Genomic DNA, 115343 nt, shown 5'->3' on the forward strand with positions numbered 1-115343 from the left:
TGAACCCCCTCCACCCCCCCCCCTCCCACACGCCGGCCCCCCCCACCTCGCCCCCCCCCCCCCCCCCGGCGGGCGGGGGGGGGGGGGCCCCCCCCCCCCCCCCCCGCGACTCGTCGAGTGGGGCGGAGACACTGCAGGTGGAGGGAGGCGCTCAGGCGACCTCGAGCTGTTCGGTGCGCGGCTCCTCTGCGGCGACGGTCGCATCGATCTTGGCGGCGAGCCGATCGAACTCGGCGGCCTCCGCGAGCTCGGCCAGCATGACCGGGACCGCCACCGACTCGACCTCGGCGAGGGAGAGCGCGGGCTGGACGGCCTGCGGCTGCGCCGTCTCCCTGGTCTGCAGGCGGGCGAGACCGGCGACCGCGGCCAGCTCGGCATCGGCGGTGGAGCGACGACGGCGCGAGCGGAGCAACACGCCGGCCGCCACCGTGACGGCCCCGGCGCCGAGCGCCAGCACGCCCGCAGTCGCGAAGCCCTCGGTGTAGCCGGACTCCGCGGGGAAGCCGTTCGCGGCGGTCGCGCCGGTGACCATGGCCGTCATGACGGCCGCACCGATCGCCGAGCCGACAGTGCGGAGGTTGGCGTTCATGCCGCTGGCGACCCCGGTCTGCGTGGCCGGGACGCTCTGCACGACGACGCTGGTGATCGCGGCGTAGATGAGGCCGAGGCCGACGCCGAAGACCCCGGCGGCCGCCGCCACGTCGAACAGCGAGCCGTGGAGGAAGGCGAGGGACAGGCTCGCGGCCGACATCAGTACAGCCGCGATCACGATCTGCGCACGGAAGCCGATCCAGCGTGCGAGAGGACCGCTGGCGAATCCGGTGACGGCCATCGTCGCGAGCATCGGGAGCATGAGCATCCCGGATTCCGCCACGGACGCACCGAGACCGTAACCGCTGGCGGACGGGGTCTGGACGAACCGGGGGAAGTACGCGAACACGGCGAACATGGCGGCCCCGATGAAGATCGCGGCGACGTTCATGGACCAGACCCCCGGTTCACGCATGAGCCGCATATCGACCAGCGGATGCGTCGATCGCAGTTCGACGAGGATCCACGAGGCCAGCAGCACGGCCGCAGCCGCAAACAGCCCGATCACCTGCGGCGAGGACCAGCCCCACTGCGCTCCCGTGCTGAGCGGCAGCAGCAGCGCGATCAGCCAGCCGGAGAGCAGCACGGCGGACCAGGGGTTCACGCCGCCCGTGGCGCGCTCGCGCGACTCCGGGATGAAGATCAGCGTGAGGACGGCGCCGGTGACGGTGAGAGCGACGGGCACGAGGAACAGCCCGCGCCAGCTGAGCACGTCGGCCAGCGGGCCGGCGAGCACGGTCCCGAGCCCGCTGCCGATCGCGATGACCGACGCGATGGCGCCGATCGCGGAAGGGAGGCGGCGGGCGGGGAACTCGTCACGGATGATGCCGAAGGCGAGCGGGAACATGGCTCCGCCGATGCCCTGGACGACACGGCCCGCGATGAGGACGCCGATCGACGGTGCGACCGCGGCGATGACGCTGCCGAGCGCGACCGCGAGCAGGGAGAGGACGAAGACGCGGCGTTTGCCGACGATGTCGCCGACGCGACCGAGCAGGGGTGTGGCGACGGCGGCGGCGATGAGCCACGCGGTCATGGTCCAGGTGACGCCGGCGGTCGTGGTGCCGAGGTCGGTCTGGATGACGGGGAGGACGGGGACGACGAGGGACTGCAACGTCGCGAAGGAGGCCACGCTGAGGGCCAGGATGGCGAAAGTGACGCCGGGTCGAGATCGAGACATGTCGGTTGTTTCTTCCGTTTCTCGAGGGAATGCCGCAGAAGCGGCTACAATTGGAGGCAGGCTCCGATCGGAGGGTTCCTCCGGTTACGTGGAAGACATTACCGGAGGCGGCCTCCGCTTCGCAACCCTTTCTGCCATACTTGTTTCGACGACCCGTTCGGAAGGACCCGCTGTGACCGGCACAGAGACCGCCCACGTCGGCGTCGTGCGCCCTCAGCGGGCGGACGCGCGCCGCAACTTCGATGCGCTGCTGTCGGCGGCGCGCGAGGCGTTCGCCTCCGACGGCACCAGCGCCTCCCTCGAGGACATCGCCCGGCGTGCCGGGGTGGGCATCGGCACGCTCTACCGCAACTTCCCGACCAGGGACGCGCTCGTGGAGGCCGTCTACGTCGACGAGGTGGAGGCGGTCGTCCACGCCGCGGAGGACGCAGCCGACTTCGAGGACCCCTGGGTCGGCGTCGAGGCGTGGCTGCGCCGATTCGTCACGTACATCGGCACCAAGAAGGCTCTTCTCGAGGGCCTCAACAAGGACTCCCCCGTGCTGCTCAGCTGCCGCACCTCCCTCTACGACGCCGGCGAGCCCCTGCTCGAGCGCGCCCAGGAGGCCGGCGAGCTGCGCGAGGACGCGACGATCGGCGACGTCATCCGCATGGTCTCCGGCATCGCCGGCGTCGCGTTCGACGACGACGAGCAGCGGGACCGCGTGATCGCCATGGCCATCGACGGATTGCGCGCCCGCTAGGGCCGCCGGACCGCACCAGACCACGGATACATGGAGCTCGGCGTATATGCGGTGATCGCGGTGGCGGTGATCGTCGGCGTGGCCGCGTTCGCCCGCAAGCTCGGGGTCGCGGCCCCGATCATCCTCGTGATCGTCGGCGTCATGCTGTCGTTCCTGCCGGGCGTCCCCGAGATCGACGTGCCGCCGGAGATCATCCTCGACGGACTGCTCCCGCCCATCCTGTACGCAGCGGCGATCAGCGTCCCGCTCACCGACTTCCGGCGCAATCTGGCGCCGATCGCCGGCCTCTCGGTCGTCCTGGTGATCATCACCGCCTTCGCCTCGGGCTTCGTGCTCTACACGATGCTCCCGAACCTCAACCTGGCGGCGGCCATCGCCCTCGGCGCGATCATCAGCCCGCCGGATGCCGTCGCCGCGACCTCCATCGGACGCAAGCTCGGCCTCCCGCCGCGCATCCTCACCGTGCTGGAGGGCGAAGGGCTCGTCAACGACGCGACCGCCCTCGTGCTCCTGCGCACCGCCCTCGCGGCCGCGGTCGGCTCGCTCAGCACTCCGCTGGCAGGCGTCGCCGACTTCCTCACGGCCGTCGCCCTCGCGGCCGTGATCGGTCTGATCGTCGGATTCATCTCCGTGTGGGTACGCTCCAAGCTCCACGACCCCGTGCTCGACACGGCCCTGTCGGTGATCGTGCCGTTCGCGGCCTTCGCCCCGACGGAGGCCCTCCACGGCTCGGGCGTGCTCGCCGTCGTCATCGCGGGCCTCTACACCGGGCACGCGGCGCCCCGGCATTTCACCGCGCAGGCGCGGATCAGCGACACCATCAACTGGCGGACGATCCAGTTCCTACTCGAGAACGGCGTCTTCCTGCTCATCGGACTCGAGATCCGGACGCTCGTCGCCGACGTCGATCACCCCGAGATCCTGAGCGTGTGGGACTCCGTGCTGCTCGGCCTCATCGCGATGGTGTCCCTCGTCGTCATCCGCTTCGTGCTCATCGTCCCGCTCATCTACTCCCTTCGAAGACGCGCGCAGCACGCGGAGAAGGCCGTGCTCAAGGAATGGCTGCTGATCAGCTACTTCCGTGATCATCCGGTCAAGTACCGCTGGCAATCGGTGCGCAAGCAGCGAGCCGAGACCCGCTACCAGCGGCACAGAAGCGACCTGGAGGAGTTCCGTCAGGAGGCGATCGACTGGAAGGGCGGCGTCGTGCTCGGCTGGTCCGGGATGCGCGGCGTCGTGACCCTGGCGGCCGCGCAGTCCCTGCCGCACGACATCCCCTACCGACCGCAGCTCATCCTGATCGCGTTCACCGTGGCGGTCGTCAGCCTGGTCGTGCAGGGCGGCACCCTGCCGTGGCTCATCCGGACGCTCGGCCTGCAGGGAGTGGACGTGAAGGACGACCGGCGCCTGCTCGCCAAACTGCTCGACGACCTCAGCGAGACCGGGCTGAAGGTGCTCGACGACCCGGAGACGGTGACGGGGAGCACCGCGCCGATCGACCCGGAGGTCGTGGAGCGCGTGCGGCAATCCTCGTACCTGCAGGCGGAGTCGGCCTGGGAGCGCATCGTGCTCTCGGACACCCCGGCCGAGAGCCGACCCCACCACCTCTACCGCACCCTCCGCCTCGCCGTCGTCGACGCCGAACGCGACCGGCTGCTGCTCGAGCGTTCCCGGGGGCTCTACCCGTCGCGCATCCTCTCGGAGGCGCAGTCGATGCTCGATCTCGAGGAGACCCGGCTCCGCTCCCGCTCCCGCTGAGGTTCAGCCGGACGAGCGGTCAGGCCGAGCGGTAGGTGGCCGCGCTGCCGGCGGCGATGAGCCCGGCGAACACGATGAAGCCGATGATGATGACCCAGATCAGCAGGATCAGCGCACTGATCACGATGCCGGCGATCGCCATCCCCCGCCCTGCCGGCTCGCGGCGCACGCCGACGATCCCGAGGATGAGGCCGACGAGGGGGACGACGAACGTGAAACCGGCTGCGAGGGAGACGAGACCGAGGACCATCGACGCGATGGAGAGGCCCTTCGGCTGCGGCGGCACGACCGGGTAGACCGCGACTCCGTACGCCTGGATGTACCCGGGCTGCTGCACGTAGCCTGGGGGCGGCGCGTAGCCCTGCGGCGGAGCAGCGTAGCCCTGCGGCGGAGCAGCGTAGCCCGGCTGCGACTGCGGCGGCAGCGGCTGGTGCTGCGGTGCCTGCGGCTGGTCCGTCATCCGATCCTCCCGTGTTCCCGCACACCGTATCCCATCCGGGTGCCGCCGCGCCCGGATGCATGCATTGTTTTGATCAATTCAAAAGAAGGGGTTAGGTTCAAGTCATGGACACGGCACAGCTCGAGAGCGCACTGCGCGCCGGCGGGCTGCGCGTCACACAGGGGCGGCTCGCCGTCCTCGACGCGCTGACCCGCCTGCCGCACGCGGACGCCGACTCGGTGTTCCGCGCGGTGCTCCCCGCCCTGCCCGGCACATCGATCCAGAACGTCCACAACGTGCTCGGCGACCTCACGGCCGTCGGGCTGCTGCGACGCATCGAGCCCGCGGGATCCCCCGCGCGCTACGAACGCCGCACCGGCGACAACCACCACCACGTCGTCTGCACCTCATGCGGCGCCGTGGCCGACGTCGACTGCGTCGTGGGGCATGCACCCTGCCTGCACCCCGGCGACGCGTCGGGATTCACGGTGAACACCGCCGAGGTGACGTTCTGGGGACTGTGCCCGTCCTGTCAGGAGCGCGCGGACGATCCCGCGACGCACACCGGATAGGTAAGGAGAACCATGACCGACAACAACACGACCACCCAGACCGGCACGCCGGTCGGCAGCGACTCGCACTCGCTCACCGCGGGAGCGGACGGCGTCACCGCCCTGCACGACCGCTATCTGGTCGAGAAGCTCGCGCAGTTCAACCGGGAGCGCATCCCGGAGCGGATCGTGCACGCGAAGGGCGGCGGCGCCTTCGGCGAGTTCGTCGTCACCGGAGACGTCTCCGCGTACACCAAGGCGGCACTCTTCCAGCCCGGCGCGACCACCCGCACCGTGCAGCGGTTCTCGTCGGTCGCCGGAGAGCAGGGCTCCCCCGACACCTGGCGCGACGTCCGTGGCTTCTCCGTGAAGTTCTACACGACCGAGGGCAACTACGACATCGTCGGCAACAACACCCCGGTGTTCTTCATCCGCGACGGGATCAAGTTCCCCGACTTCATCCACTCGCAGAAGCGCCTGCCGGGCTCGGGCCTGCGCGACGCCGACATGCAGTGGGACTTCTGGACCCTCTCCCCCGAGTCGGCGCACCAGGTCACCTACCTCATGGGCGACCGCGGCATCCCGCGCTCCTGGCGGCACATGCCCGGCTTCGGCTCGCACACCTACCAGTGGATCAACGCCGCGGGCGAGCGCTTCTGGGTCAAGTACCACTTCCACGCGCTGCAGGGCAACGAGGAGATGGAGGGCGCCGAGGCGGAGGCCATCGCCGGCGCCGACGCCGACTACTACCGCCGCGACCTCTACGAGGCGATCGAGCGCGGCGAGTTCCCGGCCTGGAAGGTCTCCGTGCAGGTCATGCCGTACGAGGACGCCAAGACCTACCGGTTCAACCCGTTCGACCTCACGAAGGTGTGGCCGCACGCGGACTACCCGCTCATCGAGGTGGGCGTCCACACGCTGAACGAGAACCCGGAGAACTTCTTCGCGCAGATCGAGCAGGCCGCGTTCTCACCCGCCAACACCGTCCCGGGCATCGACATCAGCCCCGACAAGATGCTGATGGCGCGGGTGTTCTCGTACCCGGACGCGCAGCGCTACCGCGTCGGGACGAACTACAACGAGCTGCCGGTCAACCGGCCGGCCGCCCCGGTGCACAACTACTCGCAGGACGGCGCGGGCCGCCACGGCTTCAAAGCCGCGGACGCCCCGGTGTACGCACCGAACTCGTTCGGCGGACCGGTCGCCGACGCCGCGCGCGCCGGCGAGGGATCGTGGGAGTCGGACGGCGCGCTCGTCCGTGCCGCGGCCACCCTGCACGCCGAGGACGACGACTTCGGCCAGGCGGGCACGCTCTACCGCGAGGTCTTCGACGACGCCGCGCGCGAGCGCTTCCTCGACACGATCGCCGGAGCCGTCGGCGGCGTGCAGCGCGACGACATCCGCGAGCGCGCCGTCCAGTACTGGACGAACGTGGACGCGGGCCTCGGCCAGGCACTCCGCACCCGCCTCGCCTCCTCCGCGGAGGACGCGGACCAGGCCGCCGAGTTCGTCGGAGTGGCGGACTGACGATTCGCGAAGCGTGAGTCGTGGGGGGGGGGGGGGGGGGGGGGGGGGGGGGCCGCCCCCCCCCCCCCCCCCCCACGACTCACCTCTCGCGAGCGTGCAGAGGGGCCAGAGAGGCCAGGGCTCCGGACTCGAGGGCGGTCCAGACGGTGCCGTCGGGGGCGACGGCCAGCCCGTGCGGCTCGGCGACGTCGGCCGGGAGCGGGTGGAGGGTGGTGACGCCCTGCGCAGAGGCGTGGGCCAGCGCATTCGAGCCCCACAGGGACGCCCAGACGCCGCCCGCGCGGTCCGCCGCGAGCGCATGCGGCTTGGCGCCCTCCGCCAGCTCGATCAGGGTCACCGTGCCGTCCTTGGCGACACGGGCGAGCGAGTCCGCCCGGATGAGTGCCGCCCACACCGCGCCGTCCTCGGCGACGGCGATGCCGACCGGTCCGGAGTCGGCGGGCAGCTCCGTCACGGCGATCGCCGCATCCCCGCCCCGCACGTGGCCCAGCGCGTCCGCAGCGTTCATCGAGAACCAGAGGGAGTCGCCCGAGACGGCGATCATCGACACCATCGCGTCCGCCGGCGACACCGGGAACTCCTCCACGCCGCCCAGGATGCCGATGCGGCCGAGCGCGTTGCCGCCCAGCTCCGTGAACCACGCGGTGCCGTCGTCGAGGGAGACGACGCCGAAGGGCTGCGCACCCGCCGTGGGCACGGCGACCTGGGAGAGGATGCGCGGGCCCGGACCGAGCAGCAGCAACCGGTCCCCGGTCGTGTCGGTCACCCACACCGTGGACTCGGTCGCGGGTGCGAGCCCCGACGGCTGCGCCCCCTCGCCGAGCGATAGGTAACTCAGCGCGCCCTCCGCGTCGCGGCGACCGACCCGCCCGCCGTGCACGAGTGTGAACCAGACGGCGCCGTCGTCGGTCGCCGCGATCGCGTACGGCCCCTCGCCGGGCCCGCCGACCGGATGGATGCGGACGGCCTCGTCTTCCGCGCTCACAGCGTGACGTCGATGGTGCGGTCGTACACGGTGGTGCCGCCGACGCGGACGTATCCGTCGGCCAGCACCTCCGTCCTCAGCTCCGAGCCCTCGCCCTGCGAGATGTGCAGCGCCCGGCCCAGCTTCGCCGTGATCGAGACGGCGGCGGCACCGGTCGCCTCGTCCTCGACGATGCCCATGTCGGGCGCGAACATCCGGGCGCGCAGGCGGCCTTCGGCCTCGTCGATCCAGGCGTACGCGTAGTGGTGTCCGGAGGTGAACGCCGACGGGTCGAGGGCGTCGACGTCGGCGGGCGACTGGAGGGGCAGCCACTCGAACTCGGGGGCCCACTCCGCCCGGGCGGTGATCCAGGCTGTGTCGTCGTCGACGGTCACCGCGACCTCACCGGCCTTCTCGTGCAGCACATCGACGGGCGTCCGGCGATCGGCGAGCCACCAGGCGGTGCCGACGCTGGGGTGCCCGGCGAACGGCAGCTCGCGCGCCGGTGTGAAGATCCGCAGGTCGGCCGCCCGGGCATCGCTGTGCACGGCGTCGAGGAAGACCGTCTCGCTGAACCCGAGGGCCGTCGCGATCGCCTGCTCGCGCTGCGCCGTCGCCGGCGAGCTCTGCACGATGCCAAGCTCGTTCCCGTTCGCTCCGCGCTCGTCGGTGAACACGCGGACAACAACTACCTCGATCAGCTCGTCCATGACCACAGCCTGACAGATGATCCAGCCACGGATCACCCCCGAGGCGCATAATGCGTGCATGACCGGTCACGATCAAAGCCCTGAAGAAGAACTCGTCGCCGTCGAGCACGCCGCGAGCCGGCTCGCCGAACGGTTCCCCCGGATCCCGCGTGACCGCATCGAGCAGCTCGTGCGTGAGCGTCACGAAGAGTTCTCGGGCGCTCCGGTGCGCGACTTCGTGCCCGTCCTGGTGGAGCACGATGTGAAGCGGCAGCTGGCGTCGGAGACGGGCGGGGCCTCGGCCTGAGCCGGCACGCTCGCCGGATGGCGGGCCCCCGCGACGCGCGGCCCACCGCCGGAGCGCGGCTGGACGCCCGCCTATCATGGGTGTGCCCGATCAGCAGGAGCGTGCCCCGATGACCCGAATCCCGACCGTCTACGACGTCGCCACGCACGCGGGCGTCTCGATCGCGACGGTCTCCCGCGTGTTCCGCCAGCCCGACACGGTCAAGGAGGCGACGCGCGAACGCGTGCTCGCCTCGGTGGAAGCGCTCGGCTACGTGCCGAGCGGCGCCGCCCGCGGCCTCGCCGCCCGGCGCACCGGCGTGATCGGTCTGTTCTTCCCCGGTCTCGACGCCATGGACGAGGACGCCGGACGGCAGCTGGAGGAGGGCGACGCGGGAGCCGCGACGATCATCCGGGATGTCGGGGGCTCCGTCGACACCCGCGGCGGCGACCTGTACTTCGACGAGGTGCTCCGCGGCAGCGAGGTGGAGGCCTGGCGCTCGGGGTTCGTGCTGATGGTCGGCGTCGGCCGCGGCTCCACGGCGCACGACACCTTCGTCGACATGGCCGGCCGCGTCGACGGTCTCATCGTGCTCGCCGGGAGCGTGCCGGACGACGAGATCGGCCGGCTCTCCCGACGGCTCCCCGTGGTCGTGATGGCGGGTCGCCGCCACGGCGACGAACTCGACCACGTCTCGGTGAGCAACGCCGAGGGGATGCGCGCCCTCGTCGGGCACCTGCTCGACGACCTCGACGTGACCGAGCTCGCGTACGTCGCCGGCAGCGAGGGCTCGCCCGACGACGACGAGCGCTGGCAGGGGTTCCGGGAGGCGCTCGCCGAGCGCGGTCGACCGGTGCCCGAGGCGCCGGACCACCGCGGCGAGTTCACCAGGGAGGGCGGCCGCCGTGCCGGGCGCGAGCTGGTGGCACGGGCGCGGCTCCCCCGCGCGGTCGTGTGCGCCAACGACCAGATGGCACTCGGCGTGATCGACGCGGCCCGGATCGGCGGCATCGATGTGCCGGGCGAACTCATCGTCACCGGATTCGACGGCATCGACGCCGGCCGCCTCTCGGCACCGCGCCTGACGACCGTGAAGCAGCCGATGGAGGAGGTCGGCCGGGCGGCCGTGCAGACCCTCGTGCGCCGGCTGACGGACCCGGAGCGGCCCGCCGCATCCGTGCGCCTGCCCGTGCAGGTCTACCTCCGCGAATCCTCCGAACCGGCCTGACCCAGCGCGGGCGCTTCAGGCACACGGGCTTGATAAAGCAAATGTATGCGCATACAGTCGAGGTGCAACGACCTAGAGAAGGTGGCAATGACGCACTCACGACCCCCTGGTGGGCGACGCCGACGGAGACTCGGAGCGCTCGCCGTGATCGCAGCCGCAGCCCTCGCGCTCTCCGGCTGCAGCATCAAGATCCAGAGCAAGCAGGACCCGTCCATCCCCGCGGACACCATGCTGCTGGCGGCCGACAAGGGCACTCCGATGATGGAGCGCAACTTCAACCCCTACCTGGTGAACAAGCGCGCCGCAGCGTCGTACATCTACGAACCGCTGGTGGTCATCAACGTGCTCGACGGCACCGGCACCCCGTGGCTGGCCTCCGACATCGAGCAGCCCGACGCCCGCACCATCGACTACACGATCCGCGACGGCGTGAAGTGGTCCGACGGCAAGCCGTTCACGGTCGCCGACGTCGTCTTCACACTGAACCTGATCAAGAAGTTCCCGACGCTCGACCTCAAGGGCGCCTGGCAGCACATCGCCTCGCTCGAGACGAAGGGCGACCACCTCGTCGTCCACCTCAAGGAGGACGACGCTCCCGCGCAGGACATCATCTCGCAGACCCTGATCGTCCCCGAGCACATCTGGAAGGACGTCACGAGCCCGGACACCTGGCGCGACCCGAACCCGGTCGGCACCGGGCCGTACACGCTCGCGAGCTTCACCTCCCAGCAGTACACGATGGACAAGTTCGACGATTACTGGCAGGCCGACAAGGTCCAGGTGAAGCACCTCGTGCTCCCCGCCGCGACCAATGAGCTCGACATCGCCACCAAGGGCTTCGACTGGGCCTACACCTTCATGAGCGACGTGCAGGGCACCTGGGTCTCTGCGAATCCGAACAACAAGTACTGGTTCCCGCCGGGCGGCATCATCGGCCTGATGCCCAACTTCACCGTCGCCCCCTTCGACGACATCAACGTGCGACGCGGCATCGCCCTCGCTCTCGACCGCGACAAGATCGCCGACTCCGCGACCGAGGGCTACATGAAGCCCGCCGGGCAGACCGGGCTCATCCTCCCGAACCAGGAGAAGGAGCTCGACCCGACCATCCCCGACGGCGGTCTGATCAAGCAGGACACCGCGGGCGCCCTGGCCGCGTTCGCCGCGGCCGGATACACCCAGCAGGACGGCAAGCTCGTCGGCGCCGACGGCAAGCAGTTCTCGTTCTCGATCACCACCGCCAACGGCTACTCGGACTGGCTCCGTGCCGTTCAGGAGGTCCGCAAGGAGCTCGGCGCGCTCGGGATCGACGTGCAGATCAAGCAGCCGCAGCCCCCGGGCTACCAGCAGGCCATCCAGAACGGCGACTTCCAGGTCGCGATGGGCGGCATGGGCGGCGGCGTGATCTTCCAGGCCTTCAACGCGACGCTCTCGAGCGAGTTCGCCACCCCGATCGGCAAGGCGACCGCGAGCAACTTCGGCCGCTACACGAATCCGGAGGCGGACAAGCTCCTCGCCGAGTACAAGACCACGATCGACGAGACCAAGCGCCTCGAGCTCAGCCACCAGCTGCAGCGGATCGTCTACGACGACCTCCCGGTCATCTCGATGTACTACGGCGGCCTCTGGGGTCTCTACAACGACGCGAAGTTCACGGGCTGGCCCGACGCCGACGACCCGTACGCTCCCCCGCAGACCTACGACCAGACCCCGCTGCTCGTGTTCACGCATCTCAAGCTCCGGAAGGACGGTGAGTAGGCCATGGCGTACGCCCTGCGCAAGCTCGGCCTGTTCGTGCTCACCCTGTGGGCCGCGATCACCCTGAACTTCCTCCTCCCCCGCCTCATGCCGGGATCGCCGACCGACGCGGCCATCGCGAAGCTGTCGCAGAACGGCCCGGTCACCCAGGCCACCCGCGACGCGATCGAAGCGCAGCTCGGCGTGCCGGGCGGCAACCTGTGGGACCAGTACGTGAGCTACCTGCACCAGGTCGTCACGTTCGACTTCGGCGTCTCGTACACGTTCTATCCGCAGAGCGTGGGCGAGCTGATCGGCCAGGCCTTCCCGTACACGATCATGCTCGTCGGCATCGTCACGATCGTGGCCTTCGTGGTCGGCACCCTGACCGGCGTCCTCGCCGCCTGGCGCCGCAACACCTGGCTGGACTCCCTGCCCACCCTCACCGGCACGTTCGCCAGCACGTTCCCGTACTTCTGGACCGCGCTGCTCCTGCTGTTCTTCCTGGGCTACGTGCTCCACTGGTTCCCGACCTCGGGCGCCTACGGGCCGACCGCCTCGCCGATGTTCAGCTGGGACTTCATCGTCGACGCGGCGTACCACGCGATCCTGCCGGCGGTCACGATCCTCATCACCTCGGTCGGCGGCTGGATCCTCGGGATGCGCAACGCGATGATCAACACGCTCGGCGACGACTACGTCACGTTCGCGCAGGCGAACGGCCTCAAGGGCCGCACCGTCGCGATGAAGTACGCGGCGCGCAACGCGATCCTCCCGAACCTCACCGGATTCGGGCTGGCGCTCGGCGGCGTCGTCGGCGGCTCCATCCTCGTGGAGCAGGTGTTCGGTTACCCGGGCATCGGCTTCCTGCTCTTCAACGCGGTGATCGGACAGGACTACCCGCTGATGCAGGCCCTGTTCCTGCTCATCACGGTGAGCGTGCTCGTCGCCAACTTCCTCGTCGACATCCTGTACGGCGTACTCGACCCAAGGACCCGCCGATGACTACAACGCAGAGTTTCAAGTCCATCCGCTCCGAGGAGGTCGCGCGGCCTCCGCACCGACTGGCCTTCATCGGCCGCGCGTTCGCGACCCTCTGGTCCAACTGGAAGTCGCGCCTCGGCCTGATCATCCTCGGCCTGTTCGTGCTCGTCGCGATCTTCGCCCCCTGGCTCGCCCCGTACGGCGCGACACAGGACGGCTTCCCGCGCAACGCGGACGCCAGCTGGGCGCACTGGTTCGGCACCACCGCCGCCGGCGAGGACGTGCTCAGCCAGCTCATCTACGGAACGCGGGTGAGCGTGACCGTCGGCTTCGTGGCCGGCGCGCTGTCGACCGCGGTGGCCGTGCTGATCGGCCTCAGCTGGGGCTACATCCGCGGCTTCGGCGCCGAGGTGGTCAACTTCTTCGTCAACCTGTTCCTGGTGATCCCGGGGCTGCCGCTGATGATCGTGATCGCCGCCTACCTGCAGAACGGCGGCCTGGCGATGATCGTCGCGGTCATCGTGATCACGGGATGGGCGTGGGGCGCACGTGTGCTGCGCGCCCAGACCCAGTCGCTGCGATCGCGCGACTTCGTGACCGCGGCGCGGTTCTCGGGCGACAGCTCGTTCCGGGTCGTGTTCCACGAGATCCTGCCGAACATGACGTCGCTCATCGCGGGATCGTTCTTCGGTGCCGCGACGGCCGCGATCCTCGCGGAGGCGGGCCTCGAGTTCCTCGGCCTCGGCGACTCGTCGATCGTCAGCTGGGGCACCATCCTCTACTGGGCGCAGAACTCCAACGCCCTCCTCACCGGGCAGTGGATCCTGCTCTTCGCCCCGGGTCTGTGCATCGCCCTCCTGGCGATGAGCCTCACCCTGGTCAACTTCGGCGTGGATGCGATCAGCAATCCGCGCCTGCGCGAAGGGTCGGCCAAGGCCACCCCGGCCGCACCCGCAGCCCGCACCGAGGAAGGAAGCGAGCGATGAACGCACTCCTGGAGGTCCGCGACCTCTCCGTCGTCTACGAGTCGGCGGGGCAGACTCCCGTCCAGGCGGTCGACCACGTCTCGTTCGACATCGGCGCCGGCGAGTTCGTCGGCCTGGTCGGCGAGTCGGGGTCGGGCAAGTCGACTCTCGGTTTCGCGCTCACCCGGCTGCAGAAGCCGCCGGCGCGCACCAACGGCGGCAGCATCCGCTTCGACGGCCACGACATCCGCGAACTCGACGACGAGTCCCTGCGCCGCCAGCGTCAGGGCGGCTTCGCCATGGTGCTGCAGTCGGGAATGAACGCGCTCAACCCGGTGCGCACGATCCGCAAGCACTTCGTCGACATCTTCAAGGCGCACGGGCACGTGGCCCGCGCCCGGTGGGACGAGCGGATGCACGAGCTGGTCGGCAAGGTCGGCCTGCCCGAGCAGGTGCTGGCGCGCTTCCCCGGCGAGCTCTCCGGAGGCATGCGTCAGCGCGTCTCGATCGCGCTGGCGCTCTCGCTGGAGCCGCGCCTGATGGTGTTCGACGAGCCGACCACCGCGCTGGACGTGCTGGTTCAGCACGCGATCATGCACACGATCACCGAGCTGCAGGCGTCGGAAGGCTTCACCGCCGTGCTGATCAGCCATGACCTGGGCGTCGTGCTGGAGGCGACGCAGCGCGTCCTCGTCATGCACGACGGCCGGATCGTCGAGGACGCCACGAGCCGCGACATCCTGGAGCGCCCGCAGCACGAGTACACCCAGATGCTGCTGAGTCACTACGCCGACCCGCGCGGCGAGGTCGTCGAGCTGCCGGGGCTGCCGGCCGACCGGTCGGCACGGACGACCGCGGTGGAACAGCGGGAGGGCCGCGCGGCCAGCTCGCCGATCACCGTGGACGGTGTGAGCCGCGTCTACCCGGCACCGCGTCGCGGCGAAAGCCCGGTCACCGCCGTCGACGATGTGACGTTCACCCTCGAGCCCGGCCAGTCGCTCGCGCTGGTCGGCGCGTCGGGCTCCGGCAAGTCGACGATCGCGAAGCTGCTCACGGGCGTCGAGAAGCCGACGTCGGGTACGGTCCGCTTCGGCGACTCCGACGTGGCGTCACTGGGCCGCCGTGGCATCCACCAGCTGCACAAGAACGTGCAGATGGTCTTCCAGGACCCGTACTCGGCCCTCAACCCGTTGCACACCGTGGAGTACGCGCTCACCCGTCCGGTGGTCAACTACACCGGGCTGCGCGGCAAGGAGGCCCGCCGTCGCGTGCTCGAGCTGCTCGAGACCGTGGGCCTCACGCCGGTGGAGCAGTTCGCGCAGAAGCTTCCGCATCAGCTCTCGGGCGGCCAGCGGCAGCGCGTCGTCATCGCCCGCGCGCTCGCCAGCGACCCGCAGGTGCTCATCGCGGACGAACCGGTGTCGATGCTCGACGTGACGCTTCGCGCCGGCGTGCTGGCGCTGCTCGAGGAGCTCCGTCAGCGCTGGGGCGTCTCACTGCTGTACATCACGCACGACCTGCTCTCGGCCCGCCTGGTCACCGACGACATCATGGTGCTCAACGCCGGCCGGGTCGTCGAGCGCGGCAAGACGTCCGAGGTCCTGCAGCATCCCACCGATCCCTACACGATTGCGCTGCTCGACGCCGTGCCGAACCCGGCGCGCACGCGGGAGGCGCTCGCGTGACGTTCGCTCCGCTGCCGCCGTTCGGCGCGCTGCCCGTGCCGTCGGGGGTCGACGTCGTCGGCCTCCCGGCCCGGGTCGGGACGCTGAGCGCGTTCCACGCGACCCCGGACGGCGACAGCCGGGGCACCCTCCTGATCGTCCCGGGGTTCACCGGGTCGAAGGAGGACTTCCGCGACTTCCTCCCGCTGCTCGCCGCTCGTGGCTGGAATGCCTGGGCGTACAGCCAACGGGGGCAGGCCGACTCGGCGGCGCCTGCCGGCGTCGCCGCCTACGCGCTCGACGCCTTCGCCTTCGACGCTGTGGAGGTCGCCGGACTCGTCGGCGACGGCCGCCCCGTGCACCTCCTCGGCCACAGCTTCGGCGGGGTCGTCGCCCGTGCCGCGGCCATCGCCTCCCCCGCGTCGTTCCTGTCGCTGACCATGTTGTGCTCGGGCCCGCACGGGTGGCCCGGGCGCCACGAGGACACGACCGCGACGGTCGCCGAATCCGGCTCGATCGGCCTCTGGTACCGGGACAACCCGCAGACCCGCGGACTCGCGGACGACGCTCTGACGCCCGAGCTGGCGTTCCTGCGACTGCGCGCCGCGCGCACCGCGAGCGACAACCTCCTCGCCGGGGCAGAGATCCTCCGCTCCGAGGAGGACACGACGGAGGCGCTGCGCGCGACCGGTCTGCCGGTGCTCGTGGCGCACGGCGAGCACGACGACAAGTGGCCGATCGCCGCGCAACGCGATATGGCCGAGCGTCTCGGCGCGCGATACTCCGTCCTCGCCGGAGGCGCGCACTCGCCCCAGCTCGAGGCACCGGAGGCGACCCTCGCGGCTCTCGACGCGTTCCTCGGCGCACCCGGCTCCTGAGCTCCTGACCCTCCACCCACCCGTCCGACACGACATCCGCACGACAAGGAGAACTGTGCTCACCTTTCCCGACGGCTTCCTCTGGGGCGCCTCCACGGCCGCCCACCAGATCGAGGGCAACAACATCAACAGCAACTGGTGGGTGCACGAGCACACGCCCGGCACCAGCATCGTCGAGCCATCGGGCGATGCCATGGACAGCTACCACCGGTACCGCGAGGACATGAAGCTCCTCGCCGACGCCGGCCTCGACAGCTACCGGTTCAGCGTCGAGTGGGCCCGCATCGAGCCCGAGCGCGGGTTCGTCTCGCGAGCCGAGATCGATCACTACCGGCGCATGGTCGACGCCTGCCACGAGTTCGGCCTGAAGCCGGTCGTGACGCTGATGCACTTCACGGTGCCGCGCTGGTTCGAGCGCGACGGCTTCTGGCGTGCTCCGGATGCGGCGGACCTGTTCGCGCGCTACACGGAGCTGGCGCTCCCGATCGTCTCCGACGGCGTCGAGTACGTCTGCACGATCAACGAGCCGAACATCGCCGCCATGCTGGCAGGGGGAGAGGACGCCGCCAACCTGGTCGCCTACGGCCTCCCCAATCCCGACCTCGGCGTGGCCGACGCCCTGCTCGACTCGCACAAGCGGTCCCGCGAAGTCCTGTCGCAGCTCTCCGGAGTGAAGTCGGGCTGGACCATCGCCACCCAGGCGTTCCGCGCCACGGGAGAGCCGGGCTCGGAGGAGAAGCTGCGCGAGTACGGGCACCCGCGCGACGACTGGTACCTGGAGCGCTCGGCCGGCGACGACTTCGTCGGCGTGCAGGCGTACACCCGCACCTTCATCGGGCCGTCGGGCCCGCTGCCGGTCGAGGAGGGCCTGGAGACCACCCTCACCGGCTGGGAGTTCTACCCGCCGGCGGCCGCCGAGGGTGCCCGCAGCGCATGGGAGCTCTCCGGCGGCGTCCCGGTGATGATCACCGAGAACGGCATCGCGACCGCCGACGACGAGCGCCGTATCGCGTACACCGACGCCGCGCTCCGAGAGCTGCACGCGGCGATCGAGGACGGCGTGCAGATCGACGGGTACCTGCACTGGAGCGCGCTGGACAACTACGAATGGGCCAGCGGATTCCGCCCGACGTTCGGCTTGATCGCCGTCGACCGTGAGACGTTCGTCCGCACCCCGAAGCCGAGCCTGGGCTGGTTCGGCGGAGTGGCGCGCGCGAACGGGCTCTGAACCCCGCCGTCTCTCGAATGCGCGAATGCGCCGGATCACTCCGATCCGGCGCATTCGCGTCTCCCGCACCGTGGACATCAGCGCGTGGATGCGGCACGACGCCGACGCAGGTCGGCTGCGGTGGCGACGAGACCGGTGGCGAGCACAGCCGCGCCGACCCCCGCGAGGAGCACCGCGTTCGTTCCGGTCGCCGCGAGCTGCAGCGTCCCAGCCGCTTCGACCCGGCCGCCATCACGCGCGCCCGGCACAGGCGCCGGCTCTACGGACTGCGGGGGCTCCGGGTACGGTTCGCCCGGGTCTCCCGGTTCGCCCGGGTCTCCCGGTTCGCCCGGGTCGCCGGCCAGGGGATCGGGTGGTGACGGCGGGTCGGTCTTCCCGGGACCCGGCACCTCGGAATCCGGCACTTCGGAATCCGGCACCTCGAGCTCCGGCTGCGGTTCGGCTTCATCGGCGGTGTTCACCATTTCGACGCTGATCGTCTGGCCTGCGACGATCACGAACTCGGCGCTCCCCCCTCGCGCGACTCCGTCCACGAACACCTGGACGTCACCCCACGCCACCCCGGCGATCGGGGGAAGGTCGATCTCGCCGACGACCACGCGGGTACCCGCTCGGAACCACGGCGACAGCACTGCCGGGCCGCCGAGCCGCATGCTCAACGTCCCGTCCTGATAGCCCTCAGCGGCATAGTGCGCGTCGAACGCCTGTCCCGGGTCGACGACTGCGGCAGCCGCACCGGTCATCGACTTCGCGACGGAGAACCTCCCGACCTGCTCGCCGCCCGCAGTCCCGCCACCGGATCCGGAGAGCACGATCGAGCTCGACGTGATCAGCCGGCCCACGGTCGCGTCGTTGCGGAAAGTGTCGCCGGCCCGCACCTCGCCGATCGGTCGGGTCAGGTAGTTGAGGCGGATGGCGCACGAGCCGTCGAGTCCCCGCATCACTGCGAGCGAGCGGTCCACCTCGACGGTCATCGTGAGGCCGTCGGGCGAGATGGTCCAGCGAGCGAGATCCCGGGCATCGACGACCCGCGGATACCGCGCGGGATCCGCATCGCAGCTCTGCTCCAGGTACGGGCGCCACTGCGGTCCGGGGTAGTCGCTCAGGTCGAGGAATCGATGCCCGGCGCCCTCCCCCACCCGGTCGACGATCACCAGGGGCGACGTTCCGTCGGCCGGCCATTCGCTCGAGGGCACAGCGACCTTCCACCACAGACCCTCGCCGTTCGCCAGATAGTTCGCACCCCATTTCTCGAAGCGGGTGATCACCGGCGTCGGGTCCGCCGGGCCCGGAGGCTCGGTGCCGGTCTCGCGCGGGACGATCGTGCCGCCGCCCGGGAGGGCGACCGCTGCCGTCCTCTCCCCCTCCACGACGAACGGGACCGAGGACTCCTCGGTGTCCCCGCTCGCCCGGACCGTCGCCCAGAGCGTGCCGCCGACACCGCTCCTCCCCTCGACCGCGGAGTTGAGCGTGCACGCGAGCACGGGCGGTCTCCCGGTGACCGCGCACTCCCCCATCGACTCGCCCAACGCCGTCTCGAGCGGGAACGGTGTCACATCGACGGTCGAGAAGACATCGGGGAGCTGAAGGGTGAAGCGGTACCCCGCCGCGGTGCCGTCGGGGACGGACCAGGCCGCCCGGATGAGGACGGAGTCGCCGACGGTCAGCGGCCGGGCGGTGTCGCCGGGCGGGTTCCGGGCGATCTCGATGGAGGCGGGGTCGACGCCGCCGCGCTCGGCGGCCTCGACCGGCGAGGCGACCACCACCCCCGCAGCCCCGAGGATGATGCCTGTCACTGCCGCGATCAGAGAACCGAGAACTCGCATGCGAAACCTCATCGTCTTCGTCCGTTGCGACACCCGCATGGTGCCGCGGCACACTTCCACCAGACCAGAAGATCGAGGGTGGACAGTATTGTCTGCTAGCGGTGCAGTGCTGGAGGAGGCACTTCTCCGAGTCGGGCGCGAAGACTCGCCGAGCACGGACCTCCGCCTCGGTAGTGGCCGAGCCGGTCGACTACCGAGCGGGCTCGCAGATGGTCACCCGGATCCACTCGGCGACGGTGCGTCGATTCAGCTCTCCTGAGCGCGTGAGCCGGACGAGGTCGAGGGCGTGGTCGGTGAGCCGGCCGTCTGCGGAACCCGCCGGGTCCCGCAGGACATGCAGGGCGAGCCAACGTGTGGGTCGTGCGCCGATCCGTGCCGCGACGGCCGCGATGCCGGCGAAGTGCCGGGCCTGACCATCGGTGCCGTCGTCGACGTGCGGGCGGAAACCGCGCCCACGCAGCCGATTGCGGCCGCCGCGCCCGGCGTCGACGAACCAGAGCGGGCCTCGACGGACGCCACCGACCTCCGCGCCGAGGTCGATCAGGAAGGCACGGGAGGTGGCCGACTGCGCCGCGATACGGGCAGCGGCGCTGACGAGGTCGGCGCACGCGTTCATGCCTTCAGCGTAGGCGGGTGTCCTGAGGCGGAACCGAGGGTGGTCGTCAGTGGGAGGCGATGAGTCGCAAGCCCTCGCCCCGGCCATCGAGGACGAGGGCCTGGTCGTCGGTCAGCAGCCGCAGCGGGTGGCGGGCACCGTACTCGGCGACGATCCGGCCGGTCACCTCGGCCAGCGGCGAGAGCCCGCCCGCGTGCGGCACCACGACCGTGTCGACCAGGCCCAGCCCCGACCGGTCGCCGAGCTCCGGAGCCTCCGTCGGATCGTCCATGAGCGTGATCGGCTCGATGGTCGGGCCCGCGACGACGGAGCCCGCGCTCAGGCCGATGTAGGGCAGTCCCGCCCGCACGCGATCGGTGATCGCGCGGTCGGCCCCGGTCGAGCGCATCGCGTGCAGGAGGGCGAAGGTGTTGCCGCCGGCGACGTAGAGCGCATCCACACGGTCGAGGGCCTGCTCGATCTCGTCGAGGGGCGATCCGCTCAGGCGGACGACCTCGACCCGATGACCGAACGCGGCGATCCGCTCCAGCTCTGAGCTCGCGAACGGCGCGCCGGGATCGGGGAGAGCGGCATCGGGCAGCGCGGCGTCCGGCACGTAGCCGATCCGCAGCGCCCCCGGCCGCACCGCCTCCTCGAGGAAGGCGGGAAGAGCACCGGCACCGGAGGAGAGCAGGAGGACACGCACCGTCCGATGCTATCCAGCGCGACTGCCGCGCCGCCCCGGCCCGGCCCGACGATGTCGGAGGCCCCCCGATAGACTGAGAGCCCTGATCGGCCACTCGGCCGATGCGGCCGCGGGGCACCCCGCCGGTCCGAGGCTCGAAACCTCCGGCATCCCTGATAAGACTCCGGAGGTCCCTCCATGTCCCGCGCCGTCCGCCAGCCGCACAAGTGGCTCGCCCTCGCCGTCCTCTCCCTCACCCAGCTCGTCGTCGTGCTCGACGGCACGATCGTGAACATCGCACTCCCGCAGGCGCAGGTCGCACTCGGCCTCTCCGACACCGAGCGTCAGTGGGTGGTGACCGCCTACGCGCTGGCGTTCGGCGCGCTGCTGCTGCTCGGCGGCCGCATCGCCGACTACTGGGGCCGCAAGCGCACCTACCTGGTCGGGATGGTCGGGTTCGGCATCGCCTCCGCGATCGGCGGCCTCGCCCAGAACGGGATCGAGCTGATCGGAGCCCGGGCCCTCCAGGGGGTCTTCGCCGCACTGCTCGCGCCCGCGGCGCTCGCGCTGCTGACCGTCACCTTCCCGAGCGGACGCGAACGCAACACCGCCTTCGCCGTCTTCGGGACGATCGCCGGAGCCGGTGCGGCGGTCGGCCTTCTGCTGGGCGGCGTGCTCACCGAGTTCGCCGACTGGCGCTGGTGCCTCCTGGTGAACCTCTTCTTCGTGGCCGTCGGCCTGGTCGGCGGAGCCCTGGTTCTGACCGAGAGCCGTGCGGAGGGCCGCAACCGCTACGACTGGTGGGGTGTCGTCACGGTCACCCTCGGACTCGGCTCGCTGGTCTACGGGTTCAGCCTCGCCGAGAACGGCTGGGGCCGCGTCGACACCATCGGGTTCCTCGCGGCGGGCGTGCTCCTCCTCGTCGCCTTCGTCCTCATCGAGCGCCGGGTCGCCCAGCCGCTCCTCCCGCTGCGCGTCGTGCTCGACCGTGTGCGCGGCGGGGCGTTCCTCATCCAGGCCGTCGCCGGCAGCGTGATGATCGGAGCGACCCTCTACCTGACCCTGCACCTCCAGCTCGTGCTCGGCATGCGGCCCCTCGAATCGGGGCTCGCGAGCCTCCCGCTCACCCTGGCGATCATGGCCGTCGCCCCGGTGGCGACCCGCCTGCTCGGCCGCATCGGTGCGCGCCCGCTGATGATCGCGGGTCCGCTGATCGTGGCCGTCGGGCTGGTCTACCTCAGCCGGCTGACCGTCGACGGCTCCTATCTCGCGCAGGTGCTGCCCGCCCTCGTGATCATGGGCGTCGGCATGGCCTGCGTGTTCGTGCCGCTGCAGAACCTCGCGCTCAGCGGGGTCGAGCCGCACGACGCGGGCGCGGCCTCCGCGACCGCGAACTCGGCGATGCAGATCGGCGGCTCGATCGGGCTGTCGGTCTTCACCGCGCTCTACGCCGCCGCCCTCACGACCGACGGTGCGAAGCCGGTCGACCTGACGGCCGGCTACTCGGTCGTGTTCCTGGCCGCCGCGGTCGGGATGGTGCTCGCCGCGGCGATCGCGGTCGCGCTCATCCGCGGGCCGCGCAGCCGCGCGGCGACCACGACGGCGCACGCGCAGGCCCCGATGGGTGCGCACTGACCCGATGACGTGACGTGGCGGATGCAGCACGACCTGCACCCGCCACGGGTCACGCGCCGGTGACGGGCCGGACTCAGGCCTCCGCGCGCGGGAGGGTCTCCCCGCGGAAGAAGGCCGGGAGCCGGCGTCGCATCACGAGCATCACCACGACACCGGACAACAGGATGACCATCCCGAGGATGAACACCAGCCCCACTCCTGCGACGTTCGAGCCGCTGCCGTAGGCCGGATCCATGCTGTCGACCAGCGTGGTGACGAAGAGCACGCTCAGGATGAGACCGCCCACGAGCGGGCACACGAGCGTGAAGAAGGCGTTGCGGACCGAGGCGAACCACTTCTTGCGGAAGAACCAGACGCAGGCGAACGCCGTGATTCCGTAGTAGAAGCAGATCATCATCCCGAGCGTCGTGATGGTGCCCCACAGCACGTCCTCGCTGATGAAGCGCATGACGGCGTAGAAGACGCTCGCGACGACCGCCGACACGACGGTCGAGTAGCCGGGGGTCATGAATCGGGGGCTGACCCGGGCGAAGCGGGCGGGCAGGGCGCCGTAGTGCCCCATCGCCAGCAGGGTGCGCGCCGGGGAGACGGCGGTCGACTGGAGCGACGCCGCCGAGCTGGAGAGCACGGCGATGGACATCAGGATGGCGAGCGGCCCGAGCACGGGGCCGGCGAGCGCGAAGAAGACGTTCTCCTGGATGTCGGGGTTGCCGAGGCCGATGCCGGCCTCTCCGACACCCGCGAACGAGATCGCCGCCATCGACACGAACAGGTACGCCACGACGATGATCACGACGGTCAGGGTCGCGGCACGGCCGGGAGTGGAGCGGGAGCCCTTGGTCTCCTCGGACATCGTGAGGGTCACATCCCAGCCCCAGAAGATGAAGATCGAGAGCGAGAGCCCGGCGGCGAAGGCCGAGAACGACGGGACGCCGAAGGGGTTGAACCAGTCGAGGCTGGGCACGGTCGCGTCGAACGCGGTCCCGTTCGCCACGTGGACGAACGCCACGACGCCGAACAGCACCAGCACGAGCAGCTGGAAGCCGACCAGGACGTACTGGACCTTCTGCGTGGTCTGCATGTCCCGGTACGAGATGAGCGTGGCGACCGCCATGAACGCCAGACACGTCGCCACGTTGATGAGCGGGTTCTTCGAGAGGTCCGCGATCGCCGGGTTGTGGAACACCTGCGACAGCAGCAGGTAGAGGAAGTCGACGGCGATGCCCGCCAGATTCGACAGCACGACCACCGTGGCGGCGATCAGGCCCCACCCGCCCATCCAGCCCAGGTAGGGCCCGAACGCGCGGGTCGCCCAGGTGAACGAGGTGCCGGAGTCGGGCATCGCGTTGTTGAGCTCGCGATAGCCGAATGCGACCAGCAGCATCGGGAGGAAGCCGACCAGGAAGATGGCGGGCAGGTGCACGCCCACTTCGGAGACGGTCGGTCCGAGCGCACCCGTGAGGGTGTACGCGGGCGCGATGCACGAGATGCCGATGACGACCGCGCCGATCAGCCCGACCGATCCGGCGCTCAGGCCCTTCGCGGTGCGGGTCGACCCGGTCTCGGTGGATTCCGCTGCGCTGCGGGTGCTCATTCGGTGGTACTCCTACGGGGCCGCGCGGGGCACGACGATCATCGGGACGGGCAGTTCGCGCAGCATCGTGGCCGCTGTGGTGCCGAGGAACAGTCGGCTCTGCTGCGCGAGGCGGCTGGAGCCGACGACGACGACCTCGCCCGGCAGCCAGTCGAGGGAGGCGACGGCGTGCGAGATGCTGTCGCCCGGAGCCACGGAGGCCGTGGCCTCGACGCCCTCGGGGAGTTCTGCGCGCGCCTCCTGGAGGACCGCCGCCGCGTGGTGCTCGCCGACGCGTGCCTTGGCCGGGTCCACCCCCGGGAGGTCGAGCGCGAGCAGCGAGACGAGCCGGAGCGGCGCGTGGGCCGTGGCCGAGAGACGTGCACTGGTGGCGAGGACGGCATCCGCCCCCTCGCGCGTGCCGACCATGCCGGTCACGCGCGAGAGCGGCGCCGCGGTGGTGCGCGACCCCTCCGGGGCCAGCATCACCGGGATGGGGGATGCGTGCAGCATGGAGCCCGCCACCGATCCCACCGTGAATCGACCGAGCAGGCCGTCCCGCGCTGCACCCACGACGATGAGTGCGGCACGGCCTGCGTCGGCAGCTGTGAGCAGTCCCTGCGCGAGGGAGTCGCCGTAGACGACCCTCTCGCGCGAGGGGACCGAAGCGGGGATGCGGGAACGGGCATCCCCCAGCCATCCCTCCGCGGTCTCGCGGAGGAGGGCGTCGTAGCCGGGATCGTTGGGAACGATGGACGGCCGCGAGTTCATCGGCAGGACCACCACGACATCCAGCCGCGCACCCGTCGACCCGGCCAGGGCGGCGGCCGCCGCGAGGGCGTCCTCCCCGGCCGGGGTGGCTGTGTAGCCGACGAGGATGCGCGGCGGAGTCGTGGCGGTCATGTCAGCTCGCCGGGATGAGCGTGTACTTGGTGCTCAGGTACTCGTGGATGCCCTCGAGACCGCCCTCGCGGCCCAGCCCCGACTGCTTGACGCCGCCGAACGGAGCTGCGGCGTTGGAGACCAGGCCGGTGTTGAGCCCCATCATCCCGGTGTCGACGCTGTCGATCAGACGCTGGCCGCGGGCGAGGTCCTGCGTGAAGACGTAGCCGACGAGTCCGTACTCGGTCTCGTTGGCCTTCTCCACGGCCTCCTGCTCGGTGGAGAACGTCGAGATCGCGAGGATCGGCCCGAAGATCTCCTCGCGGAGGATCTCGCTGCCGGGCGCGATGTCGGTGATGACGGTCGGCTCGAAGAAGAAGCCGTCGCTCTCGGGGGCCGAGCCGCCGGTCAGCACACGTGCGCCGCGCGCGACGGCGTCGTCGACCAGTGCCGCCATCGAGGCGACCGCGCGGTCGTCGATGAGCGGACCGAGAGTGACGCCGTCGTCGGTGCCGCGGCCGATGCGGAGGGCGTTGACGCGCTCGGTGACGCGGGCCGCGAACTCCTCCGCGACCGACTCGTGCACGATGAAGCGGTTGGCTGCGGTGCACGCCTGCCCCATGTTGCGGAACTTCGCGAGCATCGCACCTTCGACGGCCTTGCCGAGATCCGCGTCCTCGAAGACGACGAACGGGGCGTTGCCGCCGAGCTCCATCGACGTGCGCAGGACGTTCTGGCCCGCCTGGGCGAGCAGCGCCCGGCCGACGGGGGTCGAGCCCGTGAACGACAGCTTGCGCAGGCGCGGGTCGGCGATGATCGGGGCGGAGACGGCGCCGGAGGTCGACGTCGGGATGACGTTGACCACACCGGCCGGCACACCGGCGTCGGCGAGGAGCTGTGCGAAGAACAGCGTGGTGAGCGGGGTCAGCTCGGCCGGCTTCACGACGACAGTGCAGCCCGCTGCCAGAGCCGGCGCGATCTTGCGCGTCGCCATCGCGAGCGGGAAGTTCCACGGCGTGATGAAGAAGCTCGGGCCCACCGGGCGCTGCGAGACGACCATGGTGCCGGTGCCCTCGGGGTTCGAGCCGAAGCGGCCGGAGATGCGCACCGCCTCCTCGGAGAACCAGCGCAGGAACTCGCCGCCGTAGGTGACCTCGCCGTTGGCCTCGGCCAGCGGCTTGCCCATCTCGAGCGTCATCAGGAGCGCGAAGTCGTCGCGTCGCTCCTGGAGCAGGTCGAACGCGCGGCGCAGGATCTCGGCGCGGGTGCGGGGCGGGGTCGCCGCCCACGCCGCCGCCGCCTCGTCGGCCGCGGCCAGAGCGCGGAGGCCGTCCTCCGGGGTCGCGTTCGCGATGCGCTTGATCACGCGGCCGGTGGCCGGGTCCTGGACCTGGATCGGGTCTCGGGATCCGGCCTCCCAGCGGCCGGCGATGAACAGGCCGTCGGGGACACGGGCGAGCAGCTCGTTCTCGCGGGTGGTCAGGTCGGGGGCGGTGTCGACGGCGCTCATGCGTTGGCCACCGCCTCCGCGACGACGTCCAGCCCCTCGATGAGGAGGTGGTCCGGGATGCTGAGCGGCGGCAGGAAGCGGATGACGTTGCCGTAGGTGCCGCAGGTGAGCAGCACCACGCCCGCGGCGTGGGCGGCGGCCGCGACCTTCGAGGTCAGGGCCGCATCGGGCGCCCCGGTCTCGGCGTCGACGAGCTCGATGGCCACCATCGCGCCACGACCGCGCACCTCGGCGACGCGCGGGTCGGCGTCGCGCAGGGCGCCGAGCTTCTCGAAGAGGATGTCGCCGATCGCGCGGGCGCGCTCGACGAGGCCGTCCTGCTCGTAGGTCTCGATCGCGGCGAGGGCCGCGACGCAGGCGAGCGGGTTGCCGCCGTAGGTGCCGCCGAGGCCGCCGACGTGCGGCGCGTCCATGATCTCGGCGCGGCCCGTGACGGCGGAGAGCGGCAGGCCGCCGGCGATGCCCTTGGCCGTGACGATCAGGTCGGGCACGAGGCCGAACTGCTCGGAGGCGAACATGGTGCCGGTGCGGGCGAAGCCGGTCTGCACCTCGTCGGCGATGAAGACGACGCCGTTGGCGCTCGCCCACTCCTGCAGCGCGGGGAGGAATCCGTCGGCCGGGACGATGAAGCCGCCCTCGCCCTGGATCGGCTCGATGATGATCGCGGCGAGGTTGCTCGCGCCGATCTGCTTCTCGATCATCGTGATGGCGCGCTCGGCGGCCTCGGCGCCGGAGAGGCCGCCGTCGCGCAGCGGGTAGCTGAGCGGCGCGCGGTAGATCTCGGGGGCGAACGGGCCGAAGCCGTTCTTGTACGGCTGGTTCTTCGCCGTCAGGCCCATCGTGAGGTTGGTGCGGCCGTGGTAGGCGTGGTCGAACGCGACGACGGCCTGCTTGCCGGTGTAGTGCCGGGCGATCTTGACCGCGTTCTCCACGGCCTCCGCGCCGGAGTTGAAGAGGGCGCTGCGCTTGTCGTGGTCGCCGGGGGTGAGCCGGTTGAGCGCCTCGGCGACGTCGACGTAGGAGTCGTAGGGGGCGACCGTGAAGCAGGTGTGCGTGAACGCGGCGACCTGCGCGGTGACGGCCTCGACCACGCGCGGGGCCGAGTTGCCGACGCCGGTCACGGCGATGCCGGAGCCGAGGTCGATGAGGGAGTTGCCGTCGACGTCGACGATGACTCCCCCGCCCGCGGCGACGGTGTAGACGGGGATGGTGGCACCGACTCCGGCGGCGACGGCGCGGGACTTGCGCTCGGAGCGCTTGCGCGACTCGGGGCCGGGGATCGGGGTGACGAGCCGGCGCTCCTGCGGGAGCGTAGGTCCGCCGACGGGTGTGGTGATGGCGGGGTCGGTGATGGTCATGGCGGCATCGTAAGGAGAGCGGCGCGACGCTGTCCTGGACAACCCGTACAATTCGTTGAGTCGGATTCGACACCCTGTCAGATCGGAAGGCGCCGATGCCCGCGACCCTCTCCCAGCTCCTCGCTCGACCCGAGCTCGGCCTCACCCTGCTCACGCCGGCCGGCGTCGGCGACCCCGAGACACCGGTGCCCTGGGCGCACAGCTCGGAGCTGGCCGATCCCACGCCCTTCCTCTCCCCCGGCCAGGTGCTGCTCATCACGAAGACACCCGACGACGTCGACGCCTACGTCGCCCGTCTGGTCGAGCACGGCGTCGCCGGGCTCGGCTTCGGCACGGAGGTCGTGCGGGCCGGCACCCCCGACGCCCTCGTCGAGGCCTGCGCGCAGCGCGGCCTCCCGCTCTTCGAGGTGCCGTACCGCACGCCGTTCATCGCCATCGCACGGTTCGTCGCCGACCGCGTCGCCGCGGATGCGTACGCCCGCAACACCTGGGCGCTGCGCGCCTCCCGCGCCATCTCGCTCGCCGCGCTGCGCCCCGACCCGCTCGCCGCGGTGCTCGCCGAGCTGGCCCGGCAGATCGAACGCCCGGTCGCGCTGATCGGGGCGGATGGCGTGCTCGACCGCATCTCGCCGTCCGGCGCCCTCACGGCGGGCGCCCGCGCGACCCTCGTCGCCGAAGCCGACCCCCTGCTGCGCAGCCGCCGCCGAGCGGCCGGGTCGGTCTCGACCGAAGCGGGCGCGTTCGCTTTGCAGACGCTGGGTGCCGCCGGGCGACTGCGCGGGGTGCTGGCGATCGGTTCCGACGGACTCGACCCCGCCGCCCAGCAGGTCGTCACCGGCGTGGTCGCCCTGGCCGGGCTCGCACTCGAGCAGAGCCGTGCCACGGACGCCGCCCGCGCCCGTCTGCGCACGGCGGTCTGGCGGGCGCTCGTCTCGGGCGATCGCGCCCTCGCGGAGTCCGTCGCCGAGCCGGTGCTCGGCGCACTGCCGGAAGCCCCGGTGCGGGTCACGGTACTGACCGGGACGGCCCTCGCGGCCGCGGCCGACTGGCTCGAGTCGCACACCGAGGGGTTCTACGCGCGCGACGGACAAGAGCTGGTACTGGTGGAGTCGGAGGCGGACTCCGGCCCGGCCGGCACGGCGCCCACCGCCGCCGCCCGTTTCGACCTGCGGGGCGGCACCTCCGCCCCGAGCGCGCTGGCCGACCTCCCGACCGCACTGGCGCAGGCCGAGGTGGCTCGCCAGCGGGCGACGCCGAAGGTTCCGGTCCCGTCGTTCGATGACGTCGCCGCGGCCGGGATGCTCGCCCTGCTGCAGACCCCGGACGCCCGCGCGGTCGCCCAGACCGCCCTCGCGCCGCTCGCCGCGGCCGACCCGGGTCTGACGGATCTGCTGCGCACCTGGCTCGACAGCGACGGCGTCTACGACATCGCCGCCCGCCGCCTCGGCATCCACCGCCACACCCTTCGCGCCCGTGTGGCCGAGGCGGAGCGCCTGCTCGGTCGCGACCTCAGCGGCTTCGCCGCCCGGGCCGACCTCTACGCCGCACTCCGCGCGACCGCGTAGCCGCCCGCCCCGCCTCCTCCCCACCCCGGGCCGGGAGGTTCGAGGGAGGAGGGAGGGGGTCAGGCCTCGCGGGTGATCGAGACGGAGACGAACAGCTCGGAGCCGCTTCCGCCGGCGAACACCCCGCGCAACGGCGTGACGTCGGTGTAGTCGCGCCCGTGGCCGACGCGCACGTGGCGGTCGCCGATGTCGATGCCGTTCGTCGGGTCGAAGCCGTGCCAGGCGCCGCAGAACCATTCGACCCACGCGTGCGACTCGCCCGTCACCGTCTCGCCGATGGCCGCCTCCGCCTTCGGGTGCAGATAGCCCGAGACGTATCGCGCCGGGATGCCCGCCGACCGCAGCGCGCCGATGGCGACGTGCGCGATGTCCTGGCAGACGCCGCTCCGCGACTCCCACGCCTCGGCCGCCGTCGTGCGCACGCCGGTCACGCCGCTGACGTACTCCATCCCGTCGCCCACGGCCGCCACGATGGCGCGCGCGACGGCGCACGGGTCGTCCGCGCCGCTCTCGGCGGTCGTCGCCCGGGCGGTCGCCGCGAGTTCGACGAGCGATTCGGGCGGCGCGGTGAGGGGCGTCTGGCGCAGCTGCTGCACGCATTCGCCGGAGCGCCGCACGGCCTCCACCAGCTCCTCCCAGCCGAGACCGGCGACGGGATGCGGCGCCTCCAGCACCTCGACGAGACTGCTCGCGGTGATGGTGAGCTCGCGGTGCGGGTCGAGCACGTCGAACGCCAGCACCCGGGTGCCCCAGTAGTCCGTGTACTGATGATGCGACGACACCGGCTGCACGTCGAGGGACGCGTGCAGCACCAGCTGCCGCTCGCCCGAGAGCGGCAGCATCCGCGCCTCGTTGTACGACGCGGTCACCTCGCCCTCGTACCGGTACCCGGTCGAGTGCGTGACCCGGAGGCGTTTCATACCTTCTCTCCGATCCAGCTCGGCGCGGCGTGCTCCGGGAAGTAGCGCTGGGTGACGGCCGCCGTGGCCGCGCTCGTCGCATCCTGGATCGCGGACATGTAGGCGGGCAGGTCGTCGAGCACGTCGGCGACCGGACGGAACTCGAGTTCGCTCTGCACCTGCCCGAGCAGCCGGACCGCGCGATCGGAGACTCCCGCACGCTCGGTGCGCGGCTCGATGTCGCGCAGGCTGTCGACCGCCCGGGTGACCGAGTACAGGATCGACCGCGGGAACAGCCGGTCGTGGAGCAGGAATTCGGCCGCGTTGCGCGCCGACGGCACCCCTCGGTACGTGCGCAGGTAGGCCTCGTATGCGCCGCAGGAGCGCAAGATGGTCGTCCAGCTGGGACCGCTGGCCTCGGTCAGCGAGCGCGTCGCAAGCAGTCGCGCCGTCATGTCGGCGCGCTCCAGGCTGCGGCCCAGTGTGAAGAAGTGCCAGGCCTCGTCGCGGCTCGCGCCGGACTCCATGATCCCCACGGCGAGCGCCGTGCGGTCGCGGACCCAGGTGAAGAACTCGTGCACCTTGTCGCTCGTGACCCGGCGCGGCATCCGGGCCGCCGTGGTGTTGAGGCATTCCCACAGCTCGGTGGAGACGATCTCGCGGGCGCGTCGCGCGTTCTCCCGTGCGGCTCCGAGCGAGTAGACGATGGAGGCCGGGGCTCCGCGGTCGACAGCGAGGATCCGCAGCACATCCTCCCGGGCGAGCGCACCGTCGGGGGCGTCGCTGCCCATCACGCCGAGCAGGGAACGGCAGGCGGTGTCCTCGTCGATCCAGGGGTCTTCGAGCAGGAGTTGGAGGTGCACGTCGAGGATGCGGGCGGTGCCGTCGCTGCGCTCGATGTAGCGGCCGATCCAGAACAGCGAGGAGGCGATGCGGCTCAGCATGCGGGCGCCTCCACCCCGTCGGCCGGCGTCGATCCGCCGCGTGGTCGTTGCTGCTGGTTCTGCTGCTGCTGTTGCTGCTGTTGCTGCTGGTCCGCGCGGGGGGCGTCCTCCTCCGAGTGGTCGGGGGCGTGCTGAGCCGCGTAGGTCGCCAGCGCCGATGCCTGGTCGGCGACGAGCCCGGCGACCGCTCGGGGTTCGTGGCCGCCCTCCGTCTCGACCGGGACGCCGGCCGTGCCGACGACCCACGTGTCTTTGGAGCCGCCGCCCTGGCTGCTGTTCACGACGAGCTGGCCTTCGGCGAGTGCCACCCGGGTCAGGCCGCCGGGGAGCACCCACACATCGCGTCCGTCGTTCACGGCGAACGGGCGCAGGTCGACGTGGCGGGGTCGCATGCCGTCTTCGACCAGTGTCGGGATGGTGGAGAGCTGCACGACGGGCTGCGCGATCCAGCCGCGCGGGTCGGCGACCAGGCGGGCGCGCAGCTCGGCGAGTTCGCGCCGGGAGGCGTCCGGGCCGATCACCAGCCCCTTGCCGCCGGAGCCGTCGACCGGTTTGACCACCAGTTCGTCCAGGCGGTCCAGCACCTCGGCGAGCGCGTCGGGCTCCTCCAGCCGCCAGGTGTCCACGTTCGGGAGGATGGGCTCCTCGGCCAGGTAGTACCGGATCAGGTCGGGCACGTAGGTGTAGACCAGCTTGTCGTCCGCGACGCCGTTGCCGACCGCGTTCGCGATGGTGACGTTGCCGAGGCGGGCCGCCAGCATGAGTCCGGGGGTGCCGAGCACCGAGTCGACCCGGAACTGCAGGGGGTCGATGAAGTCGTCGTCAATGCGTCGGTAGATCACGTCGACCCGCTGCGGACCGCTCGTGGTGCGCATCCACACCTTCCCGGCGGAGCAGAACAGGTCCCGGCCCTCCACCAGCTCGACACCCATCAGGCGGGCGAGGAGGGTGTGCTCGAAGTAGGCGGAGTTGTGGACGCCGGGGGTGAGCACGACCACGTTCGGATTCTCCATGCCGCCCGGCGCGCTCGCCTTGAGCGCTTGCAGGAGCCGGTACGGGTAGTCCCCGACCGGACGCACTCGCATCGAGGTGAACAGTTCGGGTAGGGTCTGGGCCATCACACGGCGGTTCGAGATGACGTAGCTGACACCGCTGGGCACGCGCACGTTGTCCTCGAGCACGCGCCAGTCGCCGACCTCGTCGCGGATGAGGTCGATGCCGGAGACCTGGATGCGCACGCCGTTCGCGCTCTCCACGCCCGCGGCGGACCGGTGGAAGTGTGCCGACGAGGTGATGAGTCCGGCCGGGATCACGCCGTCGCGCACGGCATTCTGCGCCCCGTACACGTCGCTGAGAAAGGCCTCCAATGCACGCACTCGCTGGCCGACCCCTGCTTCGATGTGCGCCCACTCGGGCTGTTCGATCACGCGCGGCACGGCGTCGAGCGGGAATGGGCGCTCCTCGCCCGCGAAGTCGAACGTGACGCCCTGCGCCAGGTAGGAGCTGGCGAGCGCGTCCGTGCGACCGCGGAGCTCGTCCTGGGTCATCGCGGCGAGCGCCGCGAACAGCTCGCGGTAGGCCGGCCGCGTCTCGGAGGTCTGCGCGCGCCGGGCATCCCCGAACATCTCGTCGAACGGCGTGGCCCGCCCGCGCCGGCGCCGCGTCGCCTGCGCACCGTATCCGCCGAACAGATCTCCCATGGGCTGACGCTAGCGCCGTGGCGTTACCCCCACGTTTCCGCACGTTTCGGGCAGGTTGCGCTGCGTTGTCGGCGCCGCATTGGTCATTCGGTCGGTGCGGGAGTGGGCATCGGGTTGCGCGGGAAATCGTTGCGATGGTTGGCGAAGTCGTCATCACTGATCGCCACCCAATCGCCGGCGAGGCAGGGGCCGTCGGTCTGGAAGTCCGTGTAGCCGTCTCCGAGGCTGATGTTGATCACGGTGCCATTGGGGGCGACAGCACGGAGGAGGTAGTCGTCGCGGAAGCGCTGACGGGTCGTCTCGTATCCCTGTGCCCGCCAGTGCTTCTCCAGTCGCGTCGCCGCCGAAGCCTGATCCTTCACCGCTTCGTGACGGTTGCGGACGCCGTGGTAGTAGTACCCCCGCCTGCGGTCGCATGCCGTCGCGATTAAGTTGTCCTGGTTCTGCCACTCGCCGCCGAGAAATGCCTCGATATCGTCCGATCGCGTCACCATGTCTGCGCGGGCCTGCGCAGGTGTCAACTTCACATCGAAACGCAGGTGCTGGGACGGAACGATGCCGGCGTCGTTGCAACCCGCCAGCGCAAACCCGGTGCTCATCAGGACAGCTGTGATCAACCAGCTTCGAAAAGATGTCGGCATCACTCGGGTCGTCCGCCTGTATTCGGGTCGGGGCGATTGCGGGGGAAGTCGTTGCGCTTGTTGGCGAAGTCGTCATCGCTGATCGCCTTCCAGTCGCCCACAAGGCACGGACCGTCCGTCTGGAACCAGGTCCGCTTTTCCTGGAGATGCAGCGTGATGTCCATCCCGTTCTCCGCGATGCCTCCGAGCATCACGGTCTCGCCCCAATCGGCGCGTGAGACGGCGTAGCCGCGCTCTTTCCACCACTCGGTCACACGCTTGGCCGCACCCTGGCGGTCGTCGACGGGCTCCAGTCGATTGCGTCCGCCGAAGTAGTGGTACCCCTGACGATCACTGCAGGCATCAGCCATGTAGTTGTCCTCATTCGACCATTCGCCTCCGAGCACGGATTGCAGTTCATCGGATCGGTTCGCGAGGTCGGCCCGTGCCTCCGCCGGCGTGAGCGTGACGTCGAACCGCAGCGATTGCTCTGGAACGATTCCGACTGTGCTGCACCCCAGCAGAGGTGCGGTCGCACCCAGGAGTAGAACGAGGATCGAAACGCGTCGTGCACGCCGGCCGGTCACGGAGTGGGCTCCCCTGGACCAGGCGTGGCAGTGGGGATCGGCTCGCGCGGGAAATCGTTGCGGTCGTTGGCGAGGTCATCGTCGCTGATCGCCATCCAATCGCCCACGAGACAGGGACCGTCCGCGTCAAACCATGTCCGCTCTTCGCCGAGGTGCAGCGTGATATCCATCCCGTTCTCCGCCATGCCTCCGAGCACCACGGTCTCCCCCCAATCGGCCCGCGAGACTGCATACCCCTGCTCTTTCCACCAGTCGACGACCCGCTCGGCTGCGCCCCGACGGTCCTCGACCGGCTCTGTGCGAACGCGGCCTCCGTAGTAGTAGAAGCCCCGGTCGTCGCTGCACCCGGAAGCGATGAAGTTGTCCTGGTTGGACCATTCGCCACCCAGCAGCGATTGCACATCGTCCGACCGATCCGCGAGGTCGGCCCGCGCTTCTGCGGGGGTGAGCTTGACGTCGAACCGTAGCGACTGCGATGGAACGATTCCCATTGAGGTGCACCCCATCAGCAGCATGACGGCCGCGGCGGCCGACGCGACCAGGGCGAACGATCGTCGACCGTTCATGCGACCGGCTCCGCTGTCGTCGCGCCGGGCGCGAGAACTCTCACCGCGGGGAGAGGGTCACCCGTTCCATGGATGATGCGTTCGATGTTCTCCATCGTCTCGGTCGGCCTTCCGAAGTACGTGTTCAGGTCGGCGCTCTCGCGCTTGCCGATCGCGTCGTGGCCCTTCACCGGCTCCAGGATCGTGCCGTCGGCAAGCGTCGCACCGTCGGAGCCGAACACGAACGCTCCGAAAGCGCTCTCGCTCGGATCGCGACGGCCCGTGAGCCTGCCGAGGTCCGCGACATCGTCGCGCATGGCCTCGGTCACGTAGACGCCGTGGGCGTGCAGATCACCGGAGGTGATCGCCGGATCGATACCGGCCGACGCCACGAGGATGACGTTGTCGACCCGGAGGTCCTGTTGGGCGAGTCCGTAGGTCGCGGTCGTTGTCCCGTATGAGTGCCCGACCACCGTCAGCTGGGTATCGAGCCCGGCCTGGTCGCGCACGGCGTTGTACCCGGAGAGAGCGGCGGCGAGGGCAGAACCCCCCGCCTGGGCGCGATCGCTGAAGAGGACATCGAGGTCGGGGAGCTTGGGGCTCTCGTATCCGAGGAAGACAACCGTGGCGCTGTCGGCGTTCCGGAAATTCAGATTGGCGGCAGCGCGAAGGTACCCTTCCGGGTCGAGCAGGCTCGAGTTCATGCCGGGGACGAGCCAGTTCGCCGTTGTCGCGGTGTCCAGCCGTCCGACCGCGATGGAGCCGAGCGGTGTCCCAGGCCGCGATACATCGAGCGCGATCAGGAGTTCCGGCGGGAGCAACCGCGGGCCGCGACCGTCCCGGTAGCGTCCGAAAAGGAACTCCAGCGCTGTCAGTCGGTCCTTCGCGGCCTGGAACGCTGTCGGGGTTCCGTGGGTGGCGGCCTCCCCCACAGCCGTCCTTGCTTCTTCGTAGAGGGCGCGCAGGCGGGAGACGTTCGCCGTGTCGCGGTCGGAGTACGGAACCCCTTCCAGGTTGCCGATCACGTCGGGGATGCGGTCGATGAGGGCGGCGCGCTGGGCGTTCGAGAGCGTCGCCCACCATCGCGCGATCGCAGGAGCTCCGAGCCGCGCGAGTTCGCCGGCGAGATCCGGGTGCCGGCCGAGGAAGGCGGCGAGTCTGCTGCCGGAGAGGGTCGAGAGGGAGGTCAGGAGGTCGCTGCCCGTCCCGAGGTCGAATCCCGCGGTCGACGATGCGAAGAGCGGGCGCGGTGCCGAGGCGGCAAGCTCGCGGACCGCTCGCACCGCCTCGCGCTCCGCCGCCTCCACCGCCCGAGTGGCGCCGTCGAGAATTCTGCGGGCCTCGACTTTGCGCGGAGACTCGAGCGACACGAGACGGCCGGCGAGCGGCTCCAGCAAGGGCGATGAATCGGGGGTCTGCGATCGCTCGGCGTCCTCCGCCTCCCGCCACATCACGAGAGCTCTCTCGGCTTCGGCCTGCGCCCATTCCAGACTGTGCGAGAAGACAGCGACGGCACTGCTCCCCCGGGCGAAGTCGTCCGATGCGCGCTGCACTCGCCGGCGAAGCTCGGTCGCCGCCTCGGCGAACGCATCCGCGGTCCTCCCCGACCAGCTCGCTCGCGCGACCGCTGCGCGCAGTGAGAGGTCGAGGCTGTCGTACTCGCCGCTTCGTCTGTCGAGCACGGCGGCCTCGGTTCGCACCGCGTCGAGGTCGCCTGGCACCAGATCCTGCGCCCGCGTGGCGCTTCGCAGCGGGCTCACGGAAAGGCGCTCTCGAGCGCGCGAAGGGTGCGGACCGCGTCGTCCTCGGTCGAGCGGAAATCGTCCGAGCTCGCCGTCAGACGGGAGCCGAGCTCGACCGCGTCGCCTGACACGGCATCGGCATGCCATTCCTCACGCACCGCGGCCAGCGCACCGTCGAGCGCCGGCCGTTCGATCGATCCAGCGGGAGCGAGTGGTGTCGCAGGCGGCTGTGCGAGTGCCGCGGCCGCGACGGCCAGCGATTCGAAGTCGAGTCGGATGCACGTAGTCATGCATCAAGTATCGTGATTTTATTCGGGTTTCATAATGTATTTTACAATATCGAGAGGAGTCGTGGTTTTGTGCGCGATCGACTGCGAACGCCACAATGGGCGGATGACCACTCCGATCTCCGGCACCCACTTCGGCCTGAGCGCCGGCGACTACCACGCGACGATCGCCTCCGTCGGCGCTTCGCTGCGCACGCTGGAGCACAAGGGACGCCCGCTCATCGTGCCGTTCGAGGCCGATGAAGTGCGACCGGCGTTCCGCGGCGCGACGCTCGCCCCGTGGCCGAACCGGGTGGTCGACGGCCGCTACACCTTCGAGGGCGTCGAGCAGCAGCTCCCGCTCACCGAACCCGGTCGTGGGCACGCGCTGCACGGTCTCGCCGCGTGGCTCGACTTCGTCGCAGTGGACCGTTCGAGCAGCAGCGTGACCTTCGCCGCGACGATCGAGGCACAGGCCGGGTACCCGCATCGCGTGGAGGTCTCCGTCACCTTCAGCCTCGACGAGGCCGGTCTGCGCACCACCGTCACCGCGACCAACACGGGCCCCACCGCGGCACCGTGGGGCACCGGACCACACCCGTATCTCGTCGCGGGCGAGGGACGCGTCGACGACTGGACCCTCAGCCTCCCCGCCGACGCGGTCCTGCCCGTCGACGAGGAGCGCCTCATCCCGTCCGACCTGGCGAACGTCGAGGTCGAGGGCGACGGCGTCTTCGACTTCCGCACGCCGCGACAGATCGGCGACACCTTCATCGACCACGCGTTCACGGGGCTGACCCGCGGCGCCGACGGCATCGCGACCGTGTCGCTCCGCACCGCCGACGGCTCGGGCGTCGAGATGGTGTGGGACGCCGCGTGCCCGTGGGTGCAGATCCACACCGCCGATCAGAGCGATCCGGCGCTGACCCGTCTGGGCCTGGCCGTCGAGCCGATGACCTGCCCGCCCGACGCCTTCAACTCCGGCACCGACCTGATCGTGCTGCAGCCCGGCGGGTCGTCGAGCGCCTCCTGGACCATCCGCGCGCTCGGGTAGTCGCACCCGGTTGAACGACAGAGCCCCGATTCTCGGCGCGAACGCACGCAGGATCGGGGCTCTCGCCATGTCGCGGCTCAGTACGAGTAACTCGAGTAGCCCGACGCGTCCGTGAGCGCGACGCCGATGATCGCGATGATCACGACGAAGGCGATGAACGCGATGTAGAGGTAGCCGAGCACGAGACCGGCGATGGCGAGGCCATTGCCCTTCTCGCCTGTGCGCTTGATCTGGCTGAGTGCGATGTGACCGCAGATCACACCCGCGAGCGGGAAGACGAAGGCGCCGACGAGCGCGATGATCGCGAGGACGTTCGTCCCGCTCTTCTGCGCGGGATACGGAGCGTACGAAGCGGGAGCGGGAGGCGCGGGCGGATACGCGTTCGGGATCTGGTCGGTCATGGCGAGGGTCTCCGATCGGAGGTTGTGGGAAGGGGTGGCGCAGGAGGGAGAAGGGGAGGTGGAGCGGTCAGTTCTGGGAGACGCTGTCGGCGAGGATGCCGGCGGGCTGCAGCACCCCGGCGATGGCGTTGGCGGTCTGCTGGAAGGCGGAGTCCGTCCTCGCGGCCCCGATCGCACCGCCCTTCAGCGCGCCTCCCGCCAGATTGCGGTTGAGGCGGGCGACCAGTCGGCCGTGCTCGTCGACCATGAAGTCGACGAGGAACGACATCTGGAAGTTCTTGCCCGCCCAGGCACCGAGCAGGATGGTGGCCGCACCGCTGCCGCGCTTGGCCAGCAGCCCGCCGGCCGGCGTGGTGGAGACGGTGAACCCTTCGGCGTGAAGGGCGGAGGCGACCAGCTGCTTCGCAGCCTCATGGTCACCGAGCAGAAAGAAGTCGTGGGCGGACGCCATGGCTGTTCCTCAGTGGGGGAAGGGGAGGGAAGGGGGAGGGATGTCGACCGTCGCCGGTCTCCTTCGACCGTAGAGGCATCCCCCGCCGCTGCCGTGGGCGAGCTCCCGAGTTGCGTACCGGACGCCGCGGAAGGAGTATCCGGAGCCGAGGCGGCTCAGTACCCGTCTGAGAACAGGACCTGGAAGATCTGCCCGAGCGGACCTTCCAGTTCATCCATCCCGGCCGAGGCGACCGGCTCGACCGCCGCGGACGTCCGGAACATGACGACCCCGAGCATCGTCGCGATCGCGAGCTGCGCACGCAGCAGGATGGGCGCGGTCGCGGGGTCGTCCGCCCTCCAGCCGGCGACGCCTGCGAGGCTCTCGGTGAACTGCTCGAGGGTCCGGCGCCGGATCCGATCCGCGTTCTCGTCACCGGAGGAGCGCAGGAGCAGGAGCAGCTGCAGCGGGTCGTCCCCATCGGGAGTGTTGACGACGTGGGCGATGAGGCGCGCGATGTCGACTCCGGGCGACGTCGCGGGGGTCCGCGCATCCAGTTCGCTCGAAGTCCGTCGCATGCAGGCCTCGAACAGCCCCTCCTTCGACTCGAAGTAGCGGTTGATCAGCGCGACGTTCACCCCCGCGTCCGCCGCGATCTGGCGCACGGTCGTGGCCCGGTAGCCGTCGGTCGCGAACCGGCGGCGTGCCGCTTGCACCAGGGCGAGACGGGTCGCCGTCGCATCGCGGGACGGGCGCGGGTGCACGTCGCCCTCCTCCCGGGCGTCGGGGGCGACGGACCCGGGATCGTGCGGCGTGTGGTGGGTCATTTCTCTTCCTCCACGGCCAACCTATCCGGTTCGACGCCATGTATACAGATGTTGACATAGCGGGATACACCGTGGATACTCGATAAGTCAGCATTTGTTTACATATCGAGGAGCCCCATGTCCGACACCCTTCCGAGCACCTCAACAGGCTCGGTTCCGTCTTCGCGAGGCGGACGCTCGCGCGGAACCGCGATCGTCCTCTTCCTCTCGCTCGGCGGCCTCTCGTTCGCGGTCCTGCAGTCGCTCGTCGCACCCGCCCTCGGCACCATCGGCAAGGACCTGGGCGTCGCGACGACCGACGCGAGCTGGGTGCTGACGGCCTATCTGCTGTCCGCCGCGGTGCTGACTCCGATCCTCGGACGCCTGGGCGACATGGTCGGCAAGCGCAAGGTGATCATCGTGGTCCTGGTGCTGCTCCTCGCGGGGACGGTCCTCGCCGCGCTCGCACCGAACCTCGGCGTGCTCATCATCGGCCGCATCCTCCAGGGAGCCGCCGGAGCGGTCATGCCGCTGTCGATCGGCATCGTGCGCGACGAGCTGCCGAAGGAGCGCGTCAGCGTGACCATCGGCCTGCTCTCCGCGATCTTCGGCATCGGCGCCGGCGTCGGCATCGTGGCGGCCGGTCCGATCGTGGACGCGCTCTCGTGGCACTGGCTCTTCTGGTTCCCGGCGATCCTGGTCGTCATCGCACTCCTCGGCGCGATCTTCGGCATCCCGGAGTCGCCGGTGCGCACGCCGGGTCGTCTCGACTGGATCGGGACCATCATCCTCTCGATCGGCCTGGTGGCCGTGCTCCTGGCCGTCAGCGAGGGCGAGAAGTGGGGCTGGGGCGACGGCAAGACGATCGGCCTCCTCATCCTCGGCGGGATCGCGCTGATCGTCTTCGTCTTCGTCGAGCTCCGTGTGAAAGAGCCGCTGATCGACATGCGCCTCTTCCGCCACCGCGGCGTGTGGACCTCCCACATCGTCGCCCTCGCGTTCGGTTTCGCGATGTTCGGCACCTTCATCCTCGTTCCCACCCTCCTCCAGCTGCCCACCGTGCTCGGCTACGGGTTCGGCAAGTCCGTCAGCGACTCCGGCCTCTACCTGCTCCCGACCGTCGTCGCGATGGTCATCGCGGGCGTCGTCGCCGGTGTCCTGATCCGCAAGATCGGCCCGAAGATCCCCATGATCATCGGCGGGGTGGCGGTCGCCGTCGCCTTCCTCATCCCGGCGCTCGGGCACAGCGAGGAGTGGCAGATCATCGTCTCCGGCATCCTCACCGGCCTCGGCATCGGGATGGCGCTCGCCGCGATCTCGAATGCGATCGTCGAGAGTGTTCCCGCCGCCCAGACCGGCGAGGCGATCAGCGCGAACACGGTGATCCGGACCGTTGGAAGCAGCATCGGCACCGCCGTCATCGCCGCGCTCATCTCCTCGAACGTCACGCCGCAGGGCGCCCCCACCGATGACGCCTTCACCATCGGGTTCTGGGTGTCCGCGGGCGTCGGAGCACTCGCGATCGTCGCGGCGCTGGCCGCCCCGTCGCTCCGTGCGCGTCGTCGCGAGGCCGAGGCGGCCGGCGTCGACGACTTCTCCGAGCTCGAGCACGCCGCGAAGTAAGGTCGGGCGCCGGCGGCCGGAGAGGTCACCTCCGAATTCACTATTCGGTCACGAGACGGGCCGGAGCAGGATGGAGGTGCCCGGCCGCCGAGACGCCGGGGGCGGAACGAGAGAACGGATGGGATCCATGTGCACACGAGTTGTCTGGCCGGACGCCAACGGATCGGTGATCGTCGGGCGGAACATGGACTTTCACATGGATCTCCTGACGAACCTCTGGAAGCTGCCGCGCGGTATCGAGCGGTCGGACGGCGCCAACGGCGCACTCACCTGGACGGCGAAGTACGGCAGCGTCGTCGCGACGGCCTTCGACCTCATCGCGACCGACGGCATGAACGAGGAGGGCTTCGCCGGCCACATCCTGTGGCTCACGGAGTCGGACTACGGCAAACCGGACGCCGACGCCACCCAGCTGAGCCAGGCCGTCTGGCTGCAGTACTACCTCGACAACTTCGCGACGGTCGCCGAAGCCGTCGAGTGGACGAACACTTCGCAGGTCGGGATCGCACAGCTCTTCGATCCCACCGGACACCTGGTGCCGACGCTCCATCTCGCCATCAACGACGCCACCGGCGACTCGGCGATCATCGAGTACACCGACGGCAAGCCGAAGGTCTACCACAGCCGTGACTACCAGGTCATGACCAACTCCCCCACGTTCGACCAGCAGCTCGAGCTGGTGAAGCAGGTCGACGGCCTCGGCGGGGACAAGCCGCTGCCCGGATCGACGCTCGCGAGCGATCGCTTCGCACGCGCCTCGTACTACGTCGCCCACCAGGTGCAGCCGAAGACGCAGATCGATGCGATGTCGGCCATGTTCAGCATCATCCGCAACGCCGCGCAGCCGTTCCGCACCCCGGAGCCGGGCAAGCCCGACGCGTCGCAGACGATCTGGCAGGTCGTGCTCGACCTCACCAACAGGCGCTACGCGTTCGAGTCGACGACGCGCCCGAACATCGTCTGGGTCGATTTCGACAAGGTCAGCTTCGCCGAGGGGACGAAGGTGCTGAAGCTCGACCTGGTGGGTCGGCTCGCCCTGCAAGGCGGCCTCACCGGCGACGCCAGCCACAAGTTCGCCGACCCGGGCGAGCTGACGCAGGACGCCCTCGCGGTCGGCCTCGACGCCCTCGAGTTCGTGGCGCGGAAGCAGGACGAGTTCGCTGTCATCCAGAAGGCCGTCCAGGATCTGGTCGGCACGCGTACGGCGGCGTAGACGCGTAAGGGGAGCGTGCGGCCATCCACGAATGGCCGCACGCCGTCGTGGGTCAGGAGGCCGCAGGGGCTCCCGAAGTGGCGAGCGACGCGCTGACCGCGGCGGCCGTCTCGCGGCCGACGCGGATCGCGCCGTCCACGTGCTGGTAGCCGCGGCCGGCCATGTCGCTGCACGAGAAGTGCACCGGGCCGACGGGGGTGCGCAGGTCGGAGCCGTAGCGGGCGAGGCCGCCCATGTCGAAGCTGGCGGCGTAGGCGCCGCGCGTCCACTCCTCGCTGCCCCAGTCGCTCTCGTAGTAGACGACCGGGCTGAGCGCCTTCTCGCCGTAGTAGTGCGACAGCGACTCGAGGATGCGCGCCTTGCGCTCCTCGGGCGTGAGCCGGAAGACGTCGTCGGCGGTCTCGTCCGAGACGAAGCCGACGAGCGTGCCGCGCGGGTCGCCGTCGTAGCTGTTGTCGTACGCCTCGTGCACGAGCTCGTAGGGGCTGAACGCCGTGCCCGAGAGCCCTTCCTCTCGCCAGAACGGGGTCTCGTAGACCGCGTGCACCTTGATCACGAAGCCCATCGACAGGTGCTGGTGCATCTGCTGCTGGCGGCGCGGGAGCGGCGGCTCGTACGAGATCCGGCTGATCAGCACCGGCGGCACGGCCAGGATGACGCGGCGTGCGCGCACCTCCACGCCGTCGGCGATCGCGGTCACGCCCTCGTCGCTCCAGCGCAGGGTGCGCACCGGTGCGTTCAGGAAGACGTCGTCGCCGAGACGCTCGGCGAGCAGCAGCGGCACCTGCTGAAGGCCGCCCTTCACGCGCTTGTCCAGGATGAAGTCGGCATCGACGAGGTGCGAGAAGCTTCCTGCACTCGCCGCCATGAGCAGCGCCTGCAGCGCGGAGAACGCGTGCGCGGGCTTGGTCAGCATGGCGCCGGCGATGAACATGCCGATGTTGCGCCGCGCCTCCTCGTCCTCGGTCTGCGTCTCCAGCCAACGGCGGAACGAGATCTCGTCGAGCTCCTTCGCCTGCGGGTGGTCCCACGGCCGGTCCGGGTCGATCTCGGCGACGAGGGCGTCGAGCCGGTCGATGAGGCTGACGATCTCGCGCTCGGTGGTCGGCGCGACCGGGAAGATCTCGCCCTCGAAGGTGCGGCGCTCGCCGCCTTCGCCGAGGTAGACGTTGATGCCCTCGCGGTAGCGGGAGTACGTCTCGAGTCCGAGCTCCTCCAGGGTCTCGATGAGGGCGTCCTGGTCGGGCGAGACCCATTGGCCGCCGATCTCGAGGGTCGCGCCGTCGATGTCCTCGGTCCACAGCCGGCCGCCGACGCGGTCGCGGGCTTCGAGAACGGCGACGGACAGGCCCGCCTTCTTCAGGTCGGTCGCGGCCGTCAGGCCGGACGCACCAGCGCCGATGATGACGACGTCACGTTCGATGCTGCTCATGGGTATCACTCCTCGATCAGGTCACGGCGATGCTAGGCGGGGCGATCGGCACCCCGAGTGTACGGACTGTCGAATGCCGGGAGCATCCATCGACACCCTGGCACTGTCATGCCCGTTCGGCCGCACGCCGCGGGGTGTCGTCGCGCAACAGGCGGGCCGGAGGCACGATCGCGCTCTGGAGACGGCGGACGACCTCCAGGTAGTCCGCGGTCCAGATGACCCGCACCGCCGTGCCCATCGCGTCGGCCGAGCCGGACTCCAGATCGTCGCGCACGGCGCCGGCGAGCCGGGCGGGTGCCGACGCGTCCTTCGATGCCGGCTGCGGGAGCGGTTCCCGGTCGGCCAGCTGATCGGCGAGCTCCCCGTACCAGCTCTGGAGCCTCTCGACCGCGGCACCGAGCACCCGGCTCGCCTCGGCCGTGCCGTCGCCGGCGACCGCCTGGCTGTCCCACAGCTCCTGGATCGCGTCACCGGCGAGGCGCACGCCGGCGACGCCCGTGACCGAGGCCGACACCTCGGCGAGCGGACGCCGCTTGGTCCCGCGCTCGGCGAGGTAGGTGCGGAAGGCGTCGTCGAGGCGCCGGGATGCGGCCGCCGCCCGCAGCGACTGCGTCCGCGCGTCCGCCACCGGCGCCCGCCCGGGCTCCCCCGTTCCGACGCCGGACTCGACGGCGGCACGCAGGTACCCCATCCCTTCGCGGTACGCGTCGGCGAGGGCGCTGCGCAGGGCAGCGGAGGCGCCGCGCGGCCAGAAGAGCACTCCGACGACCAGGCTGACCGCGCAGCCCAGCGCGACGTCTTCGATGCGGGAGAGCCCGACGCTCCACCCGGTCGGCGCGATGATGTTGAACAGCAGGACGATCACGATCGTGAACGCCGCCTGCCCCGCCAGGAACGAGATCGCCGCCGGGGCCACGCCCGCCAGCAGCACCGCGACGGGCAGGACGATCCAGAGGACGACGGGGTCGCCGCCGATCACGAACAGTGCGGCGGCGCCGACGATCACGCCGACGACCGTCCCGAGCACGCCGCGAAGCGCCGTCTGCCCCGTGCTCAGGGCGTTCGACCGGAGGACGGAGAGCGTCCCGAGCACGACCCAGAAGGAATGCTCGACGCCGGTGAGCTTCGCCAGCAGCACGGCGAGTCCCAGGCCGATCGCACCACGGATGCTGTTGCGCAGCCAGACCGAGTTCCAGCCGACGAACCCGCTCGCGCGCTCCACGGCGGCCGCGAGGGGGCCCGGGAGGGTTCCCGGCTGACGGCCGAGCATCCGCTGCCACCACGTCCTCCGTTCCGCGCGCGCGGTGAGGGAGATGTTGCCGGCGACCGTGGCGACGGCGTAGGCGAGCTCCTGCGCCCGGAAGCCGGGGTCGAGCGCCGTGATCATCCACTCGCCGTGACCGTCGGCTCCGGCCGCGCCGTCGGGAAGATCCGCGCCGCGCGACGGCGGCCGGGTCAGCATCGCCGATTCGACGGCAGCGCGGGCCTCGGCGAGCCGGCGCAGCGCAGCCTCCAATGCGGCGGGGTCACCCGCGTGCTCCGCCAGCACGATCGCGCTCTCGTCGAGCACATCGGCGGCGGCGTTCTTCACCGTCCACGCCGCCTCATGGATCGGCTCGGGCGCCGTCGACGGAACCTGGCCCAGACGGTCGAACTGGGCGATGACGGCGTTCAGCCAGGTGAGCTCGTCGACGAGCCGCACGATCGTCCGCGCCGGGGTGCTGAGGCCTGTCGGCCGATACGGCGTGACGAGGAACGCCCGGTGCAACACGGCGACCGCCTCATCTCCGCGCGCCCTGGTGCGGTCTCGCTCGTCCAGCAGCTCAGGGTCCGCCCCGCTGAGCAGGTAGGCCGTCTCGGCGCGCAGACGCTCGGCGAGCGCGCGGCAGGCGTCGCCCGCGGGTCCGCGCAGCGGTTCGCGCGTCGGCGCCGGCCACAGCAGCGTGATCGCCACGACGCTCACCACGGCGGCGATCCCCCAGCCGAGAAGCCGCGGGCCGAGGGAGTCGAGCGAGCCGGGCAGCATCACCGGGAGGATGAACGCGAGGAGCAGGGAGGTGCCCGCCGACGCCGTCACCGAGCTCACCGCCCCGGCGAAGAGGACCACGAGGGCGATGACCGTCATCGCGATCGCCGACAGCCACAGCGGGTCCGACGTCAGCGTCCCGAGACAGACGAGTACGGCGCCGGCCACGGCGAGCGCGACCTGGGCCTGCACCCGTTCCCGCAGCGGACCACCGAAGTCGACGAAGAGCAGCATCGCGAACGTGCCGAACGCTCCGAAGAGCGCGACGTCCGCACTCCCGAGCACCTGGCCGCCCAGCAGGAACAGCAGCGGCATGACGATGGCGGCCCGCCCCGCACGGCGCAGGGCACCGAAGCCCGGATCGCGCCGGCGGAGCCAGGTCGCGGCACGCGCGGCCCGGCCCGGCTCGCGCTCCGCCGTTGCGTCGTCTGCCACCCTCGGAGGGTATCGCCGTGCGGGCGGCCGCGGCACCCCGGGTTCGGGATGCCGCCCGACCCGCCCGTTCCCCGTCCGTTCACCGTCGCTTTCCTTCCGGTACCGGCAGCATCGATAGCGTCCGGTCTCATGAGACCTCACCTCTCCCGCGCCGTCGCGGTCCTCGCCGCGACCGCCGCAGCCGGCGCCCTCGTCGTCGCGCTGCCGACCGCGGCGAGCGCCGCAGACGCCCCCTCCGTCCGGATCACCGAGTGGATGTACAACCCGCTCGCCTCGTCCGGAGAGTTCTTCGAGATCACCAACCTCGGTTCGGCTCCGGTCAGCCTCGCCGGATGGTCGTTCGACGACGACAGCCGTGCGCCGGGCACCGTCCCGCTGGACAGCCTCGGCACCCTCGCCGTCGGCGAGTCCGCGATCGTCACGGAGTCGACGGATGCGGTGTTCCGCAGCGAGTGGGCGCTCGGCGCCGACGTGAAGATCCTCGCGGGCAACACCACGAGCCTGGGCCGCGCGGACGAGATCAACATCTTCGACGGATCGGACCCGGTCGCGAACCTCGTGGACAGCCTCACCTACAACGACCAGGGCGCAGGAACGGCGAAGGGGCCGCGCACGCAGGGCGTCTCGGGTGTTCCGAAGACGGATGCCGCGCTCGGGGCGAACGACGCCTCGCAGTGGCAGCTCTCCGCCGTGGGCGACTCCGAGTCGTCGTGGGCGTCGACCGCGGGCGACATCGGTTCGCCGGGCACGAGCCGCTTCGCACCGGCCGATGGCGGGACGACCCCCGACTGGGCGAGCATCCGCATCAACGAGGTCTCGTCCGACAACGGCGCGACCCCGGTCGGCGACGCGATCGAGCTGGTCAACACGGGCTCGGCCGACGTGAGCATCGCAGGGTGGCTGCAGATCGACAGCGGCGCCGCGAGCGCTGCGACGACCTTCTCGGCGAAGCTGGCCGACGGGACCGCGACCACGGTCGTCCCCGCTCACGGCTACGTCTACTTCTCCTCGACCAAGGGCCTCGGCAGCGGCGGCGACAGCGTGAAGCTGTACCTCCCGGACGGCGCGAACGGCACCGCCGGAACCCTCGTGGACTCGGTCGACTACACCGCCGGCGAGGCCGGCACCGACGAGGGCAACAACTTCGGTGCGGGCGCCTTCGCGCGCTGCCCCGACGGCTCCGGCGCGTTCGTCTCGGTGAAGGACAAGAGCTTCGGCGCGTCGAACGCAGGCGCGTGCGCGACGCCCCTCACCAACCCGGCCGACGGCGGCAACGGGGGCACCCCGACGCTGAACTGCCAGCCGGAGGCACCCTCGGGCACCGGCACCCTCCCCGCGACGGCGCTGACCCCCGCCGCCTGGCCGGGCAGCGCGGACGTGACCGTCTCGGACAAACAGTGCGCCTGGACGACCACGACCGGCCCCGAAGGCCGTGACGTCAGCGGCCTGGTCTTCGACCCAACGAACGCGAACGTGCTCTACAGCGTCAAGAACAAGAGCTGGGTCTTCCGGATGGTGAAGCAGGACGGCCTCTGGGTCGCCGACACCACCAACGGCTGGGGCGCCGGAAAGCAGATCTTCTTCCCGGGCAGCACCGACACCGCGACCAACCAGCCCGACTCCGAAGGCCTGACGGTCGGCCCGGACGGCGCGCTCTACGTCACGACCGAGCGCAACAACGCGGCGAACACCATCCCGCTCAACTCCATCCTCCGCATCGATCCGACCCAGCCGGGCACCCAGCTGGTCGCGACCGCCCAGTGGGACCTGACCGCGGAGTTCCCCGAGCTGCACGCGGGCAACAAGACCGAGGCGAACCTCGGGTTCGAGGGCGTCACCTTCGTGCCCGACAGCTACCTGACCGGCAACGGCTTCGTCGACCAGTCGACGGGGGCGACCTACAAGCCGGCCGACTACCCGAAGCACGGCACCGGGCTCTACTTCGCGGCGCTCGAGAACGACGGCAAGCTGTACGCCTACGCGCTCAACTCCGACGGCACCTTCCACCGCGTGTCCGTGGTCGACACGGGCATGGGCCACGTCATGGACGTCGCCTTCGATGCGGACGCACAGCGGATCTGGGCACTGTGCGACAACACCTGCGGCGTCGTCTCGACCGTCCTCAAGGTGAGCAGCACCGGCTCCATCGTTCCCGAGGTCGCGTACGACAAGCCGGCCGGCCTGCCCGTCGACAACCTGGAGGGCTTCGCCCTGGCGCCGAGCTCGACCTGCGTCGACGGCACCAAGGAGGCGGTCTGGTCGGACGACGGCGTGTACGGAACCGGCACGGGCAGCGCCGGTGAGGGCCACGCGCTCTACAGCGGCCGGATCTCCTGCGACCTGAAGCTCGGCGAGCAGGGCGTCCCGCCGGTGCAGGTCCCGGTTCCCGCGCTCACGCTCTCCGCGGGCACCGGCACGGTCGGCGACCGCATCACCGTCACCGGCTCCAATGTCACCCCCGGCACCGTCGTCAGCTTCGTGTTCAACTCGACGCCGGTCCTGCTCGGGACGGCGACGAGCGACGCGAACGGGTCGCTGAGCTTCAGCTTCGCCGTGCCGAACGTCGCCGCGGGCGCCCACACGATCACGGCGTCGATCGACGGCACCGTGGTCGCCTCCACCCCGTTCACGATCGTCGCCGCCTCCGGTGGGGCGACCACGGTCGCCGCCACGGGCGGCTCGGGGACGTCGGCACTGGCCTCGACCGGCTCCGACCTGAGCGGCTCGGCCGTTCTCGCCGCCCTGGCCCTGCTGCTGGCGGGTGCCGGGATGCTGATCCGCCGCCGCACGCGCGCGCAGACGACCGGGGCGTAACGCCCCGGTCAGACGGCCCCTGCGCCGATGGCCTCTGCGCCGATGGCCCCCGCGCTGAGGCGCGGGGGCCATCCGTCGTGGCCGCGACACCCTCGAGCGCTTCCCGTCAATGCCTCCCGGCGCGGGATTCCGCGTCGTACCGTCGCCGCATGCCCACATACACCGCGACCCGGCCGCTCGAGGGCGATGCCGACGAGTACTTCGACTACATCTCCGACCCGGAGAACCTCCCCGACTACTTCCCGCGCATGACGGCGGCCCATGAGCTCCCTGACGGCAAGGTCGAGACGACGGCGCACGTCGACGCCGACCGCGACGGCGTCGACGAGACCGTCACCACCGAGGCGGCCTTCGACGTCGACCGCGCGGCCCGCCGGATCACCTGGTCGGCTCCCGGCCCCCACGACTATCACGGCTCGCTCCGGCTGACGGACGACGGCGTGGAGCTGACCATCCACACCACGTCCCAGTTCCCCGGCATGCAGGAGGCCCTCGACGGCTCTCTCGCGTCGATCGCCGAGAACCTGGCGTCGAGGGCGTGACCGTATTGCGGACGCTTTCCGGCCTGAATCCCGCCTAGCGTCGGAGACGGGCCCGATCACGGACCCGTCTCGACCAGAAGGGATCCGACACCATGGATCTGGCAGCCACCCGCATCTTCACCGACGACGTCGACGGGATGGTCGCGTTCTACGAACGCGTGACCGGCATCGCCGCCGATCGCATCCATCCGCTCTTCGCCGAGCTGGTGACGCCGTCGGGCAAGCTGGCCATCGCGAGCACCCGCACCGTCGCCGCCATGGGAGACAGCGGGATGCGCGCGAAGGCCAACCATTCGGTGTGCCTGGACTTCCGGGTCGACGATGTGGACGCGGCCTACCGCGACCTGAAGGGATCCGTCGACATCGTGCTGGCGCCGGCCGACATGCCGTGGGGCAACCGCTCACTCCTGGTCACGGACCCCGACGGCAACCTCGTCAACTTCTTCGCGCCGCTCCCGGCGCACTGATCGGCCGAAATCCGGTCAGTGCGTGTGCTCCGCGTCGCCGAACTTGAAGGCGAGGCGGCCGTGGGCGAAGCCTCCCCCGGCACGGATGGCGGTCGCGACCCAGGCCGCTTCGGCCAGCTCCTGCTCGGTCGCGCCTGCCGCCACGGCCCGCTGCGAGTGGGCGTCGATGCAGTAGACGCACTGCGTGGTGATCCCGACGGCCACGGCGATCAGCTCCCGGAACTTCAGCGGGATGGCGCGGCCCTCGGGGGCGAAGACCGCCTCGTCGAAATCGACGAACGCCTTCAGGATGTCCGGTGTCTCCTTCTTATAGACCCGGGTGTACTTCTTGTCGGCTTCGCGATCGAAGTAGTCGCTCATGCATCGCTCCTCGTGGTGTGCGCCCGTGCGGGCGGACCGACGCTACCCGAGACCGCATCCGCCGGCGGCACCGGATTGCCGTTCGTGACGGAGCGCCGTTCATGCCGGAGCATGCGCGGCGGAAAATCCGAGAAAGTGGGAGGTGTTCCGGACGCTGCTCCGGAGGTTATCGTGAAGGCACGCTCCCCCGCTCGACGAGAGAGCGCATCCCACAGTCGTTCCGCGCACCTCGGCGCGACATGAACCTGGAGGTTGATCATGCCGTTTGTGACCACTGACGATGGCGCAGAAATCTACTACAAGGACTGGGGCAGCCACGACGCCCAGCCGATCATGTTCCATCACGGCTGGCCGCTGTCGGCCGATGACTGGGACGCCCAGCTGCTCTACTTCCTCGGCAAGGGCTTCCGGGTGGTCGCCAGCGATCGCCGCGGTCACGGCCGCTCCTCGCAGATCGGCACCGGGCACGACATGGACCACTACGCCAGCGATGCGTCGGCCGTCGTCGAGCACCTCGACCTGCGCAACGCCGTCCACGTCGGTCACTCGACCGGCGGCGGCCAGGTCGCCCGCTACGTCGCCCAGTACGGCGAGCCGCAGGGGCGTGTCGCCAAGGCCGTGCTGGTCTCGTCGGTCCCCCCGCTGATGCTGCAGACGGACGCCAACCCCGAAGGGACGCCGCTCGCGGTGTTCGACGGGTTCCGCGAGGCGCTGGCCGCGAACCGGGCCGAGTTCTTCCAGGCCGTCGCCTCCGGGCCGTTCTACGGCTTCAACCGCCCCGGAGCCACCGTCTCGGAGCCGGTCGTCGCCAACTGGTGGCGCCAGGGCATGACGGGCAGCGCACTCGCCCACTACGAGGGCATCAAGGCCTTCTCCGAGACCGACCAGACGGACGATCTGAAGGCGATCTCCGTGCCGGTCCTGGTCCTGCAGGGCGACGACGACCAGGTCGTGCCGTACAAGGATGCGGCGCTCAAGCAGGCCGAGCTTCTGCAGAACGCGACCCTCAAGATCTACGAGGGCTACCCGCACGGCATGCTGACCACGCACGCCGACGTCATCAACCCCGACATCCTGGCCTTCATCCAGCAGTAGCCGAGCCGGTTCGAGCGTGCGGACGGCGCACCGGGTGCCACCCGGTGCGCCGTCTGCGCTTCGAGTTCGCGGGGACAGGGGAGCGGACGAACGATGTCGGGACGTTCCCGCGATCTGCGAGGATGCGGTGCATGAGCAGCCACCCCTCCTCCCCTGTCGTGCTCGGCGGAACCGGCGTCGTCGGCCGGGAGACGCTCCGCGCCCTCCGAGAGCGGGGCGCCGATCCGCTGTCGGTCGCCCGGCGGCCGGACACGGCGAGTGACGGGCGAACGCTCGCAGCGGACCTCCTCGCCGCCGCGGATGTCGACCGCGCGCTCCGCGGGGCGGACACGGCGTTCTTCACCGTCGGCCTCCCCTACTCGTCGCGGGTGTGGGCGGAGCAGTGGCCGGTCATCCTGGGCAATGCGATCGACGCCGCCCTCCGCCACGATGTGCACCTGGTGTACTTCGACAACGTGTACGCGTACGGCCGCAGCCCGCAGCCGATGACGGAGCGCACGCCGATCGCGCCCGTCAGCAGGAAGGGCCGGGTCCGTGCCGCCGCGCTCCGCACGCTGGCGGATGCCGCCGCGCGAGGTCTGCGCTTCACCGTGGGCCGCAGTGCGGACTTCTACGGCCCGGGCGCGGCCACGAGCGTCTTCAACACGTTCGCCGTCGATCGGATCGTCGCGGGCAAGAAGGGCACCTGGCTCTTCGACGCCGACCAGCCGCATTCGATGACCTTCACCCCCGACATCGGCGACGCGCTCGCCCTGCTCGGCGCGGAGTCCGACGGCAGCGGGCAGACCTGGCACCTTCCGACCGCACCCCCGCTCACCGGGAGCGAGTACGTCCGGCTCGCCGCCGGCCCGACCGCTCCGGTCTCCGTGCTCGGGGCCGCCGCCATGCGCCTCGGTGCCCTCTTCAACGGTCCCGCACGCGAGACGCTCGAAATGGCGTACCAGTACACGTCCCCCTACGTCTTCGACTCCAGCGCGTTCGAGAGCACGTTCGGGGTGCGGGCGACCCCCGCGGCGGATGCGGTCGCGGCGACGGTCGCAGCCTCGACCGCACGCGGTCCGGGCACTGGAATGTGAGCACGGATCGGGACTATCGTCGCGGCATGTGCCGCAACATCCGCTGCCTCCACAATTTCGAACCGCCGACCACCGACGACGAGGTGCGGGAGGCTGCCCTGCAGTTCGTCCGCAAGGTCAGCGGATCCACCCATCCGTCCCGGGCGAACACCCCGGCGTTCGAGGAGGCCATCGAGGAGATCGCGCTGGCGACCCGGCGGATGCTCGACCAGCTGGTCACCAACGCGCCGCCGAAGACGCGGGAGGCCGAAGCCGTGAAGGGCCGGCAGCGCCACGAGAAGCGCATGGAGCGCGAGGTCAGGATCCGCACGGCGTCGGTGTGAGGCGCGACGCTGGTCTCGCCCTCAGTTGCGCACGTCTCATCCCCGAGTGAGCTCTACAGCGTCTCCCCCGCATCCGCCAGCAGCGTGCTCCCGGTCATGATGATGGACAGGTCGCTCGCCGCGAACAACACGACGCGCGCGATGTCGTCCGGCGTGCCGATGCGACCGATGCGGCTCTGAGTCATGACGTCGAGTGGCGGGATCTCGATGCCGGCAGCGGCGGCCTGCTCCATGGCGGCCTTCCCCGCTGCGATGTTCCCCTCGGTCGGCACGAAGCTCGGGGCGACGCCGAGCACGCGCACGCCCAGCGGCGCCAGGTCGACCGCGAGGGACTTGGTGAGTCCGGCGGCCGCGTGCTTCGAGCTGACGTAGGCGGCCATGCCCGGGAAGGCGACCTGGAAGCCCGCGGTCGAGATGATGTTCACGATGACGCCTCCGCTACCGTCGGCCGCCATGCGGCGAGCCGCCTCGCGGGAGCCGAGGAAGACTCCGCGCGCATTCACCGCGAAGACCCGGTCCCACATCTCGTCGGGCATCTCGAGTACGTGAGCGTTCGGGAAGAGGCCCGCGTTGTTCACCCAGATGTCGAGGCCGCCGAGCTCGGAGACGGCGAGGTCGGCGGCGGCGACGACCGACGCCGTGTCGGAGACGTCGGCCTGCGTGCCGATCGCCTGGACGCCATACTGGGCAGCCAACTCCGCTGCTGTCTCCTTAGCGGGCGCCTCGTTGATGTCCAGGATGAGGAGGTCGGCACCTGCCTCGGCGAGGCGGGCGGCGATCGCGCGTCCGAGGCCCTGCGCGCCTCCGGTGACCACGGCGCGACGGCCGGAGAGGGAGACGAGTTCTGCGATGGAAGCGCTCGAAACGTCGGCGAACGGGTAAGTCATCAGTGTCCTCCTGATCATCGGAATCGATTTACTGCAGAGTATGTCATAAATGAGTTGGAGCGCAGCCCCGGCTCCGGTTTCGGCTACCGTCGGAGCATGATGGAACCGGGCAGGAACCGCGGACGGCCGCCCCTCGTGGACGAGGACGACCTGCGCGCGCGAGCGATCGATGTCCTGCGCGAGCACGGATACAGCGCCGTCACGATGTCCCGCATCGCGGACGAGGTGGGTGTCAGCGTGCGAACCCTCCACCGCTACTTCCCGGCCAAGGCCGACATCGTCTGGGGCGGGATAGAGGGCTCCATCGACGCGCTCCGTGCCAGCCTGCGCCACGCCGACGACCGCCTCGCCCCGTTCGACGCGATCACGGCGGTCGTCGTCCAGGTATTCGAACAGGACGCTGATGCGCTTGCGGTCGGTCGTGCCCGGATGCGCATCATCGCGACCGAGCCGAACCTGGAGAGCACCCGACCGGAGACCTACCGTCAGTGGCGGGAGGAGACCGCGGCGTTCTTCGCGCGTCGGCTCGGGCTCACACCGGACGACCTGATTCCCCAGTCGGCCGCGGCCGCGGTGCTCGCAGCGATCATGGCAGGGATCGGCTGGTGGGCGGTGCAGGACGACGAGACCCTCGCCCCCGTGACCGCGGTGAAGCGCGCCCTCGGCGGCCTTGGCGCTGTGACGGGCGTACCGGCGGGCCCCTGAGCCCGCCGGCGACCGAGCCTGCCCGGCGCCACCCTCCCGGCTGGCGTACCCCTCCCGGCCCGCTACTCGACCAGATCCTCGATTCGGACCGTTCGCCCGCCATAGCGAGCGAACCCCCGGCTGCGCTGCTCCCCGTCCTCACCCGATCCGAACAGAAGGCGCGTACCCTCCTGCACGCCCGACCACTCTGCTCGCAGCCGCATCTCGCCGCTCGTCGCGCCGGTGACCTCCAGGTCGGCCTCATAGACGACGCCGCCCAGCATCGAGCCATGGAAGCTCTCTTCCCCGTTGTAGAAGCTGAGACCGTCGTCGCTGTAGTCGACGTAGCGGGAAAGGGCTGAAGAGTTGCCGCGGCCGTCCGACGATCGCTCGAACTCCAGATGCCCCGAGTGGGCGCCTGCGATGCGGCCGGTCGGAACGGTGTCGGCGGTGCGGCCGATGATTGTCCGCGCCTCGTCTCCACCGATCGCGTACGGCGGGGCCGCGGGAGTGGGCACGGTCGCGACGGGCTCGCCGGGCGTGTGGTCGAGGAGCTCGGCGAGACGGATGCGGAGGGTGCGCTCGGCCTCGCCGCCGCTGCCGCGCACCATCTCCATCCACATGGTCCGGGCACCACCGGGGTGCCACGACATCGGGGAGACGTAGACCCAGGAGTCATCGGCGCCCAGGAGCGGAGTGCCGACGTAGTCGGGGTCGGTGGCGGATCGCTCGAGGTCCACCAGCACCGGACCGACATTGCCAGGCCGGAACCGGCGGACACCGTCGACGACGTAGAGGTAGACGACCCAGGCGAGTTGCGCGGTGACCAGCTTGGCGTGCGGGCGGGGCACGAGGCCGAGGAAGACCGGGTCGGTGCCGTGCGAGGCCCGCGAGGTCATCACGATCCCGAGGCGCTCGTCGGGCGACAGGATGGTCGTCTCGTCGTAGCCCGGAGCGCGCGTGAGCGTCTCGATCCGGTCGGCCGTGAGGTCCTGCACGACCGAGTCAGTGAGCGGGCCGCCGCCGTCGCCGACGGACGAGATCGCGGAGCCGCCGCGCACGAACTGTTTGACCTCGCCGCCGAGCATCGCGCGGGCCGTGTAGTAGCCGTCGCGCCCGGGATCGGCCGTGAGCATGTCCGCGCTGCTGATGATCACGGGATCCGCGATCGTGTAGCGGTCGGCGTCGCGGCGCAGCTCGCCGAGCGCCACGATCGCCGTCATGTCGGTGCGGAGGGCCGTCCAGGCGATCCTCTCGCCATCGGGCGACACGATGATCTCCGACCAGTGATGGGAGGTGAGCGGGTCGGAGTCGAGCCCCCAGGGATACTCGACATCCACGAGCTCGGTGGAGGTCGCGGAGTCGAGGTCGGGCGCCGCCTCCAGCACATGGTCGCCGAGCAGCACGCGGCGGTTGTCGGTGAACGGCATATGCCGAACGCCGTTGGCGCTGGGCTTGCGCGGAATGGGCCCGGAGAAGATCTCGCGAAAGTCCGAGCCGTCGTCGGCGACGATCGCGGCGTGGAACCAGTCCTGCCCGACGGGATCGTCGTCCGTCCGGTAGAGCACGAAAACGGAGCCCGTGAACGTGTACGTCGCACTCTCCGGCCGCACGTGTGCGGGGAGCGGTAGCGTCGAGAGCTCGACGCGTCCGAGGTCACCCTCCACGGTCTCGGTGCGGGCAGTGGCGTCAGTCTCGACGGTGGTGTCGGTCATGCGGCGGCGTCCTTCTCTGTCGTGATCCAGTCGTGGATGCGGGAAGCGATGTACGCGGGCTCTTCGGCGGTCGCGAACGACCGGCCGGGCTCCGCGGGGTCGAGAGGTTCGAGGGTGTCGAGCTGGGAGCGCAGCAGTGCCGGCGGCATGAAGTGCTCACGCGCCGCCATCCGTTCGTGCAGGAGCGCCTCGGGCCCGGCGAGGTGCGCGAATCGGACGGGGCGTTCCGCTGCCGCAGCGATGGTGTCCCGATAGCGGCGGCGCAGCGCGGAGCAGGCCACGACGACTCCCCCGTCGGCCGCACTCATCGCGCGACCCACCGCCTCGAGCCACGGCGCGCGATCGTCGTCGGTGAGAGGCGTCCCGCCTGCCATCTTGGCGCGGTTGGCCGGCGGGTGGAGGTCATCGGCGTCGACGAACGGCACGCGCAGCCGGTCGGCGAGCAGTTGTCCGACCGTTGTCTTGCCGGATCCGGAGACCCCCATGACGACGATCGCCGGAGTCGTGACGTTCCTCTCCATCTCAGCGGACGCTCTTCACCTTGGTCAGGATGATGAGGCCGCCAACGAGCGCGAAGACCGCGCCGACCAGGTACAGGATCGTGTAGTTCTTCTCGGCTCCGACGGCGCCGATCAAGATGATCAGGGGTGCGATCAGGGGCGCGATCGCGCTCGGGATCTTCTGGGCGAACGCGACGACGGCGAGGTAGCGCCCGGCTTCCGCGCGGTTCGGCAGCACCGCGAACACGATGGCCTGGTCGACGACGCTGAACGCGGCGATGGCGAGCTGCATGATCACCGAACCGACGATCAGCGGCACGATCGAGTGGGCGAACGCCTCGACGATGGCACCGGCCACGAACAGCAGAGCACCGATCAGGGTGAACAGCTTGCGGCGGCCGAGCTTGTCCGAGAGGAATCCGCCGACGAGTGCGCCACCTGTCGCCGCCACGACGCCGATGATCCCGATGGCGGCGACGATTCCCGCCACCTCCTTCACAGGGATGTCGAGTCGCTGGGCGTAGAAGAAGGTGCCGAACGTGGTGTTGAAGTAGAGGCCCATGAAGAAGATGAAGCGGCCGAGCCAGTTCCAGCCGAAGTCCGGGTGCTTGCGGGGGTTGAAGACGTAGCTGCTGAGCAAAGTCTTCACGCCGATGGTGTCGTTGCGGACGATGTCACGCGAGCTGCCCTCGCGCTTGATGAACACGAACGCGAGAACGAGCACGAGGCCGACGATCCCGGGCACGACGAAGATCAGCACGGTCGACGACGAGACGGCGTACGCGATGCCGATGCCGAACACGGGCGCGATCTGGCTCGTCATGCCGGTCAGCGCCGAGGCACGTCCGCGCTGCTCCTCGGGGACCTTGTCGGCCAGCAGGGTCTGAATGGCCTGCCCGGCAGTCGCCCAGCCCAGGAGGCCGATCACCCAGCCGACGCCGATCAACAGCAGGCTCGGGGTGATTGCCACGAAGTACACCGCCACCAGCCCGAGAAGGGAGCCGACAACGATGAAGGGGGTCCGTCGGCCGAACGGCGAGCGCAGACGGTCGCTCCAGACGCCGAGCAGCGGGCTCAGGACGAGATAGACGAGCTGGGCCGATCCCGTGACGTAGCCGAGCACTTCCTCGTGCCCCGGCTCGAGCTCAGAGATACGGACCGCGAGCGCGTAGGACAGCGGGACCATCATGGCCATGCCGGCGCCGAAGTTGGCGACCGTGATCCAGAACAAATAGCTGGCGCTCACCCGCTTCAGCGGCGGCGCAACGAGGTCGGGACCGTTGAGCTCCTGGTTCTGGGGTCCGGCCGCCGGGCCGGCGGTGGTCGGCAGGACCGTGGCGGCCTCGACCCGGACGGCTCGCGATGATTTCGTGTCGAGATTGCTGTACTTGCGCATGCTGATTGACTCCTTCGTCAAACGGTTCGGGATGGTGCGCGGGGGTGCTACCAGTCGTGGACGGTGCCGTCGGCGAGCCGGTTGTAGGGCAGGTAGGCCTGCTCGTAGGGGTATTTGCCGGCCTCGTCGATGTCGAGCTGCACGCCGAGACCAGGTTCGTCGCCCGGATGCAGGAGCCCGTTGCTCCAGGTGAAGGACTGCTGGAAGACCTGGTCGGTCTTGGCGCCGTGCTTCATGTACTCCTGGATGCCGAAGTTGTGGATCGCGAGGCCGAGGTGCATCTGGGCGGCCATGCCCACCGGAGAGATGTCGGTGGGGCCGTGGAACCCTGACTTGATCTGGTAAAGGGCCGCGTAGTCCAGCGTCTTCTTGAGCGGTGAGATGCCGCCCATGTGGGTGACCGCACCCCGGACGTAGTCGATGAGCTGGTCGCGGATGATGTCCTTGAAGTCCCAGACCGTGTTGAAGATCTCGCCGATCGCCAACGGGGTGGTGGTGTGCTGGCGGACGAGACGCAACGCCTCCTGATTCTCCGCCGGGGTGCAGTCCTCCAACCAGAACAGGTCGTACGGTTCCAACGACTTCCCGAGCTTCGCGGCCTGGATCGGCGTCATCCGGTGGTGGCCGTCGTGCAGCAGCGGGATCTCCGGGCCGAACTCGTTCCGAACGGCCTCGAACACACCGGGAAGGTGGCGCAGGTACGCACGGGTGTCCCAGTCCTCCTGGACCGGCTTCGCGCCGCGGCGAGCCGGCTCGTGGTCGTAGCGGGCCTCGCCGCCGCCGGTGTCGGACGCCTGCGACGCGATCCCGTAGATCGCCTTCAGCCCGGGCACGCCGGTCTGGACGCGGATCGCCCGGTATCCCTGCTCGAGATGCGAGCGGACACTGTCGAAGAGCTCCGGCAGCTCCTTGCCCGAAGCGTGGCCGTACGCGAGCAGTCCATCGCGTGAAGCGCCACCCAGGAGTTGGTAGAGGGGCAACCCCGCAACCTTGCCCTTGATGTCCCACAACGCCATGTCCACAGCGGCGATCGACGCCATCGTCACCGGACCGCGACGCCAGTAGGCGCTGCGGTAAAGGAACTGCCAGGTGTCCTCGATCCGGCTGGCGTCCGCCCCGATGAGGAGGGGGACAACGTGGTCCGTAAGGTAGCTGACGACCGCGAGCTCACGCCCGTTGAGGGTGGCGTCCCCTAGGCCGGTCACGCCGTCCGCAGTCGTCAGCTTCAGCGTGACGAAGTTGCGATCCGGGCTGGTGACGATGACCTCGGCCTTGTCGATGATCACTTGCCGTCCTCCTTCTGGCCGGCGTTCCCCGGCTTGCTTCCGTCGAGTCCCCGCCAGCGGTTCCGCAGCGAGAAGGCGGCGCCCTTCGGCTTGCGGTCGCGGGTGAAGACGCCCTTCTTGTTGCCGTCCACCCGGTGGATGCCCGGACCGGTCATGAAGTCGGCGAAGTTCCAGATGTGCTCGCCCACGAACTCCGGGATGCGGTCGAAGACCCGGTGGTAGGTCGCAAGCAGGTCGGTCTGGTACTCCTCCGTCCAGGGCATGTCCCATACCGAGTGGAGGCCGGGTTGCGTGTCCGCACCGTACTCCGACATCATGATCGGCTTGCCGAAGCGTTGGACCCAGCCGCGCAACTCCTGCTCCAGCACGCTCTCGGCGGTGGCGAGGTCGCCGGTGAAGACGTACCAGCCGTAGTAGCGGTTGATCGACAGGACGTCGAAGAGGTCGCCGATCTTGTCGTTCGCCGGGGTGGCGAACATGACGGCGGCGTACGTCACGGGACGAGTCGGGTCAAGTGCGCGGGTCAGGTCCACCAGCGGCTCGAAGTACTCGCGGGCGCCCTCCTCGTTGGAGGCCGGCTCGTTGGCGATGCTCCACATCACGACGCTCGGGTGGTTCTTGTCCCGGTCGATCAGCTCGCGCAGGTGCTGCGCGTGCACGTCCTTCGTCTCGCCGCCGAAGTTCTCCTCGGCGAAGGTCGGTGTCGGCGGGATGCCCGTGAGACCGCCCTGCACGCCGAGGTTGAGGCCCACCGCGGCGGTCTCGTCGACGACCACGATGCCGTGACGGTCGGCGAAGTCGAGCACCTCCTCCGCGTAGGGGTAGTGGCTCGTGCGGAACGAGTTCGCGCCGGTCCATTCCATGAGCTGGAAGTCGTGCACGAGGTAGGCGTCGTCGTGGCCCTTGCCGCGCACCGGGGTGTCCTCGTGCTTGCCGAACCCGGTGAAGTAGAACGGCTCGCCGTTGATGAGGAATTCGGTTCCGCGCACCTCGACGGTGCGCACGCCGAACGGGAGAGTGTAGCTGTCGACGACGACGCCGACGCGCGTCAGCTCGACGACCAGGTCGTAGAGGTAGGCGGCGCCGGGCTGCCAGAGCGTCACGTCCTCGATACGAAACGTTCCGGTGGCGCCCTCGCCGGTCGCGACCGTCGCGCCGGACTCGTCCAGGGCTCGCACCCGGACCTCCACGTCAGGCTCGCCCGCCGCTCGTACGGCGTAGTCGATCACGCCGGCGGCGCCGTCCAGGTTGGTCGTCACGGCGATGTCGTCGATGTACGAGGCCGGGGTGCTGACGAGCTTCACCGAACGGGCGATGCCGGCGTAGTTGAAGAAGTCGTGAAGGTAGCTCTGGCGTTCGCGGCCATCTGGTCCGGTCGTCACCGTTCCCGGCGGGATGGTGATGTTCGTCAGGCGGTTGTCCACCGCGACGGTCAGACGAAACTCCTCGCCCGCCGCGACGACATCGGTGAGGTCCGCCTCGAACGGCGTGTAGCCGCCGACGTGCTCGGCGACGAGGGCATCGCCCACGTAGACCTTCGCCGCATGCGTGACCGAGCCGAACCGCAGCACGACCCGCTCCCCCGCCCAACCCCTCGGCACGCGCGCCTTCCGCTGGTACCAGACGACGCCGACGTGGTCGCGGATGGCAGGATCGACGAACAGGTCGTTGTAGCTGGCGGGGACCGGCGCCTCGAGCGCGGTGTCGAGCTGGGCGGCCCATGGGTTGTCGTCAATGGCGGTGTCGGGCGCGAAGCGCCAGAGACCGTCGAGGGTGACGACGTCGCGGGTGGGGGTGGTTCGGGTGCTGAGCATGCTTTCTCCTACGCGGCACTGCGGGGACAGTGGACTCAGTACAGCAGGTTTTGCACAATTCGGCAAGCGATTGCCATACTGGTGCCAGGAACTCTGCTCCCGACGCGTACTGGAGGCGATGACGCCGATGACCGAAACCACCCCGACCGGCCTGCGAATCGACACGGGCGGCGATCAGTTCCCCGTCTCCGGCGCCGCACCGCGGCTGTCCTGGCTGCCCGTGCCCGACGCCGCTAGAGGCTACGAGCTGCTGGCGCACGTCGACGACGTCCCCCTTCCGACGACCACGACCACCGGCCACCGGCTGAACGCGTGGCCGTGGCACCCGCTGACCAGCGGCCGGCGCGTCCGGTGGCGGGTGCGCGCCGCCGGTGGCGGCTGGAGCGACGAGCACGCCTTCGAGGTCGGGTTGCTGGACGCCGACTGGAGCGCCGAGTGGATCTCGCCCGTCGCGCTTGCCGCCGCGGACTCGGACGTGTTCGGGAAGCGGCCCGGCCACTCCCTCCGACGAATCTTCCCGGTGAGCCGCCCGGTGCGCCACGCCCGCCTGTACTCGACCGCACTCGGCGTCTACGAGGCCTTCGTCAACGGCGAGCGCGTCGGCACCGCCGAGCTCTCGCCCGGCACGACCTCGTACGACAAGACCGTCTACGCGCAAGCCGCCGATGTGGCGGGCTCGCTCGTCGCCGGCGACAACACGGTCGAGCTCGTGCTCACGGACGGCTGGTACCAGGGCCAGGTCGGCGCCTTCCACGCGCGCGCCGCCTGGACCGACGGCGACGACATCGCCGCCCGCGCCGAGCTCCACCTCACCTTCGACGATGGCTCGACCGAGATCGTCCGCACCGACGCCTCCTGGACCAGCTGGACCTCGCAGATCGTGCGCGCCGGCCTCATGGACGGCCAGGCCATCGACCTGACCGTGGAAGAGGTCGAACTCGGCCCCGCCCGCGTCGACGTCGTCGCCGCGCCTCCCATTTCGTGGTCGCCCGCGCCTCCCGTGCGGAGAGTCGAAGAGCGGTCGCCGACCTCCCTCACCCGCCTCGACTCGGGCGACTGGATCGCCGACTTCGGCCAGAACGCGTCCGGCTGGGTGCGGTTGGACGACCTGGGCCCGCGCGGCTCCCGCACCGTGATCGAGCACGGCGAGCACCTGGATCCCGTGGGCGACCTGGACATGTCGCATCTCGACTCCGAGCGCGAGGGCGACGGGCTGGTGGTGCTCGATCAGCGCGACGAGGTCGTCTCCGACGGCGCGGCGAGTTCGGTCTTCGAACCGCGCCACACGGTCCACGGCTTCCAATACGCGCGCATCCGTCGCGGCGATCTGCCCCTCTCGCCGGCGGACGTCACCATGCAGGTCGTCAACACCGATCTCGCGCCCGCCGGAGCCTTCCGGTGCAGCGACGACGACCTCAACCGCCTGTACGAGATCGCGGACTGGAGCTTCCGCGGCAACGCCGTCGACATCCCCACCGACTGTCCGCAGCGCGAGCGCATCGGCTGGACGGGCGACTACCAGGTGTTCGTCTCCACGGCCGTGCGCCTGTTCGACGTGCACGGCTTCACCCGCAAGTGGCTTCAGTCCGTGCGCGACGACCAGCTCGACGATGGCCGAATCGCGAACTTTTCGCCCGACGGCCGCCAGGTGAAGCGGCATCCCGAGCTCCAGGTCGCGCAGATGACCGGCTCAGCCGGCTGGGGCGACGCGATCGTCCACGTGCCGTGGGTGCTCTACGAGACCTACGGCGACCGCGACGAGCTCGGCACGAACTGGCGAGCGATGCAGCGCTGGGTCGACTGGGCGCTGACCACCGCGCGCACGCGACGTCATCCGTCGCGCATCGAGCGATCGGCGGAGCCGCTCCCGCACGAGGAGTTCCTCTGGGACGGCTCATTCCACTGGGGCGAGTGGTGCGAGCCCAAGGAGCGCGCGGAGGACGGCACGCTCGTCGACCCGCTGCAGGCGAACCCGATGGCGTGGTTCATGGAGGACAAGGGCGAGGTCGGCACCGCGTACCTGTTCCGCTCCACGTCGACGCTCGCGCGGATCGCCGCCGTGCTCGGCCGCGACGCGGACGCTGCGCGCTACGCCACCCTCGCCGAGCAGGTCGGGGACGCGTGGCGCATCGAGTTCCTCGCCGACGACGGCCGGACCGCGAAGGACACCCAGGCCGCTCACGTGCGCGCGCTGAGCTTCGGCCTCGTGCCTGAGGCACTACGTGATGCCGCGGCTGCCCGCCTTGTCGAGCTCGTCCGCCGCGCGGGCACCCACCTCGGCACTGGCTTCCTGTCGACGGCGGACCTCCTCCCCACGCTGGTGGCGACGGGGCACACCGACGTCGCCTACGAGCTCCTCTTCCAGCGCACGTCGCCCTCGTGGCTGGGCATGCTCGACCGCGGCGCGACCACGATCTGGGAGGACTGGGACGGCGTGGACGAGGACGGCCGCGCCTTCGCCTCCCTCAACCACTACTCCAAGGGCGCGGTCGTGCGCTTCCTCCACACCCACCTTCTCGGCCTCGACCAGGCTCCAGGATCGGTGGCCTGGGAGTCGTTCGTGCTGCGGCCGGTTCCGGGCGGCGGAGTGACCTGGGCGGAGGGGCACTACGTCACGCCACAGGGCACGATCGAGGCGACGTGGCGCATCGAAGACGGCACGATCACCGTCACCGGCACGGTCCCAGCGGGGACGACCGGGACCGTCGTACTACCCGACGGGACGGCCACCGTCGTCAGCGCCGGGGCCTTCCGCCTCACGGGAGCTGTGTAACCGGGAGGCAGCACAGCCTCGGCGAACGTAGAAGCGCCCGGCAGCATGCGCTGCCGGGCGCTTCTGCGTTCACGCCTCGGTGCGTCCGTTCCGCCGCGCGACCTCGCCCAGCCAGCCCAGGCTCGGCTTCGGCGTGCGCACGAAGGTCTCGCGGTCGACCTCGATGAGTCCGAACGTCGGCTCCCAGTGCCCCCACTCGTAGTTGTCGAGAAGGCTCCAGTGCAGGTAGCCGCGCACGTCCACTCCGTCGGCGATCGCGAGGCCGAGGTGGCGGAGGGCCTCGTCGGTGTAGGCGATGCGGCGGGCGTCGTCGTGCGTGGCGATGCCATTCTCGGTGACGACGATCGGCACGCCGCCCGTGATCTCGGCGGTGTGGCGCACGGCGATGCCGAGCGCGTCCGGACGGTAGGCGGTGCCGACGAGTGTGTTCTCCGGGCTGTCCTCGTAGGGCTCGATGCCGTCGGCGTTCACCCACTGCGCCGAGTAGGACTGCACGCCGACGAAGTCGTCGCCGCGGGAGCCCGCGAGGTAGAGGTCCTCCCAGATGTACTCGAGCTCGCGGCGCTTCTCCTCGCCGTCGGGACGGGTCTCGAACGCGCGGTTGGCGACGGTCCAGCCGACCTTCGCGCCGGTGCGCGCGCGGACCAGGTCGCGCACCGCGTGGTGGGCGTCAACGAAGATGCGGCCGATCTCGGGGCTCGGTGCGGGCAGCGCGGGGCGCGGGCCGTCGGTGTCGACGGTTGGGCTCTGCCACTCCTCACCCTGCTGCTGGGCCTGCTGCATGAACACGGCCATACCGGTCATCATCGCGAGCATGTTCGGTTCGTTCATCGTCGCGACCCACTCGACGCCCTCGAGGATGGTGGTCGTCGTGTCGACGTAGGACCGGAACCGGTCGATCGCGTCGGGCGCCATCCACCCGCCGCGCTCGGCGAACCAGCGTGGGTTGGTGAAGTGGTGCAGGGTGACGAACGGCGTCAGGCCGAGCTCGATGGCTGTGTCGATCATGCGGCGATAGTGCGCCAGCTCGGCGCGCGAGATCAGACCTGGCTCCGGCTCGATGCGGGCCCACTCGATCCCGAAGCGATAGCTGTTCAGGCCGGCATCGGCCATCAGCTGCATGTCCTCGCGGTAGCGGTGATAGCTGTCGCAGGCGTCGCCGCTGCGCTCCATGCCGGGGATGCGGCCCTCGTTGGCCCAGAAGTCGCTGTTGAGGTTGTTGCCCTCGATCTGGTGCGGCGCGGTGGAGGCGCCCCAGAGGAAGCCGTCGGGGAAGGTGCTCATCGGGTCGGGTCTGCTTTCTCTGCGGTGAGGATGGACGAGTGGATAGTGCGGAGTCGTGTAGCGAACGCGTCGTCGGCTGCGAGATCGGGCGAGACGTCCTGAAGGGCGTCCAGCGCGTCGGCGTCAGGGCGTTCGACGATCGCCCACGCGGCGATCGCGGTGGCGCACCCGTCTGCGGGGCGGCCGGCGTCGCGCTCGGCGAGCGCGACGGGGACGACGCGCAGCCGGAGCTTGGTCAGCGATCCCTCGGCGATCTGGGCAAGACGATGGACGATCCGCGGGTTGGCGAAGCGCTCGGCGAGGGCGGCGCGGTACCCGGTCGTCTCGACGGCGGGGAGCTGGGCTGCGGCCTCGTCCCAGAGCGTGTCGACCTGTGCACGGCAGACCGGATCAGCGAAAGCAGCGGCGACGGTATCGTGCCCGCGCAGCCGGCCGGAGGAGGCGAGGAGGGTGTGGGCGCCGTTCAGCATCCAGAGTTTGCGGGCCTCCCAGGGGTGGATGTCGTCGACGAAGCGCGCGCCTGCGGACTCCCACGCCGGTCGTCCCGAGGGGAAGTCGCCGGCCAGCACCCAGTCGGCGAACGGCTCCGTCACCACGGGCGCCGCGTCGGCCCAGCCGACCGCGGCGGAGATCCGTTCCACGTCGCCGGCCTCGAGCCGGGGTGTGATGCGGTCGACCGAGGTCGAGACGAAGGAGGCGCCGGTCGGGAGCCATGCAGCGAGGTCGGGCGAGACCAGCTGGGCGAACCCTCCGACCACACGGCGAGTGAGGGCGCCATTGTCGGGCAGGTTATCGCACGAGACGATCGCGATCGGAGGCGCGCCGAGTCGCCGCCGCACATCGAGGCCGAGGACGAGGCGGCCGGGGACCGTCCGCACTGCCGGAAGCTTCGGCCCGTCGCCGGAGAAGAAGTCCCGGAGCGCGGAGACATCGCGCTCGACGTCCGGGTCGTCTCGGTCGAGCGCTCCCGTCGGTGTTGCACGATATCCGGCCTCCGTCACCGTGAGGGTGACCACCGCGACGTCACCTGCCGCCATCGTCTCCACGAAATCGGCCAGATCATCCCCTGGTACCGCGCGGACGATGCTGTCGATGCGCTCGTACCGGTCGCTGCCCGCTCCGCGCTCCACGAGCGTGTAGACGCAGTCTTGCGCCTGCAGGATGTCGGCCGCATCGGGATGCCGCCCCGTGTACGCCGCGATCCCCCAGTCGTGCGCGTCCGCCGCGTGGGCCGTGTACCAGGCCTGGTGCGAGCGGTGGAAGGCGCCGAGGCCGAGGTGCACGATGCGGACCGGAGCACGCCCTCCCCCGGCTGCCGCGCCGCTCACAGTTTGAAGACCCGACGAGGCTGCGGGCCGACGATGTCGTCGGCAATCTGTTCGGCGGCGGCCAGCGTGATGCGGCCCTCGGCGACATAGCGGGCGAGGAAGCCGGCGTCGACCCGCCGGGCGGTGTCGTGTCGCACCGGGATCGACAGGAACGCACGGGTGTCGTCGATGAATCCGGAACCGCGGAAGAAGCCGGCGGTCTCGGTCACCGCGGAGCGGAACCGAGCGATCGCGTCCGGTGCGTCGAGGAACCACCACGGCGCCCCGATGTACACGCTCGGGTAGAAGCCGGCGAGCGGCGCGATCTCCCGGGAGTACACGGTCTCGTCGACCGCGAACAGCACGAGGTGGAACCCCTCGGCGTCCCCGAACCGCTCCAGCAGCGGCCGCAGCCCGGTGACGAAGTCGGTGCGGACGGGGATGTCGTGGCCGGTGTCGGAACCGTACCGCTCGAAGGTCGGCCGGTGGTGGTTGCGCAGCACGCCGGCGTGGATGGTCATCACGAGGCCGTCCTCCACGCTCATCCGAGCCATCTGGAAGAGCATGTGCGCCCGGAAGCGCGCCCGTTCCACTGGGCTCCCCTCCCCGGCGAGAACCGTTTGGAACAGCCGCTCGGCGTCTGCGGGGTCGAGTTCGAGGGCGAGCGGGTCCTGTACGCCGTGATCGGCCGACACGGCGCCGTGCTCGACGAAGTGGCGCCGCCGCTGTTCGAGGGCGTCGAGGTAGCCGGCGAACGTCTCGGCGCTGCCAGTCGCCGCCAGCAACCGGCGGACGTCGTCCGCGAAAGCCACGGAGTCCGGGTCGAGGTAGCGGTCGGGCCGGAACGTGGGAAGCACTCGGCCCCGCAGGCCGGAGGCCCGCAGCGCGTCGTGCTGCGCAAGGTCGTCGAGCGGGTCGTCGGTCGTGGCAAGCACCTCGATACCGAAGCGCTCGAACAGTGCACGCGGGCGGAATGCCGGCTCGGCGAGACGCGCCGAGATCTCGTCGAAGATCGCGTCGGCGTTGCCCGGGAGCAGCGGCTCCTGCACGCCCAGCACCTGAGCGAGCTCCTCCTCCAGCCAGTAGCCCGATGCGGTTCCGGCGAACAGGTGCCAGTGCTCGGCGAGGAGACGCCAGACGTTACGAGGATCGACTGAGCCGCTCTCTGAGGCGGCACCGAGGCCCAGCCGATCGAGGGACACTCCACCGGCGTGCAGCAGCCGGGTGACGTAGTGGTCGTGCGTCACGAGCAGGTCGGCCGGATCCTGGAACGCCGCATCCGTCGTGAGCCACTCGATCGGTACGTGGCCGTGGGGGGAGACGATCGGCGCATCGGCGACGCGCCGGTAGAGGGCGCGCGCGATGTCGCGCATGGTCGGATCGGCAGGAAGCAGGCGATCAGGATCGCGGCGTCGCGGTTGGAGCATGGGCACCATTCCAGCGCGTCACGGACTTTTTGTCAACCGATTGCCGACCCTCCCTATACCGCCTCCCGCCAGCGACTTATGGCAGACCGTGTCACCACCCGAGGAGACCGCTCGGCTAGACTGTGCCAACCGTTTGCCGTACGGTGAGCGGGGCCTGACGTGAAAGGACACGCGTGAGCGATTCGGAGACGTTGCCGCCGCGCACAGCGGCGAGGAAGCCGCCCGCGACGATCTACGACGTGGCCAAGGCGACCGGTGTCAGCCCGTCCACCGTCTCCCGCGCGCTCAACAAGCCCGGCCGCCTCAACGAGGCGACCGAGCGCCGCATCCGCGAGGCCGCCGAGGCGCTCGACTACCGCATCAACCCGATGGCCCGCGCGCTCCCCACAGGCAAGACGGGGACGCTCGCGGTCCTGGTCTCCGACATCACCAACCCGGTCTACTTCGACGTGGTCCGCGGTGCCGAGCGCGTCGCGACCGCCAACGGTCTCACCCTGGTCTTCGCCGAGTCGCAGGAGTCTCCGGAACTCGAGCGAGCGACCGCCGAGCGCCTCCAGACCTCGGTCGACGGCCTCTTCCTCGTCGCCTCCCGGCTCGACGATGCGCAGATCGGCGAACTCGCGGCGGTGAAGCCCGTCGTCGTCGCGAACCGCCTCGTACCCGGTGTGCCCGCAGTCGTGCCAGACCCGCGCCCGGGCATTACCGCCGCACTCGAAGAGCTGCGCGAACGTGGGCACCGCCGCATCGCCTACCTGTCCGGTCCCGAGGCGTCCTGGATGAACGACGTCCGCTGGCGCACCCTCTTCCAGTTCGCCGTGGATCGCGGCATGTCGATCGTCGAGATCGTCTCCTCCGCCCCCACTCGCGAGGGTGGAGCGGAGGCGCTGCAGCGCGTGCTCGCCGCCGACGTGAGCGCCGTGCTCGCCTACAACGACCTCCTCGCGCTCGGCCTCCTCCGCGCCGCGCGCGACCAGGACGTCGACATCCCCACCCGACTCAGCATCGTCGGCTTCGATGACATCTTCGGCGCCGACCTCCCCACCCCAGCCCTCAGCACGATCCGCAGCCCGTTGCGCGAGGTCGGCGAGGCCGGCATCCGCAGACTGCTCAGCGAGATCGACGGAGCAGCCGAGGTCGACATCCCCCGCCTCCCCACCACCTTCGTCAGCCGCGAGTCCGTCGCCGACCTGCGCTAGAACCTCGGGGAAGCCCCGGCCTAAGGTCCAGCGATGGCGGCGAGCGCCTCCCTTTGCGACTCCGCCGCCCGCACCGGCCGCGCGATCACCGCGACACCCTGCGGCTCGAGGGCCAGTCCGTGTGATTCGGCACCTGTGACGAGATCGGTGCCGTCGACCGCGACGGTGACGGGAGTCGTGCCGTGATTGATGAGGAACAGTGCGTCGCCGCGGCGCACCGACTCGACGAAGCCTCCATCTCGGTCGTCGACCACGGCCTCTGGAACGATCCCGCCATCGGCGAGGAGCACCCGCACCAGCGCCGCCGTGTCAGTGCGGCCCAGCCGGGTGGCGAGGTACCACGCCGAGCCGGCGCCGCGCGCTTTTCGGGTCAGGGCCGGCCAGCCCGCGTAGTCGCCGTCCACGACGGTGGCGAGCACCTCCGCATCGCGCACGCGCACGGCATCCAGCCACTCCTCGGCCACCGCCTGCCCGCCGGAGAACAGGTCGCCGGCGATCCGGACGGTCGGCGCGACCCGCGATTCCGGGGCGACAGGGATGGCGCCGGGACGCTGCTGCGCCTCGGCGAGCGGCGTGTACTCCTCGATCCAGACGCCGAGTGTGTCCTGCAGTCCGCCGAGGTAGCCGCCCAGGCGCACGCGAAGCCGCGCGTCGACCAGCGCCGTCTGGTCCGTGACGAGGACGGTGGACCCGGCGCGGGCGGCGGCGTCGAGCTGCTCGAGCTGCTCATCCGAGGCGACGTACAGGGCGGGGGCGATGACGAGCGGATACCGCGACAGATCCTCGTCCCCGCGGACGAAGTCCACGACCAGGCCCGCGTCGGTCAGGGCACCGTGCCAGCGGGAGACCAGCGGCAGGTAGCTCTGGTGCGCGACAAGGCCGCGCTGCTCGAGCGCCCACCAGCTGTCCCAACTGAAGACGATCGCGGCCTGCGCCGGAGTCGGGGCGCCGACGATCGGGGCGAGTTCTCTCAGCTCAGCGCCGAGAGCGGTGACCTCCCGCCACACCCGGGTGTCGGTGCCGCCGTGCGGGAGCATCGCCGAGTGGAAACGCTCGGCACCGACAGCGGACTGCCGCCACTGGAAGAACAGGATCGCGTCGGCGCCGCGCGCGAAGGCCTGGTACGACAGGGCGCGCATCTGCCCTGGCCGCTTCGGCGCGTTGGCGTTGCGGAAGTTGACGGCGCTCGTCGCCTGCTCCATGAGGATCCAGGGTCGGCCGCCGCCGAGAGAACGCATCAGGTCGCGGGACAGTGCAGCGCCCCGGGCTCCGTCCACATCGCCCGGGTCCGGATAGAGGTCGTCCGCGATCACATCGAGGTGCGGTGCCCAGCGCCAGTAATCAGCGTTGCGGAACGCCCCCATGAAGTTGGTGGTGACGGGCACCTCCGGGGTGATCTCCCGCAGGATCGCCTTCTCGGCGAGGAAGCAGGCGAGCAACTCGTCCGAGCTGAATCGGTCGAAGTCGAGCAGTTGCGCCGGGTTGCCGAACGCGGGTGTCGCGCGGGTCGGCAGGATCTCATCGAATGATCCATAGTGCTGCGACCAGAAGGTGGTGCCCCATGCGGTGTTGAGCTCCGCGATGGACCCGTACTTCGCCTCCAGCCAACGTCGAAAGGCGGCCGCGCTCTCATCGCAGTAGCAGCGGGCGACGTGGCAGCCGAGCTCGTTGTTGATGTGCCAGAGCTGGAGTGCGGGATGCTCGCCGTACCGTTCGGCGATCGTACGCACCAGGCGTCCGGCGGCCGACCGATAGGCCGGTGAGCTCGGGCAGTACGCCTGGCGCGAGCCGGGCGAGAGCCGCACTCCCTCCGCTGTCATCGGCAGCGACTCCGGGTAACGATGTGAAAACCACGGAGGTGGGGACGCCGTGGCCGTCGCCAGATCAACGCGGACCCCGCCCGCATGAAGCTTGTCGATCACCCTGTCCAGCCAGGCGAAGTCATACTCGCCCTCGCGCGGCTCCAGCAACGCCCACGAGAAGACGCCGACGGTGGCCAAGTTCACTCCGGCCTCCCGCATGAGCTCGATATCCTCATCCCAGACCGGCTCCGGCCACTGCTCGGGGTTGTAGTCGCCGCCGAACCAGGGACGATCGCTGAACACTGGGCGCATGGGGTGGTTGGTCCTTTCGGGAACGCGCTGCGCGCGACTACTTGATCGCGCCGGCGCTGATGCCGTCGACGATCTGGCGCTGGGCGAAGAGGTAGAAGATGACGACCGGCACAATCGAGATCAGCGTCGCGGCGAGCAGGATCTGCGGCTGCGGGGTCTCCGCCGAGACGAAGCTGGTCAGCCCGCGCTGCACGGGCATCAGGGAGCTGTCGTTGAAGATCACGAGCGCCATCAGGTATTCGTTCCACACCGCGAACGCCTGGATGACTGCGACCGCGGCGAGACCGGGCTTCGCCAACGGCAGCATGATCCGGAAGAAGATACCGAGCGCGGACGCACCGTCCAGTGCCGCGGCCTCCTCCAGGTCCTTGGGCTGAGAGGCGAAGAACGAACGCATGATGAGGGTGGAGATCGGGATGCCCGCAGTGACGAGGATGAAGATGTAGCCAGGCCGGGTGTTGGCGAGGTCCAGCGCCAGCAACACCTTGTACTGCGCCAGGAACATCGCGGGCGCCGGAATGATCATCACGGCGAGGATGAGGGCGGTGAATACCCCTTTGCCCTTGAAGTCGAGGCGGGCGAGGGCGTAGCCGGCGAGGCTCGACACCAGCAGGATCCCGACCACTGCGCACAGCGTGTAGATGATGCTGTTCGCGAGGTACACGGCCAGGTTGCCCTCCACCCAGGCGGTCGCGAAGTTCTGCCACTGTGGCACGGCGGGAATCAGCGAGTCGCCCTTGAGCAGCTCCGGCAGGGTCTGCATCGATCCGGAGATCATCCAGAGGATCGGGAAGATAGCGCTGATCGCGGCGACGACCAGGAGCGCGTAGAGGGCGACGCGACCGGGACGCACCGGTCGCCGGGTCCGCGGTTCCGCGGAGGACCGCGGGCGGGCGTCGACGAGCTCGCTCTGAGCTGACGTCAGTGTGGTTGTCATGGTCATCCTTCCGGCTCAGCCGTTCGCGCGACGACGCGAGAAGCCGAGCTGCAGCAGCGACAAGATGATGAGGGCGCCGCCGAAGATGACGGACATCGCGGCCGCTTGGCCGTAGTTGTTGTAGGTGAACGCCTGGGTGAAGATCTGCAACGTGGGCACCATGGTCGTGTATCCCGGGCCGCCGTTGGTCAGCACCTGCACTGTCCCGAAGATCTGCAGGGCGGCGAGCAGCGTGAGGAGGCTGACGACCGTGGTCACGGGTGCGAGCTGCGGCCAGGTGATGTAGCGGAACTTGGCCCATCCCCGCGCTCCGTCGAGTTCGGCCGCCTCATAGAGGTACTTCGGGATGTCCTGGAGGCCGGCGAGGAACAGGATGAAACCGAATCCCCAGTGCAGCCAGAGGAAGACGCCGATGACGGCGAGCAGTGCGACGTTGGGATCGTTGAGCCAGTCGTGCTGGAGGAACGGCAACCCGATCCAGCCGAGCATCTTGTTGATGATGCCCGAACGCGGGTCCAGCATGGCCGAGAAGACCATGCCGACGACGACGACGGAGAGCACGCTCGGGAGGTAGTAGACGGTGCGGAAGACGGTGCGGCCCTTGCGGATGGCGTTGACCGCGAGGGCCATCACCATGGAGACGCCATTGCCCACCACGAAGCCGACGACGCCGAAGATCAGCACGTTCTTCATGGAGGCCCAGAAGGCGACGTTCTTGAACGCACTGTCGTAGTTGCGAACGCCGACCCACGGGGTGTCCGGGCTGACGCCGTCCCACGACTGGAAGCTCAGGATGATCGACTCGACGAACGGGACGAGCGTGAACACAGCGATCAGGGCGATCGCCGGCAGGAGGAACAGGTATCCGGTGACGGCGCGACGACTGCCGAACCGGCGCCGCTTGCGCGGCGCCCCGGAAGGGCGCCGCGCAAGGGTGGTGCTGACGGACGTGGTCACTAGCCGGCGTCCTGAGCGCTCTGAACGTCGGCGAGCACTTCGTCGACCGTCATCTGGCCGAGCACGAGGCTCTGCACGTCGCGGTTGATCGCGTCCAGCACCTGAGGGCTGAACGTGTTCGGGATGACCTGCTGACTCTTCGCGGCCGCTGCGTACCCGGTGAGAGTGTCCGGGAGCTTCGAGCTCTTCAGCAGCTCCGGGCTGGTCGGGATGATGTAGGCCTCCTTCGCGAACACCTCCTGCTGGGCGGGATCGGTGAGCCACTTCACGAACGCGATCGAGGCCTCGACGTGCTCACCGCGCGGGTTGATGACCGCGCCCTTTCCAGGGACGCCCGGGGAGCGGGGCGTGTACTTGGCGTCCGACGCCTTCGGCAGCGCCAGCGAGAAGAACGACGTGTAGTCCGGCGCCGTCTTGTGGGCGACCGAGACACCGGGCGACGCATCGAAGATCGTCCCGACGCTGTGCTTGGTGAAGAAGTTCGTCTCCACCGTCGGATTGTCCGTCTGACCGCCCGGAATGGCGCCGCCCTGGATGGCGTCCGCCTTCTTGAGATCGGCGATCACCTGGAAGGCCTTCTTCCATCCATCCGAGGTCCACTTGTAGTCACCGGCGAAAGTGTCGTTGATCTGCTTGTCCGTCAGCCAGTTCGAGGCGAGGTACTGCACGAACTGCGGCGAGAGCGATGCGGCCACGGAGAACCCGCCGTTCGGGTCCTTGTTGCTGGCAGCGAGCTGCTTGATCAGGTCCGAAACCGTCTTCGGAGGGTTCGAGGCGTCCAGACCGGAGTTGGCCGTGTCGGCGATGAGCCCGTACGCCTGGTTCTCCCAGTGCACCGTGTAGATGCCGGGCTTGACGCCGAGGTTGTTCCCCTTCTCGAAGGTCGCCAGCTTAACCACTTCGGGGGTGAAGTTCTTGCTCCAGCCGTCTTTCAGCTCCTTCGTCAGATCCAGCGCCCAGCCCGCCTTGTAGAACGGTGCCATCGAGGTCGGATTGAAGGACGAGTAGATGTCGGGCATCTTCTTGGACTGCGCGTCCGCCTGGAGCTTCGGGAGGTAGTCCACCGGTCCGGGCGTGTCGATGGTAACCGTGACACCGGTCTGCTCGCCGTACTTCTTGGCGAGCTCGTTGAGGACCGCCTCTTGGCCGCGCGACTGGTTCAGGAACGTCAGCTGGACGTCCTTCTCGGCGGTTGCCGATGATGTCGCAGCGGGACTCGCGCCGCTGCATCCAGTCAGCAGCAGAGCGGCTGCGACGATGCTCGCGCCGGCGGCCAGTGCCCCCGACCGACGCACTTTGGATCGATTCAACTTGCGTGAAAGCATTCGTCCTCACCTTTGAAAGACGCCAGGGCGGTTCGCCCCGGCCATGGGAATGGGTTTGCAGGATGCTCAACTCTGAGTCGCTTATAGAGTTCGCATCTGGATGGTAACCAGGCGTCGGGAGCGATGTCAATTCTTAGGCGGGAATAGTTTTCGGATCTTTTGGGCTAGGGTTTCGACATGACGAGTACGGTCGGTGTGCGTGGACCCCGCGGCAGCTACGCGAAGACGAAGCAGCGCCGCCGCCAGATCGCGGAGGCTGCACTCGACCTCGTACTCGAGAAGGGCCACCGCGCTCTCATCACCGCGGAAGTCGCGGATCGGGCGGGCCTGAGCGAGCCCGGCGTGCTCTACCACTTCCCGACCAAGGACGATCTTCTACTGGCCGCCCTCCGACTTTCGGACGAGTTTGAGTGGTCGACGATGCCGCTCGGCGAGTCGATCCAGCGCGCCCCGGAGCGCGCGGCCGAGAGCCTCCGCCGCATCAACGTGGTCCGGCTCCACACCGCGATGTTCGGCGAGTCCAGCGATCCGACCCACCCGGCGCACGAGTACTTCAAGGAGCGCTGGCGCACCGGCGACGAGCGCATGGTCGAGAGCATTCGCACCCTCCAAGCCACTGGCACGATCGATGCGGCGATCGATCCCTACCGCGCTTCCCGCTGGATCCACACCGCCTGGGAAGGACTCCAGCTCCAGTGGCTGGCCGAGCAGGACTTCGACATCGCGGTCGAGCTCCGCGCCCTCATCGAGCGCATTCTCGATGTCTCCCTGGACGAAGTGGAACGAGCGACAGTTTCGTCCGACTGACGCGCATTTCGTCCGCGTCCGGATCACCCCATGGTGTTCTGATACGCCTCGATGATTTCGAGTGTGTCCAGATTGTGTCCCCGTGGTCCCGGAAACAACGAAACGGCAGTCCCACTGGACTGCCGTTTGCGTTCTGTGTCTGTAGCGAGGGCGGTACTCGAACCCGCGACACCACGATTATGAGCCGTGTGCTCGTATCGGGCCTTCGCCAGCCATCTTCACCAGCGGCAAAACCGCGTGATTCCGCACCTTTCTGCGGTGGCACACTCACCACGGCCACGTACGAGGGCACACGTTTGTGTCCAAAATGTGTCCACTTCCAGAGTCATCCTCGAGCTGCTGCACGCGGTCGCTGCCGGGCTGAGCGAATGGGCGTCATGTCCAAGCTTCGGATGTCGCGCGTCGGCACTAGCCTCAGACCATGACTCGGAACAGGACGGAGGCGCTCGGCTACCCAGGGGACCTCCCCGCCACAGCCCGGCCATATTGGCCCGACGTAAGCCGGTGGCCGACCCCTTCCGACGTTCATCATTTCCGGCGCTCGACTCGCCGCAATCCGGAAGCGCGGTTGGCCGTCCTGAACGGACTGCGATCGTGGTCACAGATCGATCTCACGTCCGTATGGTCATGGACAGGGATCTTCATCACAGTCGTGATAGCTGGAATCGGCGGCACAATCGTCGCCGAGGCCCCGTGGGTTCAGCTGGTGATCGGAGCAGTCCTGCTCGCTGCGGCGTACGTCTTTCTGGTGAAGCTGGCTTCGCTGAGCTCCACGGCCGACCAACGACGCCGACGCGCACACATCTGGCTTCGCGCCCTCGAATGAGCGGGCCGGCGCGTGGGATTCGAACCCTAGCGCGAGCGTTGCCTGTCGGCTTCTATGTCGGCAGTTACGCGCAATTCTGCCAATCTACGACCAGCCCTGATGCCACCGGATGCTCTTCGATTTCACACAAATGTCGTCAGAACGTTGTCACGGCCATCACGTCACCGGGAGGCGATCTATTCCCTGGGCCGCCAGTGACGGCTCGGGTGTCGGCAAAGGTGCCGGCACCCGAGCCATGGGTCAGATCCTGATGGTCTTCCCGCAGCTGCCGCAGCGGATCAGGCCATGCCGGGTCACGCGAACACCCACGAAGGTGTGTCGTCAGTAAGGACAGGTGAGGGTTGGGACAGATGCCTTGATCTAGCCCTTCGTTTGACGCGGGTCATGGGCGGGTGCAATCGTATTCTTGTCGTGGACCTGCCCGTTGACCCCTGGACGCTGAGCTCGCCGCCGCCGTTGCGCGCCATGATGTCGCGCGTCTGACGGTAAGCGTCAGCCTGAGTGTCCGCTCGCACCGAAGCGCGCGAAGAGTCATTCGGCTTGCTGGCCCCCACCCATTTGCGTCTCTGTATACGCTGTAATCAGTTGCCACTGTGTCTTCCTTAGAACGAGTGGATAACCTGAACGCCCCGGCGGGAGTTTGGTCCCACGCTGTCCGGTTGCTCAGGCTCCCGAGGCTCGGCGTGATCGCTGGCGCTCTCGGGCACCACACACAGTGACCAACCCTGGCATTATGTGCTCATGACGCATGTGGTCGTATCTGTTCCCGCACCCGATGCAGCCGATCTCGAGGTGGTGATTGATGACCTCCAAACGCGTCATCTCTCCGTATCTCCTGAGGTGGATGTCCGGTCGCTGGACGGTGACACTGCAGCGCTGATCGTCATCTTGCTCACGTCGCAGGCGATTGAGGTCCTGGGTCATTGGCTCACAGCTCGCGCGCGCGCCCGCAAATCAACCAGCGTCACCTTCGACGGGGTCACGATCACGGCGAACTCGGTCGCCGAGGTCGAACGTGTCGCCGCCAGCCTGCGACTCGCTTCCACCGACAAGAAGAAGCAAAAGAAGAAGAAGAAATAGAGCGAGGGGAAGCGCGCGTGGATGAGGACTGGCTCTCGGCATACATCGAAGCCACGCGGCCCTCAGTCTGGGGTTCCCGCGAGGACGGAGACTACCAGGCGCGGTTTGCGAGCATCGCCGAAGCACTGACGCTTTCTGATGGGGCCTCCACCGTGCAGGTGCACGCCGTTCGCTCTGTGATGTACGAGGTTTCGCGCGCGACTCTCTCTGGCGGTCATGCGGTCATCCTCGATCTCTCCTTGATGCAGGTCATGGATCGCCTCACCAGGCTGACGCTCAGTCCGCTCAACGTCCGCCAGCTGCAGTTTGGGATCGCTGCCCTGTTCGCCAACCGATTCGCCTCTAGGGGACGTCCTGTCGAAGCCTTCTACGCTGCGGAGGTGGGAACGAATGGGCGCGCGGCGTTGCCGGACACCAGCGAACGAGAAGATCGCTGGTTCGATCGGGCCGCCCTGATGCAGCTACTTTTCGCCTTCGCCCATGAGCTCGCCCATTGCGACGACGAAGCAGGTAAGGCCTTGATAAAGCTTCCGGTCGACGATTTCTGGGAATGGTGGGCCTCCGCCATGGACCCCTATCGCGAGCGGCTGGAGGGGCAGTTGTCCTCGGGAAACCTCGATTGGCTCGAACGTCTTCCCGACGACGGTGCTGAGCTTCTCGAGGGGGGACTCGATGGATTCTCGGCCGAGGTCCGGCAACGTACTACTGACCAGATCGCTCGCGGCGATCTGCATTGTTACTGGTCCATCGAGAAGGTGATGGATCATCTGCTCAGCGATACCTCGGGCGAACTCGCTCGAGAAGTGATGTGTGACGCTGCAGCGATGCTGACCCTGATGGTCAGCGCCCCCGTCGAGGGCACCTCGATGGCAGACCGAGTCGAGGCGTGCGTGACAGCGAGCAGAAACCTCGCCATCTTGCGACGCATCGAAGACGCGACCTCGGACTCAACCCGAGATAGCGAGTCCGACGCACGCGCGTCCAGTGACTCACTCGTGCGCACGCGGTTGCTTCTCCTGCTTGGCCAATCGATGCTGAGAGGTCTAGCCTTTCGCGAGCACGGCGATTCGTCGGAGTCCGAGAATGCCGAGCTTGTGAGCGCACTCGAAGCGCTCGATGAGCTTCACTCCCGGAGCAGTGTCCTGTCAGCGGCCGTCGACCTGTGGCTTCCGCACCACGCGTCGAGAATCGCCACAGCGATCGCCCGAAGGCAGCCGTCTGGCGCCCGCGTCGGCATCGACCTCCCGGTGAGGATCGAGCGGACGACGGAGCTCCTTCGGCCACGACGCGGCGCTGTCCCCGTGCGCGGCGATGCTGATTCCTCGGCCGACACGCCGCTCTTCACCGTGTCAGCCTCCGAGCTGATCAGCAGCCGGGTCGCGCCCCGGACACCGGTGTCCGTGAGCACGACATCAATCCCTGTAGGCGCGGTCGGGCGCCGGTTCGGCAGGCTTCTCGCGGTCGGACTCCGCGACATACTCGACGGCGACAAGGCACTCGCCGTGCTGGCCGCCGCCGCGTTGGCGTCGAGTCTGCGCCTCGCGAAGACGAACCGTGAAAGCCCAAGGGTACGGCCGGTAGCGCTGTGCAGCTTCACCGATCGAGCCGAACTGGACCTCCTTCAACCGATTGCGGGAGGAGAAACGGGTGTCCTCCGAATTCGGCTCCTTGACGCAATCGAAGCTCGGAGGGATTTCATTGACACCGCCGTCGTGGTCTGCGGCGGCTCTTCGAACGGCGGCGTTGAGGACTCGGTCTTCCTCGAGGTGTGGCACCCCGGGTCGGCGCGGATCACAATCCTCGCGACATACCAGCCATCGCGTTTCGGGCGCCTGCGCTACACCAACTTCCGGGTCCTCCCCCAGCCGCTCGACGAGGTACTCAGAGCTCACAACTAGAGATTGACTCGGGACGTTAGGAGAGTCGCGGCGCTCAGTCCACCACCATGCTCGAGACCCGCTCGACTGCGTAGCCCGCGTCCATCAACCGTTTGCGTTCGCCTCGCTCGGCCAGCCAATTCTCAATCGGATCGAGGATCCTCCCGAGGGGCGGAACTAGAGCGAGGACCAAGCCAGCGAATCCCACCAGGCCGACGATGATCACTCCCAGACGATCAGCCGGGTCGGGTCTTGTCACAAAGACCCAGACCGCCCACGCGATCACGACCAGAGCGACAACCCGGACAGTCCAGATGGCTCCATTTCTCCATCCGCGCGCGACCTGCTTTGCGCGCTTGCGGATGTTCTCGCGCTTTGCCGCCTCACTCACTGCGTGCCGCGCCAGCTCCGCCTCCAGGCGATGATTAGCCTGAGATGCGTCCGCCAGTTGGCTCTCCGCCTGCTCCCGCGCCATTTCCTGGCGGGCACGTTCGCCTGTCGCCGTCTCAACAGCAGCAGCCGCTTCGGCGGCCTGATCCGTCAGCTCACGCACCTGGTCTTCGAGTGGCGCCGTGGCCTCGCTTCTGACCCGGTTGAGAGCGTTGATCGGCGATTCCGCGTTGACGGCCTCGCTCTGGCCGAGTGTCTCCTGCATCAGGGACTCGCGGCTGATCCTGCTCGTCCGAAGAATCACGGCCTCGTCAGCGCTCACCGTGTTGGTCGACTCGAGTCGTTCGACCTCATCCAGGTAACGTGACCAGGTGCTGGGACTCGGCTGCATACCCGCGTAGGCAGAGGCCAGCAGCATCTCACGGGGAGTATCGGGCCCTGACGCTGGACTTCGAACCCACAGGATGCCTGCCAGCGCATCGGTCGTGATCGCGAGCGGAAACCCTCCGCCGCGTTCGTCGAACTCGACGGCTCCCATGACCAGATTCGCGTTGGAAGTCACCAGAACGGCGCGACAATGCTCGAGGGTCTTCGTCGTGCGTCCTCGCCGCAATCGGTGAGTTGATGAAAGGGACATCACATCGTTGACACGCGCAGCGTCCTGGAAGTAGTGAACTTTCGACTGGATCAAGTCTTCGAGTTTGGACTCGTCCAATCCGTATTGGTAGTAGCCATCGGGTCGGCTGATGACCTCGATCTGCTCATCGGCGAGCAGACGGTGGACTTGTGACAGGAGAAGCGCGATATCCGCCGGCGATGCGCCGATATCCGAGAAATGCAGGAACCCAGTCGACGTCGAACGGCTCCGATTCCCCTTGCGGAGTGCCTGAGTGACGTGCTCCAAGATTCCTTCCAACTCGCTGACACTGTGATCGAAAGTCACGAGCTTTGCGGACTGGGCACAAGCCAGCGAGACCAACTGTCTCGCCGCAGCTTGCGCTACGTCTCCGTGGAACCCCAGCACATCCATGAGTACCGGCGTATCGATGACGAGATAAAGATCAGCAAGCGATTCTTTGAGACCCGAGGTGTCCAGGAGGAGGACCGCTGCAAGCATGGCGCCCTTGGCCGCCTCCACGACATATCCGAAGCGAACTTGATCGTGCTCCGCCAGATGGGTGACGAAGGACGCCACCAGAAAATCAGCACCGGGGGTTGGCTCGCTCGGCTTGCGGCTACCCCGGATGCTCTGATTGAGCAGCGGCGCGGCATGTCGTTCGAAATAGCTGGCAAGCAGGCCACCTGGGTCGTCGGTAAGCACGTCAACGCGATCTGGAAATCGCTCGTGAACGAATGAGCCGAACGCCGAGATAAGGTCGGATTGCCGACGCTGGTACTGCGTCACTTCCTGCTGCAGAGCTGGTGCTTCTTCCTGCCCCTTCGCAGTGATCGCGACTGCGTTCTCACCAATGCTCTCCGTGAACCCCGCACGGCCTAAACCACGAAGAAGTCTCCTGACGACGAGCGCGGGTATCTCGATCCCGAAGCGCGAATGAATCGTGTCGGCGATGACGTTTCGCTCAAGATACGGGCTCGAAGATTCGGCGAGAACTGACAAGACGAAAGGTCGAAAGCTGTCGAGATATGCAGTCGCGTTCGAGTTGTAGTTTGCGCGGAGGACGGCGTATCCGAGCAGAGTGTTGGCCGACGCTTCGATGGGTCCGGGTTCCTTTCGGGTCTGAGCGCGTCAACCTTATCGGCTGCCTACGACGTGGAAGAACAGAGCAGGCTCGTCTGTCCATTCGAGGGGCGCTCGTCGCCTCCATCGAGGCGCGGCAACCGATTAGTCGTCGACGCTTCGCACTCCCCGTCGGTGTAAGGAAGCACCCGTTGGCGGACGGGATCTCGCCATCTGTGGGTCCGAAATTTGTTTGGTTGCTAGCTCCATAGTAATGCTTTACTATGTGGAAATCGCGCACTGATCCTCGACCGGCGCATACGCTCCACAGCCGGCCGCAGAGGAACCCCCGATTCGACAAAGGCTGCCGGATCGTGCGCGAAACAGCGGAACGGAGCTTCAATGATGAATTCTTTGCCCAGGTCCCGGCGGAACCGCCGCCGGGTCGCGGTGCTTGCCCTGGCAAGTGCCGTCACCCTCTCCCTCGCAGCGTGCGGAACCCAAGGCGCGCAGCCCGCATCGACCGGCTCGAAGCCGACCTCGGCTGCGAGCGGCGACGCGACAACCGTCGGTTCGTTCTCCTTCAACTCGGCTCTCTACGACGGAGCGAAGAAGGCGGCCCTCGATGCCACCGGCGGCAAGACGGACCTCGGCGGATCGGTCGACTTCGTCTGGGGTACCGGGGGCGCCGAGAACGACCGCCTCAAGGCCCTCCTGCAGCCCTTCACGGATGCCACGGGCATCACCGTGAACGTGGAGTCCGTCGCCAACATCGGACAGGTCGTCCAGACGCGCCTCTCGGCCGGCAACCCGCCCGACGTCGCGCTCGACACCGGGGCAGGCGCCGTTCACGGCTACTTCGCGTCGGGAAAGCTGAAGCCGATCGACGGCATCATCCCGAAGGACGAGTTCGTCAAGTCGTTCGGTGAAGGCCAGGCAGACGCTTTGACGATCGATGGTCACATCTACGGCATCCCGGGCGCCTCCCAGGGCATCGAGGTCTGGTACAACAAGAAGACCTACACAGGCCCCACCGAGAACGTGAGCTACTCCGACCTGGTGAAGTGGGCCGAGGGCGAGGTGAAGAAGGGCGCAACAGCACCGTTCTGCACGAACCTCGAGCAGGGCCCCGCGTCGGCGGTGAACGCGACCGTCCAGCTGGACAACATCATCGCGCAGGAAAAGGGCGCCGACTTCCTCCAGAAGCTCGCAACCGGTGCGATCAAGTACACATCGCCGGACGTCGAGAAGATCTACCGCGACTACGTCGCGCAGTTCGGGGACGGACTGGTGTACGGCGGCGCCCAGGGTGCGCTCACATCTCCCATCAAGGATTCGCCGCTCAACATGTTCACGTCGCCCCAGAAGTGCCAAGTCACGCACTGGGGATCGTTCGTTCCCGGGCTGATCACGGCCGCCTATCCGGATCTGAAGCCGGGAACCGACTTCGACTACTTCCCGCTGAAGCCCGAGAAGTCCTCGCAGACACCGATCTTCTACACGTGGGGCTGGGAGACGTTCGCCTTCAGCAACTCGCCCCAGACCAAGGCGTTCCTGAAGTACTGGGCCTCGACGGGCTTCCAGTCGCTCACCGCCTCCACCGGGGCCTACGTGATGGCCAACCAGAACGTCGACCTGCAGGTGTACCCGAACGACCTCATCCGTGGGATCGCCAAGGACATGCGTGACTCGGATGTGCGACTCGGCCCGTACGGGATCCAGCCGGTTCCTGTTCGCACCACCCTCCTCTCGGCGATCATGGGCAGCGTCGCAGACCCCAGCCAGCTCCACGAGCAGCTGGCCAAGGTCGACAAGGCGTACGCGACGTACAAGGCGTCGGGCGGCAAGTAATGCTCAGCGGTATCACGGTAGCGATCGCCGTCACCGTGGGTCTCCCCCTGGCGATCTGGGCCTACCTCCGTGTTTCGGAGTCAGTGGCCCGGGTCGCCGGGCGGAGCCGCAAGGCGTCGAATCGCGTACGAGCGCTTCTCTGGCTCCTCCCGGGCCTGGTGCTGGCAGGCGTCGTCCTCATCTATCCATTGCTGAGCACGCTCTGGAGCAGCTTCCAGGACTCGTCCGGGTTCGGGCTGGGGAACTACATCGCGATCTTCACGGACTCGTCTCAGATAAAGTCGGTGGTCAACTCGCTCATCTGGGTCGCGATCGTTCCGGTGGTCGTGCTCATCCTTGGCCTGGTGTTCTCCGTTCTCTCCGATCGAGTCAAGTACCAGAAGATCGCCCGGATGTGCATCATCGCCCCGACCGCGATCTCGATGACGGCCGCCACCATTGTGTGGGCCTCGGTCTACCGCTTCGATTCGGCTGGACAGACTCAGACCGGGCTGCTCAATGCGATCTGGACGTCGATCACCGGGGCTGCTCCCGTCGCCTGGACACTGCAGCCTCCCTTCAACAACGCAGCCCTGATGTTCATCGGAGTCTGGGCATGGCTGGGCTACGCATGCCTTCTCCTGACCTCCGCGGTCAAGGCGATCCCGGAGGAGGTCGTCGAAGCCGCGCGCATCGACGGCGTCTCGGAATGGCAGCTGTTCCGTCACATCACGTTCCCGCAGATCGTTCCCACGATGGGCATCGTCGTGACCGTCCTCGTCGTCTGGGCGCTGAAGGTCTTCGACATCGTCTATGTGCTCACCCAGGGCAACTACGGCACGTCCGTCCTGGCGATGGACATTTACAACCAACTGTTCGTGAACCAAGACCTCGGGAAGGGCAGTGCTCTTGCGATCGTGCTGCTGCTCATCGCCCTCCCCATCATCTGGTTCAACGTGCGAAACGTTCGAAAGGATGTCGGCGCATGAGCACCATCCAGATCGACACGGCCGAGCCATCGTCTCGGCCCACGTCCCCCCGGCGGAATTCTGCGACAACGGCCCGGAAGCGCAGACGACCGCGCCGAACGGCCGGCGGATTCCTCGCGCGGTTCGGTGTCCACATCGCTGTCCTGATCATCGTGGCGGTGTGGGTGCTACCGATCATCGGCCTACTGGTCAGCTCGTTCCGCACCGGCGCCGCCTCCGCGGTGGGAGGCTGGTGGACGTTCCTCAACGACGCGGGCCTGACGACAGAGGCCTACCGGAAGGCGCTCGTCGAGGGTCAGATGGCGCGAGGAACCCTCAACAGTTTCCTCATCACCATCCCGACGAACGTCATCCTGGTCGCGATCTCCGCGGTCACCGCCTACGCCTTCTCGACGATGAACTTCCGTGGGAAGAACGCGATCTTCCTGCTCATCGTCGGCATGCTCGCCATGCCCGCACAGGTCGCGCTCGCGCCGCTGTTCTCGCTCTTCACCTCGATCGGGTTGTCGGGCCAGTTCGCATCAGTGTGGATCTTCCAAGCCGGATTCGGGTTGCCGTTGGGACTTCTGGTGCTCCGGACCTACTTTGACTCGATCCCGTCCTCGCTCCACGAAGCCGCCCTGATCGACGGCGCGTCGATGCTCACGACCTTCATCCGTGTGATCCTGCCGATCTCGCTGCCTGCGCTGGCCTCAGTGCTCATCATGCAGTTCATCACGGCGTGGAACGACCTCCTCGCGCCACTGGTCTTCCTCGGCGGAGGACAGAATGCGCCCACAACGGTGCTCATCGCTGCATTGGCGAACAGCGAAACCTCGGACACCACCACGACCACGGCCGCAGCAGCGCTCATCTCGCTTGTGATTCCACTCGCCGTCTTCCTCTTCCTCCAGAGGTACTACTCACGCGGAATGACGGCCGGCGCAACCAAGGGCTGACGAACCACCGAACCGAAGGAGCTACACATGAGTTCAACGATCGAGGTCTCCTCGAACGTCGACGACCGCGCATCCGCGCCGTCCTTCCCGCGTCTCGGGATGGACATGATCACGTTCTTCAACGGGCCCTTCTGGGGTTACGAGCACTTCCGCGACCTCACCGTGCCTGGAGCGGTCTCGCCCGACGTCTTCTGGGACCGCGTCCTCGACATCATCGGCGAATCAGGAATCGAGGGTGTCGAGATCGCCGGAGGCTTCTCGCACTACACCACCGCTCTCGAGCGCTATGGGACTCCGGATCGGTTCGCCTCGGCTCTGGGCGATCGCGGACTCGAACTCTGCAGCGGCTTCTTCGCGGGGCTCCTTCTGGACTCCGACGGTTCCCGCGACTCTGATGCATGGGAGCGCCCGGACCGCCAGAAAGACATCCTCGAGGAGGTTGCTGCGTACGCGGACTTCCTGCGCGCCGCCGGCTCGGAGATCATGGTCATGGCCACTCCGATGAGGCGGACGTGGAACGTGGCAGACCCGCAGTTCGTCGACGGCGACTACCTCCAGCGGTTCGCATCGTTGGTCAACCGGATGGGCTACGTCGCACGAACGCGCGGGGTGAGGCTCGCGATCCATCCTGAAGCCCACGCGATCTTCTGGTTCCGCCGCGATATCCGGTTCCTTCTGGACCTCACCGATCCTGTCTACGTCGGGTTCTGCCCGGACACCGCGCACATCACCCTCGGCGGAGGCGACCCGATCGCCGTCTTCGAGGACAACGCCGAACGCGTTGTGATCTCCCATTGGAAGGACGCACTCGGCCCGGTCTCCCCCCACGTCGAGATCGACGACGAGATCTCGCCGTCTCATCACCCGTTCTTCGCGAACGTCGGCGACGGGCGCATCGACTGGTCCGGATGGACGCGTGCGCTTCGCGCGGCGGACTACTCGGGCTGGGCGATCCTCGAACTCGACGCCGCCCCGGATCCCGGAAAAGCGCTGCGCGACGCACGCAGTTTCGTGGACACCGAGCTGCGTCCTCTCTGGTGATCGGGCCGACGCACGTCGGCTCGTCGCTACTCACCCCCTCGAAAGGAACCTTCTTCTCGTGACGAATTTTCGTGACATAACTCTGGCCGACACCTGGTTCGACACCTCCTCAGAGGGTGTCGAGATCGCGGTCCGGCTCCCGACCTACCGCTCCGTCCCGCTCTCGTGCGTCGTGTTCCAGCACCTCGAGATCGACGGCACCGACCTCGACCTGACCGCCGCCGTCCTCGTCGTCGGGGGCGAGGAGTACCGCGTCGCGGACATGCCGTCGCGCCACGACGTGCAGTGGTTCGTAGGCGACACCGGCCTGCTGCGAGTGGCGAGCGGCGGCTCACGCTTCGAGGGCCTGCGTTCGGTGCGGCTCGTCATCGGGATGCGGATGCCTCCGTACATCTTCTGGGAGAAGCCGGGTGACATCTGCGACGCGGAGAAGATCATGTGGGGCCGCTCCGTCGAAGCGCGCGATGCGGGTGCGGTCGTCGAGTCCGACATTCGACTCGGGACCAGCCTGTACAGCTACTCCCCCGAACTCCAGGCCGGCATGTCGCTGTCCGAGCTGCTGCGCCAGATCAAGGCCCACGGAATCGGTCCGGGGGTGGAGGTCGTCGGCCACCAGACCTTCCGGAACTTCCCCGACATCGCATCGGAGGAGATCGCGATGTTCCGCGACGCTCTCGCGGAGAACGCGCTCGAACTCGTCGCCGTGGACGGCTTCGCCGACATCGGCGTGCGGACCGACCGTCCGCTCGATTTCGCGGAGACTGTCGAGATGCTGTCCCGCCAGGTCGAGGCGACCGCCGCTCTCGGCGCTCCGCTGCTGAAGGCCCAGTACACCGTCGAGCCCGAAGTCTTCCTGGCACTGATCCCGATCGCCAAGAAGCACGGCGTTCGCATCGGAGTCGAGATCCACGCGCCGCAGAGCGTCGACGACCCGACGATCCGAACGCTGATCGACGTGTTCACCGCGTCCGGCGAGGGTTGGCTCGGATTCGTGCCCGACACCGGTGCCTCCGTCTCGGGCATCCCCGAGGCCTTCCTCGAGGCATACCGGCGCAAGGGAATCAACGAAACGATCATCCAGTTCGTGGCGGACGCCTGGGCGACGGCGCGCGCCGAAGGTCGCGACCAGGTCGCTGAGCGCACTGCGATCGAGAGCGCTGCTCAGGCGCACCCGCAGGGTGGGGACGAGGCCGCTGCCTTCGCCTACCGAGCCTTCCACTGGTTCGGGTACCAGCAGCCCGAGCGGTGGGCCGAGCTCGGCGATCTGATCTTCCACGTGCACGGCAAGGTGTTCGCGAACGATCCTGCCGGTCAGGGAGACCTCAGCGTGCCGAACCGCGACATCTTCGACACCCTTCGGTCTGTCGGCTACCGCGGGTTCGTCTGCAGCGAGTACGAGGGCTGGCAGTGGCTCGAGAGCGAGAGCTGGCCTCCGAACGACCTGGCTGCTGTTGCCGAGCAGCACCGCGTCTGGGGAGAGCTGGCCCAGAGCCCGGCGCTCGCCGGATCGGAGGCCTGAACCGATGACGATCGAACACGCAGACATCGTGATCGTCGGCAGCGGACCGGCAGGTAGTGCGGCCGCCGCCGAGCTCCGCGGCCTTCTTCCGGACGCGTCCATCGTGATCGTGGAAGCGGGGCCACGGATCGCCGAGACCCCGGGCACGAATGTGCTGAACATGGGGCCAGCAGAACGTGAGACAGCACAAAGGGCTTCAGAAGGCCCAGCGCCGGTGCCCGCCACCTCGCGGTCCGGCATCGCCGACGGCAGGATCGTCGGGCGTCCGGGCACATTCCTTGCGGGCGAGCCTGCCGAGGGGGCCGACCCTCAAGACGGGATGCCCGCGGCGGCGATGTCGAGCAATGTCGGCGGGATGGGATCCCACTGGACCTGCGCCTGCCCGGAGCCCACGGACGATGAGGTCATCGCGGAGATCGACGAGGTCGAATTCCGTAACGCCTTTCATCGTGCTCAGGAATTGCTGGGTGTGTCCACGACCGTCTTCGACCCGACTCCCGACGTCGAGCGCGTCCGACAGCTCGCGACCGAGACCCTCGGGACCCTCTCCCGCCCCATCGGCGCCATGCCGCTCGCCGCGAGTCGGGTGTCGGGCAAGAAGGCGTTCTGGGGAGGGCCGGCGCAGATTCTCGGAAGCCTCCTCCTCACCGGATCCGTCTCCCTGCTCGAGAACACCCTGTGCCGACGCGTCGTCATGGACGGAGATCGGGCGACCGGTGTGGACGTCGTAGACCTGACGTCGGGCACCTCCCGGCGTATCCACGCGGACGCGGTGATCGTCGCAGCCGACACGCTCCGCACGCCGCAGCTGCTGTGGGCTTCGGGCATCCGACCCGCGGCGCTCGGGCACAACCTGAACGACCAGCCTCAAGTCGTGGGTGGAGTCCGTTACCTCGGCCAAGGCGAGGCCCCCGAGGTCGACATGAGTGCTGACGTGCGGGACCGATTCGCGGGGGTTACTTGGGTCCCCTACGACCGCGAGCGGCACCCCTTCCACGGTCAGATCCTCCAGCTCGAGGCGGCGCCGATCGCCGTCGGGGGTGACCTCGCCGATCGGTTGCTGCTCCTCAGCTGGTTCCTTCCCAAGGACATCCGCTCGGAGGATAGAGTCGAGTTCTCCTCGACCGCGACGGACCGATATGGGATGCCCGCGATGCGCATCACATACGGCCTCTCCGAAGAAGACCTCCGCCGCGTGGAAAACGCCAAGCATGTCGTCACCAGACTCGGCTTGGCGCTCGGATGGTTCGAGCCCAGTGCACTCCCGCGGCTTCTGCCCGCGGGAAGCTCCATGCATTACCAGGGCACCGTCCGCATGGGGCGGACCGATGATGGCGGATCCGTCAGCGACACGCACGGCCGCGTGTGGGGGACAGCGAACGTCTTCGTCGCCGGCAACGGGGTCATCCCGACCGAGACCGCGTGCAACCCCACGGCGACCGCCGTGGCGCTCGCGGTACGAACCGGACGCGAGATCGCGTCGGTCTTCACCAGTGAGGCGATCGCGAGCTGAGGCATCCGCCGTCAATGAAACTGCCCCCGATCCGGATTCCGGATCGGGGGCAGTTTCACGTGCGATCGTCTCAGCGGTAGTACTGCGGCAGCGCGTTCGCCTCCATGTACTCCTTGGCGGCGAGGAGCTCGCCGGCCGGATCCTTCGCCGCATCGAGCTCGATGATGGCCCAGCCGGAATAGTCGACATCGCGCAGCGCGCCGGCCCAGCCCGCCCAGTCGACCGCTCCGGTGCCGACGCGGACGTACATCTCCTGGTGCAGAGCCGGAGAGTTCATCTGCATCTGCTCGCGCGCCGGACCACTCACGTCCTTCCAGTGCGTCATGGTCACCCGCTGGGAGTGATCCCGCAGCACGGCGACCGGGTCGCTTCCGCCGGCGAGGATCTGCGCGGTGTCTGGACAGAAGTCGATGAACACGGGGTCGGTGAGCTCGAGGAAGAGGTCGATGTCGCGGCGGAACCAGAACACTGAGCCGGAGGCGGCGTGCAGGGCGAGGCGCACACCGTGCTGGCGTGTCGTCAGCCCCATCTGGTTGATGAAGTCGGCGAGCTTCTTGGCGTAGTCGAGGTCGACGAAGCCGCCGCCCTCGTTCCAAAGCGGACGGGTCGGCAGGCTCGCGACCATGACGTTCGCGCCGGCACCGCGGATGAAGTCCGCATAGTCGGCGATCTCGTCCAGGATGACGGCCTGGCGCTCGGGGTGCATCCAGTCGGTGCGGTCCCACTTTCGCGGGTCGGAGAAGAGCAGGCCGTTGTAGAAGCCGCTGCAGAGCTCGAGGCCGCGGTTGCCGAGGGCGCTCACGAAGCCGTCGACGGTGCCGTAGCGCTGCAGCGCGTTGCGCCAGTCGCTCAGTCCGACCGTGATCTCGACACCTTCGATTCCAGCGTGCTCGAGGATGTCGAGCGACTTGTCCCAGAACACGTCCGGGGAGACCGTGTCGCGGTAATACACCTTCGAATAGTCGTCGAGACCCCACAGCTCGGTGTTGTACATCGTGATGAAGTCCATCGCGAGTCTCAACCGGGGCTGCTCCGCTCCGGTCGTCTTGCTTTCTGCCACGTCCACTCCTTTGTCTGCGTAGACGGCCGGACCCAGTGTCCTGCCGCATAGTAATGCTTTACTATATCGTTGATCAGGCGTTCTTCGCGGCCTGAACCAGGTTCTCCGCGCCCAGCACGGCGAAGCTCACGCTGGTCAGCGTGGGGTTGCAGGCCGTCGCGGTCGGGATCAGCCCATTGCCGCCGAGATAGAGGTTGCGGTACCCCCACACGCGGGACCACGGGTCGCACACGCTGGATCCGTCGTCGATGGGGCCCATCCGGTACGTGCCCTGGTAGTGCAGCGAGCTGCCCGCGGGGAGCAGACGCGCATGTCCACCCTCGGCATAGTGACCGAGCGACTCCACGGCGCGATCGATGTCGGCGATCGCCTCGGCGACGTTCCGCTCGTCCTCCTCAGTGAGGGAGTAGCGGATCGCCATCGCGGGCAGGCCGAATGCGTCGACCTCGTCGCTCGAGAACTCCACTGCATCGTCGAAGGAGAGCTCCTTGGGCAGGAACCAGCCGAACGTCACAAGGTGCCGGTTCTCCGGGTCGACCAGGCCCTCCACCGCGATCGGAGCCGCCTCCATCTGCATGATCTGGCCGTGGAACGGGTGGCTCGCGTCGTCGAACGGGATCCAGAGCACGCCCGTCAGCTGGTCGCGGATATCCACGAGGTCCGCGCCGGCGGCCGTCTCCGAGTTCCGCACGTCTACCTTGTCGGCCTCGAGCTCGATTGCGCTGACAACCTGCGGCTGGTCATTGAGGTAGTGACCGAGAGCGGTAGGCCGAATTCCTGACGCCCACAGCAGCTGCGGCGTGCGAAGGCTATCCGCCGCGACGACGACCCATGTGGCTCGCACGGTGGACACGACGCCCGTGGCCAGGTCGCGGATCTCCGCTCCGACGACGGCATCGCCGTCGGTCAGGAGGCGCACGCAGGTGCTGCGTTCGCGGAGTTCGAATCCCGACCCGGAGGCGTCCGCGGCAAGGTCACCGAGGATCGTGCCGGCACCGCTCCATACGGGCAGGGCGCTGCCGCTCGGTTCGCAAGCGAGCGGCATGGGCTGCACGCGCAGGGCCGGCGCGCGCTCCCCGTCGTACAGGGAGGAGAGAACCGCTTGGACAGCCTGGGTCGTCGGCGCGACCGGAAAACCCTCCTGCGTGACGTGCAGCAGCCGTCGGGCTTCGTCGAACGCCCTCTCCTGCGTCGCGTCGTCAATGAAGTCGACCTTCTCCGAGCCGCTCGGCGGGGGGCAGGCGCAGGTCCAGTGCGCGCCCATCCCGCCGACATTGGTGGACATCGCGGCGGCGGGCATTCCTTCCTGTAGGGAGGATCCGGTGAACTCGCGGACGAGATGAGTCCCCGGCCGCGCGACCACAGGCCCGTCAGGAGCGGCGTGAGTCGGCCCCTCCGACAAACGCTGCGCGACTCCACGCTCTTCGACGGAGAGGTTTCGTACGTTCGTTCCTGCCGGCGAAGTGAGGCGCGGACCGCTGTCGACCATGAGGATGCTCGCCTCCGGCAGCGCGTCCCGCAGCTCTCGCGCGTAGGTGGATCCCGCCGGCCCGCTGCCGACGATCAGGATGTCATAGGCCGCGACGGGTTCATCCGTCAGCGGTTCGGTGGATGCATGATCAGCCAAGCGTCTCTCCAATGAAATGCGTAGGTGGCAATGCGCGTCCGGCACGTTGGATCGTCGGACACGGCCTCGGACAGTGTCATAGTAATGCATTACTAACTACCCGATGGATAGGATTGTCACCGAAGACGAAGGAGCCTCGTGACTGAACCCACTAACGTCGCCGACGAACAGCCGAGGCGGGCGCCCACCGTGAAAGACGTTGCGCAAGCAGCGAAAGTGTCGACGGCGACCGTCTCCCGCGTGGTGAGCGACAACGGCTACCCCGTCGCAGAGGAGACCCGTCTCCGGGTGCTCGAAACAGTGCGCCGAATGGGCTACACACCGAACGACCTGGCGCGCAGCCTGTTGAAGGATGCGACCCGGACCATCGGGATCATCGTCCCCGACCTCGCCAATCCGCACCACCCCGGCGTGCTTCGCGGCGTCGAGGATGTCGCGGTCGCAAACGGATACTCGGTGCTCTTCAGCAGCATCGACGGGCATCCGGACCGGCTTGAGAACTACCTCAACGTGATGGCTACGAAGCGGATCGACGGCTTGATCATGGCAGGAGGCGGCTACGACAGCACTCCCCCGCTGGAGCAGATCCGCGCCTTGCGTCTCAAGACGGTGATGGCGGGTCCGCAAGCCGGGGGGCAGCTCCCCGGAGTGGAGATCGACAATGTCGCCGCCGGGCGACTTGCCGCCGAGCACCTCGTGCAACTGGGTCATCGATCGATCGGGGTCATCACCGGCCCGCAAGGCACAGCCGCCCCGGCAGGACGGCTGGCCGGGGCACGCCAGGTCTTTGCCGAGGCGGGGCTGAATCCCGGCGAGATGCCCGTCGTCGAGTCTCCGTTCGCCAGCGAGGGTGGTTACGCCGGCGGGCGCGCGTTGCTCGATCGCGACGACCGCCCTACAGCCATCATCGCGGCGAGCGATGTAATCGCCGTGGGCGCGATGGCCGCCGCGCATGATCTCGGGCTGCGCGTCCCTCAAGACCTCGCCATCGTCGGGTACGACGACATCCCCGTCTCCCGCTTTCTCCGTCCGTCGCTCACCACGATCGGCCTGCCGTCGTGGCAGATCGGCGCAACCGCGATGGAAGTACTGCTGAAGCTCCTCCGTGGCGAAGAAGTGCCCGACCACACGGTGCTGGGCCTCGAGCTCGTCGTCCGCGGCTCCACTGTTGCCGGAGCAGACGAGCCCGAGGCGGCACCTCAGGAATCTCAGGAGTAGATCGGGAGCAGCGTCGACTCGACGAAGGCGGTTGCTTCGGAGATCGCTCCGATCGGGTCGGCGGCCGCGTCGAGTTCGAGGATCGCCCAGCCCTCGAATCCCACGTGGCGCAGGGTGCGCGCCCACTCCTGCCAGTCGACGATCCCCGCGCCCGCCCGGGCGAAGTAGGGGTGGTGGGCCTTGAACATGTTCTCGTCCAACACCATCTGTACAGGAACGCGCCCGGTGGCGTCTTTCCAATGGGTGATCGTGATCCGCTCTGCGTGCTGGCGCACGATCTCCGATGGGTTGTTGCCCGCTGTCGTGATGTGTGCCGTGTCCGGGCAGAATCCGACATAGACAGGGTCTGTCAACGACAGGAACAAGTCGATGTCGCGGCGGAACCAGAGAACCGCATGCGTCTCGGGATGGATGGAGAGCCGCACTCCCCGTTTCGCAGCGAGGTAGCCCATCTCGTTGATCAGGGCGGCGAGCCCCATGGCGTACTCCGCATCCACGAACAGCGGCGGCGTCGCATCCCAGGTCGTCCGCAGCGGCAGACCCACGATCAGGTTTTCACACCCCGCCTGACCGAGAAACTCCGCGTACGCGTCGACCTCCGCGAGGAAAGCGTTCCGGCGCTCCAGTTCGCGCCAATCGCCCTCGACCACGAGTCCGGCGTAGAACCCGCTGCAGACTTCCAATCCCCGCTCGGCCAATGCCGAACGGAACCCCGACGCCGACCCGTAGCGCGCGAGCGCGTTGCGCCAGTGCCCCGGTCCGAAGGTCAGCTCGATTCCGTCGAGACCCGCGTCGGCGACCATGTCGAGCGCTCGGTCCCAGAAGACATCGGGAGAGACGGAATTGCGATCGTAGAAGCGGTTGTAGTCGTCAAGACCCCAGGTCTGTGCGTCGTACAACGTGATGAGGTCGATTCCGAACTTGATCCTCCGGCGCTCCGCCATTTTCTCGCTCCTTTGCTCGATTGCTGCACCCCGCACTCCGGGCGCGCTTGGTCTGAGCCATAGTAAAGCATTACTATAGTGTTCTCAGCCATCGTTAATTCGTCGAAGGAGACCACATGAGCAGCACCTCGGCAAGCAACCTCCCCCTTGCCGATCGCGTCGCCGTGATCACAGGCGCCAGCGAAGGTATCGGTAGAGGGATCGCGCTCGGCTTGGCCGCGGCCGGTGCACGAACCGTGCTCTGCGGCCGCCGTGTGGACAAACTCGCAGAGGTCGGGGCCGCGATCGAATCGGCAGGGGGACAGACCGAAACCATTGCGCTCGACGTGTCCGACGCCGCATCCGTCGCGAATGCCGCAAACGAGGTCGCCGCTCGCCACGGGAGCATCGCCGTGCTGGTGAACAGCGCGGGCTACTCGATCGACAGTCCCGCGTGGGACCTTCCATCGGACGAACTCGACACGATCGTCGACGTCGGCCTCAAAGGCCTCTTCCTGTGCTGCCAGGCGTTCGGATCGCTCATGCGCGAGAGCGGCTACGGCAAGATCATCAACTTGAGTTCGACCTTCGCGGTAGGAACCGCGCCCGGTGCGGCGGCGTACGCCTCGGTGAAAGCCGCCGTGTCCCACCTCACGCAAGCACTGGCCGTCGAGTGGGGCGCCGAGGGCATCAGAGTGAACGCGATCGGACCGACCTCGACACTTACTCCGAGCCGCGCCGGCCGCCGGAGTGCCGAGCAGATCCGCGCATTCGAGGCCACCGTCCCGCTCCGCCGGATGGGAACCGTAGACGACTTGGTGCCGGCCGCGGTCTTCCTCGCCTCCCCGGCGAGCGACTTCATCACCGGACAGACCCTGTTCGTCGATGGCGGCGTGACTGCTCGGTGAGGCACGGCCTGCAATGCAATCGAAGCCCGGGATAGGAGAGCGCGTGGTCGCGTGACACGAGGAAAGACCATTGGCGTCATCGCCGCCATTTGCGGTGGGTTGTGCGCGGCTACCCAGAGTCGCGTCAATGGCGCGTTGGGCGTCAGTCTGGGGAGTGGATGGGCTGCCGCCGTCATCTCGTTCGTGACTGGCCTCCTCGTCCTCGCCGTCGCCGTCTCCGCCTGGCCGGCCGCCCGATCGTCGACCGCGCTCATCGTGTCGGGCCTGCGCAGCCGGGGCCTGCGCTGGTGGGAGCTCCTCGGAGGTGCTTGCGGCGCGATGTACGTGGCATCCCAGGGCCTCGCCGTGGGAATCCTCGGTGTCGCCCTGTTCACTGTCGCCGCTGTCGCAGGCCAGACCGTCGCCTCCCTCGTCGTCGACCGCTTCGGGTTGACACCCGGAGGCGCGCGCGCCCTCTCGGCGACTCGAGTGCTTGCGGCCGCGTTGATCCTCGTCGCCGCTTCCCTCACCGCAGCCCAGGCACTCACCCGCCCGTCCGCGATCGGCGCCGTTCTCCTCCCCGTCGTCGCAGGCATGACGCTGTCCGTCCAGCAAGCTCTCAACGGCCGGATCCGACAGGCCGCCGATATGTCCGCGAAGCCTTCGACCGCCGCGGCCCTCGCGGGAACGGCGGCGGCGACACTCGTGAACTTCGCAGTCGGAACAGTCGTTCTCAGCGGAGCATTCGTGGTGGCGACCATCGTGGCCGGATGGCCAGGGGGCACGCTGCCGTCGAATCCACTGGCCTATGTCGGCGGGTTGCTGGGCATTGCCTTCGTCGGCGTGCAGGCCGCGGTGGTCCGCGAGATCGGCGTGCTGCTTCTTGCGCTCGGAGCGATCGCCGGCCAGATGGTCGGGGCCGTCGGACTCGATGTACTCGTCTCCGGGGCCGCTCCGAGCTGGACGACACTCCTCGGAGTCGCGTTGGCCATGATCGCGATCGTGTTGCCTCTGGGCGGCCCGCTGGTGCGCGCACGACGAGAGACGACATCGATACGGAGAGTCCGAGTCGAAAAGGAAGGATCACGACGATGAAAAGTGGGATTGTCGGGACAGGCTTCATGAGCCGAGTCCACGCGCAGGCTGTGCTCGCGGCAGGAGGCGAGCTCGTCGGCTTCGTCGCGTCCACGCAGGACAAGGCGAACGAGGCTGCCCGGCACTACCCGGGAGCCCGCGGGTTTGCATCGATCGATGCGTTGATCGACGCCGGTGCAGACGTCGTGCATGTGTGCACGCCCAACCATCTGCACGAAGCGCAAGCCGCCCATGCGATCGGCCGCTCTGTTGCCGTCATCTGCGAGAAGCCGCTGGCAACCTCGGTCGACGCCGCGCTGCGGCTGACGGAGTCGGCGGCGCAGGCCGGAGTGGTCGCGGCCGTGCCGTTCGTGTATCGCTATTACGCCGCCGTCCAGGAGATCAAGGCGCGCCTTGCCAGTCGCTCGGAGGCCGAACAGCCGTGGCTGCTCCACGGAAGCTACCTGCAGGACTGGCTCGCCGAGCCCACCTCGATGAACTGGCGGGTCGATCCGAAGCTGGGCGGCGGGAGTCGTGCGTTCGGCGACATCGGTGTGCACTGGTGTGATCTGATCGAATTCGTGACCGGCCAGCGCATCGTCTCCCTCTCCGCGCGACTCGGAAACGCGTTCGTACGGGCTGGAGATGCTGCCGCGAACGCGACGGAGGACGGCGGTGTGATCCAGTTCGCCACCGACGCCGGCTCGATCGGGTCGCTGGTCGTGTCCCAAGTGAGTGCCGGACGAAAGAACCGGCTGTGGTTCTCGATCGACGGCGCGGATCGCTCCTACTCCTTCGATCAGGAGGCGCCCGACACCTTCTGGCAGGGCGAGCTCGACGAGAACCGGTGGGTGGTACGAGACCCGGAGCGTCAGCATCTCACCGCGCGAGCGCGAGCGTCGGCCCTCCCGTCAGGACATCCTCAGGGGTACCAACACTGCTTCAACGACTTCGTGGCGTCCGTCTACGCCGCGGTGGCCGGGGAACCGGACGCCGCCCCGCCGCGATTCGCCGACGGCCTTCGGGCCGCGCGCTTGACCGAGGCGACTCTGGTTTCGGCCCGGGAGAATGCCTGGGTGGACGTCGAAACCGAGTATGCGGCAGTGTCATGACAGTGAAATCCGCGTGAGGCCGGCCATCCGGCGCCCCTACTTTCCGGCTCTGCTTCTCGTGGCCGCGACCGGGGCGCTTTCGACCGACACGTACGTCGCCGCGCTTCCGCGACTCGCAGCCGACCTCGGGGTGTCGTCGTCCGTCGCCCAGCTGACCATGACGGCCTGCATCGCGGGGATGGCGGTCGGGCAGTTGATGGGCGGGTCCTGGAGCGACGCTCGTGGACGGCGCGGACTCATCGTCACCTCATCGATCGCCTTCGCCGCGCTCTCCATCGTCTGCGCGGTCGCGACCAGCGCGTGGCTGCTGATCATCGCGCGTCTGTTCCAGGGCATCGCGTGCGGCGTCGGGGCCGCCGTGGGGCGCGCCGTCGTGACGGACGTCTGGTTCGGACGCGAGGCTGCGGCGCGGTTCGGAACGCTCACGGCCGTCGGACTGATCGCTCCCGTTGCGGGCCCTGCGATCGGCGGCGCCCTCCTCACGTTCGGCGACTGGCGCACGGTCTTCTGGTTCCTCGTGCTGCTCGGGGTGGTGATGGTCATCGGCGCGACGACGGGAATACCCGAGACGCTCCTGAAAGAGCGGCGGCATCCCGGGGGCTTCGCTAGCCTTGTGGCTCGAGCCCGGGACTTATTGACAGACCGCGCTTTCGTGGTACCTGTCATCGTCCAATGCTTCACTACGGGCGGCTTCTTCGTCTACATCGGCGGCTCCTCGTTCGTGCTTCAAGAAGACCTCGGCATCAGCCAGCAGCTCTACAGCGTGGTCTTCGCCGTCAACGCCGTCGCCATGATGATCTCGAGCATCTTGTTCCGACTTTTGGTCGGCCGTTTCGGGGCCTTCGCCCTCCGCCGGCTGGCAATCGGAGTCCAGAGCCTCGCGGTTGCCGCCCTGCTCACAGTCACCCTGATCTCCCCCGGCCATCAGCCACCGCTGGCAGCTGTCTGGACCTGTCTCGGTGTAATGACCTTCGGTCTCGGGACGTATCTGCCGTCGAACTCGTCTATCACTCAGGAAGCGGGCCGTCGATCGGCCGGTACCGCGTCCGCCCTCGGCGGTGGAATCCCGTTCCTGGTAGGCGCATGCACGACCCCGCTCACGGGGCTGATCGGGTCCGAGACGGTGCTCGTCATGGCTTCGCTCATGGCAGCGCTCTTCGCGTGCGCGATCCTCGCCGCCATCATGGGTGCGAGGACGCGTCGCGGGTAAGCACGCCGAATCATTCGAACACTAGTACTATTGTCGGTATGTCGTCAGTGGTGCTGCACGCGGATGCCGACTGCTTCTTTGCGGCGGTAGCGATGCGGTCACGGCCTGAACTTCAGGCGCGACCGATGGCGGTCGTCGCTCACGTATATGTGGCGAGTGCGAACTACCCTGCGCGGGCACGAGGAATCACGAGCGGAATGCTCGCGGCGGAGGCCGTGCGGGTCTTACCCGAACTCATCCTGGTCGACGTCGATCGGACCGCGGTGGAGAGCGCGAGCGACGCACTCTTCGAGCTCTTCGAGGGGATTGCGCGTGGTGTGGAACCGGGGTCGATGGAGGAGGCCTTTCTCGATGTGGGCGACGACTGGGAGCGGGCAGTCGAGGCAGGGCATCGCCTGCGACGTCGCGCCTTCGCCGAGTTAGGTATCCCGATCAGTGTTGGCGTGGGCCGCACCAAGCTGATGGCGAAGCTCGCCTCACGGGCCGCCAAGCCCGACGGTCTCAGCGAAATCGGACCTGACGCCGAAGCAGGCCTCCGCGTCACCCTGCCTGTGACTCAGTTGTGGGGTGTCGGCGATCGCACGATCCGACGACTCAGCACGCTGGGTGTCAAGCGACTCGGCGAAATCGATACCGTCCGAACCGATGTGTTGGCGCAGACGTGCGGGACGACGATGGCACGACGGCTGCTGCGATATCGGGACGGTACCGACGATGCGACCGTGCGGAGCGTCCGATCTCGGACCTCCCTGACGGCTGAGGTCGCGACGGGCGGCTACAGGCGGCCGGACTGGACTCCGGGTCAGATGCTCGAGCAGTGCGTAGTGCGAGCGTGCCGACGGATCGCTCGCGCCGAGCTTGTCGCCAGCGGCGTCACTGTCAGCCTCTTTGTGCGCGGAGGACAGCCGAATGTCATCTTCAAGCACACCGAAGCGACTCCTACGGCCGACTCTCGGATCTGGCTGGACGCATGCCGAGCACGAGCACCGCGACCAGTGCAGCCGCTCTCCGGGTTGAGGGTCACACTCACTGGTCTCATGCCCGCGACCACGGTGGCCACGACGCTATTCTGACCGCGATTCGGTTCCAGCAGTCACGGTGTTCGTCGGGCCCGAGTCGAAATCCCGTCCTGTCGTAACGCCCTGCTCAGCGAGCCAGGGCGTCCGCGCCACTACGAGCTCGACGGCCGGGTCGAGAGCGCGGAGATCCGATGGAGCAAGCGAGCAAGGTTGCGGATGTCTCGTTCCGGCCAGCCTTCGAGTTCGGCGAGCAGCGCCGACTCCCGGGGCTTGTTCGCCTTTTCCAGTTGCTCGAGACCGTGACGGGTCGCGGACAGCAGGCTGGACCTGGCATCGTTCGGGTCGAACTCGCGCTTGACGAGCCCTCGGTTCTCGAGGTCTCGCACGCTTCGGCTGATGTGACTCTTGTCGGTGAGGAGTGTTTCCGAGAGTGATCCCGGCGAGATGCTCTCATGCTGGGCGATGGTCAGGAAAACCCGGAACGCGCTAGGCGAGAGCCCGTCGCTCACCAACTGCGCGTTCTCAGTCACGAGCCGGCGGAATGTCCCCATGAGTTCTGTGAATCCCGCTTCGAGTTCGCGGATGGCCTCCGCCCGGTCACCAGAAGGGCCGTCGACTGGCGACCGGGGCGGGGTATTCATTCGCAATTCCTTTGGCTAATGAGCGCTGCCGCCCGAGGCCGGGCCATCCGCTCCGCTGGTGCGTGCGTCAAGAGAACCCGTCACCGTCGGTACTCCTTCGGGAACCGTGACGGTTGCAAGGTCAGCCTCGCTGGCCTGCGCACGCTCCCGAGTGGTCATTCTAGACAGTGAGGCGTTGGGCAGGAACACGATCGCGAGAAGGCTGAGGACTGCGAACGGCACAGCGATGAGGAAGGACGACGCGATTCCCTGCGCGTAGATGTCCTCGAAGATGACTCGGAGCGCTGGCGGCATCGCGGCTACGTCGGGCAGCGAACCTGAGTGCAGCTGCTCGACCCAATAGGGTGCCTTGTCCCCGAGTCCGGCGAGTGCTGCAGCGATCTTGCCCTTGGCGTCCCCCAACAATCCGGTCACGCTGGAAGCGAGAGCGGCGCCCATCACTGACACCCCGATCGTTCCGCCGAGACTGCGGAAGAAGGTAACTCCCGAGCTCGCCACACCGATCTCGGTCGGCTTGGCGGTGTTCTGAACGACGAGAACAAGATTCTGCATCGTCATTCCGACGCCGGCGCCGAGCAGGAACATGTAGAGCGATACGAGGGCGAAGTTCGTGTCGTAGTGGATGGTAGCGAGCAGGCTGCTCCCGGCGATCAGGGAGAGCGCACCGACGACGAGGTAGGGCTTCCAGCGGCCGAATCGCGAGATCAGCGCACCGACGACGATCGAGGAGATCAGGAGACCGGCGATCATCGGAATGGTCATCAGGCCGGCCTGCGTCGGCGTCGCGCCGCGGGCGAGCTGCATGTACTGGCTGAGGTAGACCGACGCGCCGAACATGGCGATGCCCGTGGAGATCGACGCGATCACTGACAGGGTGAACGTTCGGTCACGGAATAGCGACAGCGGGATGAGCGGCTCTTTCGATCGCAGTTCGACGATGATGAATGCAATGGCGGCCACCAGCGCGACAGACACCATCCAGATCGTGGTGCCGCTCCACCAGTCGAAGTTCTTGCCCGCTCCTGTCACCCAGATCAGAAGCAGGGACACCGCGACCGAGAGCAGGACGATTCCGGTGTAGTCAATCGAGACCTTCCGGCGCTCGACCTTTGGCAGGCGCAGCGTAACCTGCACGATGATGAGGGCGAGCACCGCAACGGGGAGCGAGACGAAAAAGTTCCACCGCCATCCCAGACCATCGGTGATGACACCTCCGAGGAGCGGTCCACCCACTGTGGCGACAGCCATCACCGCACCGAAGAGGCCCATGTAGCGTCCGCGCTCGCGTGGGCTGAGAATGTCGGCCATGATGACCTGGCTGAGTGCTGCGAGACCACCGGCGCCGACACCCTGAATCGCCCGCGCAGTGATCAGCAGGGTCGGTTCCTGAGCGAATCCGGCGAGTGCGGTCGCGAGCACGAAGATCACGATGGCGATCTGGAAGAGCAGCTTCCGGTTGACCAGGTCGGCGAGCTTGCCCCACACGGGGGTGGAGATCGCCGTGGTCAGAAGAGTAGCTGTGACCACCCACGTGAACGCGGCCTGGTCCCCACCAAGGTCGTGCACGATCACGGGCAATGAGGTCGATACGACCGTGGAGGCCAGCATCGACACGAACATTCCTAGGAGAAGGCCCGACAGAGCTTCTAAGACCCGACGGTGCCCCTTTCCGGACTCGGCAGCGGGAGACTCCGCCGCGCTCGCACTTGACACGATTTACATCCCTTTCAACGACTCGCTCACGCTTGTGAACGATAGTTGACATTACGCATCTATTGGTCACTAGTCAACTAGTTGCCAAGAATCCAGTTCTTTGAGCGATGCGATAGGGAACCGGGTCACTGAGCCTCGGGCGACGGCGAATGGGCCCATGAGCCTCCCCCGCCGCGTCACGCGCCGGCGTCTCGACCGGTCGCGTGCTCGAGCGCCGGGATGTAGCAGTAGTCGAGAAAGTCCGCGAAGGCGGCGTCAGGCATCTGGCCCAGGATGAAGTGGTCGTGTCGCACGACGTCGAACGGCAGAGAGAGCACGCTCGTATGCGGAGTTCCATTTCCGAGCTCGCCGCGCTCGCGCGCGCGGTCGATGATCTGCATGATCACCTCCGTGTTGCGTGTGAGCAGCGAGCGATGAAGGTCAGCCATCTCCGGTGACCCGAGCTGGGCCAGGAGCGAGAGGACGGTCTCGCGATCCTGGGTGGAGAAGAGTGACTGGACCGCGCCCAAGAGCGCAAGCAGATCCCCGCGGAGGGATCCTGTGTCGGAGATTATGATTGGTGTCTCGTCGGCCGCGTTCGCAGTAGCCGCGACGACCATCTGGGCCTTCGTCGACCACCTGCGGTACAAAACGCCTTTGCTCGTCCCAGCCTCCGCCGCGACACCCTCGAAGCTGAGGCCTGCGTATCCGACCTCCGCCAGCTGGTTCTGAATGGCTGCGTAGATCGCAGCTTCTAAGGCCGGCCCTCGTCGCCGCGATTTTCCCGTCACCGGGGACCGCCCCGCATCCGAGCGCCACCGGCGCGCAGGCAAGCTGGCGGAACAGCCGTCGGGTCCACATCTTCTCCATTCACAGCAGTCCGTCCGGCCCCGAGTAGCGGCCCCGACGGTTGCGGGCCTTCTGCGACAAGTTTACGATCGTCGATTAGAGTACGCACCGTACTCTAATCCGGATGCGGTTCCGGATCGAGTGAGGGGCCGACGACGGAGTCGGACAAGGAAGGACGAGTCGATGAGCAATGCGAAAAGCGCCGAACTGGCGATGCCTCGGGGCCTGACGGTAGTGGCACGGACAGAAGACGGAACGTTCGACGACGCGGGCGTCGACATGTGGGAGTTGCGCGCGGCAAAGCGCGCGCTCCTCAACCTCAAGAGTCTCAATCGCGGGCAGAAGATGATGGACCTCCTCGCCGAGCAGATCGAGGACGGGGACATCTTCCACAAGGACCTGATCGCCCGCAGCGGAGGCGGCTACCGCGTCGCCGAGACGATCCTCACTGTGACCGGGATCTCCGCCGCGGACTTCGCGGCCCATCAGGTCCGCAGTATGACGAGCGGCTTCGACGAGGTCGACCAGTTGAAGGCGCACCCCGAGCACTACGTCATGCCGCCTCAGTACGCGACGGGAGGAATCGTCGAGACCATCGGAGAGATGCCGGTGCGCTTCCGGCCCGCGTTCGGTGAGGCCCTCCCTTCAGCGATCACAGACTTTGGTCGGCCGGACGAGTACCCCATCGCTCTGGGTGGAGCACCACTCATCCTGGACGACGGCACCGCCTTCGCCTGGGCGCTCCACGAGGGCCGGGAGACCGGATCCGGAGCCGAATTCGATCTTCGGATCGTCTACGGGGCCGCCGCGTCCGATCTGATGATCCGAGAGCACTCCGAGCACCTGGCGATCGAATTCCGCAACTACGTTCGCGCCGCTGTCGCCGACCCCGGAACGCTGTCGTTCACAGCGACCACTCATGGTGAAAGCGTCCACGACAGCGGCATCGACGCGTGGGAGCTGCGTGCGGCGAAGCGAGCGCTGCGGAACCTGAAGCGCCTGATCCCTGGACAGGACATGGTCGATCTCCTCGCCGATCAGATCGCAGAGTCGGACGAATTCCACCACGCGCTGATCGCACGGGCCGACGGGCGGTACGCTTCCTCGCGCACATTCCTGACCGTCACCGGTATCACGGGGACGCAGTTCATCCAGGAGTTCGTCGCTCAGGCACTTGCCGGAGGCTGGGATCCGCTGGCCACGCACCCCGAGCACTACGTCCAGCCGCCCGCGTATCCGGCGGGGATGGTCGAGACGATCGGCGAACGCCCCACCCGATTCCAGGTGGCAGCCGGAGCCGCACTCCCGGACGCCGTCGAGGAGTTCCGCGACCCCGACTTCGACCTCAGCATCCCGACGGGTCTGCTCTCCCTCGACGACGGCACCCCATTCGCCTTCGCCATTCACCAGGCCCGCGACACCGCCACGGGATGCGAGATCTCCCTGCAGATCATCTACGCCGCAACCGCACCCGCGATCATGCTGCAGGAGCACCGCGAGCACCTCGCGATCGAGTTCCGACACTTCCTCGAGCTCTCTCAATAGAACAAGCGTGCCTCGCCGAGCCGGAGAAGTTTCGGCACGCACTATCGGTGCGGCGGGCGGCGACATCATTCACCGCCCGCCGCACGACCGACGAATGAAAGGAATGCCCGCATGAAGGCCGCGGCGTACAGCGTCAACGGGGAACCGGAAGTCCTCGAGTACGTCGAGATGCCCGACCCTGTGGCAGAAGCAGGGATGGTACGCATCCGAGTGAAATACATCGCGATACAGGGCGGCGATCTGGCTAATCGCCGGCACACGCCCCCTCCGCGACCGCCTCACATCGTGGGCTATCAAGCCTCAGGTGTCGTCGACCAGGTAGGGCCAGCCGTCTCTTCAGTACACCCAGGTGCACGCGTCGTCGTCTTCGGCTGGTCGGGAAGTCATGCGCAACTGCTGACCGTCGACGAGCGACACGTATTCCGCGTTCCCGACGGCCTCTCCCTCCGCGCGGCAGCGACGATCCCTGTCGAGTTCGGCACAGCGAGCGACGCTCTCTTCGAGTTCGCGCGCATGACGGAAGGGGAAACGGTAGCAGTACGGGGTGCGGCCGGTGGCGTTGGGCTGGCGACGGTGAGCCTCGCGAGAAATGCGGGAGCGCGTGTCATCGCCATCGCCGCCCAACCGCAGCGCGTGCAGAAGATCGTAGAGTTCGGAGCAGACGCGGGAATCGACTACCTCGCCGAAGACGTACCCGCTCGGGTGATGGAGCTCACCGACGGTCGGGGTGCGGATGTAGTCATCGACCTCGCCGGTGGCTCCCCCCTTCTGGAGGCGCTCGCGTTCCGCGGACGCTACGGTCTCGTCGGCGGCGCGTCGGGCAAGGCCGTGCACTGGGACCCGCGCAGCCTTGCGACGAAGAGCGCGACTCTGTTCGGATTCGGCTACGGCGGCGTCATCGGTACACACCGCGCACGTGTTGTCATCTCTTCACTGCTGCGCGAAGCGGAGGGCGGACGCATCGGGATCCCCATCGACCGGGTCTACCCACTGTCCCTAGCCGCAGGCGCGCACTCTTACGCGGAAGCGAAACGTCCGGTCGGGCGCGTCCTGCTGGACGCTGACGCATAGCGGAAAACCGCGCAGGTTGGTCAGATCCGCTGCCACGAAAACAGCTCCCCTCGAGCGCCGAACGCGTCGCCTTGGACACGCCCCGGCGCCAGCCGACGGTGCCGGCACCAGCCAACTTCGCAGCAACAGTCGTCCGCTACGCCTCGGCCAGCAGCGAGGAGGCTGCTCTCTTCGACTCGAGCGAGGCCAACACGATGCGGCTCCCCGCCGCCCTTTCGCGGTTCGCCCGGCCTGCCGGTTGCCCCATGAGGAATCACATCATCCGTGCAGGTCATGACGAGGCGCAAAACGAGGTCGCGTTACGTTAGCGCCCTCGACGACGGGCGACTCTTCCGCGCCACGGACGCCCGCCGCCAAGGGAGAACTGGGACGGCGTGTTCGACGATTCCACGCCTCTTGCCACCGCCCACTCATCACCGTGACCGCGCACGACAGGCAGCGCACCTCACCCTCGAATCGCGCCAGGCCGAGATTCACGAGGTGGGTGAGGCGGCGCTCATCCGCCATTGAGCTCGCCGCTGCCAACACGAAGAGAGCCGCTCCGGCGCGTTCAGCCCGGAGCAGTTCGAGGCGAGGATGTGTCTGGGGAAGATCCCTACGCCGCGAAACGTAGTCGGCGATCTCCGCCGTGCCGTAGCGAGCCTCACCATCCGCGGTGACGAGAGTGGCGCCGGCTGCGAACACCTCGCTCACCACGTCGGATCGCCCATCGAGGATGGCGTCCCAGAACCGGCGGAGGAACACATCGAGTTCTTCCGATGAGACGGGAGCCTCGCCCCGCGAATCCACGGGCTCACTGATCGACACCGATCCTCCTCACGGCCCGACTAGAGTGATTTAGATACGGTCCGTACCCAATGTTCATTCTAGAAGGCGCCCACGCACGCGTGCAAGAGCACTCCTCGGATTTGGCCGAGTCAGAGCGCTCCCTTGTTCGGATCTCCGACTGGCACAGCAGTCAGCACCGCGAGCTCCTGGGGACGCGCGAGGAGCGGCGCGATGGCCCGCTTGAGCGCGGCGACCGGCTCGCCGGCGGAATGCTGATCGAGAAGCTCACGGTTCGCCCACTTCTCGATCTGCACGACGCTTCCATCGCGACCGCGGTTCACCGAGTACAGCAGGCAGCCGTCTTCCTGATGGATGGCAGGCACTGTTGCCCGGAGTGCGGCGATCAGGTCCTCCTGGCGGCCGGCATGGGGCGTGAATGTGGCGATGACGATGATGGCGTCCGACATGTGATCCTCCTCTTTCTCAGGTGGTCGATTCGACCTCGTCGGGGTAGCGGACCCCCACGATGCCGCGCAGTTTGTCCATGGTCCGCATCGTGGCGATGCTCTCGTCGAGCGGCACGATTGCACTCTCGTTTGCGCCCGCGTGGATCGCGGAGGTGACCGCGCGCAGTTGGTGGGCGTACCCGAAACCGACATGCTCGACGGTGCGCTCCTCGGGGGCGGAGCCGGCGACGTTGACGACGAATCCGGCGGGGCTGTGGATCGGGCCACGCGTGCGTACCCAGCCGCGAGAGCCGACGATCGTGACCTCGCCTGGCCCGTACGAAGCGAAGGATGCGACGACGTCGGCTCGCCGACCGCCACCGTACTCGAGGGACGCGAGAATTTCGGCATCGACCCCGTTCGGTGACAGCGTCCCGCTCGCGGTGAGGCCGCGTGGCTGACCGAAGACGGCGGCCGCCCACGTCAATGGATACGACCCCATCTCCAGCAGGGCGCCAGCGGCGTTGTCCGGCTTCCACAGACGACTGTCGGTGTCGAATGGGACCGGGAAGCCGATGTCGGCGGCTAGGCGCCGCGGCTCCCCGATGCGACCGGATCGGACCTCGGCGAGTAGAGCCAGGACGGATGGGATGAATCGCGTCCACACGGCCTCCATGAGGAAGACGCCGGACGCACGCGCCTCCTCGACCAGTCGTTCAGCCTGTGCGGCATTCACAGTGAAGGGCTTCTCACACAGGACGTGCTTGCCCGCTCGCAACGCTGTCAGCGCGACCGCGAAGTGGGAGTCGTGCGGCGTCGCCACGTAGACGACGTCAACTGCAGGCTCCTCCAACAGCGCGCTCAGGCCGGATGCGCCCGCGCCCGCGAACGGCGCACCGAACCCGTCTGCGAAACGCTGCGCCGACGCCAGGCGGGAGGCCACGACACCGACCAGCCGGGCGTCGGGCAGCAGTTGGAGATCAGCGACAAGCTTCGACGCGACGGCGCCGGCACCGACGACACCCCAGCCCAGCCTCCGCCCGGTGGGGGTGAGGACGGCGTCCGTCACGCGTCGCGTCGAACGGCGGCAAGCGCCGACTCGATCGCCGAAACCACTTCAGGCGAGTCGGGCAGAGTCTTCGGACGGAACCGAGCGACCTCGCCGTCACCGCGACCGACGAGGAACTTCTCGAAGTTCCACTCGACATCCCCCGCTTCCCCGTTCGCGTCGGCGTACTGGGTGAGTCGGGTGAAGAGCGGGTGCGCCGTCGGTCCGTTGACCTCGACCTTCTCGGCCATCGGGAACGTCACTCCCCAGGTCAGGGAGCAGAACTCCTTGATCGCGTCGGCGGAATCGAGTTCCTGGTTGAACTGGTTGCTCGGGAATCCGACCACCGTGAATCCCCTCGGGCCGTACTTCTTCTGCAACTCCTCCAGTGCCTCGTACTGCGGGGTGAGGCCGCATCGGGACGCCACATTGACGACGAGCACCACCGGAGCCCCGAGCTCTCCGAGACTGGTGGTCTCACCGTCGATCGTCTGAAAAGGGATGTCCTGCATCGTCATCTGAGTCTCCGATTCGGGTTGCTGTTCTGTCTCTTGTGTGCGGCGGGTTGTGTCAGTGCCTGAGAGCACGCACGGAGGGGTCGGTGGCAAGGGCGAAAACCCGTTCCGCGTTCGAGCGTCCGATCAGGCCACGCTCGTACCCGGACATCTCGGCCCCGTCGAACCAGTCGGTCGCCTCCGACTGGGACTCGAATGGGTAGTCGAGGGCGAACATGATGTTCTCCGCGCCCAGGGTGGAGATCGCACATCGCAGTGGAGGGTCCGAGAACACACCCGAGGTGGCGACGAGCAGGTTGTCGCGGAGGAAGCGGCTGGGGGTCTTGCCGCTCCCCGAGTACCATCCCATCGCGCGGGCGCGCGAGTCGAGACGGGCAGCGAGATACGGGATCGTCTCTCCAAGGTGGCCGAGGATCACCCGCGCGTTCGGATGCCGGTCGAAGACGCCGCCGAAGACCAGCCGGAGGAAGTGAGTTCCGGTCTCCATCGTCCAGCCCCACACTGCTCCCGCTAGCTCTTCCCGACCGACCAGGTTCGCCGGGAACACCGGTGGCGTCGCAGGGTGGAGGAAGACAGGGACGTCGAGCGCTTCGACGGCCGACCAGAAGACCTCGAATCGGGGATGGTCGAGGTAGAGGCCGTTGGTCGGACCGAACAGCATGACACCGCGCAGCCCGAGCCCCTTCACGGCCCGCTCGAGCTCGATGGCGCCCGCCTCCGGATCCTGAAGGGCGATTGTGGCGAATCCCTGATAGCGGTCGGGCCGCCCGGCGACCACCCCAGCGAGATAGTCGTTCGCCTCGGCAGCCATCCGCTCGGCCATCAACCGGTCGAGCAGTGGTTGGACGGTGCCGACGTTGGAGAGGATCGCCAGATCGATTCCCGTGTTGTCCATCGCCGCCAGCCGATTCGCACCGACGTCCTCGAGGACAGGACGGGTCGCCGCGATACCGGCGTCGGGAATCATAGGAACGCTGTCACGCCAGAGCGCGACGTGGGCGTCGTCGGGTACGACGATGTGTTCCTCGATAGCGATGACGTTTCGCATGACGATCCTCTCCGTTGTGTCAGTCGCGGTTCATTCCGCGGCGCGTCGGCGGCGGGTCAACCATCGGGCACCGTCGCCGACCACATCCCAGATGTCAGCGTCATCGGCGATGACGTCGAGTTCGAGGATCTCCCACTCGATCGATCCATCGCCCGCCACAAGTGCGGATTCGAGGTCGATGCCACCCGTGCCAGCAGCGACCTGAGGCGCTCCCAGGACGCCGTCGCCGTCCTTCACGTGAACGTAACGGACACGGTCACGCCACTTCGTGAGAAGCGGGCCGAGATCCTGGCCGGCGCTCTGGGCCCAGAACAGATCGATCTCGAGAGCGATGGACGGGTCGAGCGCGTTCACGAAGACGTCGAATGCGGGCGTTCCGCCCAGGTCTTCCCACTCGAACCAGTGGTTGTGGTAACCGATGCCGATGCCGTGACCGGCGGCGACCTGTGCGAGAGCGTTGAAGCGATCGGCGAAACGCAGGAGGCGATCACGGTTCGAGAAGACGTCGCGCGGGAATCCGAGGACGCGCTCGGGCGTGGACGATATGGCGATCGGTGCCCCGGTCTCGACGACCTCCTCGAAGAGCCAGTCGCTCTCCTCGATGGTGGGCAGGATGGTGTGGACACCGGTCAGGGCAAGCCCCGCATCCGCAACCTGCTCACGAAGCAGGCGGGCGCGTTCGAGTCGCTCCGAGCGGAAGGAGTTCGCTTCGCCGACGCCAGCTGCTTCGACTCCGGCGATCCCGAGCGCGGCTACCTGCGCGAGGGTTCCGGTACGGTCCTCGGCCCAAGGCCCCTTCAACGCGTAGAGCTGGACAGCGGTCTGTGCAGTCATGGGAATGCCTCCTAGAGGGTACGGGCGAAGGGATCGAAGCCGACGGGGAGAAGCGGGACGGGGTCGATGCTCGTCGCGATGTCGACGAACTCGCCGCGCTCGATCGACTCCTCGGCGGAGACCAGCGCGTCGAGCACGTGGGTTCCCAGCTCTCCGGTCGCCACATGCGGGCGTTCCTCGCGGATAGCCCGACCGAGGTCGAGCACACCGAGGCCGCGCGCGGTCAGAGCGCCTTCCGGTTCGATGTCCTCCCAGACGATTTCGTGGTCCAGCGACCGGTTCGCGGGATCGGGCGCGTGTGCGAGGCGGATGCGGCCGGTGAAGCGGTTCGGATCCGGGATGGAGAGGGTCGCTTCGCTGCCGTAGATCTCGAAGAAGCCCATCCGCTGAAGCTGCGTGTCGAAGCTGAGCACGCTCTGCGCGACCCCTCCGCCCTCGAACTGGGCGAGCGTTGCGACGTGCGTCGGCACGTTGACGGCGAACTCGGTGCCTGCGAGCGGGCCGGAACCGACCACACGGGTGTCGGTGGACTTCGCCCCGTGCGCCGCGATCCGGCTGAAGGACCCGAAGATGTTGGCCAAGGCCGTGAAGTAGTACGGCCCGAAGTCGAACAGTGGACCGGCGCCCGGCTGGAAGAGGAATTCCGGGTTGGGGTGCCCCAGCTGCGGGCCCGGGGTCTGGAAGAGGGTCTGGGCCGACAGCGGAACGCCGATCGCCCCGCTCTCGATGATGCGGCGCACGGTCTGCATGCCTGGGCCGAGCAAGGTATCGGGTGCGACGCCCAACCGCAGACCCTTCTCGGACGCCAGCCTCACGAGCGCCGCACCCTCCGACCGGGTCACCCCGACGGGCTTCTCACTCCAGACGTTCTTGCCGGCCTCCAGCGCGGCGGCCGAGACCTCGGCGTGAGCGGCAGGGATGGTGAGGTTGACGACGATCTCGACGGCATCGTTGTCGATGACATCGGTGGCCGTGCCACTCTTCGGGACCTCGAACTCCTGAGCGCGCGCCGCCGACCGGTCGGTGTCGAGGTCGCCGACGATCACGACGTCGACGTCCGGGAAGGACTTCAGATTCTCCAGGTAGCTGGCGCTGATCGCACCGGCGCCGATGACGCCGACGCGGATGGGCCCGTTGGTCACGGCCACGTTGTTCTCCTCTTGCGTTGTGTGGGTGTGAAGCACCGGCGACCGGGTGGTGCAGTCAGGAGACCACCCGGTCACCGGTCGTCGGAGGCCTACTTCCAGGCCGCGTCCATGGATTCCAGGACCTGTTCGGGAGTCTGCTGCCCGGTCAGAAGACCCTGGATGCCGGTCATGAAGGCGTTGTACACGTCACCGTTCGGCCACTCGAGGTTCGGAGTGGAGACGGTCTTCTGATCCTTCAAGTAGGGACCGAAGTTCGACAGATCCTCCGGCACGACGCCCTTGGCCGAGTCCTGCAGCGAGATCGCCGACACGGCGTCGGTATAGATCTTCGCGTTGGCGGGCTCGCCCACGTAGTCGACGAAGGCCTTCGCCGCGGCGAGGTTCTTGCTCTTCGCGTTCACCACGAGCGCGTCGGTGTAGCCCACCAAGGCGCGGGTGTTGGCGCTGGAGGTGCCGGGGAACGGGAAGATGCCGAGCGTGTCCTTGTCGCTGATCGCCTTCACCGCGTTGATGACGCCGGCCGGGCCGGGCATCGTGAGCGCGCTGGTCTCCGCGACCTGCGAGAAGGCCTGGTTGGTCTGAGTGCCGGCCACGCCGGGCACGAAGCAGCCGGCGTCATTCATCTTCGTGACGACCTGGAGAGCCTGCTTCCACTCGGGGGTCTTGGCGAAGGTGGTCTTATCGGCGGCGCGCTGCGCGTTCCAGTCCGGGATCTTCGAGTAGACGTAGCTCGCCGCGATCGACTGCCCGAGCACGCCCGGGTTCTGACCGGCGGCGGCGGCGACGGTCATGATCGACTTGCCGTCCTTCTTGGCGACCGAGCAGGCGTCGAGCAGGTCGTCGACGGTCTTCGGAACCTGGATACCGAGACTGTCGAAAACGGTCGAGTTGTAGACGATTCCGACCGCCACCTGCGCCAGCGGGAGACCATAGACCTTGTCCTTGTAGAGGTACAAGGATTCCGCGGCCTTCGGGATGTCCTTCGTCCATGCGGAGTCGAAGGAGGCGAGCTGCCCTGCCTTGGCGAGCGGCTGAACCGAAGTCGTCTGGCCCGATCCGCCGTTGCTGTAGAAGACGTCGGGGCCGTTGCCGCCTCGCAGCTGGGTGAGGATCGTCTGTGTGATCGAGTTGGCCGGCAGGTAGGTGACGTTGATCTTGACCTTCGGGTGCTCCTGCTCGAACGCCTTGATCAGCGCGTCCATCGGGGCCTGCTGTGAGCCGGCTCCGAAGTCGATCTTCAGCGCGCCGGAAAGTTCGCCGTTCGCGGCGGTCGACTGCGAGGACGGCGAGCCCGAGCACGCGGTCATCGTCAGCGCAGCGGCTGCGATCACTGCGGCGACGGCCAGTCGCCGGGTCTTAGAGTTCGACATTGACTCTCTCCTTGGTGTGGGTTGTGCGGTGCGGGTGCATTCGACGCGGTCAGCCTTTGAGGCCGCCGGCGAATCCTTTGACCATCTGGCGCTGGGCGATGATGAAGAACGCCAGCATGGGGATGAGGGCGATGATCACGGCGGCGAAGATCAGGTTCCACTGGGAGGTGAATTCGCCGACGAACGAATAGATGGCGAGGGGCAACGTGGCGTTGTCAGTGCCGCCGAGGAAGATCAACGGATTGAAGAAGTCGTTCCAGATGCTGATGCTCGCGAGGATGGCCACCGTACCCGTGATCGGGCGGAGCAGGGGGAAGACGATCGAGAAGAAGACGCGTGGCTGGCTTGCCCCGTCCATGCGTGCCGCCTCTTCGTAGTCTCGCGGTAGAGCGCGTGCGAACCCGGTGTAGAGGAAAACGACCAGCGGGAGTTGGAGTCCGACTTCGAGCAGGATCATGCCGGCGAAGTTTCCGACCAAGCCCAATTCGCGGAAAGCCGAGTAGACCGGGACGATGCCGAGCTGGAAGGGCAGGATGATCCCGATCGCGAAGATCAAGTACAGCACGTTGCCGAGCGCACCCCGGCGTCGAGAGATCGTATAGGCGCACGCGGACCCGATCACGATCAGAATCAGCACTGACGCGACGGTGACGATGAGACTGCTCAGCATGGACGAGCTGATCGGAAGCCCCGCCGTGCCCTGCCAAGCCGAAGCGAAGTTGCTGAAGTCGAGGGAACTCGGCGGCTTGATGGCCGGCTCGAGCAGCTCGGACGACGGACGCAGCGCGATGTTGATCAGGAAGTAGAACGGGATCCACCAGAGCAGCGCGACGAGCATCATCGCCAGCTCCCGCCACCACTGCGAGAGGACTCGGACGAAACGCGTGCGCATCAGATCTTCCTTTCACGCGACTGCAGAAACTGAAGCTGCAGGAGCGCGATGATGAGGACGAGGACAGTGAGGATGAGGGCTGTCGCCGAGCTGTAGCCGAACCGCCCGCTCACGAACGCCTGCTTGTAGATCTCGGTCGTGAGGCTTTCGGAAGCACCGACCGGTCCCCCGCCGGTGAGCGCAACGATCTGGTCGAACACGCGCAAACCGATGATGAGCGTCAGCGTGAGCGAGATCGTCAGCGACGGTGCGAGGAGCGGGAACGTGACACTTCGGAATCGCGCCCAGCCCGACGCGCCGTCGACCGAGGCTGCCTCGTTGAGCTCGTCAGGGATGGCCTCGAGACCGGCGATGTAGATGACCATCGTCTGCCCGGAGAACTGCCAGATGAGGACGATGATGATGGTCCAGATGGCGAATGTGGGTGAGCCGAGCCAGGCCTGTTTCAGGCTGCCCAGACCGATGAAGTCGAGGAAACCGTTGAGCGGACCGCTGTAGTCGAAGATGTACTGCCAGATGTACGACACCGCCAGCGAGCTGAGAACGACCGGCGCGAAGAAGAATGCCCGCAGTGCGAAGCGCGACTTCAGCCGGCGGTGCAGAGCCACCGCGAGCGAGAGCCCGATGACGTTGGAGCCGATCACGAAGCAGACGGCGATGAGGAGTGTGTTGAACAGCGCGCCGCGCGTGGTCGGGTCGGAGAAGATCTCTGCGAAGTTGTCGAAGCCGATGAAGTTCGCCGAGGCGGAGATCCCGTCCCAGTCGGTGAACGCATAGACGCCACCTGCTCCGACCGCGACGTAGTGAATCCCGAGAGTCAGGACCACCGCGGGAATCGCCCAGATCAATGAGGCTTGCAGCGCGTCCTTGGACTTGCGCTTCCGCTTCTCGGGGGTTCGCGCCACTCGTGTGGGTGAAGCGGCGACTTCGGTGTCGTTCATGGGGCCTCTCTGCCATCCGCGAGTGCGAACATTTCTCTGACTCGCTTCGACAAAAGTAACGCGGATATCCGCATAAGTCAATCGGATCTACACAGAAGTTGAGAAACGAGGCTGACGAGTCGGCGCCTGGACGTCTCCGGAGCGGAGAGTCAAGCGGGTCAGACGCGCGCCGCGACGTCCCGGACGCGTTCCAGCGCGGGATAGGCCGGACCTTCCGTGGTGAACCACCGTCGGAGCAGGGTCGGCTGGAGGACCTCGTCCACGACCAGACTGGCAGCGCCGACGATGCCCGCACGCGCCTCGAGGTCGGAGGTCTGGATCACCAGCGAGTGCGTCGTGATCGGGAGGCTCTGGTTGTATACCGCCTCTTTGACGCGCGAGACCACGAGTTCGCTCCGCACAGGAATGGAGCCCCCCAGGATGATGAGCGAAGGATTGAAGACGTTCACGACGGCAGCGACGGCTCCGCCCAAGGTCGTTCCCGCATCGGCGAGCAATCGCCAGCTCGTGCTGTCTCCGCGCTCGACACCCTCCAGCACATCGAAGAACGTGATCGAACCGTTTTCGGCGAGGGCTTGCGCGAGGTGCTCGCTCTGCCCCGCTGCTGCGAGCTCGGCGGCGTGGTGCGCGATGCCCAAGCCGCCGGCGACCGAGCCTAGGCAGCCGATGTGCCCGCACACGCAGACGATCCGAGGATCATCCGACACCTTGACGTGCCCGAGCATCCCTGCAGCTCCGTCCCCACCTCTGTATAGGCGGCCACCGGAGACGAGACCTGCGCCGATCGCGGCCCCCATCTTCACGAAAAGGAAGTTCTGGTGTCCGGCCCCTGCACCCTTGCGGAGCTCGCCGAGTGTGAGCAGGGCGACATCGTTCTCAACCCAAACCGGGATGCCGAGAGCGTCCTCAAGATACTGCCGGACCGGGAACTTGTTCCAGCCCGGGCTGACGACGGGGTGAAGCGGGATGCCGCGCGACGAGTCCACTGGTCCTGGGATACTCATGCCCAGACCCCAGGCCGGAGCATCGGGAACCGCGGGGTCGATGAGGAGGTCACGCAGCGTTTCGATGATCGCATCCAGAGCCGCATGGGGTCCGAGCGAAGCGTCGACGGCACGGGTGGCCGATGCGTAGATCTCGCCATCCAGGTCGGTGATGGCTGCGGAGAAGTTGGTGACCCCGGCCGAAGCCGCGAGAACGAGACCACCCTTCGTGTTGAAGGTGAACTCGCGCGGCGCCCGACCTCCAGTCGAGGCAACGGTGTCACCTTCCACAATGAGCCCCGCGGCGGTCAGCTGTGCGAGCCGCTGATTGAGGGCGTCACGCCCCATATCCAATTCGTTCGTGAGCGCTGGGCGCGTCGCCCCACCGGAGTCCCGGATCATCCGGACCACACGCGAGGCATCACGGATTTGAGTCGCGTTCGCCTCACTCTGCAGCATGGAGCCATTATCGCGTGCTCTGGCACCCGAGCGGACCCCGGTCGACTTCATGATGCGCTCGCCTCCCGAACCGACTTGAGTGCACCGGACCACGCCACGACACGATCGAGAACAGTGTCGAGCGCGCGTTCAGCTGAGGGCGCCGGATCGAAGGCGGTCCGTTCCCGGAAGTCGGTGAAGAGCGAGAGCGCGACCTGCGCGCGCACCGTCGCCATGTCGACGCCCGCGGCGATGAGTCGCAGCTGTTCGACCGCGCGCGCGGCGCCCACCGTCCCGTAGCCAACAAACCCGGCCGCCTTGTCGTTCCACTCCGTGTAGAGGAAGTCGATCGCGTTCTTGAGCACGCCCGGGACCGCGTGGTTGTACTCCGGGGTGACAAACACGAAGCCGTCGAAGCGCGAGATCACCTGCGACCACTCGTGCGAGTGCTGTT

Annotated in this window: 101 protein-coding genes (1 of these 101 cut by a window edge); 43 read left to right on the plus strand and 58 right to left on the minus strand. The window is 68.3% G+C overall.

What is annotated here, in order from left to right:
- Positions 1-151: 151 nt before the first annotated feature.
- Complete coding sequence (locus ACFVU2_RS01210) at positions 152-1771, minus strand: MFS transporter (RefSeq protein ID WP_387870021.1); 1620 nt, start codon at positions 1769-1771, stop codon at positions 152-154.
- 172 nt (positions 1772-1943) lie between these two features.
- Between ACFVU2_RS01210 and ACFVU2_RS01215 the strand changes: the two genes are divergently transcribed.
- Both ACFVU2_RS01215 and ACFVU2_RS01220 read left to right on the plus strand, forming a co-directional pair.
- The gene (locus ACFVU2_RS01215; protein ID WP_387870022.1) at positions 1944-2513 is read left to right on the plus strand and encodes a TetR/AcrR family transcriptional regulator; all 570 of its coding nucleotides are present in this window, start codon (positions 1944-1946) and stop codon (positions 2511-2513) included.
- 30 nt (positions 2514-2543) lie between these two features.
- On the plus strand, positions 2544-4271 hold the full coding sequence (locus tag ACFVU2_RS01220) for a cation:proton antiporter (protein WP_387870024.1): 1728 nt from the start codon (positions 2544-2546) through the stop codon (positions 4269-4271).
- A 19-nt stretch (positions 4272-4290) separates the two neighbouring features.
- Here the strand turns inward: ACFVU2_RS01220 and ACFVU2_RS01225 are convergent, their stop codons facing one another.
- On the minus strand, positions 4291-4731 hold the full coding sequence (locus tag ACFVU2_RS01225; protein ID WP_387870026.1) for a DUF4190 domain-containing protein: 441 nt from the start codon (positions 4729-4731) through the stop codon (positions 4291-4293).
- 104 nt (positions 4732-4835) lie between these two features.
- Between ACFVU2_RS01225 and ACFVU2_RS01230 the strand changes: the two genes are divergently transcribed.
- Both ACFVU2_RS01230 and ACFVU2_RS01235 read left to right on the plus strand, forming a co-directional pair.
- Positions 4836-5282 (plus strand): Fur family transcriptional regulator, encoded by a 447-nt coding sequence (locus ACFVU2_RS01230; RefSeq protein ID WP_387870028.1) that lies wholly within the window; start codon positions 4836-4838, stop codon positions 5280-5282.
- Positions 5283-5294: 12 nt separating this feature from the next.
- Entirely contained in the window at positions 5295-6788 is a 1494-nt protein-coding gene (locus ACFVU2_RS01235) for a catalase (protein ID WP_387870029.1), read from the plus strand.
- Between the two features lie 79 nt (positions 6789-6867).
- Here the strand turns inward: ACFVU2_RS01235 and ACFVU2_RS01240 are convergent, their stop codons facing one another.
- The gene (locus ACFVU2_RS01240; protein WP_387870031.1) at positions 6868-7773 is read right to left on the minus strand and encodes a hypothetical protein; all 906 of its coding nucleotides are present in this window, start codon (positions 7771-7773) and stop codon (positions 6868-6870) included.
- The gene (locus tag ACFVU2_RS01245) at positions 7770-8462 is read right to left on the minus strand and encodes a PhzF family phenazine biosynthesis protein (RefSeq protein ID WP_387870033.1); all 693 of its coding nucleotides are present in this window, start codon (positions 8460-8462) and stop codon (positions 7770-7772) included. Before ACFVU2_RS01245 ends, ACFVU2_RS01240 begins: the two co-directional genes overlap by 4 nt.
- Before the next feature lie 58 nt (positions 8463-8520).
- Here ACFVU2_RS01245 and ACFVU2_RS01250 point away from each other — a divergent pair, with 58 nt between their 5' ends.
- The 8 genes from ACFVU2_RS01250 to ACFVU2_RS01285 all read left to right on the plus strand — a co-directional run bounded on the left by ACFVU2_RS01250 (position 8521) and on the right by ACFVU2_RS01285 (position 17411).
- Positions 8521-8748 carry a three-helix bundle dimerization domain-containing protein gene (locus ACFVU2_RS01250; RefSeq protein ID WP_387870035.1) on the plus strand — a complete coding sequence of 76 codons (228 nt, stop codon included), beginning with the start codon at positions 8521-8523 and terminating at the stop codon, positions 8746-8748.
- A 109-nt stretch (positions 8749-8857) separates the two neighbouring features.
- Positions 8858-9955: a LacI family DNA-binding transcriptional regulator gene (locus ACFVU2_RS01255; protein ID WP_387870036.1), complete on the plus strand. Its 1098-nt coding sequence runs from the start codon at positions 8858-8860 to the stop codon at positions 9953-9955.
- A gap of 144 nt (positions 9956-10099) precedes the next feature.
- Entirely contained in the window at positions 10100-11713 is a 1614-nt protein-coding gene (locus tag ACFVU2_RS01260; protein ID WP_387870038.1) for an ABC transporter substrate-binding protein, read from the plus strand.
- A 3-nt stretch (positions 11714-11716) separates the two neighbouring features.
- On the plus strand, positions 11717-12697 hold the full coding sequence (locus tag ACFVU2_RS01265) for an ABC transporter permease (protein WP_387870040.1): 981 nt from the start codon (positions 11717-11719) through the stop codon (positions 12695-12697).
- On the plus strand, positions 12694-13662 hold the full coding sequence (locus ACFVU2_RS01270) for an ABC transporter permease (protein WP_387870042.1): 969 nt from the start codon (positions 12694-12696) through the stop codon (positions 13660-13662). The genes ACFVU2_RS01265 and ACFVU2_RS01270 overlap by 4 nt, the downstream gene beginning before the upstream one ends.
- On the plus strand, positions 13659-15326 hold the full coding sequence (locus ACFVU2_RS01275) for an ABC transporter ATP-binding protein (RefSeq protein WP_387870044.1): 1668 nt from the start codon (positions 13659-13661) through the stop codon (positions 15324-15326). The genes ACFVU2_RS01270 and ACFVU2_RS01275 overlap by 4 nt, the downstream gene beginning before the upstream one ends.
- Positions 15323-16183: an alpha/beta fold hydrolase gene (locus ACFVU2_RS01280; protein WP_387870046.1), complete on the plus strand. Its 861-nt coding sequence runs from the start codon at positions 15323-15325 to the stop codon at positions 16181-16183. Before ACFVU2_RS01275 ends, ACFVU2_RS01280 begins: the two co-directional genes overlap by 4 nt.
- A 55-nt stretch (positions 16184-16238) precedes the next feature.
- Positions 16239-17411: a glycoside hydrolase family 1 protein gene (locus ACFVU2_RS01285; RefSeq protein WP_387870047.1), complete on the plus strand. Its 1173-nt coding sequence runs from the start codon at positions 16239-16241 to the stop codon at positions 17409-17411.
- A gap of 77 nt (positions 17412-17488) precedes the next feature.
- Here ACFVU2_RS01285 and ACFVU2_RS01290 read toward each other — a convergent pair whose 3' ends face one another.
- The 3 genes from ACFVU2_RS01290 to ACFVU2_RS01300 form a co-directional block, all read right to left on the minus strand.
- Positions 17489-19207, minus strand: a complete 1719-nt coding sequence (locus ACFVU2_RS01290; RefSeq protein ID WP_387870049.1) for a DUF5979 domain-containing protein — start codon at positions 19205-19207, stop codon at positions 17489-17491.
- A gap of 220 nt (positions 19208-19427) precedes the next feature.
- A complete protein-coding gene (locus ACFVU2_RS01295) occupies positions 19428-19853 on the minus strand; it encodes a hypothetical protein (RefSeq protein ID WP_387870051.1) in 426 nt (141 codons plus the stop codon).
- Between the two features lie 46 nt (positions 19854-19899).
- Positions 19900-20538 carry a Type 1 glutamine amidotransferase-like domain-containing protein gene (locus ACFVU2_RS01300; RefSeq protein WP_387870052.1) on the minus strand — a complete coding sequence of 213 codons (639 nt, stop codon included), beginning with the start codon at positions 20536-20538 and terminating at the stop codon, positions 19900-19902.
- 177 nt (positions 20539-20715) lie between these two features.
- Between ACFVU2_RS01300 and ACFVU2_RS01305 the strand changes: the two genes are divergently transcribed.
- Complete coding sequence (locus ACFVU2_RS01305) at positions 20716-22152, plus strand: MFS transporter (RefSeq protein WP_387870054.1); 1437 nt, start codon at positions 20716-20718, stop codon at positions 22150-22152.
- A gap of 73 nt (positions 22153-22225) precedes the next feature.
- Here ACFVU2_RS01305 and ACFVU2_RS01310 read toward each other — a convergent pair whose 3' ends face one another.
- The 4 genes from ACFVU2_RS01310 to gabT are packed head-to-tail and all read right to left on the minus strand — an operon-like array spanning position 22226 to position 27475.
- A complete protein-coding gene (locus tag ACFVU2_RS01310) occupies positions 22226-23746 on the minus strand; it encodes an APC family permease (RefSeq protein ID WP_387870056.1) in 1521 nt (506 codons plus the stop codon).
- Positions 23747-23758: 12 nt separating this feature from the next.
- The gene (locus tag ACFVU2_RS01315; protein WP_387870058.1) at positions 23759-24628 is read right to left on the minus strand and encodes a universal stress protein; all 870 of its coding nucleotides are present in this window, start codon (positions 24626-24628) and stop codon (positions 23759-23761) included.
- A 1-nt stretch (position 24629) separates the two neighbouring features.
- Positions 24630-26117, minus strand: a complete 1488-nt coding sequence (locus ACFVU2_RS01320) for an NAD-dependent succinate-semialdehyde dehydrogenase (protein ID WP_387870059.1) — start codon at positions 26115-26117, stop codon at positions 24630-24632.
- Complete coding sequence (gene gabT, locus ACFVU2_RS01325) at positions 26114-27475, minus strand: 4-aminobutyrate--2-oxoglutarate transaminase (RefSeq protein WP_387870061.1); 1362 nt, start codon at positions 27473-27475, stop codon at positions 26114-26116. The genes ACFVU2_RS01320 and gabT overlap by 4 nt, the downstream gene beginning before the upstream one ends.
- A 95-nt stretch (positions 27476-27570) precedes the next feature.
- Here gabT and ACFVU2_RS01330 point away from each other — a divergent pair, with 95 nt between their 5' ends.
- Positions 27571-29040, plus strand: coding sequence for a PucR family transcriptional regulator (locus tag ACFVU2_RS01330; RefSeq protein ID WP_387870063.1), 1470 nt, complete (start codon positions 27571-27573; stop codon positions 29038-29040).
- Between the two features lie 59 nt (positions 29041-29099).
- Here the strand turns inward: ACFVU2_RS01330 and ACFVU2_RS01335 are convergent, their stop codons facing one another.
- From ACFVU2_RS01335 to ACFVU2_RS01370, 8 genes are all read right to left on the minus strand, one after another.
- Positions 29100-29960, minus strand: coding sequence for a transglutaminase N-terminal domain-containing protein (locus tag ACFVU2_RS01335; RefSeq protein ID WP_387870065.1), 861 nt, complete (start codon positions 29958-29960; stop codon positions 29100-29102).
- On the minus strand, positions 29957-30883 hold the full coding sequence (locus ACFVU2_RS01340; RefSeq protein WP_387870067.1) for an alpha-E domain-containing protein: 927 nt from the start codon (positions 30881-30883) through the stop codon (positions 29957-29959). Before ACFVU2_RS01340 ends, ACFVU2_RS01335 begins: the two co-directional genes overlap by 4 nt.
- Positions 30877-32583, minus strand: a complete 1707-nt coding sequence (locus ACFVU2_RS01345; protein WP_387870069.1) for a circularly permuted type 2 ATP-grasp protein — start codon at positions 32581-32583, stop codon at positions 30877-30879. The genes ACFVU2_RS01340 and ACFVU2_RS01345 overlap by 7 nt, the downstream gene beginning before the upstream one ends.
- A gap of 83 nt (positions 32584-32666) precedes the next feature.
- On the minus strand, positions 32667-33182 hold the full coding sequence (locus tag ACFVU2_RS01350; RefSeq protein ID WP_387870071.1) for a hypothetical protein: 516 nt from the start codon (positions 33180-33182) through the stop codon (positions 32667-32669).
- A gap of 41 nt (positions 33183-33223) precedes the next feature.
- A complete protein-coding gene (locus ACFVU2_RS01355; RefSeq protein ID WP_387870072.1) occupies positions 33224-33790 on the minus strand; it encodes a hypothetical protein in 567 nt (188 codons plus the stop codon).
- Positions 33787-34356 carry a hypothetical protein gene (locus ACFVU2_RS01360; protein ID WP_387870074.1) on the minus strand — a complete coding sequence of 190 codons (570 nt, stop codon included), beginning with the start codon at positions 34354-34356 and terminating at the stop codon, positions 33787-33789. The genes ACFVU2_RS01355 and ACFVU2_RS01360 overlap by 4 nt, the downstream gene beginning before the upstream one ends.
- On the minus strand, positions 34353-36095 hold the full coding sequence (locus ACFVU2_RS01365; RefSeq protein WP_387870076.1) for an alpha/beta fold hydrolase: 1743 nt from the start codon (positions 36093-36095) through the stop codon (positions 34353-34355). The genes ACFVU2_RS01360 and ACFVU2_RS01365 overlap by 4 nt, the downstream gene beginning before the upstream one ends.
- On the minus strand, positions 36092-36367 hold the full coding sequence (locus tag ACFVU2_RS01370; RefSeq protein ID WP_387870078.1) for a hypothetical protein: 276 nt from the start codon (positions 36365-36367) through the stop codon (positions 36092-36094). The genes ACFVU2_RS01365 and ACFVU2_RS01370 overlap by 4 nt, the downstream gene beginning before the upstream one ends.
- Before the next feature lie 103 nt (positions 36368-36470).
- Between ACFVU2_RS01370 and ACFVU2_RS01375 the strand changes: the two genes are divergently transcribed.
- Entirely contained in the window at positions 36471-37397 is a 927-nt protein-coding gene (locus ACFVU2_RS01375) for an aldose 1-epimerase family protein (protein WP_387870080.1), read from the plus strand.
- A gap of 77 nt (positions 37398-37474) precedes the next feature.
- Here the strand turns inward: ACFVU2_RS01375 and ACFVU2_RS01380 are convergent, their stop codons facing one another.
- The 3 genes from ACFVU2_RS01380 to ACFVU2_RS01390 all read right to left on the minus strand — a co-directional run bounded on the left by ACFVU2_RS01380 (position 37475) and on the right by ACFVU2_RS01390 (position 39055).
- Entirely contained in the window at positions 37475-37798 is a 324-nt protein-coding gene (locus ACFVU2_RS01380) for a DUF4190 domain-containing protein (protein WP_387870082.1), read from the minus strand.
- Positions 37799-37865: 67 nt separating this feature from the next.
- On the minus strand, positions 37866-38249 hold the full coding sequence (locus ACFVU2_RS01385) for a hypothetical protein (RefSeq protein WP_387870084.1): 384 nt from the start codon (positions 38247-38249) through the stop codon (positions 37866-37868).
- A gap of 155 nt (positions 38250-38404) precedes the next feature.
- A complete protein-coding gene (locus tag ACFVU2_RS01390; RefSeq protein ID WP_387870086.1) occupies positions 38405-39055 on the minus strand; it encodes a TetR/AcrR family transcriptional regulator in 651 nt (216 codons plus the stop codon).
- A gap of 117 nt (positions 39056-39172) precedes the next feature.
- Here ACFVU2_RS01390 and ACFVU2_RS01395 point away from each other — a divergent pair, with 117 nt between their 5' ends.
- Together ACFVU2_RS01395 and ACFVU2_RS01400 are read left to right on the plus strand one after the other, a co-directional pair.
- Complete coding sequence (locus ACFVU2_RS01395) at positions 39173-40657, plus strand: MFS transporter (RefSeq protein ID WP_387870088.1); 1485 nt, start codon at positions 39173-39175, stop codon at positions 40655-40657.
- A 127-nt stretch (positions 40658-40784) separates the two neighbouring features.
- Positions 40785-41870 carry a linear amide C-N hydrolase gene (locus ACFVU2_RS01400; protein WP_387870090.1) on the plus strand — a complete coding sequence of 362 codons (1086 nt, stop codon included), beginning with the start codon at positions 40785-40787 and terminating at the stop codon, positions 41868-41870.
- Positions 41871-41922: 52 nt separating this feature from the next.
- On the opposite strand, the gene ACFVU2_RS01405 is transcribed toward ACFVU2_RS01400, so the two are convergent.
- Together ACFVU2_RS01405 and ACFVU2_RS01410 are read right to left on the minus strand one after the other, a co-directional pair.
- Positions 41923-43302 carry a flavin monoamine oxidase family protein gene (locus ACFVU2_RS01405; protein WP_387870092.1) on the minus strand — a complete coding sequence of 460 codons (1380 nt, stop codon included), beginning with the start codon at positions 43300-43302 and terminating at the stop codon, positions 41923-41925.
- Between the two features lie 106 nt (positions 43303-43408).
- Complete coding sequence (locus ACFVU2_RS01410; RefSeq protein WP_387870093.1) at positions 43409-45763, minus strand: FUSC family protein; 2355 nt, start codon at positions 45761-45763, stop codon at positions 43409-43411.
- A 129-nt stretch (positions 45764-45892) separates the two neighbouring features.
- On the opposite strand from ACFVU2_RS01410, the gene ACFVU2_RS01415 reads away from it, so the two are divergent.
- From ACFVU2_RS01415 to ACFVU2_RS01425, 3 genes are all read left to right on the plus strand, one after another.
- Positions 45893-48577, plus strand: a complete 2685-nt coding sequence (locus ACFVU2_RS01415) for a lamin tail domain-containing protein (RefSeq protein ID WP_387870095.1) — start codon at positions 45893-45895, stop codon at positions 48575-48577.
- Positions 48578-48726: 149 nt separating this feature from the next.
- The gene (locus tag ACFVU2_RS01420) at positions 48727-49119 is read left to right on the plus strand and encodes an SRPBCC family protein (RefSeq protein ID WP_387870097.1); all 393 of its coding nucleotides are present in this window, start codon (positions 48727-48729) and stop codon (positions 49117-49119) included.
- 92 nt (positions 49120-49211) lie between these two features.
- On the plus strand, positions 49212-49586 hold the full coding sequence (locus tag ACFVU2_RS01425; protein ID WP_387870099.1) for a VOC family protein: 375 nt from the start codon (positions 49212-49214) through the stop codon (positions 49584-49586).
- A gap of 15 nt (positions 49587-49601) precedes the next feature.
- Here ACFVU2_RS01425 and ACFVU2_RS01430 read toward each other — a convergent pair whose 3' ends face one another.
- Complete coding sequence (locus ACFVU2_RS01430; RefSeq protein ID WP_387870101.1) at positions 49602-49946, minus strand: carboxymuconolactone decarboxylase family protein; 345 nt, start codon at positions 49944-49946, stop codon at positions 49602-49604.
- 258 nt (positions 49947-50204) lie between these two features.
- On the opposite strand from ACFVU2_RS01430, the gene ACFVU2_RS01435 reads away from it, so the two are divergent.
- The 3 genes from ACFVU2_RS01435 (at position 50205) to ACFVU2_RS01445 (ending at position 52440) form a co-directional block, all read left to right on the plus strand.
- Positions 50205-51041 carry an alpha/beta fold hydrolase gene (locus ACFVU2_RS01435; protein ID WP_387870103.1) on the plus strand — a complete coding sequence of 279 codons (837 nt, stop codon included), beginning with the start codon at positions 50205-50207 and terminating at the stop codon, positions 51039-51041.
- Positions 51042-51172: 131 nt separating this feature from the next.
- The gene (locus ACFVU2_RS01440; protein ID WP_387870104.1) at positions 51173-52117 is read left to right on the plus strand and encodes an NAD-dependent epimerase/dehydratase family protein; all 945 of its coding nucleotides are present in this window, start codon (positions 51173-51175) and stop codon (positions 52115-52117) included.
- 26 nt (positions 52118-52143) lie between these two features.
- Positions 52144-52440 carry a DUF2277 domain-containing protein gene (locus ACFVU2_RS01445; RefSeq protein WP_387870106.1) on the plus strand — a complete coding sequence of 99 codons (297 nt, stop codon included), beginning with the start codon at positions 52144-52146 and terminating at the stop codon, positions 52438-52440.
- A 53-nt stretch (positions 52441-52493) separates the two neighbouring features.
- Here ACFVU2_RS01445 and ACFVU2_RS01450 read toward each other — a convergent pair whose 3' ends face one another.
- Positions 52494-53327, minus strand: coding sequence for an SDR family NAD(P)-dependent oxidoreductase (locus ACFVU2_RS01450; protein ID WP_387870108.1), 834 nt, complete (start codon positions 53325-53327; stop codon positions 52494-52496).
- A gap of 96 nt (positions 53328-53423) precedes the next feature.
- Here ACFVU2_RS01450 and ACFVU2_RS01455 point away from each other — a divergent pair, with 96 nt between their 5' ends.
- A complete protein-coding gene (locus ACFVU2_RS01455) occupies positions 53424-54032 on the plus strand; it encodes a TetR family transcriptional regulator (protein WP_387870110.1) in 609 nt (202 codons plus the stop codon).
- A 62-nt stretch (positions 54033-54094) separates the two neighbouring features.
- Here the strand turns inward: ACFVU2_RS01455 and ACFVU2_RS01460 are convergent, their stop codons facing one another.
- From ACFVU2_RS01460 to uidA, 5 genes are read right to left on the minus strand one after another with little or no spacing between them, the layout of a single operon-like run.
- The gene (locus ACFVU2_RS01460; RefSeq protein ID WP_387870112.1) at positions 54095-55726 is read right to left on the minus strand and encodes a hypothetical protein; all 1632 of its coding nucleotides are present in this window, start codon (positions 55724-55726) and stop codon (positions 54095-54097) included.
- Positions 55723-56247: a gluconokinase gene (locus tag ACFVU2_RS01465; RefSeq protein WP_387870113.1), complete on the minus strand. Its 525-nt coding sequence runs from the start codon at positions 56245-56247 to the stop codon at positions 55723-55725. The genes ACFVU2_RS01460 and ACFVU2_RS01465 overlap by 4 nt, the downstream gene beginning before the upstream one ends.
- Before the next feature lies 1 nt (position 56248).
- The gene (locus ACFVU2_RS01470) at positions 56249-57622 is read right to left on the minus strand and encodes an MFS transporter (RefSeq protein WP_387870115.1); all 1374 of its coding nucleotides are present in this window, start codon (positions 57620-57622) and stop codon (positions 56249-56251) included.
- 47 nt (positions 57623-57669) lie between these two features.
- Positions 57670-58908 (minus strand): D-mannonate dehydratase ManD, encoded by a 1239-nt coding sequence (gene manD / locus ACFVU2_RS01475; protein ID WP_387870117.1) that lies wholly within the window; start codon positions 58906-58908, stop codon positions 57670-57672.
- Complete coding sequence (gene uidA / locus ACFVU2_RS01480) at positions 58905-60722, minus strand: beta-glucuronidase (protein WP_387870119.1); 1818 nt, start codon at positions 60720-60722, stop codon at positions 58905-58907. Before uidA ends, manD begins: the two co-directional genes overlap by 4 nt.
- A 127-nt stretch (positions 60723-60849) precedes the next feature.
- Between uidA and ACFVU2_RS01485 the strand changes: the two genes are divergently transcribed.
- Positions 60850-63495 carry a family 78 glycoside hydrolase catalytic domain gene (locus tag ACFVU2_RS01485; RefSeq protein WP_387870121.1) on the plus strand — a complete coding sequence of 882 codons (2646 nt, stop codon included), beginning with the start codon at positions 60850-60852 and terminating at the stop codon, positions 63493-63495.
- A gap of 69 nt (positions 63496-63564) precedes the next feature.
- On the opposite strand, the gene ACFVU2_RS01490 is transcribed toward ACFVU2_RS01485, so the two are convergent.
- Genes ACFVU2_RS01490 through uxaC form a run of 3 tightly spaced genes read right to left on the minus strand, consistent with a single transcriptional unit; the run spans position 63565 to position 67513 of the window.
- Positions 63565-64779, minus strand: a complete 1215-nt coding sequence (locus tag ACFVU2_RS01490; RefSeq protein WP_387870123.1) for a glycoside hydrolase family 1 protein — start codon at positions 64777-64779, stop codon at positions 63565-63567.
- A complete protein-coding gene (locus tag ACFVU2_RS01495; RefSeq protein ID WP_387870125.1) occupies positions 64776-66107 on the minus strand; it encodes a mannitol dehydrogenase family protein in 1332 nt (443 codons plus the stop codon). Before ACFVU2_RS01495 ends, ACFVU2_RS01490 begins: the two co-directional genes overlap by 4 nt.
- Positions 66104-67513 carry a glucuronate isomerase gene (uxaC, locus tag ACFVU2_RS01500; protein ID WP_387870126.1) on the minus strand — a complete coding sequence of 470 codons (1410 nt, stop codon included), beginning with the start codon at positions 67511-67513 and terminating at the stop codon, positions 66104-66106. The genes ACFVU2_RS01495 and uxaC overlap by 4 nt, the downstream gene beginning before the upstream one ends.
- Before the next feature lie 173 nt (positions 67514-67686).
- Between uxaC and ACFVU2_RS01505 the strand changes: the two genes are divergently transcribed.
- On the plus strand, positions 67687-68709 hold the full coding sequence (locus ACFVU2_RS01505) for a LacI family DNA-binding transcriptional regulator (RefSeq protein WP_387870128.1): 1023 nt from the start codon (positions 67687-67689) through the stop codon (positions 68707-68709).
- A gap of 20 nt (positions 68710-68729) precedes the next feature.
- On the opposite strand, the gene ACFVU2_RS01510 is transcribed toward ACFVU2_RS01505, so the two are convergent.
- The 4 genes from ACFVU2_RS01510 to ACFVU2_RS01525 are packed head-to-tail and all read right to left on the minus strand — an operon-like array spanning position 68730 to position 74012.
- Positions 68730-70823: a beta-galactosidase gene (locus ACFVU2_RS01510; RefSeq protein ID WP_387870130.1), complete on the minus strand. Its 2094-nt coding sequence runs from the start codon at positions 70821-70823 to the stop codon at positions 68730-68732.
- 37 nt (positions 70824-70860) lie between these two features.
- Positions 70861-71760: a carbohydrate ABC transporter permease gene (locus ACFVU2_RS01515; RefSeq protein WP_387870132.1), complete on the minus strand. Its 900-nt coding sequence runs from the start codon at positions 71758-71760 to the stop codon at positions 70861-70863.
- Positions 71761-71775: 15 nt separating this feature from the next.
- Positions 71776-72717 (minus strand): carbohydrate ABC transporter permease, encoded by a 942-nt coding sequence (locus ACFVU2_RS01520; RefSeq protein ID WP_387870133.1) that lies wholly within the window; start codon positions 72715-72717, stop codon positions 71776-71778.
- Positions 72717-74012 carry an extracellular solute-binding protein gene (locus ACFVU2_RS01525; protein WP_387870135.1) on the minus strand — a complete coding sequence of 432 codons (1296 nt, stop codon included), beginning with the start codon at positions 74010-74012 and terminating at the stop codon, positions 72717-72719. Before ACFVU2_RS01525 ends, ACFVU2_RS01520 begins: the two co-directional genes overlap by 1 nt.
- Positions 74013-74219: 207 nt before the next feature.
- Here ACFVU2_RS01525 and ACFVU2_RS01530 point away from each other — a divergent pair, with 207 nt between their 5' ends.
- Positions 74220-74849, plus strand: a complete 630-nt coding sequence (locus ACFVU2_RS01530; protein ID WP_387870137.1) for a TetR family transcriptional regulator — start codon at positions 74220-74222, stop codon at positions 74847-74849.
- A 1119-nt stretch (positions 74850-75968) separates the two neighbouring features.
- Here ACFVU2_RS01530 and ACFVU2_RS01535 read toward each other — a convergent pair.
- The gene (locus ACFVU2_RS01535) at positions 75969-76229 is read right to left on the minus strand and encodes a DUF2188 domain-containing protein (protein WP_387870139.1); all 261 of its coding nucleotides are present in this window, start codon (positions 76227-76229) and stop codon (positions 75969-75971) included.
- 187 nt (positions 76230-76416) lie between these two features.
- Between ACFVU2_RS01535 and ACFVU2_RS01540 the strand changes: the two genes are divergently transcribed.
- Positions 76417-76755, plus strand: a complete 339-nt coding sequence (locus ACFVU2_RS01540) for a hypothetical protein (RefSeq protein WP_387870140.1) — start codon at positions 76417-76419, stop codon at positions 76753-76755.
- Between the two features lie 17 nt (positions 76756-76772).
- Positions 76773-78653: a hypothetical protein gene (locus ACFVU2_RS01545; RefSeq protein ID WP_387870142.1), complete on the plus strand. Its 1881-nt coding sequence runs from the start codon at positions 76773-76775 to the stop codon at positions 78651-78653.
- 34 nt (positions 78654-78687) lie between these two features.
- On the opposite strand, the gene ACFVU2_RS01550 is transcribed toward ACFVU2_RS01545, so the two are convergent.
- A complete protein-coding gene (locus tag ACFVU2_RS01550; protein WP_387870144.1) occupies positions 78688-80640 on the minus strand; it encodes a winged-helix domain-containing protein in 1953 nt (650 codons plus the stop codon).
- Positions 80641-81150: 510 nt separating this feature from the next.
- Between ACFVU2_RS01550 and ACFVU2_RS01555 the strand changes: the two genes are divergently transcribed.
- The 6 genes from ACFVU2_RS01555 (at position 81151) to ACFVU2_RS01580 (ending at position 88530) form a co-directional block, all read left to right on the plus strand.
- The gene (locus ACFVU2_RS01555; protein WP_387870146.1) at positions 81151-82551 is read left to right on the plus strand and encodes an ABC transporter substrate-binding protein; all 1401 of its coding nucleotides are present in this window, start codon (positions 81151-81153) and stop codon (positions 82549-82551) included.
- The gene (locus tag ACFVU2_RS01560) at positions 82551-83519 is read left to right on the plus strand and encodes a carbohydrate ABC transporter permease (RefSeq protein ID WP_387870147.1); all 969 of its coding nucleotides are present in this window, start codon (positions 82551-82553) and stop codon (positions 83517-83519) included. Before ACFVU2_RS01555 ends, ACFVU2_RS01560 begins: the two co-directional genes overlap by 1 nt.
- Positions 83516-84457 carry a carbohydrate ABC transporter permease gene (locus tag ACFVU2_RS01565; protein WP_387870149.1) on the plus strand — a complete coding sequence of 314 codons (942 nt, stop codon included), beginning with the start codon at positions 83516-83518 and terminating at the stop codon, positions 84455-84457. Before ACFVU2_RS01560 ends, ACFVU2_RS01565 begins: the two co-directional genes overlap by 4 nt.
- Before the next feature lie 27 nt (positions 84458-84484).
- Entirely contained in the window at positions 84485-85498 is a 1014-nt protein-coding gene (locus tag ACFVU2_RS01570) for a sugar phosphate isomerase/epimerase family protein (protein ID WP_387870150.1), read from the plus strand.
- Between the two features lie 58 nt (positions 85499-85556).
- The gene (locus tag ACFVU2_RS01575) at positions 85557-87017 is read left to right on the plus strand and encodes a TIM barrel protein (RefSeq protein WP_387870152.1); all 1461 of its coding nucleotides are present in this window, start codon (positions 85557-85559) and stop codon (positions 87015-87017) included.
- Between the two features lie 469 nt (positions 87018-87486).
- Positions 87487-88530 (plus strand): GMC oxidoreductase, encoded by a 1044-nt coding sequence (locus ACFVU2_RS01580; protein ID WP_387870154.1) that lies wholly within the window; start codon positions 87487-87489, stop codon positions 88528-88530.
- 70 nt (positions 88531-88600) lie between these two features.
- Here ACFVU2_RS01580 and ACFVU2_RS01585 read toward each other — a convergent pair whose 3' ends face one another.
- Positions 88601-89590 carry a sugar phosphate isomerase/epimerase family protein gene (locus ACFVU2_RS01585; protein ID WP_387870156.1) on the minus strand — a complete coding sequence of 330 codons (990 nt, stop codon included), beginning with the start codon at positions 89588-89590 and terminating at the stop codon, positions 88601-88603.
- A 73-nt stretch (positions 89591-89663) separates the two neighbouring features.
- Positions 89664-91262 (minus strand): GMC oxidoreductase, encoded by a 1599-nt coding sequence (locus tag ACFVU2_RS01590; RefSeq protein WP_387870158.1) that lies wholly within the window; start codon positions 91260-91262, stop codon positions 89664-89666.
- Between the two features lie 144 nt (positions 91263-91406).
- On the opposite strand from ACFVU2_RS01590, the gene ACFVU2_RS01595 reads away from it, so the two are divergent.
- Positions 91407-92435: a LacI family DNA-binding transcriptional regulator gene (locus ACFVU2_RS01595; RefSeq protein ID WP_387872378.1), complete on the plus strand. Its 1029-nt coding sequence runs from the start codon at positions 91407-91409 to the stop codon at positions 92433-92435.
- Here ACFVU2_RS01595 and ACFVU2_RS01600 read toward each other — a convergent pair.
- On the minus strand, positions 92426-93379 hold the full coding sequence (locus ACFVU2_RS01600) for a sugar phosphate isomerase/epimerase family protein (protein ID WP_387870159.1): 954 nt from the start codon (positions 93377-93379) through the stop codon (positions 92426-92428). The two genes, ACFVU2_RS01595 and ACFVU2_RS01600, sit on opposite strands and share 10 nt — an antisense overlap.
- A 116-nt stretch (positions 93380-93495) precedes the next feature.
- On the opposite strand from ACFVU2_RS01600, the gene ACFVU2_RS01605 reads away from it, so the two are divergent.
- From ACFVU2_RS01605 to ACFVU2_RS01625, 5 genes are read left to right on the plus strand one after another with little or no spacing between them, the layout of a single operon-like run.
- Complete coding sequence (locus tag ACFVU2_RS01605; protein WP_387870161.1) at positions 93496-94266, plus strand: SDR family NAD(P)-dependent oxidoreductase; 771 nt, start codon at positions 93496-93498, stop codon at positions 94264-94266.
- A 51-nt stretch (positions 94267-94317) separates the two neighbouring features.
- On the plus strand, positions 94318-95340 hold the full coding sequence (locus ACFVU2_RS01610) for a DMT family transporter (RefSeq protein ID WP_387870163.1): 1023 nt from the start codon (positions 94318-94320) through the stop codon (positions 95338-95340).
- The gene (locus ACFVU2_RS01615) at positions 95337-96431 is read left to right on the plus strand and encodes a Gfo/Idh/MocA family protein (RefSeq protein ID WP_387870165.1); all 1095 of its coding nucleotides are present in this window, start codon (positions 95337-95339) and stop codon (positions 96429-96431) included. The genes ACFVU2_RS01610 and ACFVU2_RS01615 overlap by 4 nt, the downstream gene beginning before the upstream one ends.
- 13 nt (positions 96432-96444) lie before the next feature.
- Positions 96445-97641 carry a multidrug effflux MFS transporter gene (locus ACFVU2_RS01620; protein ID WP_387870167.1) on the plus strand — a complete coding sequence of 399 codons (1197 nt, stop codon included), beginning with the start codon at positions 96445-96447 and terminating at the stop codon, positions 97639-97641.
- Between the two features lie 38 nt (positions 97642-97679).
- A complete protein-coding gene (locus ACFVU2_RS01625) occupies positions 97680-98714 on the plus strand; it encodes a DNA polymerase IV (protein ID WP_387870168.1) in 1035 nt (344 codons plus the stop codon).
- A 98-nt stretch (positions 98715-98812) separates the two neighbouring features.
- Here the strand turns inward: ACFVU2_RS01625 and ACFVU2_RS01630 are convergent, their stop codons facing one another.
- The 3 genes from ACFVU2_RS01630 to ACFVU2_RS01640 form a co-directional block, all read right to left on the minus strand.
- Positions 98813-99301, minus strand: coding sequence for a MarR family winged helix-turn-helix transcriptional regulator (locus ACFVU2_RS01630; RefSeq protein ID WP_387870170.1), 489 nt, complete (start codon positions 99299-99301; stop codon positions 98813-98815).
- Positions 99302-99316: 15 nt separating this feature from the next.
- On the minus strand, positions 99317-100921 hold the full coding sequence (locus ACFVU2_RS01635) for an MDR family MFS transporter (RefSeq protein ID WP_387870172.1): 1605 nt from the start codon (positions 100919-100921) through the stop codon (positions 99317-99319).
- A gap of 269 nt (positions 100922-101190) precedes the next feature.
- Entirely contained in the window at positions 101191-101784 is a 594-nt protein-coding gene (locus tag ACFVU2_RS01640; protein ID WP_387870174.1) for a TetR/AcrR family transcriptional regulator, read from the minus strand.
- Positions 101785-102025: 241 nt separating this feature from the next.
- On the opposite strand from ACFVU2_RS01640, the gene ACFVU2_RS01645 reads away from it, so the two are divergent.
- Positions 102026-103387 (plus strand): hypothetical protein, encoded by a 1362-nt coding sequence (locus ACFVU2_RS01645; protein WP_387870176.1) that lies wholly within the window; start codon positions 102026-102028, stop codon positions 103385-103387.
- A gap of 111 nt (positions 103388-103498) precedes the next feature.
- Complete coding sequence (locus ACFVU2_RS01650; RefSeq protein ID WP_387870177.1) at positions 103499-104458, plus strand: zinc-binding alcohol dehydrogenase family protein; 960 nt, start codon at positions 103499-103501, stop codon at positions 104456-104458.
- 258 nt (positions 104459-104716) lie between these two features.
- Here ACFVU2_RS01650 and ACFVU2_RS01655 read toward each other — a convergent pair whose 3' ends face one another.
- The 12 genes from ACFVU2_RS01655 to ACFVU2_RS01710 all read right to left on the minus strand — a co-directional run.
- Positions 104717-105265 carry a hypothetical protein gene (locus ACFVU2_RS01655; protein ID WP_387870179.1) on the minus strand — a complete coding sequence of 183 codons (549 nt, stop codon included), beginning with the start codon at positions 105263-105265 and terminating at the stop codon, positions 104717-104719.
- A 110-nt stretch (positions 105266-105375) separates the two neighbouring features.
- On the minus strand, positions 105376-105693 hold the full coding sequence (locus tag ACFVU2_RS01660; protein ID WP_387870180.1) for a putative quinol monooxygenase: 318 nt from the start codon (positions 105691-105693) through the stop codon (positions 105376-105378).
- A 16-nt stretch (positions 105694-105709) separates the two neighbouring features.
- On the minus strand, positions 105710-106741 hold the full coding sequence (locus ACFVU2_RS01665) for a Gfo/Idh/MocA family protein (protein ID WP_387870182.1): 1032 nt from the start codon (positions 106739-106741) through the stop codon (positions 105710-105712).
- Positions 106738-107238, minus strand: coding sequence for a glutathione peroxidase (locus tag ACFVU2_RS01670; protein ID WP_387870183.1), 501 nt, complete (start codon positions 107236-107238; stop codon positions 106738-106740). Before ACFVU2_RS01670 ends, ACFVU2_RS01665 begins: the two co-directional genes overlap by 4 nt.
- Positions 107239-107290: 52 nt before the next feature.
- Entirely contained in the window at positions 107291-108283 is a 993-nt protein-coding gene (locus ACFVU2_RS01675) for an amidohydrolase family protein (RefSeq protein WP_387870185.1), read from the minus strand.
- 30 nt (positions 108284-108313) lie between these two features.
- Positions 108314-109117, minus strand: a complete 804-nt coding sequence (locus tag ACFVU2_RS01680; RefSeq protein ID WP_387870187.1) for a sugar phosphate isomerase/epimerase family protein — start codon at positions 109115-109117, stop codon at positions 108314-108316.
- Between the two features lie 11 nt (positions 109118-109128).
- Positions 109129-110265, minus strand: a complete 1137-nt coding sequence (locus ACFVU2_RS01685) for a Gfo/Idh/MocA family protein (protein WP_387870188.1) — start codon at positions 110263-110265, stop codon at positions 109129-109131.
- Between the two features lie 89 nt (positions 110266-110354).
- Complete coding sequence (locus ACFVU2_RS01690) at positions 110355-111635, minus strand: ABC transporter substrate-binding protein (RefSeq protein ID WP_387870190.1); 1281 nt, start codon at positions 111633-111635, stop codon at positions 110355-110357.
- Between the two features lie 49 nt (positions 111636-111684).
- Positions 111685-112527, minus strand: a complete 843-nt coding sequence (locus ACFVU2_RS01695; protein ID WP_387870191.1) for a carbohydrate ABC transporter permease — start codon at positions 112525-112527, stop codon at positions 111685-111687.
- Positions 112527-113468, minus strand: coding sequence for a carbohydrate ABC transporter permease (locus tag ACFVU2_RS01700; protein ID WP_387870193.1), 942 nt, complete (start codon positions 113466-113468; stop codon positions 112527-112529). Before ACFVU2_RS01700 ends, ACFVU2_RS01695 begins: the two co-directional genes overlap by 1 nt.
- A gap of 158 nt (positions 113469-113626) precedes the next feature.
- A complete protein-coding gene (locus ACFVU2_RS01705) occupies positions 113627-114910 on the minus strand; it encodes an ROK family protein (protein WP_387870195.1) in 1284 nt (427 codons plus the stop codon).
- A 47-nt stretch (positions 114911-114957) separates the two neighbouring features.
- On the minus strand, positions 114958-115343 hold the 3' portion of the coding sequence (locus ACFVU2_RS01710; RefSeq protein ID WP_387870197.1) for an NADPH-dependent FMN reductase. It continues 184 nt past the right edge of the window; only the last 386 of its 570 coding nucleotides appear in the window; its start codon lies off the right edge, out of view — the gene reads right to left on this strand; its stop codon occupies positions 114958-114960.

This window comes from Leifsonia sp. NPDC058194 (assembly GCF_042883605.1).
In the GTDB taxonomy this organism is placed as follows: Bacteria; Actinomycetota; Actinomycetes; order Actinomycetales; family Microbacteriaceae; genus Leifsonia.

Bases quoted from the DNA above. Each gene is read 5' to 3' on its own strand.
- ACFVU2_RS01270 (WP_387870042.1), top strand. From the start codon at position 12,694: ATGACTACAACGCAGAGTTTCAAGTCCATCCGCTCCGAGGAGGTCGCG.
- ACFVU2_RS01395 (WP_387870088.1), top strand. From the start codon at position 39,173: ATGTCCGACACCCTTCCGAGCACCTCAACAGGCTCGGTTCCGTCTTCG.
- ACFVU2_RS01310 (WP_387870056.1), bottom strand. From the start codon at position 23,746: ATGAGCACCCGCAGCGCAGCGGAATCCACCGAGACCGGGTCGACCCGC.
- ACFVU2_RS01275 (WP_387870044.1), top strand. From the start codon at position 13,659: ATGAACGCACTCCTGGAGGTCCGCGACCTCTCCGTCGTCTACGAGTCG.
- ACFVU2_RS01220 (WP_387870024.1), top strand. From the start codon at position 2,544: ATGGAGCTCGGCGTATATGCGGTGATCGCGGTGGCGGTGATCGTCGGC.
- ACFVU2_RS01465 (WP_387870113.1), bottom strand. From the start codon at position 56,247: ATGGAGAGGAACGTCACGACTCCGGCGATCGTCGTCATGGGGGTCTCC.
- ACFVU2_RS01600 (WP_387870159.1), bottom strand. From the start codon at position 93,379: ATGGCGGAGCGCCGGAGGATCAAGTTCGGAATCGACCTCATCACGTTG.
- ACFVU2_RS01250 (WP_387870035.1), top strand. From the start codon at position 8,521: ATGACCGGTCACGATCAAAGCCCTGAAGAAGAACTCGTCGCCGTCGAG.
- ACFVU2_RS01380 (WP_387870082.1), bottom strand. From the start codon at position 37,798: ATGACCGACCAGATCCCGAACGCGTATCCGCCCGCGCCTCCCGCTCCC.
- ACFVU2_RS01470 (WP_387870115.1), bottom strand. From the start codon at position 57,622: ATGCGCAAGTACAGCAATCTCGACACGAAATCATCGCGAGCCGTCCGG.
- ACFVU2_RS01515 (WP_387870132.1), bottom strand. From the start codon at position 71,760: ATGACAACCACACTGACGTCAGCTCAGAGCGAGCTCGTCGACGCCCGC.
- ACFVU2_RS01345 (WP_387870069.1), bottom strand. From the start codon at position 32,583: ATGGGAGATCTGTTCGGCGGATACGGTGCGCAGGCGACGCGGCGCCGG.
- ACFVU2_RS01405 (WP_387870092.1), bottom strand. From the start codon at position 43,302: ATGAGCAGCATCGAACGTGACGTCGTCATCATCGGCGCTGGTGCGTCC.
- ACFVU2_RS01680 (WP_387870187.1), bottom strand. From the start codon at position 109,117: ATGACTGCACAGACCGCTGTCCAGCTCTACGCGTTGAAGGGGCCTTGG.
- ACFVU2_RS01700 (WP_387870193.1), bottom strand. From the start codon at position 113,468: ATGAACGACACCGAAGTCGCCGCTTCACCCACACGAGTGGCGCGAACC.
- ACFVU2_RS01225 (WP_387870026.1), bottom strand. From the start codon at position 4,731: ATGACGGACCAGCCGCAGGCACCGCAGCACCAGCCGCTGCCGCCGCAG.
- ACFVU2_RS01385 (WP_387870084.1), bottom strand. From the start codon at position 38,249: ATGGCGTCCGCCCACGACTTCTTTCTGCTCGGTGACCATGAGGCTGCG.
- ACFVU2_RS01510 (WP_387870130.1), bottom strand. From the start codon at position 70,823: ATGCGCCCAGTGTTCAGCGATCGTCCCTGGTTCGGCGGCGACTACAAC.
- ACFVU2_RS01255 (WP_387870036.1), top strand. From the start codon at position 8,858: ATGACCCGAATCCCGACCGTCTACGACGTCGCCACGCACGCGGGCGTC.
- ACFVU2_RS01440 (WP_387870104.1), top strand. From the start codon at position 51,173: ATGAGCAGCCACCCCTCCTCCCCTGTCGTGCTCGGCGGAACCGGCGTC.
- ACFVU2_RS01415 (WP_387870095.1), top strand. From the start codon at position 45,893: ATGAGACCTCACCTCTCCCGCGCCGTCGCGGTCCTCGCCGCGACCGCC.
- ACFVU2_RS01450 (WP_387870108.1), bottom strand. From the start codon at position 53,327: ATGACTTACCCGTTCGCCGACGTTTCGAGCGCTTCCATCGCAGAACTC.
- ACFVU2_RS01460 (WP_387870112.1), bottom strand. From the start codon at position 55,726: ATGACCGACACCACCGTCGAGACTGACGCCACTGCCCGCACCGAGACC.
- ACFVU2_RS01230 (WP_387870028.1), top strand. From the start codon at position 4,836: ATGGACACGGCACAGCTCGAGAGCGCACTGCGCGCCGGCGGGCTGCGC.
- ACFVU2_RS01670 (WP_387870183.1), bottom strand. From the start codon at position 107,238: ATGACGATGCAGGACATCCCTTTTCAGACGATCGACGGTGAGACCACC.
- ACFVU2_RS01295 (WP_387870051.1), bottom strand. From the start codon at position 19,853: ATGAACGCGTGCGCCGACCTCGTCAGCGCCGCTGCCCGTATCGCGGCG.
- ACFVU2_RS01630 (WP_387870170.1), bottom strand. From the start codon at position 99,301: ATGAATACCCCGCCCCGGTCGCCAGTCGACGGCCCTTCTGGTGACCGG.
- ACFVU2_RS01445 (WP_387870106.1), top strand. From the start codon at position 52,144: ATGTGCCGCAACATCCGCTGCCTCCACAATTTCGAACCGCCGACCACC.
- ACFVU2_RS01690 (WP_387870190.1), bottom strand. From the start codon at position 111,635: ATGTCGAACTCTAAGACCCGGCGACTGGCCGTCGCCGCAGTGATCGCA.
- ACFVU2_RS01605 (WP_387870161.1), top strand. From the start codon at position 93,496: ATGAGCAGCACCTCGGCAAGCAACCTCCCCCTTGCCGATCGCGTCGCC.
- ACFVU2_RS01400 (WP_387870090.1), top strand. From the start codon at position 40,785: ATGTGCACACGAGTTGTCTGGCCGGACGCCAACGGATCGGTGATCGTC.
- ACFVU2_RS01430 (WP_387870101.1), bottom strand. From the start codon at position 49,946: ATGAGCGACTACTTCGATCGCGAAGCCGACAAGAAGTACACCCGGGTC.
- ACFVU2_RS01615 (WP_387870165.1), top strand. From the start codon at position 95,337: ATGAAAAGTGGGATTGTCGGGACAGGCTTCATGAGCCGAGTCCACGCG.
- ACFVU2_RS01315 (WP_387870058.1), bottom strand. From the start codon at position 24,628: ATGACCGCCACGACTCCGCCGCGCATCCTCGTCGGCTACACAGCCACC.
- ACFVU2_RS01320 (WP_387870059.1), bottom strand. From the start codon at position 26,117: ATGAGCGCCGTCGACACCGCCCCCGACCTGACCACCCGCGAGAACGAG.
- ACFVU2_RS01455 (WP_387870110.1), top strand. From the start codon at position 53,424: ATGATGGAACCGGGCAGGAACCGCGGACGGCCGCCCCTCGTGGACGAG.
- ACFVU2_RS01375 (WP_387870080.1), top strand. From the start codon at position 36,471: ATGACCACTCCGATCTCCGGCACCCACTTCGGCCTGAGCGCCGGCGAC.
- ACFVU2_RS01570 (WP_387870150.1), top strand. From the start codon at position 84,485: ATGAGTTCAACGATCGAGGTCTCCTCGAACGTCGACGACCGCGCATCC.
- ACFVU2_RS01675 (WP_387870185.1), bottom strand. From the start codon at position 108,283: ATGCGAAACGTCATCGCTATCGAGGAACACATCGTCGTACCCGACGAC.
- ACFVU2_RS01695 (WP_387870191.1), bottom strand. From the start codon at position 112,527: ATGCGCACGCGTTTCGTCCGAGTCCTCTCGCAGTGGTGGCGGGAGCTG.
- ACFVU2_RS01490 (WP_387870123.1), bottom strand. From the start codon at position 64,779: ATGAGCACCTTCCCCGACGGCTTCCTCTGGGGCGCCTCCACCGCGCCG.
- ACFVU2_RS01335 (WP_387870065.1), bottom strand. From the start codon at position 29,960: ATGAAACGCCTCCGGGTCACGCACTCGACCGGGTACCGGTACGAGGGC.
- ACFVU2_RS01360 (WP_387870074.1), bottom strand. From the start codon at position 34,356: ATGAACGGTCGACGATCGTTCGCCCTGGTCGCGTCGGCCGCCGCGGCC.
- ACFVU2_RS01530 (WP_387870137.1), top strand. From the start codon at position 74,220: ATGACGAGTACGGTCGGTGTGCGTGGACCCCGCGGCAGCTACGCGAAG.
- ACFVU2_RS01540 (WP_387870140.1), top strand. From the start codon at position 76,417: ATGACGCATGTGGTCGTATCTGTTCCCGCACCCGATGCAGCCGATCTC.
- ACFVU2_RS01560 (WP_387870147.1), top strand. From the start codon at position 82,551: ATGCTCAGCGGTATCACGGTAGCGATCGCCGTCACCGTGGGTCTCCCC.
- ACFVU2_RS01565 (WP_387870149.1), top strand. From the start codon at position 83,516: ATGAGCACCATCCAGATCGACACGGCCGAGCCATCGTCTCGGCCCACG.
- ACFVU2_RS01305 (WP_387870054.1), top strand. From the start codon at position 20,716: ATGTCCCGCGCCGTCCGCCAGCCGCACAAGTGGCTCGCCCTCGCCGTC.
- ACFVU2_RS01350 (WP_387870071.1), bottom strand. From the start codon at position 33,182: ATGAGCACCGGGTTTGCGCTGGCGGGTTGCAACGACGCCGGCATCGTT.
- uxaC (WP_387870126.1), bottom strand. From the start codon at position 67,513: ATGCTCCAACCGCGACGCCGCGATCCTGATCGCCTGCTTCCTGCCGAT.
- ACFVU2_RS01420 (WP_387870097.1), top strand. From the start codon at position 48,727: ATGCCCACATACACCGCGACCCGGCCGCTCGAGGGCGATGCCGACGAG.
- ACFVU2_RS01210 (WP_387870021.1), bottom strand. From the start codon at position 1,771: ATGTCTCGATCTCGACCCGGCGTCACTTTCGCCATCCTGGCCCTCAGC.
- ACFVU2_RS01265 (WP_387870040.1), top strand. From the start codon at position 11,717: ATGGCGTACGCCCTGCGCAAGCTCGGCCTGTTCGTGCTCACCCTGTGG.
- ACFVU2_RS01645 (WP_387870176.1), top strand. From the start codon at position 102,026: ATGAGCAATGCGAAAAGCGCCGAACTGGCGATGCCTCGGGGCCTGACG.
- ACFVU2_RS01390 (WP_387870086.1), bottom strand. From the start codon at position 39,055: ATGACCCACCACACGCCGCACGATCCCGGGTCCGTCGCCCCCGACGCC.
- ACFVU2_RS01705 (WP_387870195.1), bottom strand. From the start codon at position 114,910: ATGCTGCAGAGTGAGGCGAACGCGACTCAAATCCGTGATGCCTCGCGT.
- gabT (WP_387870061.1), bottom strand. From the start codon at position 27,475: ATGACCATCACCGACCCCGCCATCACCACACCCGTCGGCGGACCTACG.
- uidA (WP_387870119.1), bottom strand. From the start codon at position 60,722: ATGCTCAGCACCCGAACCACCCCCACCCGCGACGTCGTCACCCTCGAC.
- ACFVU2_RS01235 (WP_387870029.1), top strand. From the start codon at position 5,295: ATGACCGACAACAACACGACCACCCAGACCGGCACGCCGGTCGGCAGC.
- ACFVU2_RS01425 (WP_387870099.1), top strand. From the start codon at position 49,212: ATGGATCTGGCAGCCACCCGCATCTTCACCGACGACGTCGACGGGATG.
- ACFVU2_RS01485 (WP_387870121.1), top strand. From the start codon at position 60,850: ATGACCGAAACCACCCCGACCGGCCTGCGAATCGACACGGGCGGCGAT.
- ACFVU2_RS01660 (WP_387870180.1), bottom strand. From the start codon at position 105,693: ATGTCGGACGCCATCATCGTCATCGCCACATTCACGCCCCATGCCGGC.
- ACFVU2_RS01635 (WP_387870172.1), bottom strand. From the start codon at position 100,921: ATGTTCGTGTCGATGCTGGCCTCCACGGTCGTATCGACCTCATTGCCC.
- ACFVU2_RS01245 (WP_387870033.1), bottom strand. From the start codon at position 8,462: ATGGACGAGCTGATCGAGGTAGTTGTTGTCCGCGTGTTCACCGACGAG.
- ACFVU2_RS01625 (WP_387870168.1), top strand. From the start codon at position 97,680: ATGTCGTCAGTGGTGCTGCACGCGGATGCCGACTGCTTCTTTGCGGCG.
- ACFVU2_RS01435 (WP_387870103.1), top strand. From the start codon at position 50,205: ATGCCGTTTGTGACCACTGACGATGGCGCAGAAATCTACTACAAGGAC.
- ACFVU2_RS01650 (WP_387870177.1), top strand. From the start codon at position 103,499: ATGAAGGCCGCGGCGTACAGCGTCAACGGGGAACCGGAAGTCCTCGAG.
- ACFVU2_RS01370 (WP_387870078.1), bottom strand. From the start codon at position 36,367: ATGACTACGTGCATCCGACTCGACTTCGAATCGCTGGCCGTCGCGGCC.
- ACFVU2_RS01330 (WP_387870063.1), top strand. From the start codon at position 27,571: ATGCCCGCGACCCTCTCCCAGCTCCTCGCTCGACCCGAGCTCGGCCTC.
- ACFVU2_RS01340 (WP_387870067.1), bottom strand. From the start codon at position 30,883: ATGCTGAGCCGCATCGCCTCCTCGCTGTTCTGGATCGGCCGCTACATC.